Origin of the sequence: Lentzea waywayandensis (genome assembly GCF_900115955.1) — a bacterium.
GTDB lineage: Bacteria > Actinomycetota > Actinomycetes > Mycobacteriales > Pseudonocardiaceae > Lentzea > Lentzea waywayandensis.
On the sequence record NZ_FOYL01000003.1, the window covers coordinates 405,117 to 520,459 of the forward strand.

At 68.4% G+C, this 115,343-nt stretch carries 93 protein-coding genes, 3 pseudogenes and 1 riboswitch (1 of these 97 only partly in view); of the genes and pseudogenes, 48 read left to right on the forward strand and 48 right to left on the reverse strand.

The genetic code is table 11. The features are described from left to right. A pseudogene (locus BM417_RS47710) lies at window positions 1-1,832 on the reverse strand (hypothetical protein); the annotation flags it as partial. 300 nt (window positions 1,833-2,132) lie between these two features. Beyond that, on the reverse strand, window positions 2,133-2,540 hold the full coding sequence (gene sodN / locus BM417_RS12710) for a superoxide dismutase, Ni (RefSeq protein ID WP_093592081.1): 408 nt from the start codon (window positions 2,538-2,540) through the stop codon (window positions 2,133-2,135). Window positions 2,541-2,641: 101 nt separating this feature from the next. Here sodN and BM417_RS12715 point away from each other — a divergent pair, with 101 nt between their 5' ends. Continuing rightward, window positions 2,642-2,917, forward strand: coding sequence for a S24 family peptidase (locus BM417_RS12715; RefSeq protein WP_322788960.1), 276 nt, complete (start codon window positions 2,642-2,644; stop codon window positions 2,915-2,917). Here BM417_RS12715 and BM417_RS12720 read toward each other — a convergent pair. Further along, a complete protein-coding gene (locus BM417_RS12720) occupies window positions 2,907-3,506 on the reverse strand; it encodes a dTDP-4-dehydrorhamnose 3,5-epimerase family protein (RefSeq protein ID WP_093592084.1) in 600 nt (199 codons plus the stop codon). The two genes, BM417_RS12715 and BM417_RS12720, sit on opposite strands and share 11 nt — an antisense overlap. 333 nt (window positions 3,507-3,839) lie before the next feature. Here BM417_RS12720 and BM417_RS12725 point away from each other — a divergent pair, with 333 nt between their 5' ends. Continuing rightward, window positions 3,840-5,036: an NAD(P)-dependent malic enzyme gene (locus tag BM417_RS12725; protein ID WP_407656141.1), complete on the forward strand. Its 1,197-nt coding sequence runs from the start codon at window positions 3,840-3,842 to the stop codon at window positions 5,034-5,036. A 303-nt stretch (window positions 5,037-5,339) separates the two neighbouring features. Then, window positions 5,340-8,438: a bifunctional diguanylate cyclase/phosphodiesterase gene (locus BM417_RS12730; RefSeq protein ID WP_093592087.1), complete on the forward strand. Its 3,099-nt coding sequence runs from the start codon at window positions 5,340-5,342 to the stop codon at window positions 8,436-8,438. On the opposite strand, the gene BM417_RS12735 is transcribed toward BM417_RS12730, so the two are convergent. Then, window positions 8,400-9,950, reverse strand: a complete 1,551-nt coding sequence (locus BM417_RS12735; protein ID WP_093592090.1) for a bis-aminopropyl spermidine synthase family protein — start codon at window positions 9,948-9,950, stop codon at window positions 8,400-8,402. The two genes, BM417_RS12730 and BM417_RS12735, sit on opposite strands and share 39 nt — an antisense overlap. Window positions 9,951-10,082: 132 nt before the next feature. On the opposite strand from BM417_RS12735, the gene BM417_RS12740 reads away from it, so the two are divergent. The 4 genes from BM417_RS12740 to BM417_RS12755 are packed head-to-tail and all read left to right on the forward strand — an operon-like array spanning window position 10,083 to window position 13,367. Beyond that, window positions 10,083-11,165: an ABC transporter ATP-binding protein gene (locus BM417_RS12740; RefSeq protein WP_093593638.1), complete on the forward strand. Its 1,083-nt coding sequence runs from the start codon at window positions 10,083-10,085 to the stop codon at window positions 11,163-11,165. Next, a complete protein-coding gene (locus tag BM417_RS12745) occupies window positions 11,162-11,800 on the forward strand; it encodes an ABC transporter permease (RefSeq protein ID WP_093592093.1) in 639 nt (212 codons plus the stop codon). The genes BM417_RS12740 and BM417_RS12745 overlap by 4 nt, the downstream gene beginning before the upstream one ends. A gap of 5 nt (window positions 11,801-11,805) precedes the next feature. After that, on the forward strand, window positions 11,806-12,471 hold the full coding sequence (locus BM417_RS12750) for an ABC transporter permease (protein WP_093592096.1): 666 nt from the start codon (window positions 11,806-11,808) through the stop codon (window positions 12,469-12,471). Further along, window positions 12,468-13,367 carry an ABC transporter substrate-binding protein gene (locus tag BM417_RS12755; RefSeq protein WP_093592099.1) on the forward strand — a complete coding sequence of 300 codons (900 nt, stop codon included), beginning with the start codon at window positions 12,468-12,470 and terminating at the stop codon, window positions 13,365-13,367. Before BM417_RS12750 ends, BM417_RS12755 begins: the two co-directional genes overlap by 4 nt. A 30-nt stretch (window positions 13,368-13,397) precedes the next feature. On the opposite strand, the gene BM417_RS12760 is transcribed toward BM417_RS12755, so the two are convergent. Genes BM417_RS12760 through BM417_RS12775 form a run of 4 tightly spaced genes read right to left on the reverse strand, consistent with a single transcriptional unit; the run spans window position 13,398 to window position 16,479 of the window. Continuing rightward, the gene (locus BM417_RS12760; protein WP_093592102.1) at window positions 13,398-14,360 is read right to left on the reverse strand and encodes a GNAT family N-acetyltransferase; all 963 of its coding nucleotides are present in this window, start codon (window positions 14,358-14,360) and stop codon (window positions 13,398-13,400) included. A 9-nt stretch (window positions 14,361-14,369) separates the two neighbouring features. Continuing rightward, entirely contained in the window at window positions 14,370-15,212 is an 843-nt protein-coding gene (locus BM417_RS12765) for a haloalkane dehalogenase (RefSeq protein ID WP_093592105.1), read from the reverse strand. 10 nt (window positions 15,213-15,222) lie between these two features. Further along, window positions 15,223-15,657, reverse strand: a complete 435-nt coding sequence (locus tag BM417_RS12770; protein ID WP_093592108.1) for a MarR family winged helix-turn-helix transcriptional regulator — start codon at window positions 15,655-15,657, stop codon at window positions 15,223-15,225. Window positions 15,658-15,693: 36 nt separating this feature from the next. Then, a complete protein-coding gene (locus tag BM417_RS12775; RefSeq protein ID WP_093592111.1) occupies window positions 15,694-16,479 on the reverse strand; it encodes an IclR family transcriptional regulator in 786 nt (261 codons plus the stop codon). A 113-nt stretch (window positions 16,480-16,592) separates the two neighbouring features. On the opposite strand from BM417_RS12775, the gene BM417_RS12780 reads away from it, so the two are divergent. The 8 genes from BM417_RS12780 (at window position 16,593) to BM417_RS12815 (ending at window position 25,789) form a co-directional block, all read left to right on the forward strand. Further along, window positions 16,593-17,120, forward strand: coding sequence for a SigE family RNA polymerase sigma factor (locus BM417_RS12780; protein WP_093592114.1), 528 nt, complete (start codon window positions 16,593-16,595; stop codon window positions 17,118-17,120). Next, the gene (locus tag BM417_RS12785) at window positions 17,117-18,052 is read left to right on the forward strand and encodes a hypothetical protein (RefSeq protein WP_093592117.1); all 936 of its coding nucleotides are present in this window, start codon (window positions 17,117-17,119) and stop codon (window positions 18,050-18,052) included. Before BM417_RS12780 ends, BM417_RS12785 begins: the two co-directional genes overlap by 4 nt. Window positions 18,053-18,125: 73 nt before the next feature. Beyond that, on the forward strand, window positions 18,126-19,631 hold the full coding sequence (gene hutH, locus BM417_RS12790) for a histidine ammonia-lyase (RefSeq protein WP_093592120.1): 1,506 nt from the start codon (window positions 18,126-18,128) through the stop codon (window positions 19,629-19,631). Then, complete coding sequence (gene hutU, locus BM417_RS12795; protein ID WP_093592123.1) at window positions 19,631-21,271, forward strand: urocanate hydratase; 1,641 nt, start codon at window positions 19,631-19,633, stop codon at window positions 21,269-21,271. Before hutH ends, hutU begins: the two co-directional genes overlap by 1 nt. Continuing rightward, a complete protein-coding gene (locus tag BM417_RS12800; RefSeq protein WP_093592125.1) occupies window positions 21,271-22,440 on the forward strand; it encodes an allantoate amidohydrolase in 1,170 nt (389 codons plus the stop codon). Before hutU ends, BM417_RS12800 begins: the two co-directional genes overlap by 1 nt. Further along, on the forward strand, window positions 22,437-23,711 hold the full coding sequence (locus BM417_RS12805) for a formimidoylglutamate deiminase (protein WP_093592128.1): 1,275 nt from the start codon (window positions 22,437-22,439) through the stop codon (window positions 23,709-23,711). Before BM417_RS12800 ends, BM417_RS12805 begins: the two co-directional genes overlap by 4 nt. Further along, window positions 23,708-24,841 carry an imidazolonepropionase gene (gene hutI / locus BM417_RS12810; protein ID WP_093593641.1) on the forward strand — a complete coding sequence of 378 codons (1,134 nt, stop codon included), beginning with the start codon at window positions 23,708-23,710 and terminating at the stop codon, window positions 24,839-24,841. Before BM417_RS12805 ends, hutI begins: the two co-directional genes overlap by 4 nt. A gap of 66 nt (window positions 24,842-24,907) precedes the next feature. Further along, entirely contained in the window at window positions 24,908-25,789 is an 882-nt protein-coding gene (locus BM417_RS12815) for a hypothetical protein (RefSeq protein ID WP_143138623.1), read from the forward strand. 130 nt (window positions 25,790-25,919) lie between these two features. Here the strand turns inward: BM417_RS12815 and BM417_RS12820 are convergent, their stop codons facing one another. Next, on the reverse strand, window positions 25,920-27,092 hold the full coding sequence (locus BM417_RS12820) for a S8 family peptidase (protein ID WP_093592134.1): 1,173 nt from the start codon (window positions 27,090-27,092) through the stop codon (window positions 25,920-25,922). Window positions 27,093-27,269: 177 nt separating this feature from the next. Between BM417_RS12820 and BM417_RS12825 the strand changes: the two genes are divergently transcribed. Beyond that, window positions 27,270-28,154, forward strand: a complete 885-nt coding sequence (locus tag BM417_RS12825) for a hypothetical protein (protein WP_093592137.1) — start codon at window positions 27,270-27,272, stop codon at window positions 28,152-28,154. Window positions 28,155-28,203: 49 nt separating this feature from the next. Here BM417_RS12825 and BM417_RS12830 read toward each other — a convergent pair whose 3' ends face one another. Beyond that, window positions 28,204-29,370 carry a S8 family peptidase gene (locus BM417_RS12830; protein ID WP_093592139.1) on the reverse strand — a complete coding sequence of 389 codons (1,167 nt, stop codon included), beginning with the start codon at window positions 29,368-29,370 and terminating at the stop codon, window positions 28,204-28,206. 156 nt (window positions 29,371-29,526) lie between these two features. Here BM417_RS12830 and BM417_RS12835 point away from each other — a divergent pair, with 156 nt between their 5' ends. Beyond that, window positions 29,527-30,519 carry an aldo/keto reductase gene (locus BM417_RS12835; protein ID WP_093592141.1) on the forward strand — a complete coding sequence of 331 codons (993 nt, stop codon included), beginning with the start codon at window positions 29,527-29,529 and terminating at the stop codon, window positions 30,517-30,519. Window positions 30,520-30,522: 3 nt separating this feature from the next. On the opposite strand, the gene BM417_RS12840 is transcribed toward BM417_RS12835, so the two are convergent. From BM417_RS12840 to BM417_RS12855, 4 genes are all read right to left on the reverse strand, one after another. Next, window positions 30,523-33,243: an NACHT domain-containing protein gene (locus BM417_RS12840; protein ID WP_093592144.1), complete on the reverse strand. Its 2,721-nt coding sequence runs from the start codon at window positions 33,241-33,243 to the stop codon at window positions 30,523-30,525. Between the two features lie 49 nt (window positions 33,244-33,292). Then, the gene (locus BM417_RS12845; RefSeq protein ID WP_030471325.1) at window positions 33,293-33,472 is read right to left on the reverse strand and encodes a DUF6104 family protein; all 180 of its coding nucleotides are present in this window, start codon (window positions 33,470-33,472) and stop codon (window positions 33,293-33,295) included. Window positions 33,473-33,552: 80 nt separating this feature from the next. Further along, on the reverse strand, window positions 33,553-37,245 hold the full coding sequence (locus BM417_RS12850) for a multifunctional oxoglutarate decarboxylase/oxoglutarate dehydrogenase thiamine pyrophosphate-binding subunit/dihydrolipoyllysine-residue succinyltransferase subunit (RefSeq protein WP_093592147.1): 3,693 nt from the start codon (window positions 37,243-37,245) through the stop codon (window positions 33,553-33,555). A 307-nt stretch (window positions 37,246-37,552) separates the two neighbouring features. Further along, entirely contained in the window at window positions 37,553-38,371 is an 819-nt protein-coding gene (locus tag BM417_RS12855) for an ATP-grasp domain-containing protein (protein WP_093592150.1), read from the reverse strand. Between the two features lie 138 nt (window positions 38,372-38,509). Here BM417_RS12855 and BM417_RS46740 point away from each other — a divergent pair, with 138 nt between their 5' ends. Continuing rightward, window positions 38,510-38,695, forward strand: coding sequence for a hypothetical protein (locus BM417_RS46740; RefSeq protein WP_143138624.1), 186 nt, complete (start codon window positions 38,510-38,512; stop codon window positions 38,693-38,695). Window positions 38,696-39,153: 458 nt separating this feature from the next. Here BM417_RS46740 and BM417_RS12860 read toward each other — a convergent pair whose 3' ends face one another. From BM417_RS12860 to BM417_RS49850, 5 genes are read right to left on the reverse strand one after another with little or no spacing between them, the layout of a single operon-like run. Beyond that, window positions 39,154-42,894 carry an ABC transporter ATP-binding protein gene (locus BM417_RS12860; protein WP_093592153.1) on the reverse strand — a complete coding sequence of 1,247 codons (3,741 nt, stop codon included), beginning with the start codon at window positions 42,892-42,894 and terminating at the stop codon, window positions 39,154-39,156. A gap of 26 nt (window positions 42,895-42,920) precedes the next feature. After that, the gene (locus BM417_RS12865) at window positions 42,921-43,793 is read right to left on the reverse strand and encodes a hypothetical protein (protein WP_093592156.1); all 873 of its coding nucleotides are present in this window, start codon (window positions 43,791-43,793) and stop codon (window positions 42,921-42,923) included. Then, window positions 43,793-44,749 (reverse strand): ABC transporter ATP-binding protein, encoded by a 957-nt coding sequence (locus BM417_RS12870; RefSeq protein ID WP_093593644.1) that lies wholly within the window; start codon window positions 44,747-44,749, stop codon window positions 43,793-43,795. Before BM417_RS12870 ends, BM417_RS12865 begins: the two co-directional genes overlap by 1 nt. A gap of 22 nt (window positions 44,750-44,771) precedes the next feature. Continuing rightward, window positions 44,772-45,209, reverse strand: a complete 438-nt coding sequence (locus BM417_RS12875; RefSeq protein WP_245821886.1) for a hypothetical protein — start codon at window positions 45,207-45,209, stop codon at window positions 44,772-44,774. Further along, window positions 45,209-45,334 (reverse strand): hypothetical protein, encoded by a 126-nt coding sequence (locus tag BM417_RS49850; RefSeq protein WP_281248831.1) that lies wholly within the window; start codon window positions 45,332-45,334, stop codon window positions 45,209-45,211. The genes BM417_RS12875 and BM417_RS49850 overlap by 1 nt, the downstream gene beginning before the upstream one ends. Before the next feature lie 394 nt (window positions 45,335-45,728). Between BM417_RS49850 and BM417_RS12885 the strand changes: the two genes are divergently transcribed. Together BM417_RS12885 and BM417_RS12890 are read left to right on the forward strand one after the other, a co-directional pair. After that, window positions 45,729-47,177 carry an MFS transporter gene (locus BM417_RS12885; protein ID WP_093592159.1) on the forward strand — a complete coding sequence of 483 codons (1,449 nt, stop codon included), beginning with the start codon at window positions 45,729-45,731 and terminating at the stop codon, window positions 47,175-47,177. A 9-nt stretch (window positions 47,178-47,186) separates the two neighbouring features. Further along, complete coding sequence (locus tag BM417_RS12890) at window positions 47,187-47,867, forward strand: TetR/AcrR family transcriptional regulator (protein ID WP_093592162.1); 681 nt, start codon at window positions 47,187-47,189, stop codon at window positions 47,865-47,867. Here the strand turns inward: BM417_RS12890 and BM417_RS12895 are convergent. After that, entirely contained in the window at window positions 47,839-49,932 is a 2,094-nt protein-coding gene (locus tag BM417_RS12895) for an ATP-binding protein (RefSeq protein WP_093592165.1), read from the reverse strand. The two genes, BM417_RS12890 and BM417_RS12895, sit on opposite strands and share 29 nt — an antisense overlap. Window positions 49,933-50,063: 131 nt before the next feature. Then, a complete protein-coding gene (gene ald, locus BM417_RS12900; protein ID WP_093592168.1) occupies window positions 50,064-51,176 on the reverse strand; it encodes an alanine dehydrogenase in 1,113 nt (370 codons plus the stop codon). A 223-nt stretch (window positions 51,177-51,399) separates the two neighbouring features. Then, window positions 51,400-51,492, forward strand: a riboswitch (glycine riboswitch). 63 nt (window positions 51,493-51,555) lie between these two features. Between ald and gcvH the strand changes: the two genes are divergently transcribed. Both gcvH and BM417_RS12910 read left to right on the forward strand, forming a co-directional pair. After that, window positions 51,556-51,939: a glycine cleavage system protein GcvH gene (gene gcvH / locus BM417_RS12905; RefSeq protein ID WP_093592171.1), complete on the forward strand. Its 384-nt coding sequence runs from the start codon at window positions 51,556-51,558 to the stop codon at window positions 51,937-51,939. A gap of 44 nt (window positions 51,940-51,983) precedes the next feature. Next, the gene (locus tag BM417_RS12910) at window positions 51,984-53,348 is read left to right on the forward strand and encodes an L-serine ammonia-lyase (protein ID WP_093592174.1); all 1,365 of its coding nucleotides are present in this window, start codon (window positions 51,984-51,986) and stop codon (window positions 53,346-53,348) included. Between the two features lies 1 nt (window position 53,349). On the opposite strand, the gene BM417_RS12915 is transcribed toward BM417_RS12910, so the two are convergent. The 4 genes from BM417_RS12915 to BM417_RS12930 all read right to left on the reverse strand — a co-directional run bounded on the left by BM417_RS12915 (window position 53,350) and on the right by BM417_RS12930 (window position 57,107). Continuing rightward, window positions 53,350-53,943 (reverse strand): hypothetical protein, encoded by a 594-nt coding sequence (locus tag BM417_RS12915; RefSeq protein WP_093592177.1) that lies wholly within the window; start codon window positions 53,941-53,943, stop codon window positions 53,350-53,352. 4 nt (window positions 53,944-53,947) lie between these two features. Further along, window positions 53,948-54,301, reverse strand: a complete 354-nt coding sequence (locus BM417_RS12920; RefSeq protein ID WP_093592180.1) for a winged helix-turn-helix transcriptional regulator — start codon at window positions 54,299-54,301, stop codon at window positions 53,948-53,950. Between the two features lie 76 nt (window positions 54,302-54,377). Beyond that, window positions 54,378-55,967 (reverse strand): TROVE domain-containing protein, encoded by a 1,590-nt coding sequence (locus BM417_RS12925; RefSeq protein ID WP_093592183.1) that lies wholly within the window; start codon window positions 55,965-55,967, stop codon window positions 54,378-54,380. 489 nt (window positions 55,968-56,456) lie between these two features. Next, complete coding sequence (locus BM417_RS12930) at window positions 56,457-57,107, reverse strand: TVP38/TMEM64 family protein (RefSeq protein ID WP_177320406.1); 651 nt, start codon at window positions 57,105-57,107, stop codon at window positions 56,457-56,459. Window positions 57,108-57,177: 70 nt separating this feature from the next. Between BM417_RS12930 and BM417_RS12935 the strand changes: the two genes are divergently transcribed. After that, the gene (locus BM417_RS12935) at window positions 57,178-57,582 is read left to right on the forward strand and encodes a hypothetical protein (RefSeq protein WP_093592189.1); all 405 of its coding nucleotides are present in this window, start codon (window positions 57,178-57,180) and stop codon (window positions 57,580-57,582) included. Here BM417_RS12935 and BM417_RS12940 read toward each other — a convergent pair. After that, a complete protein-coding gene (locus tag BM417_RS12940; RefSeq protein WP_093592191.1) occupies window positions 57,579-59,456 on the reverse strand; it encodes an ABC1 kinase family protein in 1,878 nt (625 codons plus the stop codon). The two genes, BM417_RS12935 and BM417_RS12940, sit on opposite strands and share 4 nt — an antisense overlap. A 248-nt stretch (window positions 59,457-59,704) precedes the next feature. Between BM417_RS12940 and BM417_RS12945 the strand changes: the two genes are divergently transcribed. Then, window positions 59,705-61,828: a glycosyl hydrolase family 95 catalytic domain-containing protein gene (locus BM417_RS12945; protein WP_245821887.1), complete on the forward strand. Its 2,124-nt coding sequence runs from the start codon at window positions 59,705-59,707 to the stop codon at window positions 61,826-61,828. 58 nt (window positions 61,829-61,886) lie between these two features. Here BM417_RS12945 and BM417_RS12950 read toward each other — a convergent pair whose 3' ends face one another. Both BM417_RS12950 and BM417_RS12955 read right to left on the reverse strand, forming a co-directional pair. Then, complete coding sequence (locus BM417_RS12950; RefSeq protein WP_093592197.1) at window positions 61,887-62,282, reverse strand: SSI family serine proteinase inhibitor; 396 nt, start codon at window positions 62,280-62,282, stop codon at window positions 61,887-61,889. 87 nt (window positions 62,283-62,369) lie between these two features. Then, entirely contained in the window at window positions 62,370-63,239 is an 870-nt protein-coding gene (locus tag BM417_RS12955) for an SGNH/GDSL hydrolase family protein (protein ID WP_093592200.1), read from the reverse strand. Window positions 63,240-63,350: 111 nt separating this feature from the next. Between BM417_RS12955 and BM417_RS12960 the strand changes: the two genes are divergently transcribed. Further along, window positions 63,351-64,604 carry an MFS transporter gene (locus BM417_RS12960; RefSeq protein ID WP_245821888.1) on the forward strand — a complete coding sequence of 418 codons (1,254 nt, stop codon included), beginning with the start codon at window positions 63,351-63,353 and terminating at the stop codon, window positions 64,602-64,604. Here the strand turns inward: BM417_RS12960 and BM417_RS12965 are convergent. Beyond that, on the reverse strand, window positions 64,536-65,387 hold the full coding sequence (locus BM417_RS12965; RefSeq protein ID WP_093592206.1) for a diacylglycerol kinase catalytic domain-containing protein: 852 nt from the start codon (window positions 65,385-65,387) through the stop codon (window positions 64,536-64,538). The two genes, BM417_RS12960 and BM417_RS12965, sit on opposite strands and share 69 nt — an antisense overlap. Further along, window positions 65,384-66,331: an SPFH domain-containing protein gene (locus BM417_RS12970; RefSeq protein WP_093592209.1), complete on the reverse strand. Its 948-nt coding sequence runs from the start codon at window positions 66,329-66,331 to the stop codon at window positions 65,384-65,386. Before BM417_RS12970 ends, BM417_RS12965 begins: the two co-directional genes overlap by 4 nt. 56 nt (window positions 66,332-66,387) lie before the next feature. Here BM417_RS12970 and BM417_RS12975 point away from each other — a divergent pair, with 56 nt between their 5' ends. Then, entirely contained in the window at window positions 66,388-67,074 is a 687-nt protein-coding gene (locus BM417_RS12975; protein ID WP_093592212.1) for an NUDIX hydrolase, read from the forward strand. A gap of 357 nt (window positions 67,075-67,431) precedes the next feature. On the opposite strand, the gene BM417_RS12980 is transcribed toward BM417_RS12975, so the two are convergent. Beyond that, the gene (locus BM417_RS12980) at window positions 67,432-68,439 is read right to left on the reverse strand and encodes a Gfo/Idh/MocA family protein (protein WP_093593647.1); all 1,008 of its coding nucleotides are present in this window, start codon (window positions 68,437-68,439) and stop codon (window positions 67,432-67,434) included. A 191-nt stretch (window positions 68,440-68,630) separates the two neighbouring features. Between BM417_RS12980 and BM417_RS12985 the strand changes: the two genes are divergently transcribed. Continuing rightward, the gene (locus BM417_RS12985) at window positions 68,631-69,917 is read left to right on the forward strand and encodes a bifunctional o-acetylhomoserine/o-acetylserine sulfhydrylase (RefSeq protein WP_093592214.1); all 1,287 of its coding nucleotides are present in this window, start codon (window positions 68,631-68,633) and stop codon (window positions 69,915-69,917) included. Further along, window positions 69,917-70,930, forward strand: coding sequence for a homoserine O-acetyltransferase MetX (metX, locus tag BM417_RS12990; RefSeq protein WP_093592217.1), 1,014 nt, complete (start codon window positions 69,917-69,919; stop codon window positions 70,928-70,930). Before BM417_RS12985 ends, metX begins: the two co-directional genes overlap by 1 nt. Here metX and BM417_RS12995 read toward each other — a convergent pair. Then, window positions 70,893-71,579 carry a TioE family transcriptional regulator gene (locus BM417_RS12995; RefSeq protein ID WP_245821889.1) on the reverse strand — a complete coding sequence of 229 codons (687 nt, stop codon included), beginning with the start codon at window positions 71,577-71,579 and terminating at the stop codon, window positions 70,893-70,895. The two genes, metX and BM417_RS12995, sit on opposite strands and share 38 nt — an antisense overlap. Before the next feature lie 79 nt (window positions 71,580-71,658). Here BM417_RS12995 and BM417_RS13000 point away from each other — a divergent pair, with 79 nt between their 5' ends. Continuing rightward, window positions 71,659-72,774: an erythromycin esterase family protein gene (locus BM417_RS13000; protein ID WP_093592220.1), complete on the forward strand. Its 1,116-nt coding sequence runs from the start codon at window positions 71,659-71,661 to the stop codon at window positions 72,772-72,774. Here BM417_RS13000 and BM417_RS13005 read toward each other — a convergent pair. Further along, a complete protein-coding gene (locus BM417_RS13005; RefSeq protein WP_093592223.1) occupies window positions 72,746-73,252 on the reverse strand; it encodes a hypothetical protein in 507 nt (168 codons plus the stop codon). The genes BM417_RS13000 and BM417_RS13005 overlap by 29 nt on opposite strands. Window positions 73,253-73,372: 120 nt before the next feature. On the opposite strand from BM417_RS13005, the gene BM417_RS13010 reads away from it, so the two are divergent. The 4 genes from BM417_RS13010 to BM417_RS49165 all read left to right on the forward strand — a co-directional run bounded on the left by BM417_RS13010 (window position 73,373) and on the right by BM417_RS49165 (window position 76,927). Next, complete coding sequence (locus BM417_RS13010) at window positions 73,373-74,491, forward strand: sensor histidine kinase (protein ID WP_093593652.1); 1,119 nt, start codon at window positions 73,373-73,375, stop codon at window positions 74,489-74,491. Beyond that, complete coding sequence (locus BM417_RS13015; protein ID WP_093592226.1) at window positions 74,488-75,141, forward strand: response regulator; 654 nt, start codon at window positions 74,488-74,490, stop codon at window positions 75,139-75,141. The genes BM417_RS13010 and BM417_RS13015 overlap by 4 nt, the downstream gene beginning before the upstream one ends. A gap of 62 nt (window positions 75,142-75,203) precedes the next feature. Continuing rightward, window positions 75,204-75,908 (forward strand): alpha/beta hydrolase, encoded by a 705-nt coding sequence (locus BM417_RS13020; RefSeq protein WP_093592229.1) that lies wholly within the window; start codon window positions 75,204-75,206, stop codon window positions 75,906-75,908. Next, window positions 75,905-76,927 (forward strand): acyltransferase family protein, encoded by a 1,023-nt coding sequence (locus tag BM417_RS49165; protein WP_245821890.1) that lies wholly within the window; start codon window positions 75,905-75,907, stop codon window positions 76,925-76,927. The genes BM417_RS13020 and BM417_RS49165 overlap by 4 nt, the downstream gene beginning before the upstream one ends. 1,363 nt (window positions 76,928-78,290) lie before the next feature. Here the strand turns inward: BM417_RS49165 and BM417_RS50125 are convergent. Continuing rightward, a pseudogene (locus BM417_RS50125) lies at window positions 78,291-78,752 on the reverse strand (hypothetical protein); the annotation flags it as partial. Window positions 78,753-78,801: 49 nt separating this feature from the next. Then, window positions 78,802-79,374, reverse strand: coding sequence for an SACE_7040 family transcriptional regulator (locus tag BM417_RS13035; RefSeq protein WP_093592235.1), 573 nt, complete (start codon window positions 79,372-79,374; stop codon window positions 78,802-78,804). Window positions 79,375-79,728: 354 nt separating this feature from the next. Here BM417_RS13035 and BM417_RS13040 point away from each other — a divergent pair, with 354 nt between their 5' ends. The 4 genes from BM417_RS13040 (at window position 79,729) to BM417_RS13055 (ending at window position 85,315) form a co-directional block, all read left to right on the forward strand. Further along, on the forward strand, window positions 79,729-80,514 hold the full coding sequence (locus tag BM417_RS13040; protein WP_093592238.1) for an SGNH/GDSL hydrolase family protein: 786 nt from the start codon (window positions 79,729-79,731) through the stop codon (window positions 80,512-80,514). Between the two features lie 138 nt (window positions 80,515-80,652). Continuing rightward, window positions 80,653-82,242: a carboxyl transferase domain-containing protein gene (locus BM417_RS13045; protein ID WP_093592241.1), complete on the forward strand. Its 1,590-nt coding sequence runs from the start codon at window positions 80,653-80,655 to the stop codon at window positions 82,240-82,242. A 2-nt stretch (window positions 82,243-82,244) separates the two neighbouring features. After that, complete coding sequence (locus BM417_RS13050) at window positions 82,245-84,158, forward strand: acetyl/propionyl/methylcrotonyl-CoA carboxylase subunit alpha (RefSeq protein ID WP_093593658.1); 1,914 nt, start codon at window positions 82,245-82,247, stop codon at window positions 84,156-84,158. A gap of 5 nt (window positions 84,159-84,163) precedes the next feature. Then, complete coding sequence (locus BM417_RS13055) at window positions 84,164-85,315, forward strand: acyl-CoA dehydrogenase family protein (protein ID WP_093592243.1); 1,152 nt, start codon at window positions 84,164-84,166, stop codon at window positions 85,313-85,315. Between the two features lie 116 nt (window positions 85,316-85,431). Here the strand turns inward: BM417_RS13055 and BM417_RS13060 are convergent, their stop codons facing one another. Next, a complete protein-coding gene (locus BM417_RS13060; RefSeq protein ID WP_093592246.1) occupies window positions 85,432-86,967 on the reverse strand; it encodes an acyl-CoA dehydrogenase family protein in 1,536 nt (511 codons plus the stop codon). A 170-nt stretch (window positions 86,968-87,137) separates the two neighbouring features. On the opposite strand from BM417_RS13060, the gene BM417_RS13065 reads away from it, so the two are divergent. The 3 genes and pseudogenes from BM417_RS13065 to BM417_RS13075 form a co-directional block, all read left to right on the forward strand. Further along, window positions 87,138-88,388: an FAD-binding oxidoreductase gene (locus tag BM417_RS13065; protein ID WP_245821935.1), complete on the forward strand. Its 1,251-nt coding sequence runs from the start codon at window positions 87,138-87,140 to the stop codon at window positions 88,386-88,388. Continuing rightward, window positions 88,389-89,621: an SAM-dependent methyltransferase gene (locus tag BM417_RS13070; RefSeq protein WP_093592252.1), complete on the forward strand. Its 1,233-nt coding sequence runs from the start codon at window positions 88,389-88,391 to the stop codon at window positions 89,619-89,621. Between the two features lie 42 nt (window positions 89,622-89,663). Further along, window positions 89,664-89,900: pseudogene (locus tag BM417_RS13075) on the forward strand (ATP-binding protein); the annotation flags it as partial. On the opposite strand, the gene BM417_RS13080 reads toward BM417_RS13075, so the two are convergent. The 4 genes from BM417_RS13080 to BM417_RS13095 form a co-directional block, all read right to left on the reverse strand. Beyond that, on the reverse strand, window positions 89,897-90,727 hold the full coding sequence (locus BM417_RS13080; protein ID WP_093592258.1) for a S1C family serine protease: 831 nt from the start codon (window positions 90,725-90,727) through the stop codon (window positions 89,897-89,899). The pseudogene BM417_RS13075 and the gene BM417_RS13080 sit on opposite strands and share 4 nt — an antisense overlap. An 80-nt stretch (window positions 90,728-90,807) precedes the next feature. Continuing rightward, on the reverse strand, window positions 90,808-92,841 hold the full coding sequence (locus BM417_RS13085) for an EAL domain-containing protein (RefSeq protein ID WP_177320407.1): 2,034 nt from the start codon (window positions 92,839-92,841) through the stop codon (window positions 90,808-90,810). A gap of 175 nt (window positions 92,842-93,016) precedes the next feature. Next, on the reverse strand, window positions 93,017-93,484 hold the full coding sequence (locus BM417_RS13090; RefSeq protein WP_093592264.1) for a GNAT family N-acetyltransferase: 468 nt from the start codon (window positions 93,482-93,484) through the stop codon (window positions 93,017-93,019). Beyond that, window positions 93,481-94,581 carry an LLM class flavin-dependent oxidoreductase gene (locus tag BM417_RS13095; protein WP_093592267.1) on the reverse strand — a complete coding sequence of 367 codons (1,101 nt, stop codon included), beginning with the start codon at window positions 94,579-94,581 and terminating at the stop codon, window positions 93,481-93,483. The genes BM417_RS13090 and BM417_RS13095 overlap by 4 nt, the downstream gene beginning before the upstream one ends. A 191-nt stretch (window positions 94,582-94,772) precedes the next feature. Here BM417_RS13095 and BM417_RS13100 point away from each other — a divergent pair, with 191 nt between their 5' ends. Next, complete coding sequence (locus tag BM417_RS13100; RefSeq protein WP_093592270.1) at window positions 94,773-96,467, forward strand: FAD/NAD(P)-binding protein; 1,695 nt, start codon at window positions 94,773-94,775, stop codon at window positions 96,465-96,467. Here BM417_RS13100 and BM417_RS13105 read toward each other — a convergent pair. From BM417_RS13105 to BM417_RS13115, 3 genes are read right to left on the reverse strand one after another with little or no spacing between them, the layout of a single operon-like run. Continuing rightward, window positions 96,456-96,923 (reverse strand): flavin reductase family protein, encoded by a 468-nt coding sequence (locus BM417_RS13105; protein ID WP_093592273.1) that lies wholly within the window; start codon window positions 96,921-96,923, stop codon window positions 96,456-96,458. The two genes, BM417_RS13100 and BM417_RS13105, sit on opposite strands and share 12 nt — an antisense overlap. Next, window positions 96,920-97,399, reverse strand: a complete 480-nt coding sequence (locus tag BM417_RS13110) for an NADPH-dependent FMN reductase (RefSeq protein ID WP_093592276.1) — start codon at window positions 97,397-97,399, stop codon at window positions 96,920-96,922. The genes BM417_RS13105 and BM417_RS13110 overlap by 4 nt, the downstream gene beginning before the upstream one ends. Before the next feature lie 56 nt (window positions 97,400-97,455). Next, window positions 97,456-99,111, reverse strand: coding sequence for an FAD-binding dehydrogenase (locus BM417_RS13115; protein WP_093592279.1), 1,656 nt, complete (start codon window positions 99,109-99,111; stop codon window positions 97,456-97,458). A gap of 99 nt (window positions 99,112-99,210) precedes the next feature. On the opposite strand from BM417_RS13115, the gene BM417_RS13120 reads away from it, so the two are divergent. Beyond that, on the forward strand, window positions 99,211-99,606 hold the full coding sequence (locus BM417_RS13120; RefSeq protein WP_281251319.1) for a cupin domain-containing protein: 396 nt from the start codon (window positions 99,211-99,213) through the stop codon (window positions 99,604-99,606). Between the two features lie 300 nt (window positions 99,607-99,906). Here the strand turns inward: BM417_RS13120 and BM417_RS13125 are convergent, their stop codons facing one another. Further along, window positions 99,907-100,593, reverse strand: a complete 687-nt coding sequence (locus BM417_RS13125; protein ID WP_093592282.1) for a hypothetical protein — start codon at window positions 100,591-100,593, stop codon at window positions 99,907-99,909. Between the two features lie 437 nt (window positions 100,594-101,030). Between BM417_RS13125 and BM417_RS13130 the strand changes: the two genes are divergently transcribed. Both BM417_RS13130 and BM417_RS13135 read left to right on the forward strand, forming a co-directional pair. After that, window positions 101,031-101,573, forward strand: a complete 543-nt coding sequence (locus BM417_RS13130; RefSeq protein WP_093592285.1) for a hypothetical protein — start codon at window positions 101,031-101,033, stop codon at window positions 101,571-101,573. A 251-nt stretch (window positions 101,574-101,824) separates the two neighbouring features. After that, window positions 101,825-105,055, forward strand: coding sequence for a S8 family serine peptidase (locus tag BM417_RS13135; RefSeq protein WP_093592288.1), 3,231 nt, complete (start codon window positions 101,825-101,827; stop codon window positions 105,053-105,055). A gap of 51 nt (window positions 105,056-105,106) precedes the next feature. Here the strand turns inward: BM417_RS13135 and BM417_RS13140 are convergent, their stop codons facing one another. Both BM417_RS13140 and BM417_RS13145 read right to left on the reverse strand, forming a co-directional pair. Next, window positions 105,107-105,382 (reverse strand): hypothetical protein, encoded by a 276-nt coding sequence (locus BM417_RS13140; protein ID WP_143138627.1) that lies wholly within the window; start codon window positions 105,380-105,382, stop codon window positions 105,107-105,109. A gap of 148 nt (window positions 105,383-105,530) precedes the next feature. Next, window positions 105,531-106,613: a mechanosensitive ion channel family protein gene (locus BM417_RS13145; RefSeq protein WP_245821891.1), complete on the reverse strand. Its 1,083-nt coding sequence runs from the start codon at window positions 106,611-106,613 to the stop codon at window positions 105,531-105,533. A gap of 117 nt (window positions 106,614-106,730) precedes the next feature. On the opposite strand from BM417_RS13145, the gene BM417_RS13150 reads away from it, so the two are divergent. The 4 genes from BM417_RS13150 to BM417_RS13165 are packed head-to-tail and all read left to right on the forward strand — an operon-like array spanning window position 106,731 to window position 110,538. Further along, window positions 106,731-107,735 carry a protein kinase family protein gene (locus BM417_RS13150; protein WP_093592293.1) on the forward strand — a complete coding sequence of 335 codons (1,005 nt, stop codon included), beginning with the start codon at window positions 106,731-106,733 and terminating at the stop codon, window positions 107,733-107,735. A gap of 2 nt (window positions 107,736-107,737) precedes the next feature. Beyond that, window positions 107,738-108,718, forward strand: coding sequence for a hypothetical protein (locus BM417_RS13155; RefSeq protein ID WP_093592296.1), 981 nt, complete (start codon window positions 107,738-107,740; stop codon window positions 108,716-108,718). 1 nt (window position 108,719) lies between these two features. Next, a complete protein-coding gene (locus tag BM417_RS13160; protein ID WP_093592298.1) occupies window positions 108,720-109,943 on the forward strand; it encodes an adenylosuccinate synthetase in 1,224 nt (407 codons plus the stop codon). Then, window positions 109,894-110,538 carry an NUDIX hydrolase gene (locus tag BM417_RS13165; RefSeq protein WP_093592301.1) on the forward strand — a complete coding sequence of 215 codons (645 nt, stop codon included), beginning with the start codon at window positions 109,894-109,896 and terminating at the stop codon, window positions 110,536-110,538. Before BM417_RS13160 ends, BM417_RS13165 begins: the two co-directional genes overlap by 50 nt. Here the strand turns inward: BM417_RS13165 and BM417_RS13170 are convergent. Next, window positions 110,513-111,712, reverse strand: a complete 1,200-nt coding sequence (locus BM417_RS13170) for a M1 family metallopeptidase (protein WP_093593669.1) — start codon at window positions 111,710-111,712, stop codon at window positions 110,513-110,515. The genes BM417_RS13165 and BM417_RS13170 overlap by 26 nt on opposite strands. After that, window positions 111,709-115,343 carry the 3' portion of a Pls/PosA family non-ribosomal peptide synthetase gene (locus BM417_RS13175; RefSeq protein ID WP_093592303.1) on the reverse strand. The gene runs 103 nt beyond the window's last position, so only the last 3,635 of its 3,738 coding nucleotides appear in the window; its start codon lies off the right edge, out of view; it ends in the stop codon at window positions 111,709-111,711. The genes BM417_RS13170 and BM417_RS13175 overlap by 4 nt, the downstream gene beginning before the upstream one ends.

Here is a 115,343-nt window from a genome sequence, read left to right on the forward strand (position 1 = left end):
GCCTGCTCGTTGTTCGACTCGCGGAGCGCCAGTTCGCCGAGGCTGTTTAGGCAGTTGGCTTCGCCCAGGACGTCGCCGACCTGCCGGTAGAGGGGGAAGGCTTGGTTGAACAGTGCACGAGCCTGCTCGTTATTGCTGCGGCTGAAATAGAGCCGAGCGAGTGCGGTGGTATTTCTTGCGCGGGAAGCCACCGGAATGGCGCTGTCGAGGGCGTCCAGGCCGATCTGATCATCTCCGAGGCCGGTGAATCGCTGGAAGTGCAGCAGGTCAGGTACCGCGTCGCCAAGAGTGGGGGCGCTGGGGAGTCCGGTTCGGATGATCTCGACGAGGTTGGTCAGCTCGGAAGCGATGTCCGTTGCGGCTTCAGCGCCTTCTGCGCTGCCTACTTGCGCGGCGCGTGCGGTGAGCATGCGAACCGGTGCGGCGAGCAAACCGATTTGTGCAGAGTCGGGTGGGTGTCGTGCGAGCACGTGCTGGCGCAGAGGGGCTAGACATCGTTGCCGGAGTTCGTCGTCATGCAGTAGCGCCCGACGGCTCAGTTCGATCACGCCGGCCGCCAGTTCCTCAGGCAGGTACATTCCGGCCTTGTTGTGAGGCCAGCCATCGGGCAGCAGCGCGGCCAGTGACAATGCAGCGCGCCCGTCCAGGCTCAGCTGGTCCCATGACAGTTCAATCGACACCGGCAGGCTGGATGTCCGATCGGGGTTGGCACCGTGTTGGAGAAGGTCTGTTCGCTTGGCTCGCCACGCGGTGGCCAAGGTGCCCAGATGAGACTCAGTGCGAGCGAGGGAGGCCATCAGCACGATGGCCAACGGCACCCCGTCTAGATCCGCCATCAACGCCCTGATGGCGGGATCTGCACGGTGACGCTCACCCGCGACAGCCACGAATACGTCTATCGCGTCGTCCTGGGGCAGTGGACGCAGATTGATCTCACGCAGTCCGACGAGGCCCGTAGGGACGTGCGCACCACGCGATCCGATCCCTGTAACAAGACCGGGTACTGCGCGCAGCGTCGACAGCAGCTCCGCAGCCCCTGCCGGATCAGCATCGGTCACGGTCTCGAAGTTGTCCAACACGAGCACACAGGGCGCAGTGCCCAGAAAAGACACCACCCGATTCCGCAGGTGCTCACCCAGACCTACGCCCAACACCGTGGCTAGCTTGTCGATCACGACGCCCGCGGTACCGGCGCCATCGCAGGACACCACGAACCTGCGATCTCTAAACGCCATGACGATCGCGTCCAGACCGATCGCGCGACCCAGCAGCGTCGACTTTCCAATCCCCGGTCCGCCCGTCACAACAGCCCAATGACCTGTCTCCCATGCCCTGGACACTGCATGAATCTGCTCAGCGCGTCCGATGCACAGTTCGACGGTCGGGGGTGGCAACGGCTCGGTCGCCACAGCTGACGCTGGCAGCACCATCGATTCCACGCGGCCGATGGCGGTACCCCCTGGCCCTGCGACCACCGGATTCGCGCCACTGATGTTCGTCCCACCTGTCACCAAGTCGCGGCCAACCGAATCGACCTGGGTGGTGTTGCCTGTGACGTTCGAACCATGCACCGAGTTCGTCACGGACGCTTGCGTCTCCGGGGCCGTCTGCTGGCCCGCAGAACGCACTACGACCAAGCCGTAAGTCGACACTCCGAGGCCGACCACGCCACACACTGCACCCACGACGCTGCCGACCTTGTCTGCGGTGTCCAACCCGACTGCCAGCATCACTCCGCCGACAGCCAGCGCGGCCACGCCGGCAAGGACCACCACGACCCACCTACGCATCGTGCGATGGTGCACCGCGACGTCACCAGCAACGTCCATCAACGCGCCTCTACGCCCCGAACGGACCAACGCTCAGGCCGACGCTGTGGCGCGACTCCGTGTGGCCCGCCATACCAAGCGGATCACGATGCCACCGTCCTGAGCATCGGGTTCGCCGCGCGTCCGCACGCCAAGCGGAGATGGAGCTGGGTGGCTGTGGGCTGAACTGGTGGCGCTGGTCATCTGTCCAATTAGGACGAACTCGGGCCGTCTGGGGGCCGTCGAACAACCCCCAAGGACGACAAACGACGCTGACCGATGAAGAAGTTTCCGCTGGTCAGCGTCGTTTGCAAGGCTTTGAGCTCAGCCCTGCTTGGTCTCCCAGAAGATCTTGTCGATCTGCGCGATCAGGTCGAGAAGCGCCTGACCCGAGGCCGGGTCCATGGACGCCTTCGTGCCGCCCGCGCCCGCGGCCTTGGTGGCGCGGTTGAACAGGTCGTGCAGCTCGGGGTACTTCTCGAAGTGCGGCGGCTTGAAGTAGTCCGTCCACAGCACCCACAGGTGGTGCTTGACGAGCTCGCTGCGCTGCTCCTTGATCAGGATGGCGCGCTCCCGGAACTCCGGGTCCTCGTTCGCCTGGTACTTCTCCTGGACCGCCTTGACCGACTCGGCCTCGATCCGGGCCTGGGCCGGGTCGTACACGCCGCAGGGGAGATCGCAGTGCGCGGTCGCCTCAACGCGTGGGCGGAGAATGCGCGACACGAGTCGCATCGTTCCTCCCAGAATGAAAAACAGTGGATGCTCCGACGGGTAGAACCCTACTCCGGCTGATCGAAGGGTGATCGTTGAGACCGCGTCTTTCCACCGTGCTCGTGCGGGGTCCGTCGATGGCGCCTGCCCTCAGGAACGAGGACGTCGTGCTGGTCAGGTGGGGTGCGAAGCCCAAGCCCGGGCAGGTCGTGCTCGTCACGTGGGCGAGTCGGCCGGGGCAGTTGTCGGTGAAGCGTGCCTCTCACGAAGTGGACGGCGGGTGGCACGTGGTGGGCGACAACCCCTACGCGAGCACGGACTCCGAGCACCTCGGACCTGCGGAGGTGCTCGGAGTCGTCAAAGCTCGACTATGGCCGAGGCCTGGTTTCAGGCTTTGAGGGACGCGTACAGGGCCAGGCAGTCCTCGTAGCGCGGCAGGACGCCGGCTTCGTAGGCCTCGGCGAGGGTCGGGGCCGAGGTGTCCTTCTCCGACAACAGGAACTCGAGCTCGCGCGGCCACGGGAGGTCGAGAGCGGGGTCGAGCGGCGTCAGGCCGTGTTCGCCGGACGGGTTGTAGACGGTGGAACAGAGGTAGTTCATGGTCGTGTCGTCTTCCAACGCGATCATGGCGTGGCCTAGGCCCTCCGCCAGGTAGACCGCGTTGCACTTCTCGGCGTTCACCAGCACGGCGTCCCACTGGCCGAACGTGGGGGAGCCGACGCGGATGTCCACGATCACGTCGATGAACGAACCGCGCGGGCAGAAGACGTACTTCGCCTGGGACGGCGGGACGTCCGCGTAGTGGATGCCTCGGATCGTCCCCGCGCGGGAGACGCTGTGGTTGGTCTGGGCGACTCGGAGGGGGTGGCCGACCGCCTCGGTGAAGGCGGCCTCCTGGTACGGCGAGACGAACACGCCGCGGTCGTCGGGAAATGTCCGAGGGGTGAACTCGAACGCGCCGTCAATTTTCAGCGAACTCGCCTGCATGCCGTCACTCTAAGGCGTCAATCTTTCTTGACCGATCGGGTGCTTCCTGCCTGCAGAAACTGACCGGTCGGTGCAGAAAACCGGACGGACGTCTTGCTACATGCCCTCTGACCTGCGGAGAAAGTGTGATCCCCGCCGCAGACAGCGACGCGGGACCCTGCCACACTTCGCGTCACCCGCAACACTCGGGCACTTCTCCGACGCAACTCGTCGGAGGTCGTTGACCGAGTTTCCAGGCCCCGTGTACCCGGCGTGACAACGCTGGGCCGGTGCGCCGTTTGGTGATGAGCCCAGTTGGGGCCAATACGCCGCCCGCACCGCAGGAGGGACGCCGTGACAGCAGTGAACGAAGCCCGTACCGAGAACTCCGACCCGACGCAGCTGACGGACGAGGAGATCTTCAACGCGCACCTGGGCGGGAAGCTCGAGGTCGGCGCGACCGCCTCGCTCGCTGACCCGAAGGCGCTGTCCATCGCGTACACACCTGGTGTCGCACGAGTGAGCAAGGCCATCGCGGAGGACGCGAGCCTCGCCGCGAAGTACACGTGGGCGCACCGCCTGGTCGTCGTCGTCAGCGACGGCACCGCGGTGCTCGGTCTCGGTGACATCGGCCCGAGCGCGTCGCTGCCCGTCATGGAGGGCAAGTCCGCGCTGTTCAAGACGTTCGGCGGCCTCGACTCCATCCCGCTCGTGCTCAACACGACGGACGTGGACGAGATCGTCGAGACGCTCGTGCGGCTGCGTCCGTCGTTCGGCGCGGTCAACCTGGAGGACGTCTCCGCACCGCGCTGCTTCGAGCTCGAGCAGAAGCTGATCGAGGCGCTCGACTGCCCGGTCATGCACGACGACCAGCACGGCACGGCCGTCGTCTCGCTCGCCGCGCTCAACGGCGCGAACACGGTCCTCGGCAAGAGCATCGGCGACCAGCGGGTGGTCATCTCCGGTGCGGGCGCCGCGGGCATCGCGATCGCCAAGATCCTCATCGCCGCCGGCGCGGGTGACATCACGCTGCTCGACTCGCGTGGCATCGTCCGCACGGGCAGGGCCGGTCTCAACCCGGTCAAGGAGGAGATCGCGGCGGTCACCAACTCCAGCAACCTCGACGGCGGCATCGACGTGGCGCTGCGGGGCGCGGACGTCTTCATCGGCGTGTCGTCCTCCAAGGTCTCCGAGGACCTCATCGCGAGCATGGCGAGCGACTCGATCGTCTTCGCGCTGTCGAACCCGGACCCCGAGGTGCACCCGGAGGTCGCCGCCAGGCACGCCGCGATCGTGGCGACCGGCCGCAGCGACTTCCCGAACCAGATCAACAACGTGCTCGCGTTCCCCGGCATTTTCCGCGGGGCTCTCGACTCGGGTGCGCGACGGATCACGGAAGGCATGAAACTCGCGGCCGCGGATGCCATTCTCGCCGTCGCGAAGGATGATTTGGGCCCAGACCGAATTGTTCCCTCGGCATTGGACCCGCGCGTCGGACCCGAGGTCGCGGCGGCTGTGGCCGTGGCGGCGAAGGCCGACGGAGTCGCCTGATCCGGCTCTTGTATTCGCCACTCATTTGCATCTTCACGGGGAGCGGAACCACGACCGTGGCTTTTCGTTAACCCGTGCAGGGGTGGGCGATGACGCTCTGAAGCGCTACCGTCCCTCTCCTCGGGTGTTCACTCGAGGAGAGGGTTCGTGTTTGCCGCCGTTCGGGTGCCGTTGTCGTGCCCACCCGAATTGCCGCGGGCGGTGGATGCGGGAGAGGGTGGGCCGGTGCCCAAGTGGGTGGGACGCGCGACGGTGGTGAATGGCCGTGCACGGACGGCTGTCCCGACGTCCGGGAAACCTCCGATGACGCTGGACGGGCTGACCCTGCCCGACGCGCCGTCGTTGCTCGTGGACGCCAAGGGTGTCGTCATGCAGGCGAACCCCGCCGCCGTGGAGCTCGCGGCCGCGCAGGGAGCCGACGACCTCGTCGGGCACCCGCTCGGTGAGCTGCTCCTCGGCAACACCTCCGACCTGCGGCTGATGCGCGCGGACGGCACCGAACTGCCGGTACGCGTCGCCCGCCACGCCGTTCCGGGAACGGGTCTGCAGGCGGTCCTGCTGATCGACGTCTCCGACCTCGCCGCTGCGGCGGACGAGTTGCGCGACGAACAGCGCCGGCTGCGCAAGGTGCAGCGGGTCGCGGAGCTCGGCTCCTGGGAGTTCGATCCCGGGACCGGCCTGACCGTCTGGTCGGACACGCACTACGAACTGCTCGGCCTCGAACGCGGCGCCGTCGTGCCTGGTGCGCAGGCTGTTCTGGACGTCGTTCACCCGGACGACTACCATATGGTCGAGACGTACTGGCACGGTCGCGAGATCACCGGCGACCCGATCGACATCGAGTACCGGATCGTCCGCCCGGACGGCCAGCTGCGGTGGATCCGCGGCGTCGCCGAGGCGAGGCTGGACGACGCCGGCAGCCTGGACAAGATCACCGGCTACATCCGCGACATGACCGAGTCCAAGCGCGCGGCCACCGAGCTCGCCCAGGAACGGGCGCGGCTGCTGGAGGCGCAGCGCATCGCCCGCATCGGCAGCTGGGCGTACGAGACCGGCACGCGCGCCGTGCACCGCAGCGAAGTGCTGATGGAGATGTTCGCCGAGCTCGGCATGACGCCGGACGAGGACCTGCTCAGCGGCGTGCACCCGGACGACCGCGAGGCGGTCAAGGCGTTGCGGCACCAGCTGTTGCACACGCAGGACAACGCGCCGGTCGAGGTGGAGGTCCGCAGCGAGGTCGGCGAGCGCGTCTACATGTGCCGGGCCCGCGCCGAGATCGCGCCGTCCGGCCGCATCGAGCGCTACCACGGCACCATCCAGGACGTCACCGAAGCGCGTGCCCTGGAACGTCAGATGCGCGAGGACCGCAGACGGCTGGCGGACGCGCAGCAGGCCGCCCGCCTCGGCATGTGGGAGTGGAACCCCGGCACCGGCGAGGTCGTCTGGTCGGACATGTTGCGCGAGCTCTTCGGCCTGCCCGCGGAACTTCCCGGCAGCTACCAGGCATACCTGGACCTCGTGCACCCCGAGGACCGCGGCTGGGTCGACGACCTGTGCCGCCAGCTGGTGGTGGACGAGGTCGCCTCGCAGTTCGAGCACCGCGTGGTGCGCCCGGACGGTTCGCCGCGCATCTTCCGCTGCCACGGCATGATCGTCCACGACGCGCGCGGCAAGCAGCTCGCCGTCGGCACCGCCCAGGACGTCACCGAGCAGCGTGCCGCCGAGGCCCGCATGAAGCGTTCCTCGCAGCGCTTCACCGACCTCGTGTCCGTGACGCCGGTCGGCATCGGCCTGTTCGACGAGGGCGAGCGCCTGGTCGACGCCAACGACGCGTTGTGCGACCTGCTCGGCATGGAGCTGGAACAGCTGCGCGGCATGACCGCCGAGCAGCTCACCCACCCCGAGGACACCTCACCGGGCCTGCAGTGGGCCGCTGAACGCACGCAGAAGATCCCGCAGCGCATCCTCGTCCGCCCGGACGGCGAGAAGGTCTACTGCGAGCTCCACATCGCTCTGTCCGTGCAGGACGACGGCCGCCGCTTCTGGCTGATCGTGTTCCTGGACATCACCGAACGCCGCCGCGCCGCCGAGGCGTTGCGCCACCAGGCGACCCACGACGAGCTGACCGGCCTGCCGAACCGCGCGCTGGTGAAGGAGATCCTCGGCAAGCTGCTGGAGGGCCCCGGCCGTTCGAAGGTCGCCGTCTTCTTCTGCGACATCGACAACTTCAAGCGCGTCAACGACTCCCTCGGCCACGACGCCGGCGACGAACTCCTGGTCGCTCTGGCACGACGGCTGGAAGGCGGCTTGCCCGACGGCTGCACCGCCGCCCGCCTGTCGGGCGACGAGTACGTGATCATCTGCGAGGACATCGACTCGGTCGGCGGCGTCGACGCGCTGGCCACCCGCGTCGCCTCGCTGTTGCGCACGGCCGTTCCGGTGCACGGTCAGCTGGTCCGCGTCTCGGCCTCGATCGGCGCCGCCGTCCCGAACGGCTCGCGCGCCAACGGTGCCGACCTGCTGCGGTTCGCCGACGCCGCGATGTTCGAGGCGAAGCGCGCCGGTGCCGGCCGCGTCTCGCTGGCCTCGGCCGCGTTGATCGCGTCCGCCGACCGCCAGGTGCACCTCGAAGGCCAGCTGCGCGACGCGTTGCAACACGACGGCCTGGTGTTGCACTACCAGCCCGTCGTCGGCGTAGACGGCGCCGTCCTGACCGCCGAGGCCCTGGTGCGCTGGCCGCATCCCGACCGCGGCATGCTGCCGCCGGACGTGTTCCTGCCCGTCGCCGAACAGGGCGACCTGATGCGCGAACTCGACCGCTGGGTCCTGCGCACGGCCCTGCGCGAGGCCGCGACCTGGCCCGCGCCCGACGGCCGTCCGGTGTCGGTGGCCGTGAACCTCGCCGGCCTGGTGCCGGGCGATCCCGAGTTCGTGGACATCGTGTCGACCGCGATCATGGAGTCCGGCGTCCCGTGGGAACGCGTGGTGCTCGAACTGGTCGAGACGGCGTTCGTCGACCTGCCGTCCCGAGTCCGCCAGTCGATGGACGAACTCGTGAAGCGCGGCGTCCAGTTCGCCGTGGACGACTTCGGCACCGGCTACTCGTCGCTGGCCCGCCTGAAGGACCTGCCGGCGCAGATCATCAAGGTGGACCGGCGCTTCGTTTCCGGTGTGGGCAACGACTCCTCGGACTTCGCCGTCGCCCGTGCCGTGGTGGACATGGCCCGGGCGATGGGGCGCAAGTGCGTGGCCGAGGGCGTGGAGACCGCTACCCAGTTCCACGTTCTGCGTGGTGTCGGGGTGGACGCGTATCAGGGTTGGTTGTTCTCGCGTCCGGTGCCGCCCAAGGAGTTCCGCGCGGTGCTAGCCCTCGGACCGCTCCACATACCCCGCGCTGGCTGAGATCTCCGGCAGCAGCGCCGCGATCCGGTGCTTGGGCAGGTCGATCAACCGCAGTTCGAGATCGTCGGACGCCACCGAGGCGTTGTCGACGATCTCCGCTGCCTGCCGTTTGGTCAGCACGCCCTGCGACGCGGTGATCAACGCTTCGCGCCAGACGTTGCGCAGCTTGCCGTGCGCCTTCATCAGGATCTCGCGGATCGTGCGCTCGCCCAGTGACAACGTCCCGGTGAGAACCTGATCGGCGACGACGATCGTGGTCTTGGCATCCGGGTTGTTGCGCAGGAACTTCAGCTTGAACCTGGTCTGCACCAGCTCCTGGAGCTCCTTCTGCCCGGCCTCCGAGGACACCGCCGGGTGGTTGTTCGGCACCAGGCAGGCCAGCCGCGCGGGCGAGGAGGCCAGCAACGTGCGCAGCAGCCACGGTCCAGGATCCGCCGACAGGTCGACGGCCAGCGACGCCGCGCCCTTCCCGACGGGCTCGGCCCACCCCGCGGAACGGGGCTTCGGCGGCGGCGAGGACTCCGGGCGCGGAGCCAGTTCCGACAGGGCGGACAGCGCCTCGGACGAAGGCCCTGACGACTCCACGGACTGCGCGCCGTGCGTGTAGATCCGCGTGCCACCGGACACCGCGCGTCGTCCGGTGGGCCGGCACACGTACAGGTCGGCGGCGGAACCGATGGCCTGCGCGCCGTCGAAGCGGTGGAACGCGGGCAGGATGGCCTCGAAGACCAGCCCGAGCTTCTGCAGTTCCTGCTGGACCTTCAAGCCCAGAGCGGGTGTCCGGTCGGAGAAGCCGTAGGCGAGCAGCAACCGGCCGGACGCGATGTCCTGCAACGCCTCGATGCCGCGGCCGGCGAACAGGCCCATGCCCTCCGGCGTGTAGGGCGGGTCGCTGAACACCAGGTCGAAGGATTCGAGCGCGGCCGCGGGCAGGCCGAAACGCATGTCGCAGTGCAACGTCCGGATGTCGTGCCCGCGCGCCGAAGCCCGTGAGTCGATGAACTCCAGCAGGCGCTCGTCGAGGTCCACCACCGTGATCGACACGTGCGGGTTCACGGCGGCGACGGCCAGTGACGTCAGGTCGTGGTCGCCCAGGCACAGCAGGCGTTTGCCTGTCAGGTCGTAGGTGGAGTTCAGCCACACCGCGCGGTTCAGCGCGGTCTCGGCCGTCGCCTGCACGTGGTCCAACGAGGACAAAGGCGACGGCACGTCGGCGATGTCCACGAGGATCTGGCGCAGCACGTCGGTGTGGTCGCGGACACCGGAAACGCCGAACTCCGAGCGGTACGAGGCCACCAGACCGGGGGCGATGCGGTAACGATCGTCTGAAGATTCAACGTCGTCGCCGAGGGCCTTGAGCAGGTCCTGAACGGTGCGGCGAGGAACCGCGGGCAGGCGCACGAGTTCCGCGAGCGGGTGCCAGTCCTCGCTGAGCAGGGACAACACTTCACGGAGCTTGCGGGCGTGTACGCCGCGCTCCGCCACCAACTGCCGAACCTGGTCGATCGTCACAAGACGTAAACCATACGGCCCGTCACATCGTGGAACGCTGTGCCGGGGTACGCCGAACGAGTTAAGGTCTTTGGGATCTACATCCAGGGCGACCCAATCGGGGTGGTCGTCACGACCGGAGGGATCCGAAGGGTGATCGAGTTCCGGGCCGTAACCAAGCGGTTCGAGGACGGGACCATCGCTGTCGACGAGCTCGACCTCACGGTCGAGGCGGGCACCATCACGGTGTTCGTCGGTCCTTCCGGCTGTGGCAAGACGACGTCGCTGCGCATGGTCAACCGCATGATCGACCCGACGTCGGGCACGATCCTGGTGGACGGCAAGGACGTCCTCACCGTGGATCCGCCCACGCTGCGCCGTGGCATCGGCTACGTCATCCAGCAGGCGGGGTTGTTCCCGCATCGGACCGTGCTCGACAACATCGCGACCGTCCCTCTTCTGTCCGGTTGGGACAAACGCAAGGCGCGCACGCGTGCGGCCGAACTGCTGGAGATCGTCGGGCTCGACGCGAACTTCGGCAAGCGCTACCCGGCGCAGCTCTCCGGCGGCCAGCAGCAACGCGTGGGTGTCGCCCGCGCGCTCGCCGCCGATCCGCCGGTGCTGCTGATGGACGAGCCGTTCAGCGCCGTCGACCCGGTCGTGCGCGAGGACCTGCAGAACGAACTCCTTCGTCTGCAAGCGGAACTCGACAAGACGATCGTGTTCGTCACGCACGACATCGACGAGGCGCTGAAGCTCGGCGAGCGCGTCGCGGTGTTCCAGACGGGCGGGCACCTCGCGCAGTACGCGCGGCCGACCGAGCTGCTGGCCGCGCCCGCCAACGACTTCGTGGCATCGTTCGTCGGACGTGACCGCGGCTACCGCACCCTCACGTTCCTGCACGCGGACGTGCCCGTGCACCCCGTCACCACGGCCAAGCTCGGCGAGCGCGTCACGGTCACCGACTGGACGCTCGTCGTGGACGAGACGAATCGGCCCAAGGGCTGGCTGTCCGGTGTGGACGGTGAGGTCGAGGTCGCCGAGAAGGACCTGATCTCCGGTGGCTCGCTGTACGACGGCTCGACGTTGCGCGGCGCGCTCGACGCGGCGCTCAGCTCGCCGTCCGCACTCGGCGTGGTCGTCGACGACGTCGGCGCCGTCACCGGCGTGGTGAAGGCAGACGACGTCATCCAGGCCCTCGCGAAGGCCCGCGCGGCGGGTGAGGTCCCGAAGTGACCTGGATTTTCGAGAACTGGGAAAGGTTCTGGGAAGTCACCGAGGTGCACCTCCGGCTCTCCGTCGTGCCGGTGCTGATCGGTTTCGTGCTCGCCATCCCGCTCGGGTGGTGGGCGAGCCGGTCGCAGACGGCGCGCGCGATCCTCTTCCCGTTCGCCAACATCCTGTTCACGATCCCGTCCATCGCGCTGATCGTGATCACGCCGGTGCTGCTCGGCGTGAAGATCCTCGACGAGATCAACGTCATCGTGCCGCTGGCGGTCTACACGCTCGCGCTGATGATCAGGTCGGTCGCGGACGCGCTGTCCGCGGTGCCGGGCAACGTCGTCGCCGCGGCGAACGCGATGGGGTTCCGGCCGCTCCGGCGCTTCCTCACCGTCGACTTCCCGCTGGCGTTGCCGGTCACGATCGCGGGCCTGCGGGTCGCGACCATGTCGAACATCAGCATGGTGAGCGTCGGCGCGCTCGTCGGACTCGGCGGCTACGGCCAGCTCTTCACCGAGGGCTACCAGACCGACCACACCGAGAAAGTCCTCGCGGGTCTCATCGGGACGGTCGTGCTGGCGGTGCTCGCGGACGGATTGCTGTTGCTGATCGGACGGCTGCTCACGCCGTGGGCACGGGCGGGGAGGTGAGCTGAATGGGTGGCTGGCTCTTCGATCCCGCGCACTGGTCCGGCACCACCGGGATTCCGGTGCGGTTGGCCGAACATCTCGGCTACACGCTGCTGACCCTGCTGATCGCCGCGGTCATCGCGATCCCGCTGGGCGCGTTCGTCGGTCACACCGGCAAGGGCGGCTTCGTGATCGTCGGACTCTCCAACGCTCTGCGGGCGTTGCCGACCACGGCGGTGCTGATCCTCGTCGTGCTGTGGGCGGGGCTCGGTGACTTCCCGGTGTACGTCGCGCTGGTGCTGCTCGCGATCCCGCCGATCATGGCGGGCACGTACGCCGGCGTCCGCGCGGTCGACCCGGTGACCGTCGACGCCGCACGGGGCGTCGGCATGCGCGAGTCGGGCGTGCTGCTCCAGGTGGAGATCCCGAACGCGCTTCCGTTGATCTACGGCGGTTTCCGCGGCGCCGCGCTGCAAGTGGTCGCGACCGCCACCATCGCCGCCTACACGGGCGCCGGTGGACTGGGCAGGCTTGTTTTCGACGGCCTCGCCCTGCAGGAGTTCGGACAGATGCTCGCCGGCGCGGTGCTCGTGGCACTGCTCGCCGTTCTCGTCGACCTGGGGTTCGCCGGCCTGCAACGGCTGACGGTCTCGCCAGGGCTGCGTCCAGTGGGAACCGGAGGAAAACGATGAAGCGCATCGCGACAGCCGTCGCTGCGGTCATGCTTCTGTCTGCGTGCGGTGGCGATCCGCTGACCGGAGACGGCAAGACCGACCCGGCCCCGACGGACACCATCGTCGTGGGCTCCGCGAACTTCCCGGAGTCGCGGCTCCTCTCGGAGATCTACGCGGAAGCGTTGTCCGCCAAGGGCATCAAGGTCTCGAAGAAGCCGAACATCGGCAACCGGGAGCTGTACTTCAAGGGCGTGCAGGACGGCTCGATCGACCTGATCCCCGAGTACACCGGCGTGCTTCTCAAGCACGTCAACAAGGAAGCGCCCGAGGTCGGCGCCGACGAGGTCTACGCGGCGCTGAAGAAGGCGCTGCCGGCGGGCCTCATCGTGCTCGACAAGTCCTCCGCCGAGGACAAGGACGCGGTCGTCGTCACCAAGCAGATCGCGGCCCAGTACAGCCTGAAGTCGATCGACGACCTCGTGCCGTACTGCAAGGACCTGGTCTTCGGCGGCCCGCCGGAGTTCCAGAACCGCCCGGACGGCCTGCCGGGCCTGAAGGCCAAGTACGCCTGTGAGTTCAAGGAGTTCAAGGCCCTCGACGTCGGCGGCCCGCTGACCGTCGCCGGCCTGAAGGACAACACGGTGCAGGCGGCCGACCTGTTCACGACGGACGCGGCCATCAAGGCCAACGAGTTCGTGGTGCTGGAAGACCCGAAGAACGTCTTCGCCGCGCAGAACGTGTTGCCGCTCATCAACGAGAAGAAGGCGTCGCAGCAGGTCCGCGACACCCTCAACGCCATCTCGAAGAAGCTCGACACGAAGACGCTGCTGGAGCTGAACCAGAAGCTGTCGTCGCCGGACAAGCCGGAGCCGGAGAAGGTCGCCAAGGAGTGGCTCGCCTCGGCGGGCATCTGATCCACACCTGAGAACCGCTGACCCGCAGTCCTAAGGCTGCAGGTCAGCGGTTTTCGCTTGTACGGCCATGTAGATGAAGGTGTCCTCGTAGCCGAGCGAGTGGTTCACGCGAAGCATGTGCTCGTTCTCGCTGCTCGTGCGCGTGCGAATCTCCTCGACGCCGGCCAGGTTGTGCAGCATGCGCGCCTTGATCAGCCTGCCGAGTCCTTTGCCGCGATGCGCCGGCAACACGACCGTCTGCAGTTGTTCGGCGAGGGTCGGGACCACGGAGTTCAGCTCCACCACCGTGACTCCGGCTGCTTTACCCTCGTGTAGCAGGAGCACGACCCAGCGGACCGCGACGGCGGTGGCCTCTTCCCGCCGGATGCTCTCGACGGTGTTCTGCGTCAGGTCGATCGTCGTGTCGCCCTGTGGCGCGTCCCTGATTCCGTTGAGCGCCTCGACGTACGCCTCGACGAACTCCTCCGGCGCCGCGCCCTTCCAGGTGACCAGCTCGTATCCCGCGGGAAGCTCGCCGATCTCGGGCGGGTCGGTGAGAGTCAGCCGTTGTCTCGTCATGGTGGTGACGACCCGGAACCCACGGGCGGCGGCGAACTGCTCGGCAGGGCTGTCCTTGAACACGCTCCACGCCTCGATGACGGTGCGTCCGCGCAACAACGACGGCATGGCGCGGAGCAGAGCCGTACCGATGCCACGGCGGCGGTGCTGAGGCAGCACCACGATGTTGGCGTTGGCGAGGTGGGCGTTCGCCTCGGCCTCGGAGACCTTCACCTCGGCGTAGCCGATGATCTTTCCTTCTTCTCTCGCGACGGCGAAGTGCGCCGCCTCGAAGCCGACGTCGTCGCGGAACTCCCACATCGCGACGCAGGCTTCGTAGGGTGGCCGCTCCTTGCCGGGCGAGTCCTCGACCGCCCAGGTCGCCAGGACCTCGTAGAGGCCGCGCCGATCTTCCTCTGGCGCGCAAGCGAAGTCCAGTTCCTCGATTTCCCCCATGCATCCGATCTAAGCAAGATCGTGTCGGCTTGCCCAGTGAGCGATGGCGGCCGCGATCTCCTTCGGCCGGTCCTCCTGCGCGTGATGCCCGGCCTCACCCACGGCCACCACGTCCAACGCAGCGATGCTCTCGACGCACCAAGTGTGCAACTGCGGCCCGATCAGCAACGTCGGCGAGCCCTCGAAGGTCAGCAACAGCTTCGGCACCTCAGAGGTGCCCAGCCACGCGTCGTAAGCCTCGATGCGTGGCATCAGCGAAGCAGGCTCACCGTCGAACGGCATCTGCCGCGCCCACGCCAGCACCGGCCGCCGGCTCGCCGCATCGGGGAACGGTGCGAGGTAGGCGGCCATGTCCTCTTCGGAAACCGGTGTGCGGACACCACCGGTGAACGCCTGTCGCACGAACCCGTCGCCGGCCAGCACCAGCTCCTCACCGAGGCCGGGAGTGCGGAAGCGGCGCACGCGTTCCTGTGCGGGCAAAGGAAGTTCGGTCCCGGTCATCGGCTTCACGATCGTCTCGAAGAACGCCAGACCGGCCACGCGCGAAGGGTTCCGGGTCGCCCAGTCGAACGCCAGCGCGCCGCCCCAGTCGTGGCCCACGAGCACCACGCGGTCCAGGCCAACGGCGTCGAACCACGCATCGAGGTACCGCGCGTGGTCGGCGAACGAGTAGTCGATGTCCGGCTTGCCGGAACGGCCCATCCCGATGAGGTCCGGGGCGCGCCCTCCCAGCTCGGGCAGGACGTTGCGCCAGCTGTGCGACGAGCCGGGGTTGCCGTGCAGGAACACGAACGGCGCGGAACCGGACTCCAGGTAGTGCATGGTCGAGTCGAGTACGGGAACGACTGGCATCGAAGGCTCCTCAGTCGAGCGGGACGTCGAGCAGCGCGGTCAGCTCGTGGGAGAGCGCCGCGGTGCGGTCGCCGGAGCGGCCGCCCAGGGGCTCCAGCAGGCGGTCCAGCAGGGCGCCGACGACCGCGATGGCGGGCACGACGACCTCGTGGCCGCGGTCGGTCAGCGTCAGCCGGACGGTCCGGGTGTCGACGGCGTCGCGAGTGCGCGCGATGAAGCCCGAGGCCTCCAAAGCGCGCGCCAGTTTCGAGACGTACAGCGGTTCGAGGCCGGTGTGGTCGGCCAGTTCGCGTTGCGACGGCCGGTCCAGCGCGACCAACGACGACAGCACCACGTACTGGGCGTGGGTCAGGCCGTGCGTCGTCAACGCGCGGTCAACGGCTGTCCGCCACTTCATCGCCAGACGCCACACGAGGTGCCCAGGTGTCGCTCCCGCACTGCTCATGGCAGATACGGTACATGGCTACTATGTACATGGCTACTAACCGGAGGCGGCGTGACCGCCGATCCGGACCGTCAGCTCCTCGGCCGCCTTGCGGACCTCCTTGGCCAGGTCGGGCCAGGTGGAGCCGCAGGGCGTGTCGCACAGGTGCCGGAACGTCAGCGTGATGGCCGCGATCGGCCGTTCGCCGTGGTCGAACACCGGCGCCGCCACCGAAGCGAACCCGGCGGTCACGTAACCGTCCTCGACCGACCAGCCCTGGCGGCGTTCCAGCGTCAGCAACCGGCGCAGGGCCGGCAGGTTGTGCGGGCCGCGGCCGGTTCGGTCGACGAACGCGGCTACGGACGGCAGCAAAGCCCTGACCTGCGCCGGAGGCAGGTGTGCCAGCATCGCGCGGCCGGAGGCGGTCAGGTGGGCCGGGAGCCGGACGCCGACGTCGGACACGATCGACTGCGGCTGCCTGGGCTGCTCGCGCACGAGGTAGAGGGCCTCGGCGCCGTGCAGAACGCCCAGATGAGCGACCTTCTCCATCCGGTCGGCGAGCTTGCGCAGCAACGGGCGGGCCAGGCGTTCCAGCGGGTCGTGCCGCAGGTACGCGGAGCCGAGTTCGAACGCCGCGACGCCCAGGCCGTAGCGCTTCTCCTCGGGGAAGTGCGTCGCGAAGCCGGCCTCGGTCAGCTCCGACAGCAGGTGATAGGTCGTTGACCTGGGCAGATTGAGCTCGCGCGCCACCGACGCCGCGGAGACGGGCCCCGGTCTGCCCGCCAGCAGCCGGAGGACCGCCAACCCTCGCCGCAGCGCGGGAACGTCACTGCTGCTGCCCACAAAAGTGATTTTCCCACGTGATGCAGCCCACGCCGTTACTACATCAGGGCACACTCAACAGAACACGCCCGGGGAGCGTTGGAGGGGCGTGACGGTTTTGAAGGGGGTCGGGATTGACACCGAGTTTCGATGACTTCGTGGCAGAACAGGTGACCCCGTTGCTGCGCTATGCCACCGTGCTCACGTGCGACCCGCACCTGGCCCAGGACGTGGTCCAGGAAGTCCTGCTGCGTGCGCAGCAGAAATGGGATCGCATCGGTTCAGTCGACCTCCCCAACGCCTACGTCAAGCGCATGGTGACCAACGAGTACCTCTCGTGGCGCAGGCGCAGGGCCGCCAAGGACGTCGCCCTCTGCATGACGACGCTGGAGTCCGTCACCCCGCCCGTCGCGGACAAGACGCACCACTACGACGAGCGGGAAGCCATGTTGCAGCGGATCGCGAAGCTGCCCCGCAAACAGCGGGCCGCCGTCGTGCTCCGCTACTACGAGAACTACGAGGACTCGGAGATCGCACAGATGCTCGGTTGTGCCGAGGGAACCGTGCGCAGCCACATCTCGCGTGCGCTGGCCACACTCCGCCTGGATCACACGCCGGAGCCCGCAGGTGTCGGGTTGCGGCTGGGGGAGGGCCTGTCGTGAACGACACCGAACAGCTGATCAAGGATGCGCTCGGCCAGCTCGCCGAACGCACCCCGCATCCGGGGCCGACGCTGAACGCCCTGAGGCGCAAGCGGAAGAGGCAGCGGAACAACATCTTCCTGATCGCCACGGCCGGCATGGCCGCGGTCGTCGTCCTGATCTTCGCGGGCGTCATCGCCAGTGACAGGTACGCACCGCCCAACGCCAACGACGCCGCCGCCGCGCTCACACCCGGCGGGACCGGCTCGCTCAAGTATCAGCCGCACTGGCTGCCGGACGGGTTCGCCGAGGCCCTCCGCGCCGCGCACGACGGCAGCACGGCGCGCGTCTGGGTGCCAGCGGACGCCTCGCCGGAGGCCCCGCACGCCGACGGCCCGCGGATCCAGCTGGCCAGCGGCCAGAGCTACGAGGGCGGCACGAGTCAGTGGCAGGACACGACCGTGCGCGGCCTCAAGGCCCGCGTGCAGGTGAACGGCGGTACGGCGGTCGTCGAGTGGAAGGCGCAGGACACACTGTTCGTGCAGGTACAGGACGTGGGTGATCCGAGGGAAACGGCGATGCGCGTCGCGGATTCAGTGCGCGCGGACTCGGACACGAACTTCCAGGCGCCGTTCACGTGGAAGGGCAAGTCGGCGGACGAGTTCAGCGGCTCCAGCCCTTCCGACTGGCGCGCCAAGGCGACCGTCGCCGAGATCGAGGTGGGGGTGACCTCGCGCACGCCGAACTACAGCGGCGCGCCAACCACCCCGGTGACGGCACGGGGCAAGCAGGGGGTCGTCGTGGACGGCCGGGTCGTGGCGGTGCAGGAGGGCAGCCTCTGGATCACCGCGATCAGCTACGGAGCCACCAAGCCGGTGGATGAGCTGGTCGCGGCGGTCAACGCCGTCGAGATCGCCTCGAACTTCGACACCGGCTGGATCCGCAAGAAGTAGCCCGTCTGGGATCTCAGACACCATCGGGCGCTCCGGGGTCGCTGACTCGGCCCCGGAGCGCTGTGATGTCTGCATGCGACAACCGGTGGAGCTGGGTCCGAAGCCTCTGACCCTCGAGGACGTTCATGCCGTCGCCCGCGACGGCGCCCCGGTGGAGATCACCGCGGCGGCCCGTGAGGCGGTCACCGCCGCCCGTGGCCACATCGAACAGCTCGCCACGGCCGAACGCCCCACCTATGGCGTCTCGACCGGGTTCGGCGCGCTCGCCGTCCGGCACATCCCGCCGGACCGCCGTGCCCAGCTGCAGCGGTCGCTGATCCGCTCGCACGCCGCCGGGTCCGGGCCCGAGGTCGAGCGGGAGGTCGTGCGGGCGTTGATGCTGCTGCGCCTGCGCACGCTCTCGACCGGCCACACCGGCGTCCGGTTGTCCACTGTGGACGCCATGGCCGGGATGCTGAACGCCGGCATCACCCCGATCGTGCACGAGTACGGCTCGCTGGGCTGCTCCGGCGACCTCGCGCCGTTGTCGGCGAACGCGCTGGCGTTGATGGGCGAGGGCATGGTCCGCAACTCCCGCGACGAACTCGTGCCCGCCGCCGAAGCGCTCAAAGAAGCCGGCATCGAACCGGTGCAGCTGGCCGAGAAGGAAGGCCTCGCGCTGATCAACGGCACCGACGGCATGCTCGGCATGCTGTCGCTGGCGATCGCCGACCTGACCAGGCTGCTGGACATCGCGGACCTCACCGCCGCGATGAGCGTCGAGGCACTGCTGGGCACCGACCGCGTCTTCGAGCCCGAACTGCACGCGTTGCGCCCGCACCCCGGCCAGAACGTCAGCGCCGCGCGGATGCTCGCGTTCCTCAAGAACTCCGAGATCGTCGCCTCCCACCGCGGCCCGGACTGCACCCGCGTGCAGGACGCGTACTCACTGCGCTGCTCACCGCAGGTGCACGGCGCGGCCCGCGACACCGTGGCCTACGCGGCGACGGTGGCGGACCGCGAGCTGTCGTCGGTGATCGACAACCCCGTCGTGCTGGCGGACGGCCGCGTCGAGTCCAACGGCAACTTCCACGGCGCCCCGGTCGCCTACGCGCTGGACTTCCTGGCCATCCCGCTCGCGGACGTGGCCTCGATCGCCGAGCGCCGCACGGACCGCATGCTCGACGTCTCACGCTCGCACGGCCTGCCGCCGTTCCTCGCCGACGACCCCGGCGTCGACTCCGGCCACATGATCGCCCAGTACACCCAGGCGGCGATCGTGTCCGAGCTCAAGCGCCTGGCCATGCCGGCGTCGGTCGACTCGATCCCGTCCTCCGCGATGCAGGAGGACCACGTGTCGATGGGCTGGTCCGCCGCCCGCAAGCTGCGCAAGGCCGTGGACGGTCTCACGACCGTGCTGGCCATCGAACTGCTCACCGCCGCACGGGCCCTCGACCTGCGCGCGCCCCTCAAGCCCGCCCCCGCGACGGCCGCCGCCGTGGCGAAGCTGCGCGAGACCGTCCAGGGCCCCGGCCCGGACCGCCACCTCGCCCCCGAGATCGCCGCCGCCGAGGCCCTGATTCGAAGTGGAGCCCTGTAATGGTTGTTCGCGCTGACCGCGGCACCGAACTGTCCGCGAAGAACTGGTCGACCGAGGCCGCCCTGCGGATGTTCCACAACAACCTCGACCCGGACGTCGCCGAGCGTCCCGAGGACCTCGTCGTCTACGGCGGCACCGGCAAGGCCGCGCGCGACTGGCCGTCGTTCGACGCGATCACCCGCGAGCTCAAGAACCTCGAAGCCGACGAGACCCTGCTCGTGCAGTCCGGACGTCCCGTCGGCGTCATGCGCACGAACGAGTGGGCGCCGCGCGTGCTCATCGCGAACTCGAACCTCGTGCCGGACTGGGCGAACTGGCCCGAGTTCCGCCGCCTGGAGGCCGAGGGCCTCACGATGTACGGGCAGATGACCGCCGGCTCGTGGATCTACATCGGCACCCAGGGCATCCTCCAGGGCACCTTCGAGACGTTCGCCGCCGTCGCCACCAAGCGCTTCAACGGCACTCTCCGCGGCACGTTGACGGTCACCGCGGGCCTCGGCGGCATGGGGGGCGCGCAGCCGCTCGCCGTGACGATGAACGAGGGCGTCGCGCTGTGCATCGAGGTCGACCCGCACCGCGCCCAGCGTCGCCTGGAGACCCGTTACCTCGACGAGGTGGCCGCGGACCTGGACTCGGCGATCGAGCGCGTGCTGGCCGCGAAGGCCGCCGGTGAGGCCGTTTCCGTTGGCGTCGTGGGCAACGCGGCGGAGATCCTGCCCGAGCTGCTGCGCCGCGAGGTCGCGATCGACATCGTGACGGACCAGACGTCGGCGCACGACCCGTTGGCGTACCTGCCCGTCGGTGTCTCGCTGGACGAGTGGCACGACTACGCCGCCGCGAAGCCCGAGGAGTTCACCGAGCGCGCCCGCAAGTCGATGGCCGCGCACGTCGAGGCCATGGTCGGGTTCATGGACCGCGGCGCCGAGGTTTTCGACTACGGCAACTCGATCCGCGGTGAGGCCCAGCTCGGCGGCTACGACCGCGCGTTCGCGTTCCCCGGCTTCGTGCCCGCCTACATCCGCCCGCTGTTCTGCGAAGGCAAGGGCCCGTTCCGCTGGGCCGCGCTGTCCGGCGACCCGGCCGACATCGCCAAGACCGACGCCGCGATCCTCGAGCTGTTCCCGGAGAACGAGCAGCTGCACCGGTGGATCAAGATGGCCGGTGAGCGCGTCGAGTTCCAGGGCCTGCCCGCCCGCATCTGCTGGCTCGGCTACGGCGAACGGCACCTCGCGGGCCTCAAGTTCAACGAGATGGTGGCGTCCGGCGAGCTGTCCGCGCCGATCGTCATCGGCCGCGACCACCTCGACTGCGGCTCGGTGGCCTCCCCGTACCGCGAGACCGAGGCGATGGCCGACGGCTCCGACGCGATCGCGGACTGGCCGCTGCTCAACGCCCTGGTCAACACGGCCTCCGGCGCCACCTGGGTGTCGATCCACCACGGCGGCGGCGTCGGCATCGGCCGCTCGATCCACGCCGGCCAGGTGACGGTCGCGGACGGCACTCCGCTGGCGGCGCAGAAGATCGAGCGCGTGCTGACCAACGACCCCGGCATGGGCGTCATCCGGCACGTGGACGCGGGCTACGACGAGGCCAAGACCGTGGCAGCGGACAAGGGTGTCCGCATTCCGATGGAGGGCTGATGCTCGACCAGATCGCGGACGTCGGCAAAGACGCCAAGCGCGGCGGTTACTCGCGCCACGGTTACAACAAGCCGGAGCTCGAACTGCGGCACTGGTTCGTCGAGCAGGCGGTCCGGCGCGGTCTCAACGTCGAGACCGACCAGAACGGCAACCTCTGGGCGTGGTGGGGCGAGCGCGGCGACAACGCGCTCATCACCGGCAGCCACCTGGACTCGGTGCCCGGTGGCGGCGCGTTCGACGGCCCGCTGGGGGTGACGTCGGCGCTGGAGGCGGTTGATCTCTTGCAGGCCAAGGGGTTCAAGCCCGCGCGGCCGTTCGCGATCACGGTCTTCGCCGAGGAGGAGGGCGGCCGGTTCGGCGTCGCGTGCCTCGGCTCGCGGTTGCTGACCGGCGCGATCTCCCCGGAGAAGGCGTTGGCGCTCAAGGACCCGGACGGCGTCACGCTGGCCGAGGCCATGAAGGCCGCCGGGTACGACCCCGATCTGGTCGGCCGCGACGAACGGGCGTTGAAGCGCATCGGCCAGTTCGTCGAGCTGCACGTCGAACAGGGCCGTGGCCTCACGGTTCCGGTAGGCGTGGCGAGCAGCATCCTCGCGCACGGCCGGTGGCGCTTCACGTTCTCCGGCGAGGGAAACCACGCCGGGGCGACGTTGATCGAAGATCGCCGCGACCCGATGCTCCCGGCATCACAACTCGTCCTCGCCGCCAGGAAGGCGGCCAGGGGTGGCGGGCGTGCCACCGTGGGAAGGCTCGTCCCCAACCCCGGTGGCACCAACGTCATCGCGTCCACTGTGGACGTCTGGCTGGACGCGCGGGACAGCGACGACGCGCGCACCCGCGCGATGGTCGCGGAGATCTCCGAGGCGGCTCACCAGGCCGCCAAAGAGGAAGGCTGCGAGCTGCGGATCACCGAGGAGTCGTACGGCGACACGGTGCACTTCGACTCGGCATTGCGGGACGACATCGCGGGAGCGCTCGGTGGTGTTCCGGCGCTGCCGACCGGTGCGGGCCACGACGCGGGCATCCTCGCCGCGCACGTGCCGACCGCGATGCTGTTCGTGCGCAACCCCACCGGCGTGAGCCACGCGCCGGAGGAGTTCGCCGAGCAGGCCGACGTCGACGAGGGCGTCAAGGCACTGGCCGCGACCATCGAACACCTCGGCTCATGAACTTCTGGTGCGAGCGAGCCTGGTTGCCCGCCGGGCTCGCCGACCGCGTCCTGATCAGGGTCGAGAACGGCGTGATCGCGAACGTGTCCACAGTGGACACGATTCCGCTGGGCGTTCGCCGCCTGTACGGCGTCGTCGTGCCGGGCTTCGCGAACGCCCACTCGCACGCGTTCCACCGGGCGTTGCGAGGTCGTACGCACGGCGGCGGCGGCACGTTCTGGACGTGGCGGGAAGGCATGTACGCGCTGGCCTCCCGCCTCACCCCGCAGTCGTACTACCGCCTGGCCCGCGCGGTCTACGGCGAGATGGCGCTCGCGGGTGTGTCGGCCGTGGGCGAGTTCCACTACGTCCACGACAGGTCGAACGAGTTCGGGTACGCGCTGCGCGAGGCCGCCAAGGACGCCGGAATCCGCCTCACGCTGCTCGACACCTGCTACCTCGCGGGTGGCATCGACCAGCCGGTCAACGAGGTGCAGCAACGATTCTCCGACGGCACCGCCGAGGCCTGGGCGTCCAGGGTCGCCGAGCTGAAGTCCGACGACGTGATGCGCGTCGGTGCCGCGATCCACTCGGTCCGCGCCGTCCCGCGAGCCGAGCTTTCCGTGGTGGCACAGGCACTCCCGGACGCGCCGCTGCACGTTCACCTCTCCGAGCAGCCCGCCGAGAACGAGGCCTGCCTCGCCGCCTACGGGCTCACGCCGACCGGACTCCTGCACGAGGCCGGCGCGTTGTCGTCCCGCACCACGGCCGTGCACGCCACGCACCTGACGGCCGAGGACATCGCGTTGCTGGGCAACTCCGGTACCGGCGCGTGCTTCTGCCCGACGACCGAGGCGGACCTGGCCGACGGCATCGGCCCCGCCCGCGAACTGGCCGACGCGGGCAGCCCGTTGTCGCTGGGCAGCGACCAGCACGCGGTGATCGACCCGCTGCTGGAAACCAGGGCCCTGGAACACAACGAACGCCTCCGCACCGGCCAGCGCGGCCGTTTCTCGCCGTCCGAACTGCTCGAGGCCGCCACTCGCCACTCCGCGCTCGGCTGGGACGGCGGCCGCATCGAACCCGGTGCGCCGTGCGACCTCGTGGCGATCAGCTGCTCGACGCCACGCACCGCGGGTTCGTTGCCGCAGCAGGTCCTCCTGTCGGCTACGGCGTCCGATGTGGACACCGTGGTGGTCGGCGGTCGCGTGGTCGCCGCGGGTGGCGTGCACGAGACTCTGGGAGACGTCGGCAGGCTGCTGGCGGACGCGATCGAGGAGCTGTGGGCATGAGCGTGCTGATCACCGGCATCGGTGAGCTGACCACGAACACCGAGGCCGGCGGCGACGCGCTGGTCATCGACGGCTCGGAGATCGCCTGGGTCGGCAAGGCGGGCAACGCCCCCGCCGCCGACGAACGCGTCGACGTCGAGGGCCGCGCGGTGCTGCCCGGCTGGGTCGACAGCCACACCCACCTGGTCTTCGCGGGCGACCGCACCGCCGAGTTCGGTGCGCGCATGGCGGGCAAGCCCTACACGGCGGGCGGCATTGCCGTCACCGTCAACGCGACCCGTGCGGCGACGGACGAGGAACTGGCCGCCGTCGTGCGCAAGCACATCGCCGAGGCCCTTCGCCAAGGAACGACGTTCGTCGAGACCAAGACCGGCTACGGCCTCAACGTCGCCGACGAGGTGCGGTCGGCGCGCATCGCCGCCGAGCACGCCGACGAGGTCACGTTCCTCGGCGCCCACCTCGTGCCGCCCGGCGAGGACGCGGACACCTACGTCGAGCTGGTCCGCGGCGAGATGCTCGACGCCGTCGCACCCCTCGTGCGCTGGGCGGACGTGTTCTGCGAAAAGGGCGCCTTCGACTACGACCAGTCGAAGGCCGTGCTCGCCGCCGCCGCCGCGAAGGGCCTGGGCCTGCGCGTCCACGGCAACCAGCTCGGCGAGGGGCCCGGCGTGCGGCTGGCCGTGGAACTCGGCGCCGCCTCGGTAGACCACTGCACGTACTTGTCGGCCGCCGACATCGACGCGCTGGCGTCGTCGGACACCGTCGCCACGCTGCTTCCGGCATGCGACCTGTCGACCCGTCAGTCGCTGCCGCCCGCCCGCGCGCTGCTGGACGCCGGTGCGACGGTCGCTCTCGCCAGCAACTGCAACCCCGGCTCGTCGTACACCTCGTCGATGGCGTTCTGCGTGACGACAGCGGTCCTGCAGATGCGGATGAGCGTCGAGGAAGCGGTCTGGGCGGCGACGGCGGGAGGCGCGCAGGCGTTGCGCCGCACCGACGTTGGGGTCATCAGGCCTGGTGCGCGGGCTGACCTCCACGTGCTGGACGCACCCTCGATCACGCATCTGGCGTACCGGCCGGGCGTCCCGTTGACGCATTCGGTGTGGCGTCGGGGCGAACGAGCCAATTGAGACAGCTCTCTCATCACCCTCCGTGTGGGCCTGTTGGCGGAAGGTGCGGGGCCGTACGGTGTCCGGGTGGTGGATTTCGCGGAGGCCCTGACGAAAGCCGTCGACAACAGCGGCCTCAGCCTCGAACGCATCCAGCACCATCTGGCCGCACGAGGCATGCAGGTGAGCATCTCGACGCTCAGCTACTGGCGCCGCGGCCGCAGCCGTCCGGAACGCCCGGAGTCGCTGAAGGTCGTCGCCGCCCTGGAGGAGCTGCTCGACCTCGGTGAGGGCTTCCTGACCGACCGGCTGGGCGACAAGCGGCCGCGTGGGCGCTGGGTGGACCAGTCGCTGACTCTCGAGGACATGTGGGACTCGCGGGCCACCGACCTCGGCGAGGTGATGTCGCGGATCGACCGGCTGCAGCCGACGGCGACGACGTACCTGAGCGTGCAGGACCGGCAGGTCATCGGGCCGGACCGCCGCGAGGTCTCGAACCACTGCACCGGCGTGATCCAGGCGCTGGAGGACGGCGTCGACAGGTTCCTCGCGATCCAGCTGGCCGACGCCACGGACCTCGGCGTGCCGTCGATCGAGGCGGGACCGCCGTGCCGGCTCGGGAGGGTCCGCAGTGAGGACTCCACCGGGTTCCTCGTCGCGGAGATCCTCTTCGACCGGATGCTCAGAGCGGGCGAGACGGCTCTGGTCGACTACACGGTCCGGATGAGACCCGGTGCCGACAGCGAGGTCTGCGACCGGCGCTTCCTGCGTCCTGTCAACGACTACACGCTGCAGATCGACTTCCACCCGGACGCGGTGCCGGCGCGCTGTTTCCAGTTCGCGCGGCCGTCGCTGCACGAACCGGAGACCGCTCTGAACGACCTGTGGATCGGGACGACGGCGTCGACGCACATCCACGTGCGGAACTCGAAGCCCGGAATCTATGGAGTGCGGTGGGAGTGGGAGTAGCCGCTACTCCCACTCCCACCGCAAGCGCCCCCAGTCGAGACGATGCGCTCGGCCGAGCCGCATTCGGCCTGCTCATCAAGGGCGCCCAGGATGGCCGTCACCGCTGCAGGGAGGCGGCGACAGCAGGTTCCTAGACCTTCAGCAACAGGTTCGGCGAACCCGTTTTGATGTCGGTCAGCTTGTTCGGCGTGGCCGCGCCGACCAGGGCGTTGCGCACCTGGGCGGGCGTGGCGGACGGGTTCGCGCTCAGGTAGAGCGCGGCCGCTCCGGCGACGTGCGGGGAGGCCATCGACGTGCCGCCCATGGACCGCGTGCCGGTGTCGTTGCTGTGCGAGGCGGAGACGATGTCGCTGCCGGGCGCCCAGATGTCGAGGCACTGGCCGTAGTTCGACGAGCCGGCCGTCCAGATCGAACGCTTGTCCGCGCGGTCCGACGCACCGACCGTGATCGCCTCCGGCGTGCGGGCCGGGGTGAAGTTGCACGCGTCCTGGCCGCTGTTGCCGCCCGCCAGCACGTAGGTGATGCCCGCGTTGATCGACCGCTTGACGGCGTTCTCCAGCGAGGCGTTCGTGCCGCTGCCACCGAGGCTCATGTTGACGACGGCGGGCTTCTTGCCGTTGGCCGTCACCCAGTCGATGCCGCGGATGATGCCGTCCCACGCGCCGCTGCCGTTGCAGTCGAGCACGCGGACGCCGACGAGCTTGGCCTTCTTCGCGACGCCGTAGGTCTTGCCCGCGACCGTGCCGGCGACGTGCGTGCCGTGGCCCTGGCAGTCCTGCGCGACGGCATCGTTGTCGATGAAGTCGTAACCGTCGGAAGCGCGGCCCTCGAATTCGGAATGCGTTTTCCTGATTCCGGTGTCGAGAACGTACGCCGTCACGTTCGACGCGGTGTTCGGGTAGGTGTAGGACTGGTTGAGCGGCAGATTCGCCTGGTCGATCCTGTCGAGACCCCAGACCGGGTTCGACTGCGTGGCCTGGATCGTGGCGACCGTGTTGCGCTCGACGAATTGCACGTCCGGGTCGGCCGCGAGTCGCCGCGCCTGTCGTTCGGACATTCCGGTGACCGAGAACCCGTTCAGCGCGGCGCTGTAGGTGTGCTTGACATTGCCCTGGTAGCGGGACGCCAACGCGCTGGCAGGGGTGCGCGCGCCGTCCTTCAGCACCACGATGTAGCTGCCCTCGACCGCCTGTGCGCCCGCACCGGGCAGCACTGCTTGTTCAGCGATCGCGGTGGGCGTCCACATCGCTGTGGAAGCGATGCCCAATGCCGCCGCGATGGCGACATGACGCCGAAGTGCCATGGGGTTCCTCCTGGCAGGGAATGAACTGGGGAACACCAAGAAACTAACGTGAGCTGTGCTCCGGATAACAGGTTCGAAACTTCAGTTCTCAATACTGTCAAAACTGTTTCGACACCGGTTCCGGGTACTCGCCGTGCTGGATGAGCCGGATTCGATCACTGGCCGTAGCATTCCTCCATGCAGGAATTCGCCGAGGCGCTGGCCAAGGCCGTCGAGGCGAGCGGCCTCAGTCTGGAGCGGATCCAGCACCACCTGGAGTTGCGTGGCGTGCAGGTGAGCCTGTCGACGCTGAGCTACTGGCGGCGCGGCCGCAGCCGTCCGGAACGGCCGGAGTCGCTGCAGGCCGTTGCCGCGCTCGAAGAGATCCTCCGGCTGGAGCCGGGAACGTTGACCGGCAGCCTCGGCGACAAGCGGCCGCGCGGGCGATGGGTCGAACGCGCCGCCGCGCTGGAGGGGATCTGGCAGGAGGCCGCGGTCGACCTCGGCCGGGCCATCAACCGCGTCGACAGGCTGCTGGCGTCCCCGGCGAAGTACATCAGCCTGCGGGACGTCGTGGTGATCGGTTCCGACCGGCGTGAGATCGAGATGCGGACCAGCTCGGTGATCGAGGCGTTCGAGGACGGCGTCGACCGGCTCCTCGTCGCGAAGGTCGCGGAGGACACCGACCTCTCCACCGGTGACATCGTCGCCGAGAAGTCGTGCCGGGTGGGGCGGGTGCGCAGAGACGACGAGAACAACCTGCTCGTCGCCGAGGTCATCCTCGACCGGGTGCTGCGGGCGGGGGACACCGCGCTCGTCGACCTCAGGATGATCGCCGACCCCGGCGCGGACAGCGTGTCGGCGGACCGCACGTTCATCCGCACCCTGCGCGACTACGTGCTGGAGGTCGAGTTCCACCCCGACGCGGTGCCCGTGCGCTGTCACGGCTTCACGCGGTCCGAAAAGGGCGCACCTGCCGTGGACACGGGCGAACTCTGGATCGGGACCACCGCCTCCGCGCACCTGGTCGTGCACGAAGCCCAGGCGGGCTCCGTGCACGGCATCAAGTGGGAGTGGGAGTAGCGGCCCTCGCTCGCTACTCCCACGACTGCGCATCGGGGTTCCTGTTCCCCTACTGCCCGATGCGCAGCAGCCTGTTGGGCGAGCCGATCTGCAGCCCGCGCAGGATGTTCGTGCTCGCGCCGTTCACGAGCGCGTCCCGCACCTGCCGGTTCGTCGCGTTGGCGTGCGTGCTCAGGTAGACCGCCGCTGCCCCGGCCACGGCGGGCGTCGCCATCGACGTGCCGCTGTCGAGCCGGAGACCGAAGTTGTTGGCGTGCGAGGCCGAACTGATGTCCGTGCCAGGTGCCCAGACGTCAACGCACCGACCCCAGTTCGACGCCGTGCCCCACTGGGGCCAGACGGACCGGTTGTCGTTGGCATCCGTGGCTCCGACCGTGATCGCGTCCGGCAGCCGGGCCGGCGTGTAGCCGCAGGCGTCGCGACCGTCGTTGCCCGCCGCGATCACATAGGTGAAGCCGGCCGCGATCGACCGGGTGATCGCCCGTTCGAGAGCGTCGTCCTGACCCCGCCCGCCGAGGCTCATGTTGACCACAGCGGGGCGCACGCCGTTGGCGGTGACCCAGTCGACGCCGGCGACCACGCTGTCCTGGTCGGCCCTGTTGTCACACCCGAGCACCCGCACGCTGACGACCTGTGCCCGCTTCGCGACCCCGGACGTCCTGCCCGCGATCGTGCCGGCGACATGGGTGCCGTGGCCCGCGCAGTCACTTGCGTCCGCGTTGTCGTCGATGAAGTCGAAACCGTGCGACGCACGTCCTTCGAATTCGTTGTGCGTAATTCGAACGCCGCTGTCGACAACGTACGCACGCACGTTCGCCGCGCTGTTCGGATAGGTGTACTGACGGTCCAGCGGCAAAGCGCGCTGGTCGACCCTGTCCAGATTCCACGGCGCGTTCGGCTGGGTGTCGTTGCCGGAGATGATCAGGTTGCGCTGGACGTAGTCGACCGCGGGGTCGGCGGCCAGGCGCCGGGCCTGTTGTTCGGTCATGTCCCGCACGGAGAAGCCGTGGAGAGCGGCACGATAGGTCCGCTTCAGCCTGCCCTCGTACTTGCTCAGCAACGCCTGCGGGGACGCGCTGACGCCGTCCTTGAGAACGACGATGTAGCTGCCCGGGACGGCCTCGCCAACGCCGCGCAAAGCTTGTTGCGCAGTGGCTGTCGGGGTGCAGAGAACGGTCGCGAACAATGCCGCCGCAATGCAGGTGTTGATTCTCATCGAGTTCCTCCTGGCAGGGTCGAACGCGATGAACGTAACTTCACGAGCGGGTGAAATGGCAGTGGAGAAAATTTGGCCCTCAACACTGTCAAATCTGTGGCGACCTGGAGCAACTCCACGTGGCACAATGCCGCGCCGCGAGGCAGGGTGAGTGTCATGGAGTACACCAACCTCGGTCGCAGCGGCCTGTCCGTCTCCCGCCTGTGCCTCGGCACGATGAACTTCGGTCCCGAGACCTCCGAGGCCGACAGCCACGCGATCATGGATCGCGCCCACGAGCACGGCCTCAACTTCTTCGACACGGCCAACGTCTACGGCTGGAAGAAGGGCGAGGGCGTCACCGAGAACATCATCGGCAACTGGTTCGCCAAGGGCGGCACCCGTCGCGAACGGACCGTCGTCGCCACCAAGCTCTACGGCAGCATGGGCGACTGGCCGAACGAGACCAAGCTGTCGGCGCTGAACATCCGCCGCGCCGCCGACGCGTCCCTGAAGCGCCTGCAGACCGACTACATCGACCTGTACCAGATGCACCACGTCGACCGCGCGACGCCGTGGGACGAGATCTGGGAAGCCTTCTCCGTCCTGCGTCAGCAGGGCAAGGTCATCTACTTCGGCTCGTCGAACTTCGCCGGCTGGCACATCGCCCAGGCCGCCGAAGCCGCGCGCACCCGCGGCTTCCTCGGCCTGGTGTCGGAGCAGTCGATCTACAACCTGATGACCCGCTGGGTCGAGCTGGAGGTCCTGCCGGCGGCTCGCCACTACGGGCTCGGCGTGATCCCGTGGTCGCCGTTGCACGGTGGGTTGCTGGGCGGGGTGTTGCGCAAGCAGCGCGAGGGTGGGGCTTCTCGGTCGGCGTCCGGGCGTTCCGCGGACGCGTTGGAGAAGTACCGCGACACGATCGACGCCTACGAGAAGCTCTGCGCGGAGATCGGGGAGGACCCGGCCAACGTTGGTCTGGCCTGGTTGCTGCACCAGGACGGGGTCACCGCGCCGATCATCGGGCCGCGGACCGTCGAGCAGCTCGACAACTCGTTGCGTGCCGCGGAGTTGAAGCTGGACGCGGAGGTGCTGGGGAAGCTCGACGAGCTGTTCCCGGCGCCGGGGCCGAACGGGTCGAAGCCTGCGCCGGAGGCTTACGCCTGGTGATCGCTAGTCGGTGGCCAGGACGAGTGCCTCGTCCTGGCCGTACCGCTCCAGGAACGTGATCTTCGCAGGGAGCATCCGGTAATCCGCGGTGCCGAACTCGGCGGCGTGGCAAAGCGCGGCCAGCCTGAACTCGGTGGCGAGTTTTGGTGTGAGCGTTTTCTTCAGGGCTAGGTAGGGGCGCAAAGCATCGGACAGATACTGGGCCTTTTCAGTCCAGTCCGGGTATTGGCTCTTGTCGTGCAAATTTGCTTTGGGGGGAGCCATGACAAATGGCTTCACTATCTCCCCTGCAGGGCGCGCCGCGTCGAGCAGTCCATCTGCGAACGTGGTTAGAATGTCTCTGGTATGTGTACCGACCGCCTTTGCTGCAATGTGCAGGCCGTGGCCCAGTGTCACTTCGACAGCGCCTGTCAGGTAGCTGTACCGCTGTCGAGGGAGAAATCGAAAGACTGATTCGTTGGGTATTCTTTCGAGCGATAGTCGAAGTCTGCTAGTGAACTCGAAGTCGTCTACTGGCGAAATCGGAAACGCGAAATCGAGTGCTGCAAATTGTCCGATCAGGGCTACATTGCTGCGGCGGCTCTTGTTCTGTTCAAAGTGGTCGATCGCATTTAATAGCAAGGCTCGCGCGACGAAGGACGATTTCTTTTCGAGGTCCGCAAGCACATGCTCGCGGATGATTTCTGTTGTGATTTCAAGGGGGTTTTTAGTGGGGTCCGGTGTGTGGAGATAGACGTCTTCCTTCGTGTCCCGGTACCACGTGTTGAGTTTGGCTACCGCGCGATGCTGGACCTCTTCGTACGTGGGCAGCCGATAGCGGTCCTCGGTGTCGGTGATCTCATTGGCCCAGGTGGCGAACAGAGGAATAGCGCCTAAAGGCTGTTCTTCGTGTTCGATGTCCGAAAGGAAACTTCGGTAAAGCTCTGGGGTAATGGGTTGGGTGCACAACCGAGTACCCTCGCTCGTGCGCACCATCGCGTGTCGCAGGTGTCGGGTGAGCTGGACACCGACCATCAATCTCCGCACAGCGGACGGCACCGTCTCGTCCAGCGCCTGTTTGAGCAACTCGTCCAGGCCTGAGCGTAGTTCGGGGGCTAGTTCGGTGGTCTGGTCCGCGCAGTCGAAGGCGAGTGAAAGCGCTGCGACACTTCCCGAACTCACGCAGGACTCGACGATCTGGTCGGCGTCGGAGCGAGCCACGTACAGAAGAGAGGTTTCCCGCCACCAGACGTCATCGACCGTGGTGGTGAGCACCTCACCGAGATGCTTCTCCCGGATGTGTTCGGCGGCTAGGTACTCCTGGAACGTCAAGTGGGCGAACGAGTAGAGACCGCTCTCGCGTTCCAGCAACAGGCCGTTGGAGCCGGCTTCGCTCAGGAACTCGTCCTCCGAGATGTCCTTGGACATCCGGCGCAGTGCCGGACGCAACTCGAGCAGCACCTCGTCACGCGGCATGTCCCGAATCTTTCGGCGCATCATCGTGTAGGCGAGGCCGCGGAGCAATGCCGCTTTCTGGTCGCCGTTGAGGACTGATACCAATGCCTTCGCGTTGTGCCTGCGCCACAACAACACCTGGCAGATTTCGCCGTACAGGTCGGCTCGGATGCCGGGCAGCGCGCCGCGGAACCGGTGCACGATGGCGATCATCGTGAGCAGCAACGGGTTGACCGTGAGGTCGTGCAGTGCGGGCGCGTGTTCCAAACGCCGCAACAGGTCGTCGGCTGATGCCTGGGCCTTCTTGCGCACGTCGTCGTCGGTCGAACCCGTGCTGCGCTGCTCGATGGCCAGATACCAGCCGTGGATGAACTGGCTCACCTGCGCGTCGGTGAAGCTGCGGACCTGGAGCACGGTTGCGCCGTCGACGCGTGCGGTCTCATAGCCGTGGGGGCGTGAGGTGATGACGAAGTCGTTGCGGGGATAGCGTTTCGCTTGGCTCGCGACCCAGGTGGCCACGCTCGTTCGGTCGTCTTGGGAGGCGACCTCGTCCAAGCCGTCGAGCAGCACCGCGCAGTTGCCGTCGACTAGTTGCCGTTCGAACCAGCCTGTTGGCTCGTCCAGTCCGGGGGTGGTTACCAGGTTTGGAAGTGCGACGGCGGGGTTGGCGGTGATCGCGGCTACGTGGTCGCGTAGGTACAGCAGGATCGGCAGGGCGCGCCGGCGGCCTCGGCGGGAACGACACATGCGGCGGGCGGTGTAGCGCAGCAGTGTGGTTTTGCCGCTGCCGGGCGCGCCCACCACGGCGAGCACGACTGGGCGTGGCTGGTCGAGCAGGTTCCAGACGGAGTAGCGTTCGTTGACGTCGCCGGGGGCCTGAGCCAGGACGTCGCCGCGCACCTGGTTCGGTGCGCGGAAGACGACGCTGACGTCCACGAACACCTCGTCCAGGTCCGGCGTGTAGAAGCTGACCGTGGCGAGGCCCTGCAGGTCGATGAATCGCAGGCCGCTGAGCACCGACTCGCGGTACTGCTTCTTGAATCGCGCGTAGCGGCGGCGCAGCAGTTGGTCCAGCCACTCGGTCAGCCGCGGTTGCCAGCGCTTGCCCAGTTCGTCGGCTACGCCGTTCAGGAGCTTGCTGACGAGCGTCGTGCCCCAGACGAGTACCTGCCAGCCGAGCAGTGCCACGAGGGCCCACACGGGGTGTGCCGTCGCCCAGGTCTTCAGGAAGGCGAAGGCCGCAGCGGGTGGAGCGATCGCCGCGATGATCGGTGTCAGGTGCTTGACCATGCCCCTGTAGTCGTTCAGGGGGCACGGGGCGTCACGTTATTCGCGGTGACTAGTCCTCGAAGTCGTCGTCATCGCGCGCCAGGAACGTGGCGAAGCGCTCGATGGGCGTCTCGAAGTCCGGGTTGGCGTCCACGAACTCGCGCAGCTTGTCGGCGAGCCACGCGAAGGTGACCTCCTCCTCGCCGCGCCGCTTCTCGAGCTCTTCGATGCCGCGATCGGTGTGGTACATGGCAGAACTCCTGTGGGGGCTCAGAAAACGAGCCGCCGGACCCCAAAAGGAATCCGGCGGCTCGTTCGTTCAGGACTGGCTTACTCGAACGCGCGGGTGATGATCTCGCGCTGCTCGACCTCGTGCACCTTGCTCGAACCGGCCGACGGGGCGGCCATCGGGCGGCGCGACACGCGGCGGACCACACCGAGGTGCTCGGGCAGCAGCTCCGGGAGGGCCAGACCGTAGAACGGCCAGGCGCCCTGGTTCGCCGGCTCCTCCTGCACCCAGCGGACGTCCTTCGCGTTCGGGTAGCGCTCCAGGGTCTCGGTCAGCTTGCGGGCCGGGACCGGGTAGAGCTGCTCGACGCGCACGATCGCCACGTCGCCGCCGCCGCGCTTCTCGCGCTCTGCGTGCAGCTCGTAGGAGATCTTGCCGCTGCACAGCAGGACCTTGGTGACGGCGCCCGGGTCCTTGATGGTCGGGTCGTCGATCACCGACTGGAAGCGGTCGTTGATGAACTCGTCCGTGCCGGACACCGCGGCCTTGAGGCGCAGCATCGACTTCGGCGTGAACACGATCAGCGGCCGGTCGACGCCGTCGAGGGCGTGGCGACGCAGCAGGTGGAAGTAGTTCGCCGGGGTCGACGGCACCGCGACGGTCATGGAGCCCTCGGCGCACAGCTGGAGCCAGCGCTCGATGCGGCCCGACGTGTGGTCGGGGCCCTGGCCCTCGTGGCCGTGCGGCAGCAGGATCACGACGTCGGAACGCTGACCCCACTTGGCCTCACCGGACGAGATGAACTCGTCGATGATCGGCTGCGCGCCGTTGACGAAGTCACCGAACTGCGCCTCCCACAGCACCAGCGCCTGCGGGTTCGCCACCGAGTAGCCGTACTCGAAGCCGACCGCCGCGAACTCCGACAGCACCGAGTCGTAGACCATGAACTTGCCCTGGTCGTCGGACAGGTGCTGGAGCGGCGTGTGCTCCTCGCCGGTCTTGCGGTCGATCAGGGTCGCGTGGCGCTGCACGAACGTGCCGCGGCGCGAGTCCTGGCCGGCCAGACGGATGTTGCGGCCCTCCATCGCGAGCGAGCCGAACGCGAGCAGCTCGGCGAACGCCCAGTCGATGCCGCCGTCGCGCGCCATCTTCGCGCGGCGCTCGAGCACCGGCTTGACGCGGGCGTGCGGCGTGAAGCCCTCGGGCAGGTTCACGTGCGAGTCGGCGATGTGCTCCAGCATCTCGCGGGAGATGCCCGTGGGCAGCTTCGCCGGGACCTGCTGCTCGGCCTCGACCGACGGGCTGACCGTGACCGGGTGCTTCTCGAGCTCGCGGACCTCGTTGAAGACGTGCTCCAGCTGGCTGGAGAAGTCCTGCAGCGCCTTCTCGGCCTCTTCGACCGTGATGTCGCCGCGGCCGATCAGGGACTCGGTGTAGGTCTTGCGCACCGAGCGCTTCTGGTCGATCACGTCGTACATCGCCGGCTGCGTCATCGAGGGGTCGTCGCCCTCGTTGTGGCCGCGGCGGCGGTAGCAGACCATGTCGATCACGACGTCCTTGGCGAACGCCTGGCGGTACTCGACGGCCAGCTTCGCGACCCAGTAGCAGGCCTCGGGGTCGTCGCCGTTCACGTGGAAGACCGGCGAGCCGATCATCTTCGCGACGTCGGTCGAGTACTTCGAGGACCGCGAGTGCTCCGGGGCGGTGGTGAAGCCGACCTGGTTGTTCACGACGATGTGGACGGTGCCACCGGTGCGGTAGCCGCGCACGAGCGCCAGGTTCAGCGTCTCGGCGACGACGCCCTGGCCCGCGAACGCCGCGTCACCGTGCATGGCGACCGGCAGGACGGGGAAGAAGTCGCCGCCCTTGTCGATCATGTCCTGCTTGGCGCGCACGATGCCCTCGAGCACCGGGTCGACGGCCTCGAGGTGCGACGGGTTCGCCGTCAGCGACACCTTGGTCTCGCCGTCGCCGAACATGCGGAAGTACTTGCCCTCGGCACCGAGGTGGTACTTCACGTCGCCGGAGCCGTGCGCCTGACCGGGGTCGAGGTTGCCCTCGAACTCGCGGAAGATCTGCGAGATCGGCTTGCCGACGATGTTCGCGAGCACGTTCAGGCGGCCGCGGTGCGGCATGCCGATGACGACCTCGTCGAGCTCGTGCTCGGCGGCCTTGTCGAGCACCGCGTCGAGCAGCGGGATGACGGTCTCGCCGCCCTCCAGCGAGAAGCGCTTCTGGCCGACGTACTTCGTCTGCAGGAACGTCTCGAACGCCTCGGCGGCGTTCAGCTTGCTGAGGATGTACTTCTGCACGGTGGCCGGGGGCTTCTCGTGCGGAACCTCGACGCGCTCCTGGATCCAGCGGCGCTCTTCGGGCTCCAGGATGTGCATGTACTCGACGCCGACGGTGCGGCAGTACGAGTTGCGCAGCACACCGAGGATGTCGCGGAGCTTCATCCGCTCCTTGCCGGCGAAGCCGCCGACCGGGAACTCGCGGTCGAGGTCCCACAGCGTCAGGCCGTGGCTGAGCACGTCCAGGTCCGCGTGGGAGCGCTGGCGGTAGTTCAGCGGGTCCGTGTCGGCCATCAGGTGACCGCGCGTGCGGAACGCGTCGATCAGCTCGATGACGCGCGCGGTCTTGTCGACGGCGCCCTCGGGGATGTCGGCGACCCAGCGGATCGGCTCGTAGGGCAGCCGCAGCGACGCGAAGATCGAGTCGTAGAAGCCGTCCTCGCCGAGCAGCAGCTGGTGCACCCGCTTGAGGAACTCGCCCGACTCCGCACCCTGGATGATGCGGTGGTCGTACGTGGAGGTCAGCGTGATGATCTTGCTGACGCCCATGTCGGTGAGCGCCTGCTCACTGGTGCCCTGGAAGTGCGCGGGGTACTCCATGGCGCCGACGCCGATGATCGCGCCCTGACCGGCCTGCAGCCGCGGCACCGAGTGGTTCGTGCCGATCGTGCCGGGGTTGGTCAGCGAGATCGTGGTGCCGGAGAAGTCGTCCGCCGTCAGCGAGCCACCGCGGGCCTTGCGGATCAGGTCCTCGTAGGCCTGCCAGAACTGCGTGAACGTCATGTTCTCGCAGCCCTTGACCGACGCGACGACCAGCGTGCGGCTGCCGTCCTTGGCCGGCAGGTCGATCGCCAGGCCGAAGTTGACGTGCTCCGGCGTGACGACGAACGGCTTGCCGTCGACCTCGGCGTAGTGCCGGTTCATGTTCGGGAACGCCTGCAGCGCCCGGACCACCGCGTAGCCGATGACGTGCGTGAAGGAGACCTTCCCGCCGCGCGTCCGCTTCAGGTGGTTGTTGATGACGATGCGGTTGTCGGCCAGCAGCTTCGCGGGCACGGCACGCACGCTGGTCGCGGTCGGAACGGTGAGCGACAGCTCCATGTTCTTCGCGATCGCGGCGGAGGCACCACGCAACTGCTTCTGCTCGGGCTGCGCGCTCGGCTTGACCGGGGCGGCCTTCGCGGCCTGCTGCGGCGCGGGCTTGCCGGTCGACGGCAACGAGGCCGCCGGCTTCGGCTGCGACTGCGCGGCAGGCTTGGGTGCGGCGGCGGGCGCGGCCTTGCCGTTGTCGGCGGCCGGCGGCGTCACGGTCGCGGTCGTGGTGGCCGTGGAGCCACCCGCGCTGGCCGTGGCGGTGCCGTTACCGCCCGCTCGCTTGTAGTCGGCAAAGAAGTCGTGCCATGCCGGGTCTACGGATGACGGGTCCGCGAGGAACTGCTCGTACATCTCCTCGACGAGCCATTCGTTCGGCCCGAACTGTGACGCAGGACTGCTGCTGGACACGGCTGGCGCTCGCCTCTATCCATCTCGCTCTTGGTGTTGACTCATGCGGTAGTCAGGTTAGTCCCCCTGGCACGGGCCTTCACACGCTGGAGGCACCTGGCAAGGAGTGCTCTGTCACAGGATCGATCAGGACGGCCCTGGCGTCACCCGCAGTTGAGCAGTTCTTGATGTGCGTCTCACTACGTCCCCTCCCTTTCGGGTAATGCTCACTGAGCTGTTGGACGGGCATACGCACCGCGTGCAGTGATCAGTTCACGATAGGTACAACGCACCCGCTCTGCGGATTGATCTTCGCCCGGGGACTTGTTCAGATCAGTGAACGCCTGATCGAAGCCGTGAACGCCGATGTGAAGCCGGCTCTGGTCTCGTCAGTTGTTCGGTTCAGGGACAGGTAAGGGTTCAGGTCTTCCAGTTCGACCAGGAGCAGATCGCCGTTCTTGGTCCGGCAGGCGTCGACGCGCTGGACGCCGTGGCCGAGGCCGTTCCAGTCGATGAACTTCTGCGCGAATTCCAGGTCTTCCGGCGTGGGGGCGTACCCGGTGAGCTCCCAGCGCCGGGCCGGGTCCGGTGCGTGCAGGGCGTACTGGAAGTCGTGGTCCACGAAGTAGAACGACACCTCGTACCGGAAATCGATCTTGGGCTGGATGAGCAGGTCACCGGTCTTGCCCAGGACCTCCTCGCGGCCGACGAACTCCAGGCCGTGCGAGTCGGCGCCGGTCTTGGGTTTCACGACGTAGATGTCGGCCTGGGGGAGGCGGTCCAGCGCGTCCGGGCGGTCGATCGTGGGGATGACCGGGTAGCCCCGCTCGGTCAGGTCGACCAGGTACTGCTTGCCCGCCATGTCGGCCTTGCCGGTCAGCGGGTTGTAGACGCGCTGACCGGTGGCCTTCGCCTGCGCCCGGAAGTGGTCGTAGGCCGGGAGGTAGTCGATCACCGGGCCGCTGTTGCGGACCACGACCGTGTCGAAGTTCGCCATCAGGGCCGCGGCGTCCTCCGGGTGGCAGACGGCCAGGTCGAAGTGCTGTCTGAGGTGCGAGGTCAGGTAGATGTCCTCGTCGCAGTAGCGGCGGCCTCTGGCCGGGTAGGCGAGGTTGGAGACGTAGAGGACCGAGGGGCGGGTGGGCATGGTTTGGGCTCCTTTGACCTTGCCGGCCTGGGCAAGGTGGTTTCTACGTCATGGGCGGGGTGGGGACGAGGGGGCGTGGTGGGGGGTCTGGCGGGCGGCAGTTGCGGGTGCCGTGGCGGGTGACGGTGGCTGGTGGCCGTGGCTGGTGGCCGTGGCTGGTGGCGGTGGCTGGTGGCGGTCGCGGGTAGCGGTGGCTGGTGGCCGTGGCTGGTGGCGGTGGCGTGTGGAAGTTGCGGGCGGCAGTCGCGGGTAGCGGTAGCGGCGGCGGGTGGCGGCGGCGGGTGGCGGTCGCGGGTGGCGGCGGCGGGTGGCGGTCGCGGGTAGCGGTGGCGGGTGGCGCTGGTTGGTGGCGGTGGCTGGTGGTAGTTGCGGGCGGCAGTCGCGGGTAGCGGTGGCCGGTGGCGGTGGCTGGTGGTAGTTGCGGGCGGCAGTCGCGGGTAGCGGTGGCCGGTGGCGGTCGCGGGCGGCAGTCGCGGGTGGCAGCGGGTGGCGGTCGCGGGTGGCGGGCGGCAGCGGCTGGTCGCGTGCGTGCGGTGGTCCGCGCTGCCGGAACCGCCGGGCCGCCTTGTACCGGCTTCGCCGTGCCAGGTGGGTCGGTGGCTCGGCTTGGTCCTTGCTGTGTGGGTGGGCAGCTGCCTTTGGGCCGTCTCTTGCCGTGTGGCCGGTTGGCTTCGGCTTGTCCCAGGCGTGCGGAGGGGCGGTTGTCTTCGGCTTCGCCGTTCCCGTGCCTCATTGACCGTGCTCACCCGGTAGCCGTGCTCACCGGGTGGCCGGGTGCCGGGTCAGGCGGCTTCCGGGGTGTCGCCGTGGCGCCAGAGGCGGGCGTAGGTGCCGTTGGCCGTTAAGAGGTCGGCGTGGGTGCCCTGTTCGATGATCCGGCCGCCTGCCAGGACGACTATTCGGTCGGCCTTGGCCGCGGTGGCCAGGCGGTGGGCCACGACGAATGTGGTTCTGGCGCCTGCCAGGTGGTCGCTGGCCGCGAGGACCGCCGACTCCGTGGCCGGGTCGAGGGCGGCGGTCGCCTCGTCCAGGAGCAGCAGGTCCGGGTTGACCAGTTCGGCTCTGGCCAGCGCCACGAGTTGGCGCTGGCCTGCGGAGAGGTGGTTGCCGCGTTCGCCGACGGGCTGGCGGAAGCCGTTCTGGAGGGTGGCGACCATGGGCAGGGCGCCGACGGCTTCGGTGGCCCGCTGGATTTCCTGTTCGGTGGCCGTGGGGCGGCCGTAGGCGACGTTGGCGGCCAGGTCGCCGCCGAACAGGTGGGCCTCCTGCGGGACCACGCCCAGGCGTTGGCGGTACGCGGAGAGGTCGTAGGTGCGGACGTCCACGCCGTCCACCAGGACCGCGCCTGTGGTGGCGTCGTAGAAGCGGGCGATCAGCTTGACGAGGGTGGACTTGCCCGCACCCGTTTCGCCTACCAGGGCGACGGTTTCGCCTGGCGTCACGTGGAGGGACACGTTGTCGAGCGCCGGGGTCTCGGCGCCCGCGTAGGTGAAGGAGACGTCGCGCAGTTCCACCTCGCCGCGCAGGCGGGGCGGGACCGGGATCGGGGCCGACGGCGGTTCGACCGTGCTCGGGGTGCGCAGCAGGTCGCCGATTCTGCGCAGGCCCACCCTGGCCTGCTGGTAGCCGTCGAAGACGCCGGAGAGCTGCTGGATCGGGCTGAAGAACAGGCCCAGGTAGAGGAGGAACGCCAGCAGGACGCCCGGAGTCAGCGTGCCCGTCGCCACGCGGTGGGCGCCCACGGCGAGGACCACCGCCTGGGCCACGCCGGAGAGCATCGCCACGAACGGGAAGTACGTGGCGATGTAGCGCTGGGCTCGCAGACGGGTGCGGCGGTAGGCGTCGCTGCGTTCGGCGAACGCTTCCGCGGAGCGGCGTTCCCGCGTGTACGCCTGGGAGACGCGCAGGCCCGAGACGTTCTCCTGGAGGTCGGCGTTGACCGCGCTGACCCGTTCGCGGGCTTCCGCGTAGGCGGTGGAGGAGAGGCGTTGGAAGAGCACCGTCGCGACCGCCAGGATCGGCAGCACCGACAGGGCGATCAGGGCCAGCGAGGCGTCGGTGAACACCAGCGCCGCGGTGATGCCGACGACCGTGATCAGGCTGATCACGGCGGTGACCAGGCCGGTCTGGAGGAACGTCGAGAGGGCGTCGACGTCCGTCGTCATCCTCGTCATGATGCGGCCGGCCATCTCGCGCTCGTAGTAGTCGAGGCCGAGGCGTTGCAGGTGGGCGTAGCTGCGGACGCGCAGCAGGTAGAGCAGGCGTTCGCCCAGGCGGGCGGCGAAGATCGTGCTGCTCGCCGTGGTCAGCCAGCCGACCACGACCAGGCCGACGCCCAGGACGACGGCCTGCCACAACGACGACTCGGCGCCGCCCACGACACCGCCGTCGATGCCTAGGCGCACCAGCGACGGCATGCCCATGCCGACCAGCGCGTCCAGCACCACCAGCGCGCCCACACCGCCCAGGGCCCAGCGCACCGGGCGCAGCAGGCGGGCGAGGCGGAAGGCGGGATCGGGGGCGCGCGGGTCTTCGCCGTGCAGCACCGGGATCTCGGTGGCGGGCGGGAGTTTCCGCACCTGGGCCAGCAGTTCCGGGGTGGGCGGGCCGCCGGCCAGCGCGGACATCCCGCCGCCGGCACCGCCGCCGCCCCCACCGCCGCGACGGCCGGCCGAAGCGGGAGCCGTGGTCCTGGCCTCGGCGATCAGGCGCTCGTCGAGGTCCTCCTGCGACAGCGCCGGCCACAGCTCTCCGGTCCGGACGGGCGCGGCGGACTCGATCGCCTCGCCGGGGCCCGCCAGCAGGTCGCGGTAGAGGGCGCAGCGCACGGTCAGTTCGGCGTGCGTGCCGATGTCGATCACGCGGCCCGCGTCCAGGACCGCGATCCGGTCGGCCAGCGACAGGGTGGAACGCCGATGCGCCACCAGCAACGTCGTGCGGTGTGCCGTCACCGAGGCCAGCGTCGCGTGGATCGCCGCCTCGGTCGCGTTGTCGACGGCTGACGTCGCGTCGTCCAGCACGAGGATGCGCGGGTCGGAGAGCAGCGCACGGGCCAAGGCCACGCGTTGGCGTTGGCCGCCGGACAACGTGAGGCCGCGCTCGCCGACCACCGTGTCGTAGCCGAGCGGCAGGGCCTCGATGAAGTCGTGGGCCTCCGCGGCCTTCGCCGCGCGTTCGACCTCGGCCCGGGACGCGTCCGGGCGGCCGTACGCGATGTTCGAGAACACCGTGTCGGAGAAGAGGAAAGCCTCCTCGAACACGACGCCCACGGTGCCGCGCAACGACTCCAGCTTCAACGTCCGCACGTCTGCGCCGCCGACCCGCACGGCACCGGCGTGCACGTCGTAGAAACGGGGCAGCAGCAAGGAGACCGTCGACTTGCCGGAACCGGACGTGCCGACCAGCGCCAGCGTCTCGCCCGGCTCCACGGAGATCGAGAAGTCCTGCAACACCGGCTCGCTGCGGGCGTACCCGAACGTCACGCCGGAGAACGAGACCCCGAGCGGCCCGTCGGGCACCTCACCGGGGCCGTCCGTCACGTCCGGCTGCGAGTCGATCAGCTCGTAGACCCGCTCCACTCCGGCGCGGGCCAGCTGCGCGGACACCATCAGGCTCGACAGCAGCCGCGTCGGCCCGACGAGGTTCGCCACGTACGTCGTGAAGGCCAGGAACGTGCCCAGCGTGACCTGGCCGTGCAACGCCAGCCAGCCGCCCAGCCCCAGCACCGCGACCTGGCCGAGCAACGGCAGCGCCGTCACGGTCGCGAGCGGCTTCGACGACAGCCGAGCGGCCCGCATCCGTTCCGCGAACAGGGATTTGGCGTGCTTCTCCAGCCGCGCGACCTCGCGTGCCTCCTGGCCGAAGCCCTTCACCACGCGGACACCGGTGACGGTCTCCTCGACGTGCTGCGCCAGATCGGCGGCCCGCTGCTGAGCCGACCAGGTGGCGGGGAACAGCGTCAGCCGGGTGCGCCCCGCCAGCCACGCCACCAGCGGCAGCACGATCACCGCGATGATCGTCAGCGGGATCGACAGGTAGATCATCGCCGCCAGCGCGGCCACCGCGAACACCACCGTGCCCACGGCCAGCGGCGCCATCATCAGCAGCGACTGCACCAGCTGCAGGTCGGTGATCGAGCGCGACACGATCTGCCCGGTCCGCAGCTCGTCCTGCTTCGCGCCGTCGAGCCGCTGCACCGCCGAGAACACGCCGAGCCGCAGATCGTGCTGCACGCCCAGCGCCAGCCGCCCGCCCAGATAGCGCCGCAGGAACGCCGACCCGAACGTGAGCACCTCGAGAACGATCAGCGCCACCATGAGCGGCCACAGCCGGTCGGTGCGGCCCACCGTCGAGTCGTCGATCGCGGTCTTGAGCAGCAACGGACCCGCCGCCTGCAGACCCACGCCGACGACCGCGGCGACCACCGACAGCACCACCAGGCGGGGGTGCTGCCAGCACGCTGCGGTCAGTCGGCGGATCCAGCCCTTTGTCACGGGACCCACAGTACGTTCGGGGTCCGACATAAAATTGTGACGTCAGAAACCGCAGGTCAGGTGATGTCCTTGGACTGCGTGACCGCCCAGCCGCCCGCGAAGACGATCCCGGACCAGGCGAGGAACACGAGGCCCGACCACCACCAGTCGAGCGCTCCGCCGGCACCGGCGATCGCACGCAGCACGTCCTCGATCTCCGTTGGCACCACACCCGCCGACGACAGGAAGAGGTCGACCGCGACCGACCCGGTGAGCCCGTTGATCGAGCCGTTCGGCAGGAAGCCGATGACCGCCGGCACCTCCAGGTACGCGAGCACCAGGTGCAGCACGTTCTCGATCACCAGGAAGTACAGCAGCAGCAACACGATCGTCCCGGCGACGTTCGGGATCAGCGCGCCGACGCCGACGCCGAACATCGTCATCAGGATCGACGACAGCACGCAGACCAGCGTCAGCATCGCCCAGCCACCGGCGTCCGGCAGCTGCCCGGACTCACTGGTGAGCACCACGCCGATGCCGAGGAACAGCATGATCGCGAGGCCGTAGATCGCGCCCCACAGCACGTAGACCAGCATCTTCGCCAGCATCGAGTGCATCCGCGACTGCGCGGTCAGGAACGTCGTCGTGATCGTCCGCCGGTTGATCTCACCCGAGATCGCCATCGCGCCGAAGATCATCGGGAAGATCGTGGAGATGTTGATCGCCCGCGCCATGCCGAACAGCGAGATCTTCCACTGGTCCGGCGTGACCCCGAGGAAGTCGGACACCTCGTCCACGTCGCTCGACGACGCGAAGTCCACGAAGAACTGTCCCAGCAGGCCGGTCGCGAGCCCCCAGCCGAGCGCCAGCACCGCGGTGGGGATCAGCAGGCCCCACCACAGGCCGGTCGTCGTCGTCTTGCGGAGCTCCGCCTGTACGAGGTTGCCCATCAGGCCCAACCACCCTGCTGTTGCTGCTGATACGGCGCCGGCGCTTGTCCGGCGTACTGGCCACTGGTGAGCTGGAAGAACAACCGCTCCAGGTCGACCTGCTCCTCCTGGATGCCGTAGATCGACACACCGGCCTTCAACGCGCTGTCCGCCACCTGCCGGGAGTCCACACCGGACACCGCGAGCCTGCCGTCCGGCAGCTGCTCGATCGCCTGCACTCCTTCGGCCCGGAGAGCGGACGCGAGCGCGTTGATGTCCGACGGCTGGACGAGAACGCGCCGCTGCTGCGACTGCCGCAACCGGTCCAGCGGCCCGTGGAACATGGTCTGCCCGCGCGAGATGATCACGACCTGGTCGACGGTCTGCTCCACCTCCGCCAGCAGGTGGCTGGAGATCAGCACCGTGCGTCCCATGCGCGCGTACGACTGGAGAAACGTCCTCAGCCACGCGATGCCCTCGGGGTCGAGCCCGTTCGCCGGTTCGTCCAGCACCAGCACCTGAGGGTCGCCGAGCAACGCCGTGGCCAGCGCCAGTCTCTGCTTCATGCCGAGGGAGAACCCACCCACCTTGCGATCGGCGGCGGTGCCCAGGCCGACCAGGCCGATGACCTGGTCGGCCTGGGCGTCCGGCACGCCGATGGCCGACGCGTACACACGCAGGTGGTTGCGGGCGGAGCGGGCGGGGTGGAACCCCTGCGCCTCCAGCACCGCCCCCACCACGCGGCCGGGCTGGCCGAGCTGGTGGAACGGTCGTCCGTTGATCGTCGCCGTGCCGCTCGTCGGCTTGACGAGACCCAGCAGCATTCGCAGGGTCGTCGTCTTGCCGGCGCCGTTCGGGCCGAGGAAGCCCGTCACGCTGCCGGGTGACACGGTGAAACTCAGGTTGTGCACGGCCGTGACAGAACCGAACTGCTTGGACAGGTTCTGGACCGCGATGAGGCCGCTGCCGTCATGCATGCGGCCCATCCTGCCCGATATGTCAGTCCGGCAAGGCGTGCTTGGGCCGAGACACGACGGGCGCGCGGTGCACGACCGGCGGATCGTCGCGGAGGATCGGCAGTTCGGTGGTCATCTCGGCAGGAGTCTCCTCCGGCAGTTCGATAACACCTGATCGAGTGAAAGGGTTGCGCAACGGCCGGCGCCGTTCGCGGTGAGGCAGTCCCTCGCCGATCAGGTGCTGGTGCGCCATGTTCCAGATCTGGCACGGCCACCGGCGGCGACGCAGCCAGCCAGGACAGGCCTTGCACCGGCTGTCCTCGTCGGGCTGGTGCACCGTCAGCAACAGCCGCCAGCCGTCCGCCAGGCGGTGGATCTCCGCGCGGGCCAACGGAACCAGCGCCTCGGCCTCTCCGTGCTCGGCGACTTTGTCCAGCAGTGCCAGGCGTTGCAGCACCGCGTCGCGGAGGGTCTCGTCCATCACATCTTCGCCGTGGCCTGGTCGAGCAAGGAGCCCAGCCGACGCGTCTGAGTGGCGGACATCACAGCTGTCTCGCCCGGAGGCGTGACCAGCAGAACCCGGTCGTTCTCCACCAGAACGGTCATCGATCTGTCCCGACCGAACGGGTCGTGGCAGTGGATCCATCCCTGTGGTTCAGCCATGGAATCTCCCTTCGAGGGACACCCGACTCCGTCTTCATCGGCCGAACCCCCTGCTCGCCGCACCGGGAAACACCGAATTCACTCGTTTGCTGGACGAGCCGGACAGGGTCAGTGGTCCACTCGGGGAAACTTTTGGGTCGCGTTTCGGTGGGGGTGCTGGGCGCGGTGCGCCAAGGCCCGCTATATTTGGTGACGGCGGCCCCGCTCCCAGTGACCCCCAGGCTGGTTGAGCGCGGCCGCCCTTTCTTTTTCTCTCTTTCCCCTCGCAGCGAAAATCGCTTGTGCCCTGCGGACTCGTACGCTGTAAGTTCCTCGTACACCGTAAGGGGGAGGAACGATGACTTCGACGACTGAGAAGGTCGGGGTGCACCCGCACCCCCAGCGCTGGGCCGTGCTCGGCGTGCTCTGCCTGTCCGTGATGGTCGTGGTGCTGGACAACACCGTGCTCAACGTGGCGATCCCGTCCATCTCGACGGGCTTGGACGCGAGTACCGCGGACATCCAGTGGATGATCAACGCCTACTCGCTGGCACTGGCGGGCCTACTGCTCACGACCGGATCGCTCAGCGACAGGTTCGGCCGCAAGCGCGCGCTTCTGGCCGGTCTCGCACTGTTCGGCGCCGGTAGCGCGGTCGCCGCCTACGCGGGCTCGTCCGAGGCGTTGATCGCGGCCCGCGGCTTCATGGGCATCGGCGCCGCGGTGCTGATGCCCGGCACGCTCGCCGTGCTGATGCAGTTGTTCGACGACAAGGAACGCCCGAAGGCCATCGGTATCTGGGCCGCCGTCACGAGTCTCGGCTTCGCGGCGGGGCCGGTGATCGGTGGCGCGCTGATCAAGCACTTCTGGTGGGGCTCGGTGTTCCTGATCAACGTGCCGGTGGCGATCCTCGCGATCGCGGCCGTCGCGATGCTGGTGCCGGAGTCCAAGGACCCGACCGTGCGCAAGCCGGACGTGCTCGGCTCGATCCTGTCGATCATCGGCATGGTGTCGATCGTCTACGCGGTGATCGAGGTGCCGGAGCACGGGTTCGGCTCGGCGGAGTTCGGTGTCCCGGTGGCGATCGGACTCATCACCATGACCGGATTCGCGTTGTGGGAACGGCACACCGCTGATCCGATGCTCGATCTCGGGTTCTTCTCCGACCGCCGGTTCACCGGCGCGGTGGCGTCGGGCGTGCTGGCGGCGTTCGGCATGGCGGGCTCGCTCTTCCTGCTGACGCAACACCTTCAGGGCGTGCTCGGCTACAGCCCGCTGGAGGCCGGCGTGCGCGTGGCACCGATGGCGATCGCGTTGCTCGTCACCAGCAACACCTTGGGACAGCTCGTGATCAAGCTGGGCGCGGGCCGGGCGATGCTGCTCGGCATGACGATCGTCGCGGGCGGTGTGGCACTGCTGTCGATCGGCACCACCTACCCGCCGACGCTGGCCGGCCTCATCCTCATCGGCGTCGGAGTCGGCGTGTCCCAACCGGTCGCGGTCAACGCGTTGATGGGCTCGATCCCGCCGGAACGCGCCGGCATCGCGTCCGGGCTGTCGGGCACGCTGACGGAACTGGGTTCCTCGTTCGGCATCGCCGTGCTCGGCGCGTTGCTGTCGGCGCGGTTCGTGGCGTCGCTGCCGGACGGCGTTCCGGGGCGGTCACTGAGCGAGGCGCTGCACAGCGGTGCGGACATCACGGTCGTGCGCGAGGCGTTCTCGAACGGCATGAGCATCAGCCTGCTGATCGGCGCGATCGCCGTGTTCCTGGGAGGTGTTGTGGCCAGCGTGTTGCTGCGGCGTGCCTAGGATCGCTTCGTGGAGAGCGTGTGGTTCGGCAAGCCCAGGCCCAGCAGCGGTCAGCCCCTCGGCCTGAGCCGGGAGGCGATCGTCCGCAAGGCGATGGAGATGCTGGACGAGCACGGCCGGCAGAAGCTCTCCATGCGCAAGCTCGCGGCGGAACTGGGTGCGGCCCCCATGTCGCTGTACTGGCACGTGCCGACGAAGGACGCCCTGATCGAGCTCTGCCTCGACGAGATCTACGGCGAGTTCCCCCTGCCGGACCCCGACGACGACTGGGAGAGCGCGGTGCGCGGGATGATGCACGCGTTGCGTCATCTCGCGCTCAAGCACCCGTGGTGGGTGCGCGGCATCGGCGAGTTCAACAGCATCGGCCCGAACGCGGTGGCGATGTCCGACTCGATGTTCGAACCCCTGCTGCGGGCGGGCCTGTCGTTGCCCGCCGCGGCGCAGTCGGTCTCGACGGTGTCGAGCTACGTCGTCGGGTACTCGATCGCCGAGGTCAACTTCATCGCGCGCGGCGGGATGGACTCGCCGCCGCCGGACCTGGCGAAGATCGCCGACATGTACCGGGAGAAGCACCCGAACTACGTCAGGATGCTGGACGAGCAGGAGATCTGGTCGCTGGAAGGGCAGTTCGAGTTCGGGCTCGACTGCGTGATCGACGGCATCAAGGCGCGCGTCGCCGCCCTGAGATGACTGAGCGCAGCGCCTGGGCTTCCGGCGCGTGAATGCTCTCGTAGATCGTGAGAGCCTCGTTCCACGCCGGGATCGCCCGGTCGGTCAGGCCCTGGCCGTCCAGGGTGTCGCCGAGTAGCTGCAACGTGCGGGCGGTCTGGTAGTCGTCCTCGCACTCGTTGTAAGTCCTGGCAGCGCTCATGAAGTGCTCGACCGCCTGGCCGAGTTCGCCGAGGTCGGCCTCGAGCTGGGCCAGGTGACGGAGGAAGAGCGCTTCGTTCCACGAGTTGCCCGACGAGCGGCAGATGTCGAGGGACTGGACCAGGTGGGCTCGCGCGTCGTCGAACCGTCCCTGGCGATGACAGATGCGTCCGAGCTCGCCCAGCATGATCGCTTCGCCGCGCTGGACGCGCAGTTCGCGGTAGAGCGGTAGTGCCTGCCGGAAGCATCCGGCCGCGTTGTCGAGATCCTCCAGTTGCTCGAGCGCCAGCCCGATCACGTGGTAGCTACCCGCCACCTGACGCCGATTTCCCAGCCGCTGTGCGATGTCCCGCATCCGCTCGGCGTGCAGAATCGCCTCGTCGAGCCGGTTCGCGCGCAACAAGGCGTCCACGAACGCGCTGAGGCTCACCAGTTCGACCTGCTCGTCACCGAGCCGCCGGGCGTTCTCCAGGCCGACGGCACATGCTTCGGCATCGGCCGCCCAATGACCGTGGCGGATGTAGTGGGTCGCCATGCAGATCGGCAGCAGCGCCGCGATGAGAGCGTGGCCGTGTTGTGAGGCGTGGTGAAGTGCGGACTGGAGGTTGACGTGCTCCTGCCGGTACCACTCCACCGCCGCACTCCGGGAGTCGAACGTCTCAGGCTCGACGTTCTGCAACTGGTCGTGTTCCAGACGCGGTCGTCCGTGATGCGGGTAGATCGTCAGCCTGGCGACGTCAGCGGTGCGCAGATACCAGGTGAGCAGCAGCTGGACGCTCTTCGCGCGATCCGCGGCGGTGTCACAGGCGTGTGTGGTCTCCGCGGCGAAGTCCCGGACCAGGTCGTGGAACTGGAAGCGGTCGGGACCGACTTCGGTGAGCAGGTGTCCGCTGGTCAACGTGTCCAGCAGCGGCCGAACAGGCATCCCGGTCATCGCGGAGGCGGCCTGAGTGCTGATCGTCTGGCCGGGATGGAGGCTCAGCAGGCGGAACAGCCGTGCCGCCGACGCGGGCAGGGCGAGGTAGGACCACGCGAAGATCGAACGGATCGTGGCACTCGTGTCGTCCTGGGTCGTGAGCGTGTCCAGCCGGCGGTCGGCGAGGTTCGTCGCCAACGCGGCGATGGACCGATGAGGCCGGTCGGCGACCTGTTCAGCCGCTATCCGAAGTGCGAGCGGCAACCCGGCGCACCGCTGGACCAGGTCGTTGGTGGCATCGGGTTCGGCGTCCGCGCGCACTGGACCGATGACGTCTCGTGCCAGCGCCAACGCGTCGCGGGGTGGCAGCTCACGCAGAACGATGCGGTGCGCGCCGTCTCTCGACGTCAGGCCCGCCAGTCGGTTCCGGCTGGTCACCAGAACGAGGCAGGCCGGTGAGCCGGGCAGAAGCGCGCGAACCTGCTCGGCGGTGGCCGCGTTGTCGAGCAGCACCAGCATGTGGCGGTCCGCGAGAAGCGAGCGGTAGAGACCGGTCATGGCGTCGGTGTCCTGCGGGACAGCCGCGCCGGACACTCCCAGGGCGGCCAGGAAACCTGTCAGCACGACGGTCGGCGTGAGCGGTGATTCCGGTGAGAAACCGCGCAGGTTCACGTACAACTGGCCATCGGGAAATCGGTCGCGACGGCTGTGCGCCCAGTGCACCGCCAGCGCTGTCTTGCCCACGCCGGCCACGCCCGCGATCGCCGAGATGATCACCGGGCGGGTGCCGCCGGACGTCTGGGCGTCGAGGGCGTCGAGTTCCGGGGTGCGTCCGGTGAAGTGCGCGACGTCCGGTGGCAGCTGCCGCGGGGTCGTCCAGGCGGACTCCGCGTGCAGGTGAACGGAACCCGCCTGGATCACCGTGCCGGCGTCGCCTCGGACGACGTTGCGCGTCGAGTCACCTGACATGGCGGTAGATGATGTGCTCGATGGCGGCCAGACGGCGGTGGAACGGAAGGCCGGTCACCTGTTCGGGTGCCGGATAGGCGAAACCCCCGCAGCGATTCACGCGTGCGGGGGCCTCATTCATTCAGTTGGCTTTAGACAACGGTCTCCAGCGGCGTGTGCGCGAGGCCGGTCGCCTCGGCCACCGGGCCGTTGGTCAGCAGTCCGGCGTGGACGTTGAGGCCCAGAGCCAGCGAACGGTCGTCCTTGAGCGCCTTCTCCCAGCCCTTGTCGGCCAGCGCGACGGCGTACGGCAGCGTCACGTTGGTCAGCGCGTAGGTCGAGGTGCGCGGGACGGCGCCCGGCATGTTCGCCACGCAGTAGAAGACCGAGTTGTGGACCTCGTAGGTCGGCTCGGCGTGCGTGGTGGCGCGGGAGTCCTCGAAGCAACCGCCCTGGTCGATGGCGATGTCGACGAGCACCGAACCCGGCTTCATGTCCGCGACCAGCGCGTTCGACACGAGCTTCGGGGCGGCGGCACCGGGGACGAGCACGGCGCCGATGACCAGGTCGGCCTCGCGGACGGCCTGCTCGATGGCGAACGAGTTCGAGGCCAGCGTGCGCAGGCGGCCCTGGAACTGGGCGTCGATCTGGCGCAGGCGGTCGACGTTGGTGTCGAGGATCTGCACGTCCGCGCCCATGCCCACGGCGATGGTGGCGGCGTTGACGCCCGCCACGCCGCCGCCGATGACGACCACACGGGCCGGAGCGACACCGGGGACGCCGCCGGGCAGCACGCCGCGGCCACCGGAGGGCTTCATCAGCGAGAACGCGCCGACCTGCGGGGCCAGCCGGCCCGCGACCTCGGACATCGGGGCGAGCAGCGGCAGCGAGCGGTTCGGCAGCTGCACGGTCTCGTAGGCGATGGCCGTGGTGCCGGACGCCAGCAGCGCCTCGGTCAGCGGCTTGTCGGCGGCGAGGTGCAGGTACGTGAAGAGGGTCTGGCCGGCGCGGAGACGGGGGTACTCCTCGGCGATCGGCTCCTTGACCTTGAGAACCAGGTCACCTTCCGCCCACACGTCGTCGGCGGTCGGGAGGATCTTGGCGCCCGCGGCGAGGTACTCCTCGTCGGTGATCGCGGAACCGAGACCGGCACCCTGCTCGACGTACACGTCGTGCCCGCGGCTGGTCAGTTCGTGCGCACCGGCAGGCGTGAGAGCGACGCGGTACTCGTGGTTCTTGATCTCGCGAGGAACTGCGATCCGCACGATGACTCCTCCGTTCGGTGGCCGACATCTCATAATGTGAGCCAGTCGCAAGGTCATGTCACTGTGCGAATTGCACTATCCGGTAACCCTTGGTTGTTCATCTAGGACAGAGCGACCTGAGTCCCGTTCGCGTTCCACTCGACCGTCCCGCGTTGACACTCGGCGGGGGCCGCACATAGCGTTCGCGCCGAGAACTGAACACCGGCCGCGGCGCGCAAGCGTCAGAACCCGAGTGGGAGAGACCTCGACGAACTGGTCGGGGCGCCGAAGGGGCAAGCTCCCGCACACTCTCAGGCAGCAAGACCGCTCGGGGTAGGCAACTCTGCACGGCGGAGGGGGCGCAAGTTTGCTGACCCGTCACAGCCAGAGGAGTCGCGCCGTGGAGTTCCCCGAGAACCTGCTCTACACCGCCGAGCACGAGTGGGTCGACTGGACGCCGGGCACCCAGGACCCGCTGACCTGCGGAATCACCGAGTACGCCGCGGACGCGCTCGGCGACATCGTCTTCGTCCAGCTGCCCGAGGTCGGTGCCAAGGTCGTCACCAACGCGGTCTGCGGCGAGCTGGAGTCCACCAAGTCCGTCAGCGACCTGTTCTCGCCCGTCACCGGTGAGGTGATCGAGGTCAACAGCGCCGTCGTGGACGACCCGGCGATCGTGAACAACGACCCGTACGGCGACGGATGGCTGTTCAAGGTCCGCGTCGAGTCGGCCGAGAACCTCCTCACGGCGGCGAAGTACGCCGAACTCACGCAGACCTCTTGATTCTGGGCATGACTGACCGCCCCACCACCACGAAGGACTGATCAGTGGCGATCAGCGTTTTCGACCTTTTCTCCGTCGGCATCGGACCGTCCAGCTCGCACACGGTCGGCCCGATGCGCGCGGCAGCGATGTTCGTCGAGAAGCTCGGCGCACGTGTGTCCGAAGTGGACCGCGTGCACGTCGAGCTGTTCGGCTCGCTCGGCGCGACCGGCCACGGTCACGGCAGCCCCAAGGCCGTGTTCCTCGGCCTCGAAGGCAACCTCCCGGAAGAAGTCGACCCCACCGTCGCGGCCGCCCGCGTCGAGGAGATCGTCTCCGGCGGACGCCTCAGGCTCGGCGGCGCGCACGAGATCGGTTTCGTGCACGACCGCGACCTCGTCATGCACCGCCGCAAGTCACTCCCGTTGCACCCCAACGGGATGAGCTTCGAGGCGTTCGCGGACGGCAAGTCGGTCGAGCACGCCGTCTACTACTCGATCGGCGGCGGGTTCGTCGTCGACGAGAACGCCTCGGGCACCGACCGGATCAAGCCGGACTCGACGCCGTTGGCGCACCCGTTCCTGACCGGCGACGAGCTGCTCGCGCGCTGCCGCGAGACCGGCCTGTCGATCAGCGAGATCATGATGGCCAACGAGCTGTCGTGGCGCACCGAAGCCGAGGTCCGCCAAGGACTTCTGCACATCTGGCACGTCATGCAGGAGTGCGTCGAACGCGGCTGCAACGAGCACGGCGTCCTGCCCGGCGGCCTGAAGGTCCGCCGCCGTGCCGCCGAGATGCGCAGGACGCTGGAGAAGGAGCACTTCGTCACCGACCCGTTGCGGGTCATGGACTGGGTGACGCTCTTCGCACTGGCCGTCAACGAGGAGAACGCGGCGGGCGGCCGTGTCGTCACCGCGCCGACCAACGGCGCGGCCGGCATCGTCCCGGCGGTCCTGCACTACTACACGAAGTTCGTGCCGGGAGCCTCCGACGACGGCGTGGTCCGGTTCCTGCTGACGGCAGCTGCGATCGGCGTGCTGTTCAAGGAGAACGCGTCGATCTCCGGCGCCGAGGTCGGCTGCCAGGGCGAGGTCGGCTCGGCCTGCTCGATGGCCGCCGGCGGCCTCGCCGAGGTGCTCGGCGGCACCCCTGAACAGGTCGAGAACGCCGCCGAGATCGCCATGGAGCACAACCTGGGCCTGACGTGCGACCCGATCGGCGGCCTCGTGCAGATTCCCTGCATCGAACGCAACGCCGTCGCGTCCATCAAGGCCATCACGGCTGTGCGCATGGCTTTGCGCGGCGACGGCTCGCACTTCGTGTCGCTCGACAAGGTCATCAAGACCATGCGGGACACCGGCAAGGACATGTCGGTGAAGTACAAGGAGACAGCTCGCGGCGGACTCGCCGTGAACGTCATCGAGTGCTGACCTACCCGAGCGCGTCGATCTGCGTCACCGCGTACTGCGCGACCTCGTTGTCCATTCCGGACAGACGGTCGCGCAGTACGGGGGTGAGCAGCCAGCTCAGGATCGGCCGAGCCGGTTCGTCCCACCGCAACCAGCCTCCGTCGCACGGCGTGCCGCCGCTCAGGAAGTCGTACGACCACTTGTGAGCGAGCTCCGCGACGGCGGCGTCGGGAAGGCCGTCGACGACGCGCAGCCACGGGGTCAGGTCCTCGTCCATCTGCGCGGCGGCCTGGACCAGCTCGCTCAGCTCCGGGCCGTGCGACGTGCGGATGATGATCTCGGTGAGCCTCGCCCGCAGCGCGGTGCGCTCGTCCTCCGGCCAGGCGGGCAGGTTGGCCCACGTCAGACCCTGGGTGAGCCGGCTGTCCGGGTCGCGTTCCAGCAGATCGAGCACCCTGGGCGCGAGCCGTCGCCAGGCGAGCTCGTACTCGTCCGGTTCGAAGTGGTCCTCGACCTCCCAGGCGAACTGCCACACGACGTTGTCGGGTACCAGCGCGGGATCGCCGTCGAGCAGCTCCAGCTCGGCCGGGGTCCAGCAGAGTCCGCAGCCCTTCACGCGCTCAGCGGGCGTCGTACGCGGCCTGCGCGGCCAGCACCTCGGGCATGCGGCCCTCCAGCAGGTGGATCAACGACAGCAGCCGCTCGGCCGTGTCGCGGCCCAGCGGCGTGAGGCTGTAGTCGACGCGCGGCGGGTTCGTGTTCTGGGCTTCCCGGTGCACGAGACCGTCGCGCTCCAGTGCCTGCAGCGTCTGGGACAGCATCTTCTCGCTGACCCCGTCGACGCGGCGGCGCAGCTCGTTGAAGCGCAGCTGCCCGTCGGCGAGCGCGGTCAGCGTCAGGCTGCCCCACCTGCCGGTGATGTGCTCCAGCGTGGGACGCGACGGGCACGCTTTCGCGAACACGTTGAAGTCCATAGCGGCATCATACCTGGTCAAAACGCTAACTGATAGTAAGTGTGAGAGCTCTCCGCGTCAGGAGAGCTCTCACACCTCAGAACGGCCAGGTGGCGTTCTGACCTGCTTCGAGCAAGGGCACCATGCGAAAAGTCGCGTCCGTAAGGCCACCGAATTCGTGGCGATGCGCCTTGCCGGTGGCGTACGCGGCGTTCCGGTAACCGCCGAGGTTGAACCCGTAGATCGGCACGTGCCGCGGCACCACGTCCGAGACACCCTGCCCGTAGTACCCGGACATCGTCTGCATGTCCGAGATGATGAACACGCGGTCGTGCCCCCGGTAGGTGCGCTTCAGCGACCCGACGATGTCGGTGCCGTGCCCGACCTCGCCGATCCGCTTGAGGAACCGGTCGACCTCGCGGATCACCGACGCCCCGCGCGCGATGTCGTGCCGGAACGTGCCGTCCGCGAAGCCGACGACGTCGACCTGCCCGCCCTTCGCGCCCAGTGCGACGCCGAACACCGCCGCGGCCTTGGCCGGGGTGACCTTCGACTTCGCCGAGATCGTGCCGCCCGTCATCGACGCCGAGGTGTCGACGAGGATCAGCGACCGGCCCGGCAGGGCAGGCAGGTTCTTCAACGACGCCTGAAGCGCCTGATCCAGGGCGTGGCCCCAGCGCAGGCTCGGCGCCGCCTCGTACGCGGACAGGAAGCGGAACGGGAACTGCCGCGAACGCGCGACCTGGCCGGGGTCGGCCAGACGTGCCGCGACAGCGGCCGCCGCCTCGTCGGACATGCCCGCCTCGTCGAAGTTCCTGAGGTTGCGGAGAAGAGCCATGTAACCCATCGACGGCGCGAGCGCCTCCCACACCTCACGAGTCAGCGGCCCCTGCAGCCATCCGGCCACGGACTCCCACGTCATCCCCGCCTGGCGCAGCACGTCGACCGCGTCCGGGCGCTGGAACAGCGAACGGCGCTGCTCGACAGGCCACGCCATCAGCTCACGCCGTGCCGCGATCACGCGCAGCTCGGCGGGAACGTCCGCCTCCGCGGAACGGCGGTGGTCCAGCACGTACTGGAAGAGCGCGCCCTGCCACGGAGCGGTGGCCGAGGGGTGGGCGAGGTTCAGCACGTCGGCCATCCGGAACCCGCGGGCGTCGCTGTCCCACTTGAGGACCGCGCGCTCGTTGTAGAGGCGCCCGACGGCGTCGGCGATGCCGCGCTTGATCGGCTTCGGCACGCGCCGGCCGTTCGTGCCGGTCCAGTAGGCCAGGAGTTCGCCCGGCTCGTCGGCGCGCTGGAGCACGGAGTCCACGACGGCACGGTTGGTGACGCCCGCGTCGGACTCGGCCACGAGCCGTGCCAGCACGAACTCGGCCGCACCGACGAGCGACGCCGTGCGCATGTTCGCCTCGGTGCGCAGCCACTTGAGCAGGCGCGCGGTCCACACGGGGTCCGCCAAGGCGGTCTCGTGGACGAGCTGTGCGAAGCGGTTGTCGCGCTGACCACCGGACTCGTAGAAGGTGTTCTCGCCACCCATGTTCGACACGGCGAGCAGGAACAGCTCGGACTTCGCGTCACGCGCGTAGCCGTCGCCACCCTCGTAGGTGCGGCCGGTCGGTTCCGGCGCCGTGGCGACCGGGCTGGTGCCCGCCGGACGTGCGCGGAAGATGTTGAACTTCGCCATCGGCTCTTTCCCCCTCAGAAAAAACAAAGGGGAGCCCACAAACCCCACACGTGTCCGAGATCAAGGTCGCGGAAGGTACGTAGCTGCTCTGCCAGTTGAGCTACAGCCGGTTTCCCGTCTGGCGGGACTCGAACCCGCAACCCGCCCATTAACAGTGGAAGTAACCCTCTGCTTCGCACCGGACACGTGTGAAGTTGTGTGCTCCCGAGATCAAACGCGCCTGCGGTCGATTTTCAACCCAAATGAAGTAACCGCCGGCTTCGCACCGGGTGCGATTTCTATACAACCACAGCGCGCCAGCGATTTAATTCCGGCCGATGTGGAGTTGTTGGACGCCCGAGATCAGATCGCGGAAGGTGACGTGCCCACCGAGGTGGGCGAGACCGGCCGAAACCGGCCTCAGGAGTTGAACCTGAGTAATCACCGGAAGTAACCCTCCGCTGCGCACCGGGCGCTCACTCATACAACCACGCCGCGCAAAGGGTTTTCCTAAGGCGCCGCCTTCACGAGCCGGCGCAGCAGGTAGAACAGGCCGACCGTCAGCAGGAATCCGACGGCGCTGATCATGACGATCTGCTCGACGGTGTCGGCCTTCGATCCCGCGAACACGTAGGCGGCGCAAATGGGGATGGTCCCGACGAGGGTGAACGACATGAACGTCCGGAACGACACCCTGGACACCCCTGCGGACACCGACACCGTCTCGGCCATCATCGGAATGCCGCGCGCCACTCCGAAGAACCAGGGACCGAACTGGCGGCCCCATCGCCGCATTTCGGTCAGCTCCTCGATGGTGACCACCCGGCGCACGAGCCACGGGCCCGCGAACCGCCCCAGGGCGTACCCTGCGGCAGAGGAACCCAGGGATCCGATGATCGCGAGTGCCAGTCCCAAGGGCAGGCCGAGTGCCGTCCCCGCCAGCACGATGAGCGGAGTGGACGGCACGGGCAGCAGCACGTCCACGACGAGCAGGGCGAAGATCGCCGCCGCCGCCCACACCGGGTCGATGCCGCGCACCCACGACACGACCCCTTCGAAGTCGATGAGGTCCAGTGCCTCGAACACGATCCAGCTCAGCAGAACGAAGCCGAGCACGACGGCCGGTATCCACTTCCACCGAACGCCCGTCTCATAACTCATCGGGTGATGGTCGCCCACGTCGATCCGCCGGACAATCCGCCAGTGGCGCAGGTTCCGCGAAGGGACACACATGAGTGACGATCTCGTGCCGTTTCTGGGGCACTGGGTGCTCGACCCGGCACGCTCCGCGTACACCGGCGGCAATCCGCCCCGAAGCGGTCACCACGACCTGCGGCTGGAGGGCGACCGGCTGATCGTGAGCATCGAGGGCGTGCTGGGGTCCGGTGATCCCATCCGCACCGGGTACACATTGGACCTGTGGCACGACACGCCGATGAGCGTCGGCAAGGTCGACCGCGTGCGCACGGTGGTGGAGCCCAGGAGGTTCTGCACGATCGCCTACGCGGGCGCGCAAGCGGTTGCGCGCTCATGGCGGATCCTCGGCCACCTCAACGAGATGACGATCGTCCAGTCCGCACCTGATCAGTTCGGTGTGTGGCGTGACGACGTTTCGGTCTACCGCAGGCAGTTCTAGGAACGCGGTCTGAACACTGCCACAACAACGCGCAAACCCAGCAGCACGCTGATGATCAGCAGGTTGTAGCCGAACACCTGGTACAGCCCGATGTCCGCCGCGACCGAAGGCCCGCCGGAGGAGCCGAGCAGCAACACCGCCATCACGCCCGCCGTCGCGCCCAGCGCGGTCAGCATGACCTGGTGCAGCAGGCCGGTGATGAACGACCGGTCGCGTTCGTCGGCGAACAGCCTCATCGACATGCTCAGGCGGCCCTGCTCCATCGCCCCGGTGATCCGGTCGATCCGCCGCGGCAACCGGCGCAGCATCGGCAGCACGGCCTGGAGCTCCTCGGTCATGGTCCGCTTCACCGACTCCGGGGTTAGCCGTTCGGAGATCTGCTCGGCGGCGAACGACCGCGACTCCACGACGATGTTGAAGCCCGGTGCGAGCACCGCCAGCGTGCCCTCCAGCGTCGCCAGGGCGCGGAACACCGCCGCGATCTCCGGCGGGATGCTCAGGCCGAACCGCGACACGATCAGGAACAGGTCGCCGAACATCTCGACGTCCGGACGCATGCCCGCGCCGAGGTGCCGGGCCATGAACTGGCCGAGCGAACGCTCCAGCCGTTGCTCGTCGATGTCCTCCGGCCGTGAGGTGAGCTCCAGCAACGCGTCCGTGAGGCTCGCCGGGTCGCTGCGGTCGATCGCGAGCAGCAGTCGTTGCAACGCCGAGCGCAGCGCGGAGTCGATCCGCCCGACCGAGCCGAAGTCGAGCAGGCCGAGGCGTCCGTCGGCCAGCAGCAGCACGTTGCCGGGGTGGGGGTCGGCGTGGAAGACGCCGTCCAGCATCACCTGGCGCAGCACGAACCGCAGCAGCGTCCGCGCGAGCCCCACGTCCTCCGAGGCGCCGCGCAACGGCACGCCGTCGAGCCGGTCCATGACGAGCACCCGCGAGGTCGACAGGTGGACGTGAGGCAGTCCTACGGACGAGTCCGACGCCGCCGCCACGGCCGTGATGTTGCGCGCCTCGATCTTGAAGTCGAGCTCCTCGCGCAACGCCGCCGCGAACCCCGCCGCCAGATCGCGGACGCCCAGCGCGGCACCCCACCGCGTGCGCTGGAGCGTCTCGGCGAGGCGGGCGACGATGTCCAGATCGCCCTCGGCCGTCGCCCGGACGTCCGGCCGTTGCACCTTCACGACGACCTCGGCGCCGGACTTCAGCACGGCCCGGTGCACCTGCGCGATCGAGGCGGCGGCCAGCGGTTCGGGATCGACCTCGCGGAACGCGTCGAGCCCGACCTCGGCGTCGAGCACCGCCCTGACCTGGTCCCACTTCGCCGGCGGCACCTTGTCCTGAAGCAGGCTCAGTTCGTCGACGAAGTCCTGCGGCACCAGGTCGGCGCGCGTCGACAGCACCTGCCCGAGCTTCACGAACGTCACGCCCGCGTCCTGCAACGCGAGCCGCAGCGACCGCGCGAGCCCCGTGGAGGTCCGCTCGCGGCCGCGCAGGTAGGGCCCCAGGCCGTGCCGGAACGCGATCGCGGTGATCCGAGAGTACCGCCGGGTCCGCGCGATCCGGCGCCGCGCCATGCCCCACCACTCGGTGAGCGGCGGGATCGAGCCGGTCGGCACGATGATCTCCGCGAACGCCAGCAGGCCGATCACCGCGAGGATCGCCAGTCCCAGTTGGAGCGTCACCAGCCCGGCAGAGGGCTCCGCGGTGGTCTCTCCGAAGGCGCTCGACGCGATCGAGATCGCCATCAGGCACGCCAGCGCCGTGCGGATCAGGCCGATGTGCAGGCCGAGGATGCGCCGCGCGGCCAGGGACATGCCCAGGACCAGCAGCAGGAACGTGATCGGGAAGCCGATCGTGTAGACGAGGAAGTCCCCCATGATCGAAGCCTAGGCCCTCTTGACTGAGACCGTGTCGTCACGAAAGATCCGATGAATCGCCGCCCGCGTTGACCTGACCGCACAGCGAAGTGAGGTGCCTGACAGTGGTCGAACTCAACCGACGCACGGTCATCGGAGGCGCTCTAGCAGGGGTAGCGGGTAGTGCGCTGCTCTCTGGGAGTGCGTTCGCGGGTGATGGATTCAGTTGGAAAGACTTCATCGGGTCATCCGATCTCATCTGGAAGAAGATGCCCGCGACCTGGTTCGAGGGCCCGTTCCTCGGCAACGGCTACCTCGGCTCCGGCATCTACGCCGAGCCGGGCGCCAACGCCGTCAGGTTCAACGTCCAGCACTCCCAGGTGCAGGACCACCGGCCGGAGTTCGGGGCGCTGTTCGGCCTCGCCCGGCTGCCCATCGGCTACTTCACGCTCGAACCCGTCGGCGCGATCACCGGTGTCGACCTGCGGCTGGACCTGTGGAACGCCGAACTGTCCGGCACGATCACGACGGCCGCGGGCAGCCTGCGCGTCAGGGCGTTCATCCACACCCGTCGCGACCTCTACGCGATCGACGTCCAGGCCAGCGAAGGTGAGCGGGCGTTCAAGTGGGTCTTCCACCCGCTCAAGGCGATCAGCCCGCGCACCGACCCGAAGTGGGGCCGCCAGCCACCTGCCGGATTCACCGACAACCCGCCCGTGCAGCTCACCAGCGCCGGTGACGTGCAGTTGGCCGTGCAGCCGTTGAACGCGGGCGGCGAGCACGTGACGGCGTGGCGCGAGGTCGCTCACGGCACCCGGCGGACGCTCTTCACCAGCGTTGCCTGGTCGCATCCGACGAAAACGGCTGTGCGCAAGGCGATCGGGAACGTCCGGTGCGGCTCGATCGACGGGCTCGCTGTCGAGCATCGGCTGTGGTGGCACGACTTCTACCGCAAGAGCTTTCTGTCCATTCCGGACAAGCGGTTGCAGGCGTTCTACTGGATCCAGCTCTACAAGTTCGCCTCGGCGGCCCGCAAGGAGGCGCCCGCGATCGCGACCTGCGGGCCGTGGCTCGAGAACACGCCGTGGCCCAACACGTGGTGGAACCTCAACGTGCAGCTGGAGTACTGGCTGATCCACGGTTCCAACCACGTCGAGTTCGACGCCGTCACCTACTCCGTCGACAGATACCGCGACGTGCTGGTGGAACAGGTGCCGGCCGAGTACCGGCACGACTCCGCCGGCATCCCGCGCACCACCGACACCGTGCTGAACAACGGCGCGGGCATCGGCAACTCCGGTTACGGCGTGGGCATTCCCGGCAAGGACGTGCCGACGCCCGAGGTCGGCAACCTGACCTGGACGCTGCACAACGTCTGGCTCACCTACCGGCACACGATGGACGACCGCGTGCTGCGGGGCGTGCTGTTCCCGTTGCTGCGCAGGGCCGTCAACTACTACTTCCACTTCCTGACCAAGGGCTCGGACGGGAAGTGGCACCTGCCGATCACGTTCTCGCCCGAGTACGGGGTGAACGCGCCGGACTGCAACTACGACCTCGCGTTGATCCGATGGGGCTGCCAGACGTTGCTGGAGTCCGCGAAGTCGTTGCGCGTCAACGATCCGCTGATCCCGCGATGGCAGGACACGCTCGCCAACCTCACGCCGTACCCGGTGGACGTCAACGGGTACATGATCGGCGCGGGGGTGCCGTTCGCGAAGTCGCACCGGCACTACTCGCACCTTCTGCAGATCTATCCGCTGTACGAGGTCACTTGGGAGGATCCTGGGAAGCGGCAGCTCATCGAGACGTCGCTGAACCACTGGATCAGCTTCGAAGGCGCGTTGCAGGGCTACACGTTCACGGGAGCCGCGTCGATCAGCGCGCAGATGTTGCGCGGGGACAAGGCGGACTACTACCTCGGTGAGCTGATGCGGCGGTACATCAAGCCCAACACGATGTACCAGGAGTCCGGCCCGGTCATCGAAACGCCGTTGAGTGCCGTGCAGTCGATGTACGACATGCTCTGTCAGAGCTGGGGTGGCGTGATCCGCGTCTTTCCCGCGGTGCCGTGGCCGGACATCTCGTTGGACAACTTCCGGACGCAGGGCGCGTTCCTGCTCTCGGCGTCACGGCAGAACGGCGTCACGCGGTGGATCAAGCTGCGCAGTGAGGCCGGCGCGCCTTGCGTTGTGCGCACGGACATCAAGGATCCGGTCGTGCGCGACTCGCGTGGCCGGCCGAAGCGGTTCTCGGTGCTGGCCAACGGAGATCTGCGCATCGAACTGCGACGCGGTGAGGAAGCTGTCGTTCACCGCAACGGAGACAAGCCTGATCTGAAGGTTGGACCGGTGGGCGGATCACCGGTTCCGTCGTGGGGGCTTCCTGCCTAGAGCGTTGCCGGTGTTCCAGCACGACGGCGGTGCGCTGGAACACCGGCGAACGCGGCCTTTAGAAGTCGAAGACCTTGCCGGTGAACGCGCGCATGACGCACGGGTTCGAGAACACCTGCTGGAAGTCGACCCTCTTGGTGCGCCACTTGCCGCGCAACGTCGCCTTGACGGGGTTCAGCTCCATCGTGCACATCGCGCCGGTCTCTTTCATTCTGCGGAAGTCGCCTTCGACGGGCAGGAGCTGGTCGCACGCCGTTTCGGCGTTCTTGTGCAGTCCGCCTGCGGGTTCGCAGTTCAGCTGCGTGGTGCTGAGTGTGCCCATCTCCGGCTGCACCGACAGCACCAGGCCGGATGCGGGAAGGAGAGGCGCTGTCAGGGGTGCCGCCTGGGCCGTCGCGGGGACGAGCGGTGCGGCGAGCGCGAGACAGGCAAACAGAAGTCGGGTCCTTGCCATGCCAACACTCTGGCGCGGCAAGGACCCGGAATTCCATTCAACCGAGCGGTAACACCAGATCGTGTAAACCGCCGAAAGTGCGTGCAACTAGACGCCGGTCAGTTCCGTCCCGGCGAGAGCGGCGGCCACCTGCTTACCCACCGCAGCCATGCCCTTGGCGTTCGGGTGAACCGGGAACGCGAGGCTCGTCGGGATGATGCCCTCGACCCACTTGTCCCACGGTGCCGCACACGTATCGCGACCGGTGCTGATGTCGTAGGGGTTCACGAAAGTGGCGCCGGCTGCTTTCGCCTGTGCGCCCAGCATTCCGTTGAGCTGCTTCTGGACGTTGTCGAGGTAGGGCACGTCGCCGCGGGAGATGGGCACGATCGGCCAGCACCCACCCGACGACGGCAGGATCCGCAGGTAGCCGACGACCACGATCCTGGCCTTCGGACTGCGCTGCTTGATGCCCGCGAGCACGGCGGCCACCTTGGCGGAGGTGGCGTCGACGCGCTGGGCGAGCGAGTCGCCGTAGTTTGCCTTGCAGGGAGCGCCGTGCGGGTCGAGCACGCTCTTGCCGGCGCACGTCAGGATGATGTCGGAGAAGCCGATGTCGTTGCCGCCGATGGACACCGTGACGAGGTCCGTGTCGGCCTTGAGGGCGGAGAACTGCGGTGAGGACTGGCCGGGGATGCCGCTCTGGACGCCCGCCATGTCCTTGGTCTGCGCGCCACCGCAGGAGATGTCGGTGAAGTTGGCGATGCCGAGCTTCTTCGCGAGCACGGACGGGTAGTTCTGAGTGGACTTGAAGCAGCTCAGCGGGTCGAGCCGCTGCAGGGGGATGAACGGTCCGGAGACGAACGAATCTCCGAGCGAGACGTAGTTCCGGTACGTCGGGGCGGCGCTGGCGTGCGGGGCCAGCAATGCCGCTATCAGGGCCGTGAACAGGGAAACAACAGTCACTCGGCGCGTCATTGCTACCTCGTTACTGAAGAGTAGGAACGTAGGACGAAGGGTGACCGGACCATTGCGCAGTGTCAATCCCTCGACCAGGCTGGAACGATGACGGGGGTACGCAAAGTAGCTGTGGCATCAGCGGTCGGTAACACGATCGAGCTGTACGACTTCCTGCTCTACGGCACGGCGTCGGCGCTGGTGTTCGACAAGATCTTCTTCCCGCAGTTCGACTCGCGCGTCGGTGTGCTGCTCGCGTTCGCCACGTTCGGCGCGGGCTTCTTCGCACGACCGCTGGGCGGCGCGGTGATCGGGCACCTCGGCGACCGGATCGGCCGCCGCTCGATGCTCGTGATCACCCTTTCGGTCACAGGTGTGTCGACGGCGTTGATCGGCCTGCTGCCGACCTACGCGCAGGTCGGCATCCTCGCGCCGCTGCTGTTGGTCCTGTTGCGGCTCGTTCAGGGGTTCTTCATGGGCGGCGAGCAGGGCGGTGCGTCGCTGATGGCCGTCGAGCACGCGCCGCCGGGGCGTTGGGGCTGGTACGGCAGCTGGGTGTTCATCGGGTCGCCGGTCGGGCTCGTGCTGGCGAACCTGGCGATGTACCTGTCCTCGAAGGCCTCCGGGCCGGATTTTTTGAGCTGGGGCTGGAGGTTGCCGTTCCTGTTCTCGATCGTGCTGGTCGGGATCGGCCTCTACATCCGGCTGCGCGTGTCGGAGTCGCCGCAGTTCGCGCGGGTGGAGAAGTCGCGGTTGCCGATCGCCGAGGTGCTGCGTGACCGCTGGCGCGTGGTGTTGCTGGGGGCCGGGGTGAACCTCGGCTTCACGATCTTCATCTACGTGCTGAGCGTGTTCATGATCGGGTACGGGCGCACGGCGTTGAAGATCTCCGCGGACGACCTGCTGATCGCGACCGTGGTGGGGTCGCTGGCGCAGGTCGTCGCGGTGCCGGCGTTCGCGTTGCTGTCCGATCGCGTCGGACGGTTGCCGGTGATGTTCGGTGGCGCGATCTTCCAGGCCGCGTTCGCGTTTCCGTTGTTCTGGCTCACGGACTCGGGCTGGTTCACGTTCGCGATGGTGCTCGGGTTCGTCGGCTCGGCGGCGTTGTTCGGGCCGTCCGCCGCCTACTTCGCGGAGCTCTTCCGGACTCGGGTGCGGTACAGCGGGGTGGCGCTGAGCTTCCAGCTCGGGGCTGTGCTGGGTGGTGGGCTGGCGCCGTTGGTCGCGCAGTCGTTGCTGCGCACCGGGACCTGGGCCATCGCGCTGTACCTGGTTTGTGGTGCGGTGCTGTCCGGGGTTTGTCTGCTGGTGATCGGGTCAGCGCACGAGGCGGAGCCGGCGGGCGGCGAGTCCGATGCTCAGTCGTTGACCCCAGCCCAGTCGTAGCGCATCGCTCTCGATGCCGTCGCCGAAGGCCACCAGGCCGTCGGTTTCGACGTCGACGTCGAGCGGTGCGTCGGTGATCTCGCCCTCGGTGTGGTCGATGCCGGTGCTCGGTGACGGCCACGCTTCTCTGACGAACCAGACGAGCTTGCGCTCGGTCGGGGTGGGGAGAGTCAGCGGGCTCTTCCGTTCGCGGTGGGCCGAGCTGCACCAGCCCGTTGCTCCGGTGCCGCTGCCCACGAGGATGCCGGATGAGGCCTGGCGTTCGTCGTGAATGCGGTAGCGGCTGGTCTGGTGGCTCGGGTGGCCGACGTAGATCTCGTTGAGGGCGTAGAGGGTCTGGCCGTCATCTGATTTGGCCTCGACCATCGTGCGGTCTTCGGTGTTCGTTGTGCTGTGGAGGAGTTCCGCGGCTTCGTGCGGGGCGTGCTGGGCCAGCACGCCCCGTTCCGGGTTGATGCCGATCACCGGCTGGCCGTCGAGGTACTTGGCGACGTTCGCGACCAGACCGTCCTGCCCGACGATGACGACTACGTCCTCGGGCGCGAACAGGAACCGCGACAGGTCTTCCCGCTCGACGACGCCGCGGCGCCAGTCGAGCGGGATCGCGGCGCTGACGTCTCCCAACGCCCTGCGGGCCTGCTGGTCACGGTCCACCACCTCGTCCAGGGTTCTGTTGCGGGACTTGAGGAAGAACTCGACCTGTCCTCTCGTCCCGTGTCGTGCCAGCAACTCTGTCAGCTCGGTGCGCCTGTGCACCAGCACAATTCGCGGTGCGAGGCTCATCGGGCCAGTCTCTGCAGGATGGGCTGGAGCATGTCCGGGGTGAGGGTGATGCTGCCGATCTCCGGGAGGTTGCCGGCCAGTTCCTTGGCTGCCAGGGCGTAGAGGGTGTTGTGGGGGACCTCCTTGTAGGCGTCCAGTCTGGCCTTCTCGCCTGCGGCTTCTGCTTCGGCCAGCTTGCGGATGCCGTCCGCCTTGGCGTCGTCGGCCACTCGGCTCGCCCTGGCGTGGTCCTCGGCTGTCTTCAGGGCGTTTGCACCTCGTTGGACCACCAGGAGCTCTTCTCGCTTCGCGAGTTCGATCTGGTTCTGGAGTTCGTTCTCGCTGATCGAGCGCTCGCGTTCTACGGCCATGGCTCGGCGTTCGTAGGTGGCCTTGTCGGCTTCCTGCTGGACCTTTTCCCTGACTGTGGTTTGGAGGGCCTTCTCCATGTCCGCGTCTGGGCGGATGGCGACGACTCTCACGTCGATGATCTCCAATCCGATGTGGTTCGCCGTCAGGTTCTCGGTGATCTCCTGCTTGACGCGTGCCACGCCGGTCCTGATGGCGGTGTCGAGGGTCAGGGTGCCCAGGATCTTGAGGGCGTGCTGCTGGGTGCTCTCGGTGAGAGTGTTCGCGATCTGGCTCAGGGGGTCCTGGCGCCAGACTCCCGTGTCCGGGTCGATGGAGAAGTCGATCCTGGTGGTTGCCGTTTCCGGGTTGGTGCAGCGGTAGGTGACGGTCAGTTGGACCGTGACGTCCTGGTAGTCGTTCGTTCTGGCGTGGAAGAGCATGGGGAGCTCCCGGTCGTCTACCGGGACTTCGCTGAGGACGGCGGTTCTGGGGCGGAACCAGAAGCTCAGGCCGGTGCCCTCGTGGATCAGCTTGCCCTTGCTCACGTGTCGGATGTGGACGGTGGGGGCGCCCCTGAGGTGGCGGAGTCCGGGGTAGGTGCTGATGTCGGCCACTTGGGGGCTCCTCGTGTCGCTTGTCGTCGTTCTGACGATAAGCCTATACTGCTGGGGTGTACACGCCAAGTGATTTCCCTCCCTTTGCTGTCACGGTCGACCTGGTGGTGTTGACCGTGCGGGGGGATGCGTTGTGTGCCCTGCTGGTTCGGCGCGGGGAGGCGCCGTATCGGGGGCGGTGGGCGTTGCCTGGGGGGTTTGTTCAGCCGGCCGAGTCGGTGGATTCCGCGGCTGTTCGGGAGTTGGCTGAGGAGACTGGGGTGTCCGGGCTGCATCTTGAGCAGTTGGGGACTTATGGGGAGCCTCGGCGGGACCCTCGGATGCGGGTTGTTTCTGTTGCCTATCTGGCGTTGGCGCCTGACTTGCCGGTTCCCGTTGCCGGGACCGATGCTGCTGCTGCGTCTTGGGTTCCGGTTTCGGAGGCTTCCTCGTTGGCGTTTGACCATGACCGGATCTTGGGGGATGGGGTGGAGAGGGCCCGGGCCAAGTTGGAGTACACGGCGCTGGGGGCGGAGTTCTGCGGTTCGGAGTTCACCGTTGCCGAGTTGCGTCGGGTTTACGAGATCGTTTGGGGGGTTGCTTTGGATCCTCGGAACTTTCATCGGAAGGTGACTGGGGTGGGTGGGTTGCTCACGCCTACGGGGGCGAGCACGAGCCGGGACGGAGGGCGGCCGGCTGCCCTGTTTCGGCGGGGGGACGCTGAGGTGTTGTATCCGCCGTTGGTGCGTTCGCCTGGTCCGTAGGTGGTCACCGTGCGAGGGGATGCGGCGGCTGCTTCCTGGGGCTCTGCCCCAGACCCCGCCAATCTGATCCAAAGCCGGGATCTTCGCCGTGCGTGGGTTGATGGCACGCCTGGTGCGTTGGGCGGAGTTGCGTTGCTTTGGTGGTTGCGTTGGTGGGGTGGCTTCGTCACGAGTCGAGCCAAGAGCGGGCCACAGCCAGGAAGGGATGTCAAACGGACGAAAAGCGTGTCCGTTTGACATCCCTTCCTGGCTGCAGCAAGAGCTGTGGCACGACTCGTGACGAAGCCACCCCACCCGGATCGCTCGGTAAGGACGGCTCGCCTTCGGCTTCGCGGGTGGGCTGTGCGCCCATCGGCGCTAGAGGCGGACTGCGTCTCCTGTGGTGGTGGAGTGCTTGGCTGCCTCGATTACCTCCAGGCCCGTCACCGCGTCTTGTGGTGAGACTGGGGGCTTGCCTGCTGCTACTGAGGCGTAGAAGTTCTGGTACGCGCCTGGCTCTGTGCGGTAGGGCTTGTTGGCCAGCTTGCCCCAAGACTCCTCGGGCTCTTCGCCCCAACCCGGGCCTGCTGGGGTGTCGCCGTTCTTGAGGCGGTCTTCCTGGGGGTCCATGCCGTACTTCACGTAGGCGGCGTCGTGGCCCAGTACGCGGAACCGGGGCCCTAGGTCTGCTGCCAGGGCGCTCATCCAGAGGTGGGAGCGGACGCCGCCCTCGTGGGTCAGGGAGAGGAAGACGTCGTCGTCGGCCTTGGCGCCTGGGCGGACGGTCTTGACTTCCGCGTAGACCGTCGTTGGGCGGCCGAAGAGGGCCACTGATTGGTCTACCAGGTGGGTGCCCAGGTCGAAGAGGATGCTGCCCAGGTCTGCCGGGTCGCCTGATTCCTTCCAGGAGGACTTGATCTCTGGGCGGTAGCGCTCGAAGCGGGACTCGAACTTGTGGACTGTGCCCAGGGCCTTCTCGGAGAGGAGTTTCTGGACTGTCAGGAAGTCGCCGTCCCAGCGGCGGTTGTGGAACGGGGAGAGCATGAGGCCCTTGGAGTAGGCGATTGAGGCCAGGGCTCTTGCTTCTGCTGCCGAGCCTGCGAAGGGCTTGTCGACCACCACGTTGAGGCCGTGTTCCAGGACCTGGCGGGCGTGGGTGGCGTGAAAGCGGTTCGGGGTGGTGATGACCACCAGGTCGAAGTTGCCTGACCAGACTTCGTCCAGAGAGGACAGCAGGCTTGCTGACGGGTAGCGGGCCGCTACCTCCGCTTGGCGCTTTGGGTTGGCGGTGACGACGGCGGAGAGTTCCAGGCCTTCCGTTGCCTCGATGAACGGGGCGTGGAAGGCCGCCCCACCTAGTCCGTAGCCGACCAGAGCTGTGCGCATGACGATCAGCCTAAGCGTTCCCACCAGATGGACGGGGTGTCGCGGACCTGGACGGACCCCTACCTTCGGTCACCATGACCGTGCTGCTCGTGAGCCGACGCCACGTTGACTACGTGCGCGTCACCAGCATGGCCTGTCGCAGCTCCCGTTGATCTGAGCCCACTCTTCAACGAACGTTCTGGAGCACAGCCATGTCCTGGTCCTTTGAGACGACGCAGATCCACGCGGGCGCCGCGCCCGATCCGGCCACTGGCGCTCGTGCCACGCCGATCTACCAGACCACCTCGTACGTGTTCAGGGACACGCAGCACGGTGCGGACTTGTTCGCGTTGGCTGAGCCCGGGAACATCTACACGCGCATCAACAACCCCACGCAGGACGTGCTGGAGCAGCGCGTTGCCGCTCTTGAGGGTGGCGTTGCCGCCGTTGCCTTTGCTTCTGGTCAGGCGGCTGAGACGGCCGCGATCCTGAACCTCGCTCGGGCTGGGGACCACCTGGTTTCCAGTGCGTCGTTGTACGGCGGCACGTACAACCTGTTCCACTACACGTTGCCCAAGCTCGGCATCGAAGTGTCGTTTGTGGACGACCCGGACGACCTTGACGCCTGGCAGGCCGTCGTGCGGCCGAACACCAAGTTGTTCTTCGCCGAGTCGCTGGCCAACCCGCGCAGTCACGTGCTCGACATCGAGGGCGTTGCGGGCGTGGCTCACGCCAATCAGGTTCCGTTGATCGTCGACAACACGGTGCCTACGCCGTATCTGCTCAAGCCGTTGGACCACGGCGCCGACATCGTGATCCATTCCGCGACCAAGTACCTGGGTGGTCATGGCACGGCCATCGCCGGTGTGGTCGTGGACGGCGGGAAGTTCGAGTACGGCGCGGAGAAGTTCCCCGACTTCCACGAGCCCGACCCCAGCTACAACGGGCTTCAGTACTGGCCGGTGCTCGGGCACGGGGCGTTCGCGGCCAAGTTGCGGGTGCAGGGGCTGCGGGACACGGGAGCGGCCATCGCGCCGTTGACGAGTTTTCTGGTGATTCAGGGGATCGAGACGTTGTCGCTGCGCATCGAGCGGCACGTGGAGAACGCGCAAGCGCTTGCCGAGTGGCTGGAAGGGCGGGACGAGGTCGAGAAGGTCCACTACGCGGGCCTCGCGTCGTCGCCGTTCCACGCTGCCGCGCAGAAGTACCTGCCGAAGGGTGCGGGCGCGGTCGTGAGCTTCGAGTTGAGGGGCGGGGTGCAGGCCGGGCGAGCGTTCGTCGACGGGACGAGCTTGTTCAGCCAGCTGGTGAACATCGGTGATGTGCGGTCGTTGATCGTGCACCCGGCGTCGACCACGCACAGTCAGCTCACGCCTGAGGAGCAGCTCGTCACGGGTGTCACGCCTGGGCTGGTGCGGTTGTCGGTCGGGTTGGAGGGGCTGGAGGACCTCAAGGCGGATCTCGAGGCGGGCTTCACCGCGGCGAAGTCCGAGTTGTAGTGAGCGGCTGGCGCTTCGGTGACCCGAACGGCCGGCGGAAGTGGTTCAGCCACGCCGCGCCGTTCGCGGGACTGCCGGGCTTCCAGCTCGCGTACGAGACGTGGGGGACCTTGAACGCCGAGGCCTCCAACGCGGTGCTCGTGCTCCACGCCCTCACCGGTGACAGCCATGTCGCCGGGGGCGTGGAGCCGGGTCACCCCACGCCGGGCTGGTGGGACTCCCTGGTGGGGAAGAGAAAGCCGCTCGACGCGTTCTTCGTCGTCGCGCCGAACGTGCTGGGAGGCTGTCAGGGCAGTACCGGGCCCTGGCAGTACCCCGGATTCCCCGGCATCACCATTCGCGACCAGGTCGCGGCCGAGGTCCACCTCGCGGACTACCTCGGCATCGGGCAGTGGGCCGCGGTGCTCGGCGGGTCGATGGGTGGCATGCGGGCGGTCGAGTGGGCGGTCAGTGCCCCTGATCGGGTGAAGTCCTTGCTGTTGCTGGCCACGACGGCGCAGGCTTCAGCCGAGCAGATCGCGCTGGCCTCCGCTCAGCTGCACGCGATCAAAGCCGATCCGGTGGAGGGATTGGGGGTCGCGCGGCGGATCGCGCACATCAGCTATCGCAGCGAGCAGGAGCTCCAGGCCCGGTTCGGGCGGGAGAAGCAGGAGGACGGGCGGTTCGAGGTCGAGTCCTATTTGGACCACCACGCGGCGAAGCTCACCAGGAGGTTCGACGCGGACAGTTACGTGACGCTCACCGAGGCGATGAACTCGCACGACGTCGGGCGTGGGCGAGGCGGGGTCAGGGCTGCGCTGGCGAGGATCACCGCGCGCACGATCGTCGCCGGGGTGGACTCGGATCGGCTCTATCCGTTGGCACAGCAGCGAGAGCTGGCGGCCGGTATTCCGGGAGCCGACGGGCTGCGGGTGATCAGCTCGCCGTACGGGCACGACGCGTTCCTGATCGAGAGCGAGCAGGTCGGCGCGCTCGTCACGGAACTGGTGCCCGTGCCTTCAAGTACTCGTTGAGCCGAGCGGAGGCGGCGAGCATCGCCAGGCCCTGCGCGGTGAGGCGGCGGCGCCAGTCGGTCAGGGCGGCACCCAGCGTGTCGGTGCCGCCCGCCGTGCGGATCTGCTCCACCACCAAAGCGATGCGTGCCAACGGGTAGCCGCCTCGTCGCAGCAGGTGCGCCAGCTCGGCGTCGCGGACGTCCTCGGCCTGGAACACGCGGTAGCCGGTGGATTCACGGGAGGGAACGAGGATTCCGGCCTCCTCCCACGCGCGCAGCGTCGCCGGGGTCACGCCGAGGCGCCGGGCCAGCTCGCCGATCGTGCGGGGTTCCAGGACCGGCTCGAAGTCGGTCAGGTCCTGCACGGCCCGGCTCACCGAGTCGAGGGTCTGGCGGTCGCGCAGCAGCTGTTCGTGGCCGCGGTCGATCCACAGAAGAACGTCGTCCAGCGAGTCGCTGTGGAGCGCGTTCATGATCTGACCTGCGCGAGCGTGCCCGAAGGCCGGGATCAGGGCGATGAACGTGCGCAGCGCGGCGGCGTGGACCTCGGTGTAGACGCGGTAGCCGGACGGCGTGCGCTCGGCGGGCGGGAGGAAGCCGGACTCCTCGTAGTTGCGCACCGCCTGGGTCGAGAGGCCGTGTTCGCGGGCGAGGTCAGCTGGACGCACGGTTGAGACTTTAGCGGCGAATGTCGAGAAGATTTCAGCGAAAGTCTCAACTGAGCTTTCAATGTTACGGTTGAGCCACATGAGCCAGGACATTCGCGAGTTCATCAGCCCCTTCACCGAGCTCCTGGGGTTCGGCGAGCCGACGCACCTCGAGCACGCCCACACCTGGATCCGCAACGAGCTGTTCGAGCAGCTGGCGGGCCTGGGCTTCCGCTCGATCGCCCTGGAGACCTGCCGGATCAGGGGTCTGAGCGTCAACGACTACGTCCACGGCGGGGCCGGTGACCTCGACACGATCATGAAGGAAGGCTTCTCCCACACGTTCGGGGAGAACTGGCCGGCCAACCGCGAGCTCGTGCAGTGGATGCGCGAGTACAACGCGGACAAACCGGAGCAGGAACGGCTGTCGTTCCACGGGTTCGACTTCCAGACCGAGACGACCAGCGCGCCCAGCCCGCGTCCCTACCTCGAACACGCCCGTGACCACCTGGGCGAGGACGTCGACCTCACGATCGACGACGAGAAGTGGAGCCGTGACGAGGCGGTGCTGGACCTGACCCAGTCGCCTGGGCGGTCCGATGAGGCGATCAGGCTGCGTGAGATCGGCACCGGAATGCTCATGCGGTTGCACGAGCGGAGGTCCACCGACGAGGCGTGGGCGCGTGCGGAGACGTACCTGACGGCCGGATTGAGTCTGCTCCAGTACCACCGGGAGTGTGCGGAGCCGAACCCGCTGGGCGTGCGCCTCAACCGCCTGTGCCAGATGCGCGACGGCGTGATGGCGCGGAACCTGCTGGAGATCCGGCGCGCCGAGGCGTCCCGAGGCCCGACGTTCGTGTTCGCGCACAACGCCCACCTGCAGCGCACGAACAGTTCGATGGAGATGGCCGGCGAACGGATCGAGTGGTTCTCCGCGGGCGCGCTCGTGGCGCCGATCCTCGGTGACCAGTACACGGTCATCGGCGGCACCCTCGGCCGCAACGACTCGTTCGGACTGGGCGAACCGGACAAAGCCACCCTCGAGGGCCAGTTGCAGAGCCGGTTCACGACCTGGGGGATCACGAAGGACAAGCCGGAGGGGCCGTCCCGCACCGACACGAGGCTGGAGATGGGCTACTTCCCGCTCGACCAGCACCTCATGGACGGTGTGGACGCTCTGCTGCACATCAGGGTTGGTCGTCCAGTGACGCGGTGATCCACGGCGCGACGGGCAGTTCGCGCGTCTCGCACTCGATCGCCAGCTTCAGGGTCCACCGCAGGGCTTGTAAGACCACGGTCGCGAGCTCCTGCGGTTGACCGTTGGCCAGGGCGATCTCGATCTGCTCCGAGGCCGCGTCCTGGTCGCCGTGCACCTCGGCCAGCAACGCGCGGATCGCGGTGCGGACGGGTGGGTCGGCGTCGTCGATCTGGACCTCGTTGCCCTCCTCGTCGAAGACCTGCATCTTGACCGGAGTGGCGCCGCCGGAACCGAGCGCGCTGACCATGCTGCTGCACTCCGCGAACAGCAGGAGCACCAGCTCACGGATCTCCTCGTTGCCCTCGGGAGACCCGCTGAGGTACCCGGTCACGAGGTCCACCGCCACAGCGTCTTCCCCGGCCCTGGCCGCGGCCAGCGCCTCACCGGCCACGGCCGTCAGCCGTGACCAGCGATCTGGATCCTGTGGTGGTCTCACAGGTACTGCCTACCGCGCGGTGTCACGGATTCGCAATGCCCCATCTTGATCAGAGTGCTACCGGGGTATGTCACTCCGCAGGTCAATGTGCGAATCACCGGATCCACCTAGCATCGGGTGGTGTTCCGCACGTTGTACCGAACCGTCCTAGGCCCCGATCGCACCCGAGTGCTCGCCAAGCTGCTCGGGCGGTTGCGCATCCCGGTGCACGCCGCGCTGATCATCTACGCTTTCGTGTGGGCGGTCGTCGCCAGCGCCGGTTACGTGCGCCAGGCGGACTCGGACGGCTGGTGGGTCGTCATCTTCCTGGTGACGCTCGTGCCGTACGTGCTGCTGATCTGGTCGCCGCTCTACGCCTGGCGGCTGGCGGTGCCGGGCTTCTACCTCGTCAGCCTCCTGTGGGCCGGCGAGGGCACCGGGGCCTTCCAGTACTGGACCGCGGTACCGCTGTTCGTCGCGGTCGCGGCGTTCTACTCGCGCGGGATCGTCATCGCGGCCACGTTGATCAGCGGCGCGCTCATCATCGCCTCCGAGCCGCAGGCCGCGGACATGGCGCTCTTCGTGCCCATCGTCGGTGCGGCGGTCTACCTGTTCGGTGCGCGCGGCAGAGCGGAACGTGAGCTCGAGGAAGAGCGCGACGCCAAGGCCGCGCTGGAGGAACGTGCCCGCATCGCACGCGAGATGCACGACGTCGTGGCGCACCACATGTCGATGGTGGTGGTCTGGTGCGAGACCGCGCCCTACCGCCTCAAAGGACTGAACGAGGACGCGGTGAAGGAGTTCGCCGAGGTCGGTGAGGCGGCGCGCGAAGCCATCACCGACATGCAGCGCCTGCTGGGCGTGCTCCGGACGAACGGTCAGGAACTGGAACGCGAACCGCAACCGGGCATCAGCCGCATCCCCGAGCTCGTGCGGGCGGGGGACGAGGCTGAGATCGACGTGGACGACGTGCCGGAGGCGGTCGGCCTGACCGCGTACCGGGTCGTGCAGGAAGCGCTCACGAACGCGACCAGGCACGCGCCCGGCTCGAAGGCGTCCGTCCACGTGCACAAGAACGACGGCCGGCTCGACGTGCTGGTGCGCAACACCGCGGGTGGACCGTCCATGGGCGGCGGCAGCGGGCAGGGTCTGGTGGGCATGCGTGAACGTGTCGCCGTGCACGGTGGCACGCTGACCGTGAAGTCGACCGAGGACGGCGGGTTCATGGTCCGGGCGAGGATTCCGTTGGGGGACAAGTGATCAGGGTGGTCGTGGTCGACGACCAGGAGATGGTGCGCGAGGGCTTCTCCGCGCTGCTGAACGCTCAGGACGACATCGAGGTGATCGGCGCGGCGGGCAACGGCGTGCAGGGTGTCGCATTGGCACGTACGGTCAAACCGGACGTCGTGCTGATGGACATCCGCATGCCCGAGATGGACGGTCTGACCGCCACCCGGTTGCTGCTGGACGGGTCGCAGGAGCTGAAAGTGCTGGTGCTGACCACGTTCGACCTCGACGACTACGTCTACGAGGCGTTGCAGGCCGGTGCGAGCGGGTTCCTGCTCAAGCACGCGCCGGCCCGTGAGCTGCTCAACGCCGTTCGCGTGGTGGCCGCGGGGGAAGCGCTGCTTGCGCCGTCGATCACCAAACGGCTGATCGAGGACTTCGTGCGGTCGCGGCGTTCCGACCGCATCCGGCCCGCGCAGCTGGGGGTGCTGACCGAACGCGAGACCGAGATCCTCGTGCTGATCGCGCAGGGCCTGTCGAACACCGAGATCGCCGCGCACCTGGTGCTGGCCGAGCAGACGGTCAAGACGCACGTGAGCCGCGTGCTCACCAAGCTGGGCCTCCGCGACCGCGCCCAGGCCGTCATCGCGGCCTACGAGAGCGGGCTCGTGATACCGGGGTAGCAACGGAAAAGCGGCACGTCAGCGTGACGATTCGGGGCTTGTGGTCTTCCTAGTTTCGGTTCATGCGCCGAGCCGTCCTGTTCCTCCTGCTGATCGCCCTCCCGTCGGTCGCGCCGTCGATCGCGCAGTGGCGTTCCGACGTCGCCCGCCGGGTCGCGATCGTCGGTGACCTGAGCACCGCACGTGACGTCGTGATCGTCGTGCCGGGGTCCGATGTGGACGTCGACAGGTTCGACCGCACAGTCGGGCGGATGGCGGCAAACCTGTACGCGCAAGCCCATCGCGGCGACCTCGCGGTGATCGCGTGGCTCGGGTACCGCACGCCGCAGGGGCTTGGTGTGGACGCGGTGACCGGCTCGCTGGCCCGGCAGGGAGCTGCGGCGCTCGTCGATTTCGTGCGGGCGTTGCAGACCAACGCGCGCATCCACGTCTACGGCCACAGCTACGGGTCGGTCGTGGTCGGACTTGCGGCGCATTCGTTGGAAGTAGACGACATCGTGTTCACCGGAAGCCCTGGTGTGCGGGCGAAATCCGCGGCGGAGCTGGGGACGCGGGCGAAGGTGTGGGCCGTGCGGTCGAGCGGCGACTGGATGCGGTTCGTGCCGAACGCCCGGCTGTTCGACCTCGGGCACGGGACGGATCCGGCTTCGGACGGCTTCGGTGCGACCGTGCTGCGGTTCGAGGGCGGCAAACACGACACCTACTACGAACCGGGCAGCGAGACGCTGGGCGCGCTCGTCCGGATCGCTTCGGGGGAGAAGCTGTGAGGAATCCGTTCATCGATGCCGTGCGGGCGCTTGCCGTCGTCGCGGTCGTGCTCGGCCATTGGTTGGTGACTTCGCTGGTGGACACGCCTACCGGCATGTACATCGACAGTCCGTTGAAGCACTTGTCCTCGCTCACACCGGTTTCCTGGGTGCTGCAAACGCTGGGCCTGTTCTTCTTCGTGGGCGGCTACGCGGCCGCGCACTCGAAGACGCCGTTTCTCGTCAGGTTGAAGCAGCTCGCCGTGCCGACGTCGCTGATGCTCGGCTGCTGGGCCGCTGTCCTCTTCGGACTGATCCTGCGCGGCGTCGACCAGGGCACGGCCTGGAACATCGGGTTCCTGGTCACGACCCCGCTGTGGTTCCTCGGCGTCTACCTGGTGCTGCTGGCGTTGAAACCGTTGGTGCGCAGGCTGGACGAGCACTCGTGGGGTGTGCTCGTCCCGGTCGTGCTGGTGCTGGTGGTCCCGTACGCGGTGTGGTGGGCGGCCTGGCAGCTCGGCTACTCGTTGGCGCGCAGGAGGATTCCCGGTCCGCCGCTGCTGGTGCTGGGCGTGGCCGGGTACGCGTTGCTGACGACGTTCGGCGGCTATCCGGTGTCGGCGGTGGGAGTTCCCGGCGAGGCCGTCTCGAACCTGAACCCGCCGAACTACGCGACGCTCGCGCTGGCGTTCGCGCAGATCGGTCTGGTGCTCACGATCGCGCCGCTGCTGACCAGGCTCGGCACGACGAAACCCGTGGCGTGGCTGAACAAGCGCGCGTTGGGGATCTTCCTGGCGCACCAGAGCGCGCTGATCACCGTGACGCTGGCGCTCAGCGCGTGGGGGCCGTTGCCGGGGCTCCAGCAGCCACCAGATCATCCGGGCTGGGTGTGGCAGCGACTGCTGTGGCTGCCGGTGTGCGCGGCCGTGACCTGGGGATGGCTCCGAGCACTGCGAGGCCGATCGCTACGGCGTGCAGCACCACCACCGGCGGAGCCGGATCCAGTGCCAGCATCGGCGGAACGCACGCCAGCGCGGTGAGCAGCCACGGCAGTCGGGTGTCGCAGCTGCCGGTGCGGGCCGTGTGGATCAGGTACCAGCCGAGCAGCAGGTGGATGAGGTTCTGCAACGGGTCCACCGGCAGCAGCACCAGCACGCCGTCGCCGAGGAACCCGCTCACCACGAACCCGAGCACGCCGAGCGTCCCGAACGACACGCCCATGGCCGTCGCGAGCCGGGTGCGGTGCGACTCGTGCTGGAGCTGCGGCAGCCGGACCAGGCGCCGTTCGAACCGGTGGAACAGCAGGATGAGCGGCACCAGCCCGAGCACCAGCCAGATCGGCGCCTGCGTCAGCCCGAGCAACCCGACCAGCGCGCCGACCCCGGCCAGGTACGCGAGGTACACCGTCATCGGCGCGCGGCGGGCGAAGTCCACGACGTGCCACGACCGGCCGTCGAGCCACGCGGTGACCCGTCCGCGCGCCAGCAGCGCCAGGCACACCTGCGCCACGCCGAGCACCATCATCGAGCGCGGGTAGTCGCTGAAGAACACCAAGGCGGGCAAGGTGACGGCGCCGAGCGCGGCCAGCGTCCGGCGCGAGAGGTTCGTGAGCGTGCCGTCCGCGTAGAAGAAACCGATCTGCTGCATCAGCAACGCGCCGACGATCAGGTTCGCGTACCCGCCGGTCTTCCAGTCCATCGACGTGCGCGCGATTTCCACGGTGAGAGTCGCAAGCATCAGCACGAACGGCGCGGTGCGGCGGAAGTGCTCGTGCAGCCACGCGGCGGCGGGCGTCGCGGCCACCGCCAGCAGGTAGACCCCGAGGAACCACAACGGATGCGTGATCAACCGGCTGTACGCGTCGACCTTGACGTCCATCAGGTTCAGCGCGGCGAACAGCACGACCCACAGCAGCACGAACGCGAGCACCGGCCGCAGCAGCCACGACGTCCGGCTCGACACCCAGCAGCCGAAGCCGCCCTGGTGCGCCTGCCAGCTGCGCAGGTTCGCGTGCCCGCCCGCGAAGAAGAACAACGGCACCGCCTGCAACGCCCACAGCCACGGCGTGCCGGAGCCGCGGAGGTGCGCGAGCGTCGCCACGGTCTCGCCGAGCACGAGCAACGCCAGGCTGAAGAGCCGCAGGAAGGTCGCGTACCGGTCCTGCTCGGCGTGCTTCAGCACCAGCGGCAACGAGTTCGCAGCGCCCGTGTCGTCACGACGGCGCCCGTGCAGCCGGGCCAGCAGGAGGAACACCACGACCGCACTGCCGAACGCCCACGCCACCACGGGTTCGTGGCCCGGCGGCCCCCACCGCTGCCGCCACGAGTTGAACTTCAGCCCCAGCGCGTAGGTCTCGGCCACCGCGTGGCAACTCTGCTCGGCACCGCGCGGGTTCAGCCGGCACTGCGCGTGCAGGTCGATCGTGAGCCTGTCGTCCAACGCCTTGCGCGCGCCCTGCCCGAGCGGATCACCCTTGTGCTCGGCATAACGCAACAGGTCGTAGCCCAGGTCGTGCGCCCGGCACGCGGCGCTGAAGTCCCACTCCGTGTCACCGGCAGGCCCGGAACACCCGCCACCCGCGTCAACGACCCTGAGCGTCCCGTCCGGCGCTGTCACGGTCTTGGGGTCTCTGCCCATCTCGCGCGCGAAGTCGCTCGGCAGGTTGACGTACGGATCGTGCGTCGCGGACGGAGCCACGAACGCATCGACGGCGTTGGCCGCGGCGATCACGTCGGCGCTCGGTGGAACCCCGTTGTCGCCGGTCGCCGGACGTGAGGCGATCACCCCGCAGACGAACACCGCGAGCGTGATCACCGTGAACCGGAACCAGGCCGGAAGCCGGAGGAGGAGTTTGCGCGCGCCCATTGTCGGGCAAGGTTACGGATAGGTCTCGGCTGATCGCCAGTCCGCCAGGTCAGGACCGTACGACGGCGGGCGTGAGCGAGGCGAGCGCCATCCGCGACAGCAGTGAGGCCATCTGGTCGCGGTCCAGGTGAGCGCTGTGCGGCGTCGAGTTGATGAGCCCGAACACGGCGTGCGCGGCGGCACGGGCGGTCGGTTCGTCGAAATCGGGAACGGTGCGCCGGATCGTCTCGACCCACACCTCGACGTAGCGGCGTTGTAAGGCACGCACGCGACGGCGGTCCGGGTCGGTGAGGTTCGCCAGGTTGCGCATCTGCACGGTGATGAGCGCGGGGTCGTCCAGCGCGAAGTCGACGTGCCAGCCGATCAGCTCCCGCAACGCCTCGTCGGCGTTCGACGCGGCGTCCACCCGAGCCTGGCCGCCGTCCAGCAGCCGTTCGGAGATCGACGTCAGCATCTCGCCGAGCATCGCGTCCTTGCTGCGGAAGTGCCGGTAGAGCGCCGGGCCGGAGATGCCCACGGCTGCACCGATGTCGTCGATGCCCACGCCGTGGAAGCCGTGGCGCGCGAAGAGTTCGGCCGCGGCGTTGAGGATCTGGTCCCGACGTGAGGGTTTCTCGACCACGAAGGGAGGTTAGCAGGCGTTTACCTGACGTCGTGTCCCACAATTCGGGTCCGCGCAACCCAGGTGAAGCCTGTACTTCCGGGCGCGGCCGTCCGGGCACATCTTCGACGCGATCGACGTCTACGCCATCGCGGGCGACTACGAGGCATCGCACGAAGGCGTGTCCTGCTTCAACGCCGGCACCTGATCGGCGAACCGTTCGGCCCGACCCCGCGCCATCCTCCGATGGGTGGAATTTCCGCAGGTACGAGGCCCAAATGTTGACTATTGACCAATACTTCACACAGGCCTTACTCGTGAGTAACCATTGACGTGCAATGCATCACAACCCTGCGGCCCCTTCGGGAGTCTTCGATGCGTCCTGCTCACTTCATCGCCTCGGTGGTCACCGCCGCCGCGGCAGTCATCGCGCTCGCCAACCCCGCCAGCGCGGCCCCCGTCAACTACGTCGCGCTGGGCGACTCCTACGCCTCCGGGCTCGGGACCGGCAGCTATGACGGTGCCAGCGGCAGCTGCAAGCGCGGTCCGCTCGCGTATCCGGCACTCTGGGCGGCTGCGACAGCGCCCGCGACGTTCAAGTCCGTGGCCTGTTCCGGCGCGCGAACAGGTGACGTTCTGACCCAGGCCAACAACCTCACGGCGGCCACGAACCTGGTCACCGTGCAGGTCGGCGGCAACGACGCCGGCTTCACCGACGTCATCACCACCTGCACCTTCGGCTCGGACCAGGACTGCGCCAACCGGGTGAACCAGGCCAAGACCTACGCCGCGAACACGCTTCCCGGCCTGCTCACCAACGTCTACAACACGATCAAGTCGAAGTCCCCGTCGGCACGCGTGGTCGTGCTCGGCTACCCGCGCATCTACAAGGTGCCGGGCTCCTGCAACGTCGGCCTGAGCGACACCAAGCGGGCCGCGATCAACTCCGGTTCCGACGCGCTGCACGCCACCATCGGCGCGCGGGCGGCAGCGGCCGGGTTCAGCTACGTCGACGTGCGCGGGGCGTTCACCGGGCACGAGATCTGCTCGTCGAGCTGGTGGCTCAACAGCCTGAGCTGGCCGGTCGAGGAGTCGTACCACCCGAACAGGGCCGGGCATCAGAGCGGCTACCTGCCCGCTCTGCGGTCGGTCATCGGCTAGCTCATTCCGGAACGTGAGAGTGCCTGAAAGGCTGCTTGACCTGCGTTCGGGTCACTCTCGAGGCGTTCCTGTGGACCGCTAGGTGAGCGGGCGTTAACATGGCCTTGTTAACGCCCGCTAACCTGAGGTCTGGGGAGCATGGACGCACCTGTCCTGCGCAGCGCAGCCGAGCCGTCGGACCGCTACGCCAAGGAGCACACCGCGCTCGTCGACGAGCTGCGCGGCAAGCTCGCCACCGCCGCGCTCGGCGGTCCGGAGAAGGCACGCCGGCGGCACGTCGACCGCGGCAAGCTGCTGCCGCGCGAGCGCGTGGACACGCTGGTCGACTCCGGTTCGCCGTTCCTGGAGCTGTCGCCGCTCGCCGCCAACGGCATGTACGGCGACGAGGCACCGGCCGCGGGCATCATCACCGGCGTCGGGCGGGTCTCCGGCCGTGAGTGCGTGATCGTCGCGAACGACGCCACGGTCAAGGGCGGCACCTACTACCCGATCACCGTCAAGAAGCACCTGCGCGCGCAGGAAGTGGCGCTGCAGAACAACCTTCCGTGCGTCTACCTCGTCGACTCCGGCGGCGCGTTCCTGCCCAAGCAGGACGACGTGTTCCCCGATCGCGAGCACTTCGGCCGGATCTTCTACAACCAGGCCACGATGTCGGCGCGCGGGATTCCGCAGATCGCCGCCGTGCTGGGGTCGTGCACCGCCGGTGGCGCGTACGTGCCGGCGATGAGCGACGAGGCGATCATCGTTCGCAACCAGGGCACGATCTTCCTCGGCGGCCCGCCGCTGGTGAAGGCCGCGACCGGTGAAGTCGTCTCAGCTGAGGACCTCGGCGGCGGCGACCTGCACTCGCGGACGTCCGGCGTCACCGACCACCTGGCGGAGAACGACGCGCACGCGCTGCGGATGGTCCGTTCGATCATCTCGACGCTCGGCCCGCGCGTGCAACGGCCGTGGGACGTCGCTCCGGTGGAGGCTCCGGTCGTCACCGACGATCTTTACGGTGTAGTGCCAACGGATTCCCGGACGCCCTACGACGTGCGCGAGGTGATCGCGCGGATCGTCGACGGCTCGAAGTTCCAGGAGTTCAAGAAGGAGTACGGGCAGACGCTCGTCACCGGCTTCGCGCGCATCCACGGCCACCCCGTCGGGATCGTCGCCAACAACGGCATCCTGTTCGGCGAGTCGGCCGTGAAGGGCGCGCACTTCATCCAGTTGTGCGACAAGCGATCCATTCCGCTGGTCTTCCTGCAGAACATCACCGGCTTCATGGTCGGCCGCGAGTACGAGGCGGGTGGCATCGCCAAGCACGGCGCCAAGATGGTGACGGCGGTGGCGTGCGCGCGCGTCCCGAAGTTCACCGTGATCATCGGTGGCAGCTTCGGCGCCGGAAACTACTCGATGTGCGGCCGGGCGTACTCGCCGCGCTTCCTGTGGATGTGGCCCAACGCCCGAATCTCCGTGATGGGTGGCGAGCAGGCGGCCTCCGTGCTGGCGACGGTCCGCCGCGACCAGCTCGGTGACGAGTGGTCCGCGGAGGACGAGGAGGCGTTCAAGGCGCCGATCCGCCAGCAGTACGAGGATCAGGGCAACCCGTACTACTCGACCGCGCGGCTCTGGGACGACGGTGTGATCGACCCGCGTGACACCCGCACGGTGCTGGGACTTGCCTTGTCCAGTGCGGCGAACGCCCCCATCGACGATGTTTCCTACGGCGTCTTCCGGATGTGATCATGTTCGACAGCGTTCTGGTGGCGAACCGCGGGGAGATCGCGGTCAGGGTGATCCGCGCGTTGCGGTCGCTCGGGATTCGTTCCGTCGCCGTGTACTCCGACGCGGACGCCGAGGCGTTGCACGTCAGGCTGGCCGACGAGGCCGTGCGGATCGGGCCTGCCGCGGCCAGGGAGAGCTACCTGTCCATCGAGAAGATCGTTCAGGCCGCCGTTTCCACTGGCGCGCAGGCGATCCACCCCGGTTACGGGTTCCTCGCCGAGAACACGGCGTTCGCGGCGGCCTGTGACGCCGCCGGGATCGTGTTCGTCGGGCCGCCCGCGTCGGCGATCGACGCGATGGGCGACAAGATCCGCGCGAAGCTGACGGTGTCGGCGGCGGGCGTTCCCGTCGTGCCGGGCCGCACTCGCGCGGGCATGTCCGACGACGAGATCGTCGAAGCGGCCCTGGAGATCGGCTTTCCGGTGCTGCTCAAGCCCTCTGCCGGCGGTGGCGGCAAGGGCATGCGGCTGGTGCACGAGGAATCGGCGCTGCGCGAGGCGATCGAGTCGGCCCGGCGGGAGGCGCGCGGGTCGTTCGGCGACGACACGCTGCTGATCGAACGGTTCATCACGAACCCGCGCCACATCGAGATCCAGGTCCTCGGCGACGCGCACGGCAACGTGATCCACCTCGGTGAGCGCGAGTGCAGCCTCCAGCGGCGGCACCAGAAGATCATCGAGGAGGCGCCGTCGCCGTTCCTCACGTCCGAGATGCGCGAGGCCATGGGCTCCGCGGCGGTCGACGCGGCGAAGTCCGTCGGGTACGTCGGCGCGGGCACCGTCGAGTTCATCGTGGACGGTGCGTCCGGCGACTACTTCTTCATGGAGATGAACACCCGGCTTCAGGTCGAGCACCCGGTGACCGAGATGGTCACGGGCGTCGACCTCGTCGAGTGGCAGCTCCGCGTCGCGTCCGGCGAGGTGCTGGACGTCTCCGTCGAACTGAACGGCCACTCGGTCGAGGCCCGCGTCTACGCCGAGGACCCGTCGCGCGGCTTCCTGCCGACCGGCGGCCGTGTGCTCGCGCTGAGCGAGCCGGCCGACGTCCGGGTGGATTCCGGGCTGTACGAGGGACTTGTCGTCGGCTCGGACTACGACCCGATGCTCGCCAAGGTCATCGCGCACGGCCGTACCCGCGAGGAAGCGTTGCGGCGCTTGGATCACGCGCTCGGCCGGATGGTGCTGCTGGGCGTCACGACGAACATCCCGTTCCTGCGCGCGCTTCTGCGTGACGAGGACGTGCGGTCGGGCGCGCTGGACACCGGTCTGGTCGAACGCAAGCTGGACGCGCTGACCTCCGCCGAGATCCCGGACGAGGTGTACGTCGCGGCTGGCCTGGAGCGTTCGCTGGAGCCGCACGGTGAAGACCCGTGGGACCAGCTGGGCGGCTGGCGCGTAGGTGAGCACGCCTGGACGACCTGGCGGATCAACGACGTCGACGTGCGCGTGCGCGGCGACGAGGTCGTTGTGGGCGCGGGAGAACCGGTCCGTGCTCGTGCCCGCCGCGAAGGCGCCGACCTGCTCGTCGGCTCGCGCCGCTACTCGATGGCCCGCGACGGCGACGTCCTGTGGCTGGGCCACGACGGCGCCTCCTGGGCGTTGGTCGAGGCCGAGTTCCTGGTCGGAGCCGCCGACGGCGCCGCAGCGTCCGGCGGTCCGGTGAAGTCGCCGATGCCAGGGACCGTTCTGGTGGTTCGAGCCCGGCAGGGCGAGGAAGTGACCGCCGGTCAAGCGTTGTTCGTGGTCGAGGCCATGAAGATGGAGCACACCGTGACCGCACCGGTCGACGGCGTGCTCGCCGAAGTGAACGTGCAAGCAGGCCAGCAGGTCGCACTCGACCAGGTACTGGCCCTCGTCGTCTCTCACGAGGAGTGACAGCAATGTTGGACTTCAGGCTCCCGAGCGAGTACGAGGACCTGCGCAAGACCGTCGAGGAGTTCGCTCGCGACGAGGTGGCCCCGGTCATCGGCGACTACTACGAGCGCTGCGAGTTCCCGTACCCGATCGTCGCGAAGATGGGGCAGATGGGCCTGCTGGGCCTGCCGTTCCCCGAAGAGCACGGCGGCATGGGCGGTGACTACTTCGCCCTGTGCATCACGCTGGAGGAGCTCGCGCGCGTCGACTCGTCCGTCGCGATCACGGTGGAGGCGGCGACCTCGCTGGGCGCCATGCCCATCTACCGCTTCGGCACCGAGGAGCAGAAGGCCGAGTGGCTGCCTTCGCTGACGTCCGGGCAGAAGCTCGGCGCGTTCGGCCTCACCGAGCCCGGCTCCGGCACCGACGCGGGTGCGCTCGCGACCACCGCACGCCTTGACGGCGACGAGTGGGTCATCAACGGCACCAAGGCGTTCATCACGAACTCCGGCACGGACATCACTGGCCTGGTGACGGTCGCGGCGGTCACGGGCACGCAATCCGACGGCCGCAAGGAGATCTCCTCGATCATCGTCCCGTCCGGTACCCCGGGCTTCACGGTGTCGAAGAAGTACTCGAAGGTCGGCTGGAGCGCCTCGGACACACGCGAACTGTCCTTCCAGGACTGTCGAGTGCCCGCCGCCAACCTGCTCGGCACGCGCGGCCGCGGCTTCGCCCAGTTCCTGCGCACACTGGACGAGGGTCGCGTCGCCATCGCCGCGCTGTCGGTCGGCCTCGCCCAGGGCTGCGTGGACGAGTCGGTCCGCTACGCCCACGAGCGCGAGACGTTCGGCGCGAAGATCGGTACGTACCAGGCGATCCAGTTCAAGATCGCCGAGATGGAGGCCCGCGTGCACACCGCGCGCCTGGCCTACTACGAGGCCGCCTCCCGGATGCTGCGCGGCGAGCCGTTCAAGAAGCAGGCGGCCATCGCGAAGCTGGTCTCGTCGGAGGCGGCGATGGACAACGCCCGCGACGCCACGCAGATCTTCGGCGGCTACGGCTTCATGAACGAGTACCCGGTCGGCCGCTTCTACCGCGACGCCAAGATCCTGGAGATCGGCGAGGGCACCTCCGAGGTGCAGAAGATGCTGATCGCCCGCGAGCTGGGCCTTTAGTCCGTTCGACCCGAACGGTGTCACACCGCGGGTTCGAATCGGTCTGTCCGGCCACGGTCGTCTGCCTTCCGCACGGGTGTGAGGGTGCAGATGAAACAGGCGAACGGTCGTCGTGCCTAGATCTTGGGTACAGCGCGGTCGATGATCGAGGCGAAGTCGGTGGACTTGGGGAGCGTGCCGAACGCGACTCCCCAGTCCCCGCCCAGCCGTGAGCCGAGGAACGCGTCCGCGACGGCGGGGTGCCCGTGCTTGACCAGCAGGGCACCCTGCAGGATCAGTGCCATCTTCTCCACGACCCGGCGCGCCTGCGACTCGTCCACATCGGACAGCGCGGCGCCGAGCTCGTTCAGCGCCTTGTCGACGCGCTGGTCGACGCCGGTGACGGCGGAGAGGAACTCCTGCACCGACTCGGGTTCCTTCTTCATCGCACGCAGGACGTCCAACGCGGCGACGTTGCCGGAACCCTCCCAGATCGACATCAGCGGCGACTCGCGGAACAGCCGCGGCATGCCGCTGTCCTCGATGTACCCGTTGCCGCCCAGGCACTCCAACGCCTCGGCGGCGTGCACCGGGCCGCGCTTGCACACCCAGTACTTGGTGACCGCGAGCGCGAGCCGCGGCCGGTGCTGGGCCAGCCACATCGCGGTCGTGGTCGCCGCCTCGGACTCGATCGCGAGGTCCGCCAGCACGTTGCGCATGGCGGGCTGGTCGATCAGGTAGTTCCCGAACGCCTTGCGGTGGGCGGCGTGGTGCGTGGCCTGCCGGACTCCGAGCCGCATGCCCGCCGCGGTGCCGAGAACGCAGTCGAGCCGGGTCGTGTTGACCATCTCGATGATCGTCCGCACGCCGCGGCCCTCGTCGCCGACGCGCCAGGCGAACGCCTCGTCGTACTCGATCTCGGCGGACGCGTTGGACTTGTTGCCGAGCTTGTCCTTCAGGCGCTGTAGGAAGAACCGGTTGCGCGTGCCGTCCGGCAGCACCCGCGGGACCAGGAAGCACGTCAGTCCGCCGGGTGCCTGGGCGAGCGTCAGGAACATGTCCGACATGGGCGCCGACGTGAACCACTTGTGCCCGGTCAGCACGTAGCCGTCGGTCACCGGCTTCGCGACGGTGGTGTTCGCGCGGACGTCCGATCCGCCCTGCTTCTCGGTCATGGACATGCCGGCGATCAGGCCCTGCTTGCCCAGCGGTGCCCTGAGCCCGAAGTCGTAGTTCCGGGCGGTGAGAAGGGGTTCGTAGATCTCGGCCAGTTCCGGCGCGACGCGCAAAGCGGGCACCGCCGCGTAAGTCATCGAAATCGGGCATCCGTGGCCGGCCTCGACCTGGGACCACGCGTAGAACTTGGCTGCCCTGTTGAGGTGCTCACCGTCGACATAGGCGTGCAATCCGTGCGAAACGGCCACGTTCATCAGTTCGTGCCATGCCGGGTGGAACTCGACCTCGTCGATCCGGTTCCCGTACCGGTCGTGGGTGTGCAGGACCGGGGGATGGGCGTTCGCCAGCCTGCCGTGCTCCTGCCACTCGTGGCTGCCCGCGAGCTTGCCCAGAGCGTGCAGGTCAGGGCTGTCGACCCAGCTCAGCAGGGCCGGGTCGGCCGCGACGTCGTGACCGCTCAGCGGCGGCACCTGGTTGGTCACCTCGTGCGTAGCCATGCCTCGCACGCTACTACTCGGTAGTAACTTTAGGCAGGGTGTGCCGAAAGATCGCTGGCCCATTCGGGCTTTTGGGCGTGCCAACGGCGCTGACGAGGAATAACGTCGTTCTGGTGAGGGACCATGGGCACAGCTCGGCCGTGGCTGCGCTGAGTGCGCAGTACGCCGCGATGCGCGAAGGTGCGCCAGTGCGGCTCGCGAAGAAGACGTCGAACCTCTTCCGGTTCCGGGCCGACCAGGCCGGCGGGCTCGACGTCGGCAGGTTCGACCAGGTCCTGTCAGTGGACCCGGTCGGACGCACCGCACAGGTGCAGGGCATGACCACCTACGAGAATCTCGTCGCCGCGACACTTCCCCACGGCCTGATGCCGTTAGTGGTGCCGCAGCTCAAAACCATCACCATCGGCGGTGCCGTGGCGGGTCTCGGCATCGAGTCCACGTCCTTCCGCAACGGGCTGCCGCACGAGTCCGTGCGGGAGCTGGAGATCCTCACCGGCGACGGCGAGGTGGTCGTCGCCAAACCGGACGACGACCTGTTCCGCGCGTTCCCCAACTCCTACGGGACGCTGGGCTACGCGTTGCGGCTCGAGATCGAACTGGAGCCGGTGCGGCAGTACGTGCGGTTGCGGCACGTGCCGTTCGGGTCGTTCGAGGAGTGCGCCGCCGTCATCGAGGAGGTCTGCGAGGACGGCTCGGCGGACTTCGTCGACGGCACGGTCTTCTCACGGGGTGAGATGTACCTGACGTTGGGCCACTACGCCGACATCGCGCCGTACACGTCCGACTACACCGGCAACCAGATCTACTACCGGTCCATCCAGAAACGCCGCACGGACCACCTCACGATCCACGACTACCTGTGGCGCTGGGACACCGACTGGTTCTGGTGCTCGCGGGCGTTCGGCGCGCAGAACCCGGTCGTCCGTCGCATGTGGCCGAAGCGCTACCTGCGTTCGGACGTGTACCGGAGTCTGGTCGCCAAGCACCGGCGGTTGCGGCCTCGGGTGGACGTCGAGCCGGTGATCCAGGACGTGGAGATCCCCGTCGCGGGGCTCGCCGCGTTCCTCGACTTCTTCGACCGCGAGATCGGCATCTCGCCGGTGTGGCTGTGCCCGGTTCGCCTGCGCGACACCACGGCCTGGCCGCTCTACCCGATGGACAAGGACACGCTGTACGTCAACGTCGGGTTCTGGTCGGAGGTCCCGGTCCGTCCGGGAGAGAAGATGGGTGACCGCAACCGGCTGATCGAGCGCGAGGTGGCTCGGCTGGGCGGCCACAAGTCGCTGTACTCGGACTCCTACTACACCGAGGACGAGTTCTGGCGGCACTACAACGGTTCGCACTACCGGTCCGTGAAGAGCCGGTACGACCAGACGAACCGCTTGCCTGATCTGTACGCCAAGTGTGTCAGGGGACGATGAATGCGGTTGGCCTCCATTTTCCAGCGCATCACAGGTGGCAGCGACGTTCGCTTCCAGGCCTACGACGGCAGTACCGCCGGGCCTACCGCGGCCTCGGTGTCCATCGACATCAAAACACCGGAAGCCCTGTCCTACCTGGCTTCCGCGCCGGGTGAACTGGGCCTGGCCCGCGCCTACGTGACGGGCCACCTGGAGATCCTCGGCGACGTGCACGCCGGTCTCGCGCAGCTCTCCGAGTTCTCCCTGCGAGAGCTCCCCGTGCTGCAACGGCTGGAACTGCTGCGGTTCCTGGGCCGGATCCGGTTCTCGCACAAGGTCTCGCCGCCGCCACAGGAGACCCGTCTGCACGGCCTGCGTCACTCGAAGGCCCGCGACTCGCAGGCCATCGCGCACCACTACGACGTCTCGAACCAGTTCTACGCGTGGATCCTGGGTCCGTCGATGGCCTACACCTGCGCGGTGTACCCGTCGCTGGAGTCCACTTTGGAGGAGGCGCAGTTCGCCAAGCACGACCTGGTGGCGCGCAAGCTGGGGCTGAAGCCCGGTATGAAACTGCTCGACGTCGGCTGCGGCTGGGGCGGCATGGTCATGCACGCGGCGCGCGAGTACGGGGTGCGGGCGATCGGCGTGACGCTCTCCCGCAACCAGGCGGAGTGGGCGCAGAAGGCGATCGTCGAGGCCGGGCTGTCGGACCTGGCCGAGGTGCGGCATCTCGACTACCGGGACGTTCGCGAGACCGGGTTCGACGCGGTGTCGTCGATCGGCCTGACCGAGCACATCGGCAAGGCCAAGCTCCCGGCGTACTTCTCGTCGCTGTACCGGAAGCTGAAGCCGGGCGGCCGCCTGCTCAACCACTGCATCACCAGGCCGAACAACAAGGAGCGGGCGTTGTCCGGTCCGTTCATCGACCGATACGTGTTCCCGGACGGCGAGCTCGTCGGTCCCGGACACCTCGTGTCGCTGATGCACGACACCGGGTTCGAGGTGCGGCACGAGGAGAACATCCGCGAGCACTACGCGCTGACGCTGGCCGCGTGGAGCCGCAACCTCGACGAGCACTGGGACGAGGCCGTCGAGGACGTCGGCGAGGCCCGGGCTCGCGTGTGGCGGCTGTACCTGGCGGCGTCGCGGCTCGGGTTCGAACGCAACAACATCCAGCTGCACCAGGTGCTCGGGGTGAAGCTGGACGGGACGACGTCGCACATGCCGTTGCGCCCGGACTGGCTGTCCTGATCTTCGGCAGATGTGCAGTGACAGGTTCGGCACCACTACCGTGACCGCGACCAGTACGAGGTCGACGCAGTCTTGGAGGACCACAGGGGCCGTGTGATCGGCATCGAGGTGAAGGCCGCGGAAACCGTCCGGACTGACGATTTCCGCGGCCTGCGTTTGCTGCAACGGCGCCTCGGTGACAGGTTCCACGCGGGCTTCGTGCTCTGCTCAGGAGAGCAGTCAGGCAGCTTCGGAGACGGCATGACCTGCTTGCCGATCTCGGCGCTCTGGACCTCTTAGCTCAGCTTGTCCACGATCTGCTTGGCCGTGTTGGACGGGATCGCGAACCCGATCCCCACGCTTCCGGCCTCACCGCTGCTCGACGCCGGCGAGTAGATCGCCGAGTTGATGCCGATCAGCTCACCGGCCGCGTTCACCAAAGCCCCGCCGGAGTTGCCGGGGTTGATCGACGCATCGGTCTGGATCGCCTGGTACGACACGGAAGACGCGCGGCGGGTCTCGCCGGGCACGGTCACCTTGCGGTCCAAAGCGGACACGATGCCGGTCGTCACGGTGCCCTGGAGCCCGGACGGCGAACCGATGGCCATCACCGCGTCGCCGACCTTCACCGAACCCGAGTCCGCCCACTTGATCGGCGTCAGGCCGGACGCTCCGGAGACCTGGAGCACGGCCAGGTCCGAGGTGGGGTCCGTGTTGACGACGGTGGCCGGCAGCTCGCGGCCGTCGTTGAACTTCACGGTGATCTGGCCGCCGGCCGATGCCACGACGTGGTTGTTGGTGAGGATCTTGCCGTCCGCCGAGAGGATCACGCCGGAGCCGAGGCCGTTGCCGACGTTGACCTGCACCACGGAGGGCAGCACGTCCGAGGCGACGGCGCTCCAGTCCAGTGTGGACGTGTTGGAGATCGTCTGCGCGGAGACGGAGGTGGAGGTGGGGGTGGAGTCCGGCGAGGCGATCACCGCTCCGGTGACGCCGCCGAACAAGCCGGCGACGAGTGCCGCGGCCGTCAGCATCGGGGCCGTTCGGCGCCAGAACTTCGGGGCGACGACGACGGGCTGCGGTTCCACCAGTGACCCGCTCATCGCGGGGAAGCTCTGCTCGGTCATGACTCCACGATGGACCCCCATCATGTGAGCCAGCTGTGCCGAAACCCTGGAAAACCCTGATAAGAACCAGCTGATAAGAACTAGCTGAGAAGCAGCGCGGAGACCTCTGAGGCCGACAGCGGCGGACCGAAGTGCGCACCCTGCCCGCCCGTCACGCCCAACTCGGCCAGACGCGAAGCTTCGGCGGGAGTGCGGACGTCCTCCGCGTACAGCGGCAGCCGCAGGATCGACGCCCACGTCAGCAACGTCACCGACGCGCTCTCCTCCACGCGGTTCGCGCCCTCGTCCAGGCCGTGCACGACGGAGCCGGTGAACTTCACGCCGGTCAACGGCAGCCGGCGCAGCCGGTCGACACCGACGTTGCCACCGTTCACCTGGTCCAGCACCAGCCCGACGCCGCGTTCGGCGAGGATCGTGAGCTCTTCGAGCTGGTCGTCGTTCAGCAACGCCGGCAGGTGCTCGTGCAGTTCGAAGCGCAGCAACGACGCGGGCAGGCCGGTGCGGGTCAGCACGCGAGCGACCTCGGCGACGAGCTCGGGTTCCTGGCACAGCCGCGGCGGCAGGTCGATCGAGAGGGCGGGCATCCGCGCGCCCAACGCCTGGTGCCAGTCGCTCGCGTGCCGGCACGCGTCGTCCAGCGCCCAGTGCACGAGGCGGACGATCATGCCGTTGTTCGAGGACTGGTCGAGGAACGTGTCCGGGCACAGCACCCCGCGCTCGGGGTGGTCCCAGACGATCTTGGCTTCGAGCGCGAGCACCGAGCCGTCGGCCAGGGAGTGGATCGGCAGGTAGTCGACGCGGAACTGGCCCTCCTCCAGCGCGCCGGGGATGGAGGCCGCGAGCGCGTACCTCTCCTTGTCGTGCACGTCCCGTTCGCGGTCGTACAACGCCCACTGCGCCTTGCCGTCGCGCTTGGCCCAGCCGACCGTGACGTCCGCCGCGCGCAGCAGGTCCGCCGCGTCGCCGCCGCGCGCCGCCCGTGCCACGACGCCGACGCTGGTCGTCACGCCGACGCCGTGCGCGCCGAACCAGATCGGCTCCTCCAGGCGTGCCGTGAAGTCCTCCACCAGGGCGACGACGCTCCGCACGTCCTGCGGGTCCCTGATCAGGACGCCGAACTCGTCCTCGCCGATGCGCGCGATCTTGGCGATCTCCTCGGAGAACACCGCCCGCAGGTGGGTCGCGACGTGCATCAGCACCCGGTTGCCCGCCTCGTGCCCGAACGCGTCGTTCACGCCGCGGAACCCGTCGATGTCGACCTGCACCAGCGCGAGCGTCTCCGGGCCCTTCGACCCGGCGGCGCCTTCGAGCCAGCCGAGGAACTGCGCGCGGTTCGGCAGGCCCGTCTGCATGTCGTTGAGGCTCTGCCGCACGAGCTGCGTCTGCAGCGCGCGCATCTCGTTCATGTTCTCGATCATCGTCACGAGGTACGGCGGCGCGTCGTCCTCCTCGCGCACCAGCGAGATCGCCATGTGCGTCTGGATCGTCTCGCCGTCGCTGCGGACCATTCGCTTCTCGACGCGGATGTTGTCGAAGTCGGACGCGATCAGCTGCTTCGTCATCGCCCGCAGACTGGCCCGGTCGTCCGGGTGCACGAGGTCGCGGCCGCTCATCTTGCGGACCTCGTCGTGCTTGTAGTCGAGCATCGCCAGCAACGCCTCGTTGACGTCGATGATCTGGCCCTTGAGACCGCTCACGACGATGCCGAACGCCGAGCTCTCGAAGATCGCCCGGAACTTGGCCTCGCTCGCCCTGACCGCGCTCTCGGCCCGGCGCATCGTGTTGATCGCGGCCGTGCGGCTGAGCTCCTGCTGGTCGAGCGTGCGGTCGCGCAGGCCCTCCGCGTAGCCGGCGGCGAGCGCGGCCAGCTGGGGTTGCGTGACGGGGATGTGCTCACCGAGGCACGTGAGCGTCTGCTCCAGCGTCGCCGAGGAGATGAAGTCGTGCTCGACCATGGACCGGCCGACCTGCCGTGCCTCGCCCACCCCGCCACTGAGCAACTGCTCGACGTAGCCGCCGAGCAGTTGCTCGAGCTTCCCGCGCGTGAAGTTCGCGACGAGGGTGTTGGAGATCGCCGCCGCCCAGGCAACGGCGGGCTCTCGGCTGTCGACCATGTTCATTCAGCTCAGGTGGCCATTCGGAATCGGTCGAACGGGTGACGACCCCACTCGGTCGCACCACCGGGTGTGGGTCCAACCGACAAGCTTACTGATCACTCAGAACCTGTCCAACGGAACCCTGAATCCCGGTCGAGATACAGCAGTCAGGCCACGAATTCACTCGTTTGAACTAATGAATCACCTTGCTGAAGGCCAGTGGACCAATTGTCAGAGGGTCTGTATCAACGTCGAACAACGGTGTGTAACCGGTCGCCAGGTACAACCCTTTCGCTTCCGGCTGGCGAGGCCCTGTGGTCAGGTAGATCCTGGTGTACCCAAACGTTCGTGCCTCGTTCTCCAGTTCCACGAGCACCCTGCGCGCCAATCCACGCCTGCGGTGCTGTGAATGCGTCCAGATCCGTTTCAGTTCGGCGGTTTCGGCGTCGAACCGCTTGAACGCGCCGCCCGCGACGGCCACTCCGGCTTCCATCAGCAGCAGGAACTGTCCGTTCGGCGGCTCGAACACGTCCGCCGGCCGTTGCATCTCCTCTGCGCCCATCGGTCCGTAGCGAGACGTGTATTCGTACGTAAGTTCCGTCACTAATGGCGCCGCGTCCGGATCCGATTGCCGGACGCGACGGACTTCGAGAGTGGTCATGCGGCGTTGGCCCGGTCCCGCTTCGCGACCTCCTCGCGCACGATCGGAATCACGTACCGGCCGAAGTCGATCGCGTCGTCGAGCAGGTCGTAACCACGTGCGGACAGGATGTCGACGCCGAGGTCGTAGTAGTCCAGCAACGCCTGCGCGACGGTCTCCGGAGTTCCCACCAACGCGTTGGAGTTGCCCGCGCCGCCGGTCGCCTTCGCCGTCGGCGTCCACAAAGCACGATCAAATCGCTCGCCGCGTTCCGCGACGGCCAGAAGTCGTTGTGAGCCGGTGTTCTCCGGGCTGGTGAGCGAATGCCGGCGGCTCAGCGGCCCGTTCGCCTTCCGCGCCTCGATGCGGTCGACCGTCCGGTGCGCCTTCTCCCACGCCAGTTCCTCGGTCGGCGCGATGATCGGCCGGAACGCGACCTGGATCCTCGGCACGTCCGTGCGGCCCGCGTCTTTCGCCGCCTGCTTCACCGACTCGATCTGCTGGGCGGTCTCGGCCAGCGGTTCGCCCCAGAGGCAGAAGATGTCGGCCTCCGCGCCGCCCGCCGCGTACGCCGCGGGGGAGGAACCGCCGAACGACACGTTCGGGCGTGGTTGCTGCACGGGGAACACGTCGCTCACGAAGTCCGCGAAGTGGTAGTGCTCGCCGTCGTGGTCGAACGCGGACCTGCTGGTCCAGGCCTTCTTGACGATCTGGATGTACTCGCGGGTGCGGCTGTAGCGCTGGTCCTTGGTCAGGTAGTCGCCCTCGCGCTGCTGCTCGTGGTCCGTGCCGCCGGTGATGAAGTGCACGGTGAGCCGGCCGTCGCTGATCTGGTCGAGCGTCGCGAACGTCTTGGCGGCGAACGTCGGGTAGGACACGTTCGGCCGGTGGGCCAGCAGGATCTGCAGCTTGTCGAGCTTGCTGGCGAGGTAGGCGGCCGCGGCGGAGGGTTCCGGCGCGCCCGACCCGTACGCGAACAGCACGCGGTCCCACCCGTGTTCCTCGTGCGCGCGAGCGAGCCTGAGCGTGTAGTCCTTGTCGAACGCGCCGCTGGACGACCGCGGCGTCGTCTCCGACCCGTCGTTCGTGGCGGCGATCCCGAGAAACTCAACTGGCATGACCGATTCCCCAGATGTTGTCGGTGGGATTGGGGTGCGTTGAGGGAGGCGCCCTTCGAGTGCACACCCGGATCTCGTTCGCCGCAACGACGTCCACAGAGCGGGATTTGCTTGCACGCGCGGGGTACCGTGGTGGTGTTCGCGTTGAGGGGCGCGGCTCGTTCTCGTTGCCCTCCAACGGAAAGACGCGCATGCGCTCACTCGTCGTCATCGGTGGCGGCCCCCGTGCCGCCGGCCTGCTGGAACGCATCGCCGCCCAGTCGCCCACGCTGCCCCTGGCCGTGCACGTCGTAGACCCGCACCCGCCGGGAGCGGGCCGGGTGTGGCGGCACGCCCAATCCCCGTTGCTGCGCATGAACTCCATGGCCGAGGACGTCACCGTCTTCACCGATGGCTCCTTCGACGGTCTCGGTCCGATTCGTCCCGGTCCGTCGCTGGCGGAGTGGACCGACATCGATCCGACGTCGTTCCCGTCACGTCAGGTGCAGAGCACGTACCTGGCGTGGTTCTTCGACCACGTAACGAAATCTCTGCCTCCGAACATCTCTGTGACCGTGCATCAGGCGACGGCGCTGAAGGTCGTGGGCAACCGGGTGTGGCTCGACAACGGTGAGTCCCTGAACGCCGACGTGCTGGTGCTCGCGCTGGGGCATCTCGACGCCGACCCCGAACCAGAGCACCGCAAGCTCGCCGAGCACGCTTCGGAGCACGGCCTGATCTACGTGCCGCCGCTGTACTCGGCCGACGCGGACCTGTCCGCCGTCACCGGAGACGTGGTGCTGCGGGGCTTCGGGCTCGCGTTCATCGACCTGATGGTGTTGCTGACCGAGGGTCGCGGCGGCCGTTACGTGCGTGGTCAGGAGGGGCTGTCGTACGTGCCTTCCGGCGCCGAACCGACGCTGTACGTGGGCTCGCGGCGGGGCGTGCCGTACCACTCGAAGACCGGCTACCGGTTGCAGGGAACCCGTCCGTCGTTGCCGAACTTCTTCGTCGCGGACGCCTTGCAGGGGAAGGAACTCGACTTCCGGGACGACGTGTGGCCGTTGATGGCCAAGGAGATCGCCTGGGGCTACTACCACGAGCTCTTCACCGGGCATCCCGGCCTGGTGCGGATGCCGTTCGTGGAGTTCGCCGCGTCGTTCACCGATTTGCCCTGGTACAGCGAGGAGATGCGCGAGCTGGAGGTGCTCGCCGTACCCGATCCGGCCGACCGCATCGACTTCGAACGCCTCGACCGTCCGCTGGCCGGTGTCACGTTCGCGTCAGCGGAGGAGTTCCAGAAGCACCTGCGCGCGTACGTCGAGGCGGATGTGGCCCGGCGTTCGGATCCGCGGCACAGCGCCGATCTGGGGGCGTTCCTGGCCCTGCTGTCGGTCTACGGTCAGCTCGCGGGCCTCATGCCGTTCGACGGCTGGTGGCACGGCTACTTCAGCTACCTGGCCTCCGGCCCGCCGCCGGACCGGCTGGAGGAGCTGCTGGCGTTGTCGCGCGCGGGAATCGTGCGGTTCCTCGGCGCCGACATGTGGGTGGACGCGGTGGAGGGCGCGTTCGTGGCCGGCAGCGCGACGACGCCGGACGTGGTGCGCGCCAACGGCCTGATCGAGGCCCGCCTGCCCACGCATTCGTTGTCGCGCACGGCGGATCCGGTGCTGCGGTCGTTGCGCGCGGTCGGCGACGTCTCCGAGGACGCCGCCGGGCTGGTCCGGGTGTCACCGGTGGGGCGCCTGATCAACGAGAACGGCGACGAGGACCCGGCCCGGTTCGCCGTCGGGCCGTACACGACGGGCAAGGCGTTCGCGGCGTTCGCGCGGCCGCACACGAACGCCCCGGCGTTCCGGCAGAACGACGTGCTGGCACAGGAGATCCTGCACCAGCTAGGCGACTGAGGTGTAGCGCCCCTGGTGCCGCACCAGGGGCGCGGCGATGTCGGTGTGCGTGATGTCGAGCGGCTCGCCGACGAGCGCGATGTGATCGCCGACCGCGATCCGCCGCGACGTCCGGCACCGCAGCCGTACGGGGGCGTCCAGCAGCAACGGCACGCCGTCGTCGTCGTGCTGCCAGCGCGTGGCCGGACCGAACCGGTCGACGCCCTTCGTCGCGAACAGGTCCGCCAGCCCGGTCTGCGCGGCGTGCAGCAGGTGCACGGCGAACAGGGGCGCGGTCCGCAGCACCGGCCACACCGAGGCGCCCTCGCCGATCCAGACGACGACCAGGGGCGGTTCGAACGAGACGGAGGTGAACGAGGAGACCGTGGTGCCGACCGGACCTTCCTGGCCGGTGGCCGTGACGATCGTGACGGCCTGGGCGTGGTGCTTCAACGCGTCGCGCAGCTGTTCCTTCATCGCAGCACCTTCAGCGCGTCCAGGTCGAAGTCCGTGGCGTCGGCGGGAAGCGCGGCCTCGTTGAGGAACAAAGCCTGTGGCACCAACGCACCCAGCTCGGCGAGCACCGGTCGCAGGTGCACCTCGACGGCCAGCGCGTGCTTGTCGGACGCGGCGATCTGGAGCGGTACGACGACCTTGCCCTTCAGCCACCCCGGCGGTGCCTGGTCCAGCACGGCCTTCAACAGGCCGGTGTACGCGGCCTTGTACGTCGGCGTCGCGACCACGAGCACGTCGGCCTGCCCGAGCGTGGCCAGCGCGGCCTTGATCGTGTCCGGTTCCGTGAAGACGGCGGGCGCCAGCGTGGCCGCCTCGATGACAGGCCCGTCGACGGGCACGCCCAGCGTCGAGGCGAGCGCCTCGCGCAGGGCCAGGGCCGCCTGCAGCGTGCGCGAGGCGGGCCGCGGGTTGCCGACCAGAACACCGATCTGCGTCATGCCTTCAGCACAGCCGCAAGCCGGGGGACCGTCAACCCGGGTCCACCACGCGAGAACTACTTGACGGCCTCCGCCGCCGAACGCCCGGCGACCCGTCCCGAGAACAGGCAGCCGCCGAGGAACGTGCCCTCCAGCGCGCGGTACCCGTGCACGCCACCGCCACCGAACCCGGCGGCCTCACCGGCGGCGTACAGGCCCGGCAGCACCTCACCGGACGTGTCGAGCACCCGCGACGACAGGTCGGTGTGCAGACCGCCCAGCGTCTTGCGCGTGAGCACCGACAGCCGCACGGCGATCAGCGGACCGGCCTTGGGGTCGAGCAACCGGTGCGGCTCGACGACCCGGATCAGCTTGTCCGTCAGGAAATGGCGGGTCTGGCGGATCGCGTTGATCTGCATGTCCTTGCTCAGACCCGCGGTGACCTGGCGGTCGCGTTCGACGATCGTCTTCTCCAGCGCGGCCGCGTCGATCCGCGAGTCGCCGGTCAGCGCGTTCATCCCGCGAGCCAGATCCGCGACCGTCCCCGCCTGGATGAACTCCTTGGACTTCTGCGCGAACGCCTCGACCGGCGCGACCGCACCCGGCAGTGCGCGCTTGAGGACGGCCTTCGTGTCCTTGCCCGTCAGGTCCGGGTTCTGCTCGGAGCCCGACAGCGCGAACTCCTTGCCGATGATCCTCTTGTTCAGCACGAACCACGAGTGCTCGTGCCCGTTCGAGGTGATGTGCTGCAACGACCCCAGCGCGTCGAAACCGGGGAACAGCGGGATCGGCAACCGCTTGCCGTCGGCGTCGAGCCACAGCGGCGACGGACCGGGCAGGATGCGGATGCCGTGCCGCGACCACACCGGCGCGTAGTTCGCGATGCCCTCGGGGTAGTGCCACATGCGGTCTTCGTTGATGATCGCGCCGCCGGCCTTCTGCGTGATCTCCATCATCGAGCCGTCCACGAAGTCCGGCACACCGGCCAGCATGAACTTCGGCGGCTTGCCCATCCGCTCCGGCCAGTTCTTGCGCACCAGGTCGTGGTTGCCGCCGATGCCACCGGACGTGACGATCACGGCCTGCGCCTTGAGCGAGAAGTCGCCGACGACCGTGCGGGAACTGGGTTCGGCCCTGCCCACCGACGACGGCTCCAGCACGTCACCGGACACACCGTCGCACACGCCGTTGGTGACGTTGACGCTCGTGACCTTGTGGCGGAACTTCAGCGTCACGAGTCCTTTCGCGACAGCCTCCCGCACCCGCCGCTCGAACGGCTCGACGATGCCCGGCCCGGTGCCCCACGTGACGTGGAAGCGCGGCACCGAGTTGCCGTGTCCGTCCGCCAGATAGCCGCCGCGCTCCGCCCACTGCACGAAGGGGAACCAGCGCACCCCCATGTTGTGCAGCCACGAGCGCTTCTCACCGGAGGCGAAGTCCACATAGGCCTGTGCCCACAGCCGTGGGAAGTGGTCGCTCTCCCGGTCGAACGCCGCTGAGCCCATCCAGTCCTGAAGCGCCAGGTCGTGCGAGTCCTTGACCCGGAGCCTGCGCTGCTCGGGGGTGTCCACCAGGAACAGCCCGCCGAACGACCACCACGCCTGGCCGCCGAGCGACGCTTCCGGCTCCTGGTCGAGGAGAATGACCTTCCGGCCCGCGTCCGCGAGCTCTGCGGTCGCGACGAGACCTGCGAGGCCCGCGCCGACGACGATGACATCCGCGTCATGTGCCATCGGGCGAGTCTAGATCTGCCGCTGGTCACGCACGAGACCTGAGTCAGTTTCACTTTTTGAGGGGATGACGACGTAGTGAGCTTCCGACCGGCCTCAGAGGTGGGCTTCACCACTCCGACCACGCGTTTTGTAGCGCCAGGTTCAGTCACGAACGGCGAGTTCGGCCTGTTCGAGTGGCGCATGGAGGCCCGCCAGCCCGGCGCCCGGCCGCACTTCCACAAGACGTTCTCCGAGTCGTTCTACGTGCTCGAAGGCGAGATCACGCTGCTCGACGGCGAGGAGTGGACCACCGCCGGCGAGGGCGACTTCCTCTACGTGCCTGCTCATCGCCCGCACGCGTTCCGCAACGACAGCGACGCGCCGGTGCGGATGCTGATCCTGTTTTCGCCCGGGATCGCCCGCGAGAACTTCTTCCTGGAGGTCCGGAACGCCAAGGGGCTCTCGCCGGATGAGCTCGTCGCGTTCTACGAGAGCCACGACCAGTACAACCTCTGAGGTCGGCGATCACCGCACTTCTGGGTGCCGTCGACCGCCACTACCGGTGAGGGGGGTTTACCGGAGTGCCGGTCGACGGCGGGTTGACCGCGGCGCGAGCACGCGTGCCTGCGGAAGGGCATTTCCGACCTGGGGGTGTCGGATCGCCCTGGCGCGCAGCTCGAGCGCCAGCGGCCAACCACATTGTTGAACGTACAACCGGACCGCTGTGTTCCGGTCGGCTTTCACTGTGACCAGGCTCAATTCCTTCAGCTCGTCTTCAGGTTCTGAACTGATCAGACGCAGCTGGTGATCACGTGTTCACGAAAGGTCGTTGAGCTTGCGTTCCGCCGCCTTGCGGGCCTTCTCGGAGGCCGACGTGACCCGCTTGGCGTCCTCCAGCCGTTCCGCCGCCCGGTCGAACGCCCGCTGCGCCGCCAGCTGGTCCGCCTGAGCCTCGCCCAGAGCCTGCTCGGCCTCGTCCAGCGCCTGCTGCGCCTCGGCCCGCTTGCGCTCATGCCTTTCGCGCCGCTTGCGGGCCAGCGCGTCCTCGCCGTCCTGCGCCGGCTCGGGCGTGGGGAGTGCGAACCCGAACCCGGAGTACTCCAGCCCCTTCGTCAGGTGCCCGCCCCGCACCTGCTCGGCGGACTCGGGGTCGGCCATCGCGGCCGTCAGCGTGTTGCGCACCTGCGTGACGGCGTCGTCCGCGAGCGGTCCCGTCAGCTCCAGCGTGCGGTAGACGAGCGCCTCCATGAGCTCCTTGCGCTTGCGGCCGAGCTCCCGCATGGTCAGCTGCGCCGTGGAGAGCCCCAGCGCCTCCTCCAGGCCCTCGGGCGCGTCCCTGACGAGCTTGTTGACCGCCCAGGCGCCCACGGTCGGCCTGCGCAGCTCGGCGATGGCCTTCGCGAGGTCCTTGTCGTCGGCCTGCTTGGCCGCGGCGTTGCGGGCCGCGGTGAACTCCTTCGGAGGCAGGCCGTAGAGCTCGTCGGCGACCGGCTTCAGGTCCATGCGCGCAAAATAGCGCCTGACCGGCCCTCAGACCTGCTGAATGATCTGGAGCGCGTCCAGTGGCGCGGTCACGACCGGATGATCCGGCCCGAGCAGTTCGGCAGGCGCAGGCGAGGTTGTCCCAGGCGCCGAAGAGCTCGTCGCTGTCGACCGGCTGGTCCCGCCACGGTTCCAGCGCCTGTTCGAGCAACCCCGCCGCGGCCGGCTGCGTCTTGCCCACCCCGCGCTGCCCCGTGAGAACGCACACGGGTTCGTTCAACAAATCAAGTGCGGCAGGCGTCTGAAAGTTGGGTGGTTGGTGCGGGATCAGCCCCGTGACCACCTGATCCGCAGGCACGGTTGGCAGGCCGCGGTATTCCGCCCGCGTCGGCATCCCGCCGTCCTGGTCTCGCACCGAACAATGCCAGGCCCCGCAATCGGGTAAACAGGATGGAGACATGCACACCAGGTGGAGATGGGTCCTGTTCGGCCTCGGCGTCGCCGTGGCCGCGATCGGTCCGCTCGCGGCACTGAACGGCCCCTGGTACGGCTACGTCTTCGGTGGCCTGTGGTTTCTCATGGGCGGCACGGTGGCGTGGCGGACCTTCAAGCTGGGCACCAGGCTGACCGCTCAGGGCATCACGTCGAACGGTCTCGACCACGAGACCTTCGTCGAGTGGTGCGACGTTCAGGGGTTCGAACCGAAGCGCAGCAGGAACCTGATCTTCTTCCACACCATCACGCCCGCGGCACAACTCCGCCGCGGCACGCACGTGCTGACCGAGCTGAGCCTGCTCTCGGTCAAAAAGGACTCGGTGCCCGAACGGACCGCGAAGCACGTGACGGAACTGCGGCAGGCGCTCGAAAGGCATCGCGGCAACTGCCCGGAGTGCGGCGCGCAGCCGAAAGCGCTCGCGACCAGGCAGGGAGTCGTCGGACGCCTGCGGTCGAGATTGCGTTCGCTATTGGGCGGAAATAGCGATCAGTCCATCGCCCGATGACGGGATCCTGTTACACGCCAACACCGTTCACCGTTGACACCGCCTTGACATTCCCCTCCATCAGCTCTTGACTGGAGGGTGGTTGCTCGTTCCACGAACGAAATGAAACGCGCAGCACTAAAAGTGCGCCCGTTCAAGCCGCTGAACAGTCCAATGTGGATCTCACAATTAGTCCGGTCCGACGATTGCCACTCGTGAGACGAAGAGATGTGCTTCGGAGCACTCTTTACCCCACGAAGGGCACATGCGCCGTGAAGAACTGGAGACGCCGCACCGGAACGGTCTTGCTGACCGCGGTGCTGGGCACTACCGGGTTCGGCTTCGCCGCCACCCCCGCCGTCGCGCAGAACGCGTCACAGCAGCCTGCCGCTGACAAGCAGCTCGACAAGCAGGACCGCGCGCTCGTCGACGAGGCCGCCCGCGAGGGCAAGGCGACCGTCGACCTGCTGGTCGCCGCGGAGGACGGCAAGACCGACGCCGCGGTCAACGACCTCAAGGCGCTCGGCGCCACGGTCCAGAAGACCGAGAAGGACGTCGACTACGTCAAGGTGACCATCCCGCGCGAGAACGCGGAGAAGGCCGCCAAGCTGGCCTCGGTCAGCACCGTGGACGTCGACGGGCTGATCGCGGTCGACGACCCGCGTCCGCAGGGCATGGAGCAGCCGGCCCCGCAGAAGGCGCCGGACTCGAAGACCCCGCGCACCAACCCGTACATGCCGACGCAGGACACGCAGGCGGCGCAGTTCGCCACCGCGCACCCGAAGTGGGACGGCCGCGGCACCACGATCGCCGTGATCGACTCCGGCATCGACCTGGACACGCCCGCCCTGCAGACGACCAGCACCGGTGAGCGCAAGATCATCGACTGGTACAACGCGAACGCCACGAACTCCGGCGACGGCACCTGGGTCACCATGACCAAGACCGGCCGCGTCGGCAAGTTCACCGACAGCGGTCGCGAGTGGACCGCGCCGGCGACCGGTGGCCCGTACTCGTTCGGCCTCTTCCGCGAGACCGCGGGCGACCTGAACCTCGCCAACAGCGAGACCGGCGGCGACATCAACCGCGACGGTGACCGCACGGACGCGTTCGGTGTCATCCAGGACATCACGACGAAGGAAGTCTTCGTCGACACCGATGGTGACGGCGACTTCACCAACAACAAGCGCATGCTCGACTACAAGGTCAAGCAGGACAGCGGTTTCTTCGGTACCGACAACCCCGCGACCCCCGTCGCCGAGCGCGTCGCGTTCGTCGTGCAGACCGACCGGTCGATCTACGACAACGCGGGCACGCCGTTCGTCAACCTGGGCATCGCGGGCGCCGCGCACGGCACCCACGTCGCCGGCATCACCTCGGCCAACAAGCTGTTCGACGGCAAGATGGCCGGTGCCGCCCCCGGTGCGAAGCTGATGTCCATCAAGGCCTGCCTCTCCACGCCTTCCTGCACCAGCTCCGGTCTCATCGACGGTGTCCTCTACGCCGCGCGCAACGGCGCCGACGTCGTGAACATCTCCATCGGTGGCCTCCCGGCGCTCAACGACGGCAACAACGCCCGTGCGGAGCTCTACAACCGCACGATCAACGAGTACAACGTCCAGCTGTTCATCTCGGCGGGCAACTCGGGTGCGGGCGCGAACACCGTCGGTGACCCGTCGGTCGCCACGGACGCGGTGAGCGTCGGCTCGTACATCACCAAGGAGACCTGGCTCTCCAACTACGGCTCGAAGACCGCGCAGAAGCAGAACCTGCACGGCTTCTCGTCGCGCGGCCCGGCCGAGGACGGCGGCTTCAAGCCGAACATCGTCGCGCCCGGTTCGGCGATCTCCACCACGCCGCGCTGGCAGCCCGGTGGCCCGGTGGCTGGCACCTACGCCCTCCCGGCCGGCTACGCGATGTTCAACGGCACGTCGATGGCCGCCCCGCAGGCGACCGGTGCCGCCGCGCTGCTCGTGAGCGCGTTCAAGGCCACGCACAACGGCCAGAAGCCGACCAGCGCCGAGCTGCGTTTCGCGATCCAGCGCAGCGCGAACTACGTGAGCACCCTCGGTGCCTACGAGCAGGGCGCGGGCCTCTTCAACACCAACGCCGCGTGGTCTTTGCTGGACAAGCACTCCGTCCCGGACAAGGTCACCACGTCCGTCGCGGTCAACACCGTCCTCAGTGGACTGCTGGCCACCCCGAACGTCGGTGTCGGCATCCACGACCGTGAGGGCGTGACCGCGGGCCAGGAGTACACCCGCACCTACACGCTGATGCGCACCACGGGCCACGACGACGAGACGTACAACGTTTCCTGGAAGGGCAACGACGGCACGTTCACGGCGCCGAAGAAGGTCGAACTGCCGCTGAACACGCCGGTCCAGTTCGCCGTCAAGGTCAAGGCCAAGACCGCGGGCGTGCACAGCGCCGTCCTGCAGCTCGACAACCCGGAGACCCCCGGCGTCGACACGCAGACCCTGAACACCGTGTTCGCGGCGGAGACCTTCAACGCCACCAACAAGTTCTCGGTCACCAAGTCCGGCACGATCGCGCGCAACCAGTCGACCAGCCTCTTCGTGAACGTGCCCAAGGGCACGACCGCGCTGAAGGTCGACCTGGCCGGCGGCGGCGCCGAGGCCGGCAAGGGCCAGGTCCGCTTCCTGCGCTACACCCCGCAGGGCATCGGCTTCGACTCCGGCGCCTCGACCAACTGCTACAACCCGGACGCGGGCGCCGGTTGTGCCGGTGGCACGCCGACCAGCCGCACGGTGGCCAGCCCGATGGCCGGTGTGTGGGAGATCGTGATCGAGGCGCGTCGCACCTCCGACGCCGACGAGGCGCCGTACTCGGTGACCGCGTCCGTGCTCGGCACGTCGATCAGCCCGAACCCGGACGTCATCGCGTCCGGCACCCTGGGCACGCCGATCGAGCGCAGCTACGCCGTCACGAACACGCAGGCCAGCTTCAACGGCCGGCTCGCGGCGGGTGCGGTCGGCAGCGCGAAGCAGGCTCGTCCGTCGATCGCGAACCTCGCGTCCCAGCAGTACGAGGTGACGGTCGGGGCAGGCTCGTCGCGGCTCACCGCCACGATCGGCAACCCGTCCGACCAGGGCGCCGACCTCGACCTGTCCGTGTACAACTGCACGACGGGCTCGTGCGTGCTCGCCGGTCAGGCGGCGGACGCGGACTCCGAGGAGTCGGTGACGATCAACAACCCGGCCGCCGGCAACTGGCTCGTCGTGGTGGACGGCTACGCGGTGCCCGCGGGCACCACGGAGTACGACTACTTCGACGTCTACACGTCGGCCGCTCTCGGCACCCTGTCCGTGACGGACAGCAACGCCGAGCGCGCGGCGGGTGCGACGTGGAACGCCACGGGCGTCATCACGCCGCAGGGCCAGCCTGGTGCCGGCCGCGTGCTGCGCGGTGAGCTCGAGGTGCGCACGGCGGACAACACCGTCGTCGGTGGCGGCGCCGTGATCATCCAGTCGGTCAGCTAGTAGCTCGTAGCAACGCAGAAAGCCCCAGGGTCCACGAGATCCTGGGGCTTTCTACGGTTCAGGCAGCTTGTTGCCGAGCGGCTCGTCCAAGTCCACCTTGGACACGCCGGTGATCAGATACGCGTCTTCCACCTTGTCGACCGGCATCTCGGCGCGCAGGTAGCCGATTCTGGGATCCCGCGACTCGACGGTCGCGCCCAGCCTCGTCAGTGCCTGCTCGACCTCCTCGTCGCGTCCCGGCTGCACGGAGATCATCAGTGGCACTGTGAGGTGGCCGTCGCGTTTCGCCTGCTCGATCCGGTTCTTGTCCGGTTTCGCTGAAGACACGGTCGGCACCTCCGCCAAGGGCACGGCTGGAGACCCGTTCGTACCACAGCTGCCGAGAGCCAGCGCGCAAAACGCGACGGCGAGCGGTCTTCTCATGTGGTTAGGACGGAACGGGCTCCGCGGGCGGTTGCACCTGGTTTCCGGCCTGTCACTGCTTCGGTCCCGCAAACGCTTGCTCCCGCAACGCCCCGTCGATGCTCTCACCGAACACCCGAGCGTCCGTGTGCTGGTCACCGGCGGGCTGAGCCTTTTTGGTGCCGGTCACGACCTTGGTCCTGACCTGCGGCAACGCGCCGCCGTGCTGCCGCTGCACCCAATCCACCAGATGCTCACGAGTCAGGCAGCGCAGATCCCACAGCTTCCCGGCATCAGCGGCGCTGACCAGCGCACGCAACCGCACGAACCCCTGCGTGGCCTGCGTGACCTGGAGTACCGACACCCGCCCGTCCCACAGATCACTGCTCTCCAGCATGGACCGCATCTCCTGCCGCATCGCCTCGACCGGCACCGTCCAGTCCAGGTCGAGCTCCACGGTCCCGAGCAACGCCGACTGCGTGCGAGTCCAGTTCTCGAAGGGTGTCTTGAGGAAGTACGAGGTGGGCAGCACCAGCCGCCGGTCGTCCCACAGGTGCAGCACCACGTACGTCAGCGTGATGTCCTCGACCCGCCCCCACTCACCTTCGACGACCACGACGTCATCGAGCCGCACCGCGTCACTGAACGCGATCTGCAGCCCCGAGATCAGGTTGCCCAGCAACGACTGCGCGGAGAACGCCGCCACAGCACCGATGACAGCGGCGGAAGCCAGCACCGTGGATCCCACCGCCCGGGCCCCGGGGAACGTCATCAGGATCGCCCCGATCGCCAGCACCCCGATGACCACCAGCACCAGCCGACGCACCAGCGTGATCTGCGTGTGCACCCGCCGCGCGTGCCGGTTGTCCGTGACATCAGTGCGAATCCGCGACAGCGAGACGTCCACCAAGGTGCTGATCAACGCGGCCAGCAACCACGCCCCGGCCAGGATCAACGCGATCCCCAGCGCGTGCAACGCGATCGGAGCGTTCACCGGATACACGCTCAGGCTTATCTGCGCGGCCAGCAAGGCCCCGAACAGCTGGCCGGGCCGGTACATCTTGCCGCTGTGGGTGAAGCGGCGGACCAGGCGGTGGATCACCTCCACCACGAGCAACGCGAAGGCCACCGAGCAGCCCATGACAACGAACAGCACTGTTCCTCCTCCTGTATCCGGGCGGGGTACCCGGAGTCTGGGCAGGGGAACACCATGAACCGCCTCACGGCTTCGGTCACCCTTGCGCTCCGAGTTTGAGTCTGCAAGACTCAAACCATGTTCACCACACCGGAGGCGCTGGACCTGGTGGAGCGCGCCGCAACGGCCGAGGCCCTGTTCGGCCCGCGCACCACCGACCCCGGCAAGCGCAAGCAGGCAAAGCGCCTGTACCGCGCGCTCGCCTCGGTCCTGCACCCCGACGTGGTCGGACCGGGCAACACGCGGGCGCACAGGGCGTCGGCGAACCTGACCCGCCTGCACCACGAGTGGACCCACAGCACGAGCGTCGAACTGAGGACGAAGACCGGCGTCTACCGCATCGGGGAGCCGTTCGCGGTCGGCAGCATCGCCAACCTGTACGAGGCGGACGGGCCGCACGTGGTCAAGGTGGTGCGCAACCCGGCCCTCAACCCGCTGCTGCACGGCGAGTGGCAGGCGTTGCGGTCGTTGGAGCGCTTCACCGACCGGAACCAGTGGTTGCGGCCCTACTACCCGCGGCTGCTCGACACGTCGGGTGACGTCGCCAAGGGCTCAAGGGCCTTCACGGTGCTGGACCCGCTCATCGACGGGTTCGTGACGCTCGCGGAGGTGAAGCGTGCGTTCCCGCAGGGGCTGGACGGGCGCGACTACGCGTGGATGCATCGCAGGCTGCTCAAGGCATTGGCCGGCGCACATCAGATCGGGCTGGTGCATGGCGCGGTCACCGCCGAGAACGTCATGGTTCACCCGGAACAGCACGGGATCGTGCTGGCCGGCTGGTCGTTCGCGGTCGAGTCCGGCCAGCGGCTCCTCGCGACCAGCAAGGCCATCAGCTATCCGCCCGAAGTGCCCCAAGGCGAACCGGTGACGGCCGCGACGGACGTCCACACGGCACACATGCTCATGCTCGATCTCTTGAACCACGAAGAACATCGGCAACAAGCCTTCGCGCGAGGCTGCGTGCAGGAACGCCCGGAACGCAGGCCTGACGCGGCCGACCTGCTGGGCGAGTACGACGACCTGCTCGAAGAACTGTACGGACCAAGGGTTTTCCGCCCGTTCGCACTTCCAAAGGGAGAATGACCATGGGACACGGCAAGTGGGATGACAACGCCTACGCGGCGGCCAAGACCTTCCGTGCGGCCAAGGGAATCGCGGACTTCGGCTACACGGCTTCGATCAAGGGCAACCCCTCGTCGAGCTGGAAGGCCGCGCCGGCGCTCGACCCGCTCAACGTGGGGTTCCGCGAGTGCCGCGACTCGCCCGACCACGCCGACTCGACACCGATCGCGGTGCTGTTCGACGTGACCGGCTCGATGGGCGCGGTGCCGCGGATCATGCAGGGCAAGCTCGGCAAGTTGCACGGGCTGTTGCAGCGCAAGGGATATCTCGCCGACCCGCAGCTGATGTTCGGCGGCATCGGGGACGCCGACAGCGATCGCGTCCCCCTGCAGGTCGGCCAGTTCGAGTCGGACAACCGCATGGACGAGCAGTTGCGGGACATCTTCCTCGAAGGCAACGGTGGTGGGCAGAAGAGCGAGTCGTACGAGCTGGCCGCGTACTTCGTCGCGCGGCACGTGGTCACCGACGCGTGGCAGAAGCGGGGCAGGAAGGGCTATCTGTTCATCATCGGCGACGAGCTGAACAAGCCGCGACTGGAAGCCAAGCACATCCGCCGGATCATCGGCGACGACGTCAAGCAGGACATCGACCCGGTGTCGGTGTACCGCGAGCTCGCCCGCAAGTGGAACGTGTACTTCATCCTGCCCAACCAGTCGTCGTACTTCGACGACGACACCATCGGCGAGCACTGGCGGACGATCCTCGGGCAGAACTTCCTCAAGCTGGACGACCCCGGCGCGGTGTGCGAGCTGATCGCCGCGACGATCGGCATGGAGGAACGCGTGGTGGACCTCGACCAGGCCCTGGTGGACCTCGCCGAGATCGGATCGGTCGCCGAGAGCAAGGCCGTCGGCAAGGCACTGGTCGCCGTCGGCACCGCGGCACGCTCGATCACCGCCGCACCGCTCGGCATCGACGGTCCCGACGACGTGGCGCTGAGCTGACATGAACGAGGACCACGTCATCGTCGTCGGGCTCGGGTTCGGCGACGAGGGCAAGGGGGCCACCGTCGACGCGTTGTGCGCGGACGGATCGGTGTCCGCCGTCGTGCGGTTCAACGGGGGAGCGCAGGCCGCGCACAACGTGATCGCCGACGGACGGCATCACACCTTCAGCCAGTTCGGGTCCGGCACGCTCGCGGGCGTGCCGACCTGGCTCTCCCGCCACGTGCTCGTCGAACCGATCGCGCTGGCGACCGAGTCGCGCGAACTGGAGGCCGTCGGCGTCACCGACCCGCTCTCGCTGATGTCGATCGACGCTCAAGCGCTGCTCACCACCCCGTTCCACGTCGCAGCGAACCGGGCCAGGGAGAGGGCCAGAGGCGGAGACAGGCACGGTTCGTGCGGCAAGGGGATCGGCGAAACCGTCTGGTACGGGCTGCTCGAGGGGACGACCAGGGGAGTGGTCGTCGAGGGGCAGGAGGTCATCGGCGAGCCGGGGCCGGCCCCGGCCGTCGGTGACTGCCTCGACCCCGCCACGTTGAGGCGCAAGCTGGACGCGCTCGCCCGGTTCTACGAGCCGCTGATCGGAGACGGCGTCAGCGTGGACGAGCTGGTCATGCTCTACCGCTCGTTCGCGGACGCCGTCCGGATCACGAGCGCGGACGAGGCCGGGCGACTCGCCGACGCCGGAAGGCTCGTTTTCGAGGGTGCGCAAGGCGTTCTCCTGGACGAGACCTACGGCTTCCACCCGCACACGACCTGGTCCACCACCACGCCACGCAACGCGCGTGAGCTGCTCGAAGGACGCCCGGCCCGCGTCATCGGCGTGACCAGGACCTACCAGACGCGGCATGGCGCGGGCCCGTTGCCCACAGAGGACCAGGCCGTCCTCGACCGGTTCCCCGAGGCGCACAACGGCACCGGGGAGTTCCAGGGCGCGTGGCGGGCCGGCCACCTGGACGCGAATCTGTTGCGCTACTCCGTCGATTGCTGTGGGGGTATCGACGGCTTGGCCGTGACACACCTGGACGCTCGTGGCTTGAAGGTGGCCACGGGTTCCGGCCTGGACGACCTGCCCGATCCCGTGGCCTATCTGGAGGAGCTGCTCGATGTCGACGTGCTCGTCACCGGCGCGGGGCCGACCAGGGCGGACTACGTGGTGCGGGACAATCCACGACATGATCGAGTCGACGTTGGTGTCGGTGGACGTGATCGTGCTCCGGTTTGATCCGGACGCACGTGCGGTGCTCGTGGGGGTGGCGTCGCGCGCGCAGGAGCCGTTCGCGGGCGAGTTGGCACTGCCCGGCGTGCTGCTGGCCAGGGGTGAGCGGCTGCGCGACGCGACCACGAGGGCCGTCACGGGCAAACTGGGCCTCGCCGAGGAGTCCGTGACGGCGACCGGCCAGCTCACCACGTTCGACGAGCCGTCCCGTGACCCGCGCGGACCGACCCTGTCGATCGCGCTGTGGGCCACGGTCACCCGCCCGACCGGCGACCTGGCCGTGTGGCGCAGGCTGGACGACGTGCCCGCGCTGGCGTTCGACCACGACCGGATCGTCGCCGACTGCCGGCCGCTGCTGGCGGACAAGCTCTGGCGGGACGTGCCGTTCACCGCGGGCCTGCTCGGGCCCGAGTTCACCACGGCGCAGGCGCTCGACGTGACCGAGTCCCTGACCGGCGAACGGCCCTATCCCGCCAACCTGGGCCGCACGATGGACCGCGTGCCGGGCCTCGAACGCACCAGTCAGCATGCGTCGGCGCTGCCCAAGGGAGGTCGTCCACCGCTGGTGTGGAGGTTCAGCGCAGGGGTAGCTCCGGCTTGAAGAGCCAGCGGTTGAGCAGGTCCCGATGTCCGGCGAGCGACAGGAAGTCCTCGGTCGTCACCGCGCCGTGCCGGTTGCGGGCACACCACTCGCGCAGCAACGCGAAGAACGAGTCGTCGCCCATCTCGCGCCGTAGCGCGTGCAACGTCAACGCCCCGCGCTTGTAGACCCGGTCATCGAACCAGTCCGCGCGCGGCGGCCGTCCGATCACGAGGTTCTGCGGCAGGCGCCGCAACAGATCCCGTGCTCCGGCAGCACAAACGTCCGCGGACCGGCCGCCGGAAGCCTCGGACCACAACCACTCCGAATAGCAGGCGAAGCCCTCGTTCAGCCAGATGTGCTCCCACGAGGCGATCCCGACCGAGTTGCCGAACCACTGGTGCGCCAGCTCGTGCGCCACCAGCCGTTCCGAACCACGGCGCCCGTCGACGTGATTGGCACCGAACGTCGAAAGCCCTTGAGCCTCAACGGGAACGTCCAGCGCGTCATCGGTCACCACGACCGAGTAACGCGCGAACGGGTAGGGCCCGAACAGCGACGAGAACAGCTCGATCATGGCGTCCTGCCGACCGAAGTCGTGCGCGACGAGCCTGCGCATCCTGGCCGGTGCCCACACGTCCGGCAGCGCCTCGACGTACTGTCCGATCTGGACGGTCGCGAGGTAGGTCGCCATCGGCGCGGCCATCGAGTACGTCCACCTGGTCGTGCTGCCGGAGACCTTGCCGTCCACCAGCACCCCGTTGCACACCACGGTGTACGGCGAGGGCGCGGTCACTTCCAGGTGGTAGGACGCCTTGGAGGAGGGCTCGTCCAGGCACGGGAACCACGACGGCGCACCGATCGGCTGCGACGCCACGATCGAGCCGTCCGTGAGGTGATCCCAGCCGAGGTCGCCCCACTCCGGCGTCGAGACCGGCACGGGCGTGCCCGAGTACCTGACCTCGACCGAGAAGGCCCCGCGCACGGCCGCACGGATGTTCAGCACACCGCCCGCGTGCCCGTAGCGCGCCGGCTTGCCGTTCACCAGCACCTTCGAGATCCGCAGTGGACCGAAGGACAGCGAGAACGACGACAGCGAGGTGCAGGAAGCCTGCAGCACCGCGCGCCCGGAAAGGCGCGCGGAGTGCGGCTTGTAGTCAAGCTCTAGTGCGTAATGGTGTACGGAGAAGCTCATGTCCACGCGGAGATCGGGTTGCCCAGCCAACGGGTTCCCGACGGTACATCCTCTCCGCGCATGACCAGCGAGGCGGGTCCGATCGTCGTGTGAGCGCCGACGGACGCGCCGGGCAGCACGATGCCGTGCGGGCCCAAAGTAGAACCGGCGCCCAGCTCCACCCGGTCCATGCGCAGGATTCGGTCGTGGAACAGGTGCGTCTGCACGACACAGCCGCGGTTGACCGACGCGCCGGCACCCAGCTTCACCAGGTCCGCCTCGGGCAGCCAGTACGACTCGCACCACACGCCACGGCCGACCGACGCACCCAGCGAGCGCAGCCACAGGTTCATCAGCGGCGTGCCACCGGAGAACCCGATCAGCCACGGCACCGCGAGCACCTCGACGAACGTGTCCGCCAGCTCGTTGCGCCACACGAACGCCGACCACAGCGGGTACTCACGCACCTTGAAGCGGCCCACGAGCGTCCACTTGGCGACGACGGCCACCAGGCACGCGGCCACGCCGGCGCCCAGCAGCACGACGCCGGACCACCAGAGCCCGAACTCCTTCAGCGCGAACAGCACGAGCACGACGAGAGCGACGTTCAGCATCACCGGGACGAACCGGCACAGTTCGACGAGCGCCCGCGCCCACATGAGGTGCTTGGGCGGGTTGAACGTGCGCGACTGGTCCGACACCTCGGCGGCGCGCGGCAGCTTCATCGGCGGCATGCCCAGGTACGACGACCCGGCCTTGGCCCGCTTCGGCGCCGCCGACAGCACGCCGACGAGCCCGCCCTTCGGCACGTTGCGGCCGGGCGCGGTCATGCCCGAGTTGCCCAGGAACGCCCGCTTGCCCACACGGGCAGTGGCGATGCGCAGCCAGCCGCCACCGAGCTCGTACGTCGCGACCATCGTGTCGTCGGCCAGGAACGCTCCGTCGCCCACGCGGGTCATCTTCGGCAGCGCGACCACGGTCGACGCCTCGACGTGGCGGCCGACCTTCATGCCGAGCAGCCGCAGCCACACCGGCGTGAACAGCGACGCGTACAGCGGGAACAGGGCCGTGCGCGCGTTGTTCATCAACCGCTCGGTCGTCCACGCCGCCCACGCCGCGCGGCTGTGCACGGCGTAGTAGCCCTCGCGCATGCCGATGCCCAGCAGACGCACGGCCACCAGCACGATCAGCGCGTACGAGCCGAACCAGATCGCGGACGCGACCGGAACGTCCCACAGCGCCGAAGTCAGGGAAACGGGCCTGCGCAGCACGTAGAGCAGGGCCGGAGCCGCGGCCAGCAACGGCAGCGCGCCCATCAGACCGGACGAGACGCCGTACATGAGGTTCCAGAAGCGCGACCGCGTCGGACGACGCGACGGGAACGAGCGCGACGCCTTGCCCTCACGGGTGGCGGGCACGCCTGACCAGCGCTGACCGGTCGGCACGGAACGGACGACACCCGAACCGGGCGCCACCTCGGCCTTCTTGCCGATCCGCGCGCCGGGGAACAGCGTGCTGCGCGCGCCGACGGTCGCGCCCGCGCCGATCCGGATGCGGCCGATGCGCAGCCTGTCGCCGTCCAGCCACCAGCCGGACAGGTCGACCTCGGGCTCGACGGCGGCGCCGCGCCCGACCTTCAGCATGCCGGTGACCGGCGGCAACGAGTGCAGGTCGACGCCGGGTCCGATCTTGGCGCCCAACGCCCGCGCGTAGTGCGTGACCCAGGAGCCGGAAAGCTCGGTGGCGCGCGACATCAGCGCCAGCATCTCGGCGGTCCACAGTCGCAGGTGCACGGAACCGCCACGCGGGTACTCGCCGGGCTTCACGCCGCGCAGCAGCAGCCGCGCGCCGCCGGCGGAGATCGCCAGCCGTCCGGCGGGGCTCAGGAACGCCACGAAACCGGCGGCGACCCACCACCACGACACGGAGGTCCAGCCCAGCACGTTCGACAACGCCGTCAGCGCCACGACCCAGCGCGCGCCGGAGATCGTGAGCAGCGGGATCATCAGCAGCGTCTGCACGACGCCGGTCCAGCGCGGCGTCGGCGCGACCTCGCGCACCTCGGCCGTCTCGCCGTACGACTCCAGGCGGCGGGCCAGCTTGTACAGCGTCGGGTTCTGGTAGATGTCCTGCACCGACGTGCTCGGGTACCGCGTGCGGATCATGGAGACCAGCTGTGCGGCGCCCAGCGAGCTACCGCCGGACGAGAAGAAGTTCGCGCCCTCGGATGCCGGTCCGGAGCCGAGCACGGCGGCCCACTGCTCCGCGAGCCAGCCTTCGAGGCCGGAGAACACCACGCCCGCGGTGTCCATCGACTCCAGCGGCCACGGCAGCGCGGCGCGGTCGACCTTGCCCGACGTGCGCGTCGGCAGCGTCTCGACGACGGCGAGCAACGGCACCAGCGCGGCGGGCAGCTCGGAACGCAGCTGGTCAACGGCTGCTTCCTGGTCGAACTCGCCGTCGAGGACCACGTAGCCGACGAGGATCTGGTTGCCGCCGCGGGTCGTGCGCACGGCGGCGGCGGCACCGGCGATACCGGGCAGCGCGGCCAGCGCCGCGTCCACCTCGCCGAGCTCGATCCGGCGGCCGCCGAGCTTGATCTGCTCGTCCGCGCGGCCGAGGAAGACGAGGCCCTCCGGGTCGGCGCGGACCATGTCACCGCTGCGGTACGCGCGGTCCCAGCCCATCGAGGGCAGCGGCGCGTACTTCTCCGCGTCCTTGGCCTCGTCCAGGTAGCGCGCCAGGCCGACGCCGCCGATCACCAGTTCGCCGGACTCGCCCATGGGAACGACCTCGCCCTGGGCGTCGACGACGACGAGCTCCCAGCCGTCCAGCGGCAGGCCGATGCGCACGGGACCGGTGCCGTCCATCCGGGCGGCACAGGCGACGACGGTCGCTTCCGTCGGCCCGTAGGTGTTCCAGACCTCGCGGCCGTCCACGGCGAGCCGCTCGGCCAGTTCGGGCGGGCAGGCCTCGCCGCCGAAGATCAGCAGCCGCACGTCGTCCAGCGCCTCGACGGGCCACAGCGCGGCCAGCGTCGGAACCGTGGACACGACGGTGATCTCCTGCTCGACCAGCCACGGACCCAGGTCCATGCCGGTGCGCACCAGCGAGCGCGGTGCGGGCACCAGGCAGGCGCCGTAGCGCCACGCGAGCCACATCTCCTCGCAGGAGGCGTCGAACGCGACGGAGAGGCCGGCGAGAACGCGGTCCTCCGGCCCGATCGGCTCGTCCTGCAGGAACAGGCGCGCCTCGGCGTCCACGAACGCGGCGGCGTTGCGGTGCGTCACGGCGACGCCCTTGGGCTTACCGGTCGAACCGGACGTGAAGATGATCCACGCGTCGTTGTCCAGACCGGGTTCGCCGGGCACGCCGAGCGTCGTGCCGTGCGGCACAAGGGAACGGCCCTCGCCGAGCACGGCACTCACTTGTGCCTCACCGAAAACGAGCTCGGCGCGTTCGTCGGGGTCCTCGAAGTCGACGGGCACGTAGGCCGCGCCGGCCGCTAGGGTCGCCAGGATCGAGACGTAGAGGTCGACGGTCCCGGACGGCACGCGAATGCCGACCCGGTCGCCGACCCCGACGCCTTCCGCGTTGAGCTTTTCGGACAGTTCCAGAACTTCGGTGATCAGTGCGCGGTAACTCAGCGCGG

What these genes read in the sequence shown, in the direction of transcription:
- sodN (WP_093592081.1), bottom strand. Translation starts at nt 2,540, where the DNA reads ATGCGACTCGTGTCGCGCATTCTCCGCCCACGCGTTGAGGCGACCGCG.
- BM417_RS12720 (WP_093592084.1), bottom strand. Translation starts at nt 3,506, where the DNA reads ATGCAGGCGAGTTCGCTGAAAATTGACGGCGCGTTCGAGTTCACCCCT.
- BM417_RS12730 (WP_093592087.1), top strand. Translation starts at nt 5,340, where the DNA reads ATGACGCTGGACGGGCTGACCCTGCCCGACGCGCCGTCGTTGCTCGTG.
- BM417_RS12750 (WP_093592096.1), top strand. Translation starts at nt 11,806, where the DNA reads ATGGGTGGCTGGCTCTTCGATCCCGCGCACTGGTCCGGCACCACCGGG.
- BM417_RS12755 (WP_093592099.1), top strand. Translation starts at nt 12,468, where the DNA reads ATGAAGCGCATCGCGACAGCCGTCGCTGCGGTCATGCTTCTGTCTGCG.
- BM417_RS12760 (WP_093592102.1), bottom strand. Translation starts at nt 14,360, where the DNA reads ATGGGGGAAATCGAGGAACTGGACTTCGCTTGCGCGCCAGAGGAAGAT.
- BM417_RS12765 (WP_093592105.1), bottom strand. Translation starts at nt 15,212, where the DNA reads ATGCCAGTCGTTCCCGTACTCGACTCGACCATGCACTACCTGGAGTCC.
- BM417_RS12770 (WP_093592108.1), bottom strand. Translation starts at nt 15,657, where the DNA reads ATGAGCAGTGCGGGAGCGACACCTGGGCACCTCGTGTGGCGTCTGGCG.
- hutH (WP_093592120.1), top strand. Translation starts at nt 18,126, where the DNA reads ATGCGACAACCGGTGGAGCTGGGTCCGAAGCCTCTGACCCTCGAGGAC.
- hutU (WP_093592123.1), top strand. Translation starts at nt 19,631, where the DNA reads ATGGTTGTTCGCGCTGACCGCGGCACCGAACTGTCCGCGAAGAACTGG.
- BM417_RS12800 (WP_093592125.1), top strand. Translation starts at nt 21,271, where the DNA reads ATGCTCGACCAGATCGCGGACGTCGGCAAAGACGCCAAGCGCGGCGGT.
- BM417_RS12805 (WP_093592128.1), top strand. Translation starts at nt 22,437, where the DNA reads ATGAACTTCTGGTGCGAGCGAGCCTGGTTGCCCGCCGGGCTCGCCGAC.
- hutI (WP_093593641.1), top strand. Translation starts at nt 23,708, where the DNA reads ATGAGCGTGCTGATCACCGGCATCGGTGAGCTGACCACGAACACCGAG.
- BM417_RS12820 (WP_093592134.1), bottom strand. Translation starts at nt 27,092, where the DNA reads ATGGCACTTCGGCGTCATGTCGCCATCGCGGCGGCATTGGGCATCGCT.
- BM417_RS12825 (WP_093592137.1), top strand. Translation starts at nt 27,270, where the DNA reads ATGCAGGAATTCGCCGAGGCGCTGGCCAAGGCCGTCGAGGCGAGCGGC.
- BM417_RS12830 (WP_093592139.1), bottom strand. Translation starts at nt 29,370, where the DNA reads ATGAGAATCAACACCTGCATTGCGGCGGCATTGTTCGCGACCGTTCTC.
- BM417_RS12835 (WP_093592141.1), top strand. Translation starts at nt 29,527, where the DNA reads ATGGAGTACACCAACCTCGGTCGCAGCGGCCTGTCCGTCTCCCGCCTG.
- BM417_RS12840 (WP_093592144.1), bottom strand. Translation starts at nt 33,243, where the DNA reads ATGGTCAAGCACCTGACACCGATCATCGCGGCGATCGCTCCACCCGCT.
- BM417_RS12845 (WP_030471325.1), bottom strand. Translation starts at nt 33,472, where the DNA reads ATGTACCACACCGATCGCGGCATCGAAGAGCTCGAGAAGCGGCGCGGC.
- BM417_RS12855 (WP_093592150.1), bottom strand. Translation starts at nt 38,371, where the DNA reads ATGCCCACCCGCCCCTCGGTCCTCTACGTCTCCAACCTCGCCTACCCG.
- BM417_RS12860 (WP_093592153.1), bottom strand. Translation starts at nt 42,894, where the DNA reads ATGTCGGACCCCGAACGTACTGTGGGTCCCGTGACAAAGGGCTGGATC.
- BM417_RS12865 (WP_093592156.1), bottom strand. Translation starts at nt 43,793, where the DNA reads ATGGGCAACCTCGTACAGGCGGAGCTCCGCAAGACGACGACGACCGGC.
- BM417_RS12870 (WP_093593644.1), bottom strand. Translation starts at nt 44,749, where the DNA reads ATGCATGACGGCAGCGGCCTCATCGCGGTCCAGAACCTGTCCAAGCAG.
- BM417_RS12875 (WP_245821886.1), bottom strand. Translation starts at nt 45,209, where the DNA reads ATGGACGAGACCCTCCGCGACGCGGTGCTGCAACGCCTGGCACTGCTG.
- BM417_RS49850 (WP_281248831.1), bottom strand. Translation starts at nt 45,334, where the DNA reads ATGACCGTTCTGGTGGAGAACGACCGGGTTCTGCTGGTCACGCCTCCG.
- BM417_RS12885 (WP_093592159.1), top strand. Translation starts at nt 45,729, where the DNA reads ATGACTTCGACGACTGAGAAGGTCGGGGTGCACCCGCACCCCCAGCGC.
- BM417_RS12895 (WP_093592165.1), bottom strand. Translation starts at nt 49,932, where the DNA reads ATGTCAGGTGACTCGACGCGCAACGTCGTCCGAGGCGACGCCGGCACG.
- BM417_RS12920 (WP_093592180.1), bottom strand. Translation starts at nt 54,301, where the DNA reads ATGGACTTCAACGTGTTCGCGAAAGCGTGCCCGTCGCGTCCCACGCTG.
- BM417_RS12925 (WP_093592183.1), bottom strand. Translation starts at nt 55,967, where the DNA reads ATGGCGAAGTTCAACATCTTCCGCGCACGTCCGGCGGGCACCAGCCCG.
- BM417_RS12930 (WP_177320406.1), bottom strand. Translation starts at nt 57,107, where the DNA reads ATGAGTTATGAGACGGGCGTTCGGTGGAAGTGGATACCGGCCGTCGTG.
- BM417_RS12935 (WP_093592189.1), top strand. Translation starts at nt 57,178, where the DNA reads ATGAGTGACGATCTCGTGCCGTTTCTGGGGCACTGGGTGCTCGACCCG.
- BM417_RS12940 (WP_093592191.1), bottom strand. Translation starts at nt 59,456, where the DNA reads ATGGGGGACTTCCTCGTCTACACGATCGGCTTCCCGATCACGTTCCTG.
- BM417_RS12945 (WP_245821887.1), top strand. Translation starts at nt 59,705, where the DNA reads ATGCCCGCGACCTGGTTCGAGGGCCCGTTCCTCGGCAACGGCTACCTC.
- BM417_RS12950 (WP_093592197.1), bottom strand. Translation starts at nt 62,282, where the DNA reads ATGGCAAGGACCCGACTTCTGTTTGCCTGTCTCGCGCTCGCCGCACCG.
- BM417_RS12955 (WP_093592200.1), bottom strand. Translation starts at nt 63,239, where the DNA reads ATGACGCGCCGAGTGACTGTTGTTTCCCTGTTCACGGCCCTGATAGCG.
- BM417_RS12965 (WP_093592206.1), bottom strand. Translation starts at nt 65,387, where the DNA reads ATGAGCCTCGCACCGCGAATTGTGCTGGTGCACAGGCGCACCGAGCTG.
- BM417_RS12980 (WP_093593647.1), bottom strand. Translation starts at nt 68,439, where the DNA reads ATGCGCACAGCTCTGGTCGGCTACGGACTAGGTGGGGCGGCCTTCCAC.
- BM417_RS12985 (WP_093592214.1), top strand. Translation starts at nt 68,631, where the DNA reads ATGTCCTGGTCCTTTGAGACGACGCAGATCCACGCGGGCGCCGCGCCC.
- BM417_RS13000 (WP_093592220.1), top strand. Translation starts at nt 71,659, where the DNA reads ATGAGCCAGGACATTCGCGAGTTCATCAGCCCCTTCACCGAGCTCCTG.
- BM417_RS13020 (WP_093592229.1), top strand. Translation starts at nt 75,204, where the DNA reads ATGCGCCGAGCCGTCCTGTTCCTCCTGCTGATCGCCCTCCCGTCGGTC.
- BM417_RS13040 (WP_093592238.1), top strand. Translation starts at nt 79,729, where the DNA reads ATGCGTCCTGCTCACTTCATCGCCTCGGTGGTCACCGCCGCCGCGGCA.
- BM417_RS13045 (WP_093592241.1), top strand. Translation starts at nt 80,653, where the DNA reads ATGGACGCACCTGTCCTGCGCAGCGCAGCCGAGCCGTCGGACCGCTAC.
- BM417_RS13050 (WP_093593658.1), top strand. Translation starts at nt 82,245, where the DNA reads ATGTTCGACAGCGTTCTGGTGGCGAACCGCGGGGAGATCGCGGTCAGG.
- BM417_RS13055 (WP_093592243.1), top strand. Translation starts at nt 84,164, where the DNA reads ATGTTGGACTTCAGGCTCCCGAGCGAGTACGAGGACCTGCGCAAGACC.
- BM417_RS13060 (WP_093592246.1), bottom strand. Translation starts at nt 86,967, where the DNA reads ATGGCTACGCACGAGGTGACCAACCAGGTGCCGCCGCTGAGCGGTCAC.
- BM417_RS13065 (WP_245821935.1), top strand. Translation starts at nt 87,138, where the DNA reads ATGCGCGAAGGTGCGCCAGTGCGGCTCGCGAAGAAGACGTCGAACCTC.
- BM417_RS13070 (WP_093592252.1), top strand. Translation starts at nt 88,389, where the DNA reads ATGCGGTTGGCCTCCATTTTCCAGCGCATCACAGGTGGCAGCGACGTT.
- BM417_RS13080 (WP_093592258.1), bottom strand. Translation starts at nt 90,727, where the DNA reads ATGACCGAGCAGAGCTTCCCCGCGATGAGCGGGTCACTGGTGGAACCG.
- BM417_RS13085 (WP_177320407.1), bottom strand. Translation starts at nt 92,841, where the DNA reads ATGGTCGACAGCCGAGAGCCCGCCGTTGCCTGGGCGGCGGCGATCTCC.
- BM417_RS13090 (WP_093592264.1), bottom strand. Translation starts at nt 93,484, where the DNA reads ATGACCACTCTCGAAGTCCGTCGCGTCCGGCAATCGGATCCGGACGCG.
- BM417_RS13095 (WP_093592267.1), bottom strand. Translation starts at nt 94,581, where the DNA reads ATGCCAGTTGAGTTTCTCGGGATCGCCGCCACGAACGACGGGTCGGAG.
- BM417_RS13100 (WP_093592270.1), top strand. Translation starts at nt 94,773, where the DNA reads ATGCGCTCACTCGTCGTCATCGGTGGCGGCCCCCGTGCCGCCGGCCTG.
- BM417_RS13105 (WP_093592273.1), bottom strand. Translation starts at nt 96,923, where the DNA reads ATGAAGGAACAGCTGCGCGACGCGTTGAAGCACCACGCCCAGGCCGTC.
- BM417_RS13110 (WP_093592276.1), bottom strand. Translation starts at nt 97,399, where the DNA reads ATGACGCAGATCGGTGTTCTGGTCGGCAACCCGCGGCCCGCCTCGCGC.
- BM417_RS13115 (WP_093592279.1), bottom strand. Translation starts at nt 99,111, where the DNA reads ATGGCACATGACGCGGATGTCATCGTCGTCGGCGCGGGCCTCGCAGGT.
- BM417_RS13125 (WP_093592282.1), bottom strand. Translation starts at nt 100,593, where the DNA reads ATGGACCTGAAGCCGGTCGCCGACGAGCTCTACGGCCTGCCTCCGAAG.
- BM417_RS13130 (WP_093592285.1), top strand. Translation starts at nt 101,031, where the DNA reads ATGCACACCAGGTGGAGATGGGTCCTGTTCGGCCTCGGCGTCGCCGTG.
- BM417_RS13150 (WP_093592293.1), top strand. Translation starts at nt 106,731, where the DNA reads ATGTTCACCACACCGGAGGCGCTGGACCTGGTGGAGCGCGCCGCAACG.
- BM417_RS13155 (WP_093592296.1), top strand. Translation starts at nt 107,738, where the DNA reads ATGGGACACGGCAAGTGGGATGACAACGCCTACGCGGCGGCCAAGACC.
- BM417_RS13160 (WP_093592298.1), top strand. Translation starts at nt 108,720, where the DNA reads ATGAACGAGGACCACGTCATCGTCGTCGGGCTCGGGTTCGGCGACGAG.
- BM417_RS13165 (WP_093592301.1), top strand. Translation starts at nt 109,894, where the DNA reads ATGATCGAGTCGACGTTGGTGTCGGTGGACGTGATCGTGCTCCGGTTT.
- BM417_RS13170 (WP_093593669.1), bottom strand. Translation starts at nt 111,712, where the DNA reads ATGAGCTTCTCCGTACACCATTACGCACTAGAGCTTGACTACAAGCCG.